At 64.5% G+C, this 114,415-nt stretch carries 106 protein-coding genes, 7 tRNA genes and 2 pseudogenes (2 of these 115 cut by a window edge); 73 read left to right on the top strand and 42 right to left on the bottom strand.

Going from position 1 to position 114,415, the window contains the following annotated elements:
* Positions 1-120: pseudogene (locus K323_RS28465) on the bottom strand (DinB family protein) (it extends 320 nt beyond the left edge of the window).
* A 210-nt stretch (positions 121-330) separates the two neighbouring features.
* Between K323_RS28465 and K323_RS0110640 the strand changes: the two are divergent.
* The gene (locus K323_RS0110640; RefSeq protein WP_022885267.1) at positions 331-624 is read left to right on the top strand and encodes a transposase; all 294 of its coding nucleotides are present in this window, start codon (positions 331-333) and stop codon (positions 622-624) included.
* A gap of 17 nt (positions 625-641) precedes the next feature.
* Positions 642-1,529, top strand: a complete 888-nt coding sequence (locus tag K323_RS0110635) for an IS3 family transposase (protein ID WP_022885266.1) — start codon at positions 642-644, stop codon at positions 1,527-1,529.
* A gap of 345 nt (positions 1,530-1,874) precedes the next feature.
* Here the strand turns inward: K323_RS0110635 and K323_RS25415 are convergent, their stop codons facing one another.
* Positions 1,875-3,362, bottom strand: a complete 1,488-nt coding sequence (locus K323_RS25415) for an HNH endonuclease signature motif containing protein (protein ID WP_084697186.1) — start codon at positions 3,360-3,362, stop codon at positions 1,875-1,877.
* A gap of 244 nt (positions 3,363-3,606) precedes the next feature.
* On the opposite strand from K323_RS25415, the gene K323_RS0110625 reads away from it, so the two are divergent.
* On the top strand, positions 3,607-3,987 hold the full coding sequence (locus tag K323_RS0110625; protein ID WP_022885264.1) for a DoxX family protein: 381 nt from the start codon (positions 3,607-3,609) through the stop codon (positions 3,985-3,987).
* 1 nt (position 3,988) lies between these two features.
* Here K323_RS0110625 and K323_RS0110620 read toward each other — a convergent pair whose 3' ends face one another.
* Genes K323_RS0110620 through pdhA (K323_RS25410) form a run of 3 tightly spaced genes read right to left on the bottom strand, consistent with a single transcriptional unit; the run spans position 3,989 to position 7,619 of the window.
* Positions 3,989-5,374: a dihydrolipoamide acetyltransferase family protein gene (locus tag K323_RS0110620; RefSeq protein ID WP_022885263.1), complete on the bottom strand. Its 1,386-nt coding sequence runs from the start codon at positions 5,372-5,374 to the stop codon at positions 3,989-3,991.
* Positions 5,371-6,387, bottom strand: a complete 1,017-nt coding sequence (locus tag K323_RS0110615) for an alpha-ketoacid dehydrogenase subunit beta (protein ID WP_022885262.1) — start codon at positions 6,385-6,387, stop codon at positions 5,371-5,373. The genes K323_RS0110620 and K323_RS0110615 overlap by 4 nt, the downstream gene beginning before the upstream one ends.
* Positions 6,384-7,619, bottom strand: coding sequence for a pyruvate dehydrogenase (acetyl-transferring) E1 component subunit alpha (gene pdhA / locus K323_RS25410; protein ID WP_022885261.1), 1,236 nt, complete (start codon positions 7,617-7,619; stop codon positions 6,384-6,386). The genes K323_RS0110615 and pdhA (K323_RS25410) overlap by 4 nt, the downstream gene beginning before the upstream one ends.
* A gap of 126 nt (positions 7,620-7,745) precedes the next feature.
* Between pdhA (K323_RS25410) and K323_RS25405 the strand changes: the two genes are divergently transcribed.
* Positions 7,746-8,360: a TetR/AcrR family transcriptional regulator gene (locus tag K323_RS25405; protein WP_022885260.1), complete on the top strand. Its 615-nt coding sequence runs from the start codon at positions 7,746-7,748 to the stop codon at positions 8,358-8,360.
* A gap of 38 nt (positions 8,361-8,398) precedes the next feature.
* On the opposite strand, the gene K323_RS0110600 is transcribed toward K323_RS25405, so the two are convergent.
* On the bottom strand, positions 8,399-9,118 hold the full coding sequence (locus K323_RS0110600) for an alpha/beta fold hydrolase (RefSeq protein ID WP_026851528.1): 720 nt from the start codon (positions 9,116-9,118) through the stop codon (positions 8,399-8,401).
* 192 nt (positions 9,119-9,310) lie between these two features.
* Between K323_RS0110600 and K323_RS0110595 the strand changes: the two genes are divergently transcribed.
* Genes K323_RS0110595 through K323_RS0110585 form a run of 3 tightly spaced genes read left to right on the top strand, consistent with a single transcriptional unit; the run spans position 9,311 to position 12,993 of the window.
* Entirely contained in the window at positions 9,311-10,900 is a 1,590-nt protein-coding gene (locus K323_RS0110595; RefSeq protein ID WP_022885259.1) for a multicopper oxidase family protein, read from the top strand.
* Positions 10,890-12,326, top strand: a complete 1,437-nt coding sequence (locus K323_RS0110590; protein ID WP_022885258.1) for a sensor histidine kinase — start codon at positions 10,890-10,892, stop codon at positions 12,324-12,326. Before K323_RS0110595 ends, K323_RS0110590 begins: the two co-directional genes overlap by 11 nt.
* Before the next feature lie 4 nt (positions 12,327-12,330).
* Complete coding sequence (locus K323_RS0110585) at positions 12,331-12,993, top strand: response regulator (RefSeq protein WP_022885257.1); 663 nt, start codon at positions 12,331-12,333, stop codon at positions 12,991-12,993.
* A gap of 79 nt (positions 12,994-13,072) precedes the next feature.
* Here the strand turns inward: K323_RS0110585 and K323_RS0110580 are convergent, their stop codons facing one another.
* From K323_RS0110580 to K323_RS0110570, 3 genes are all read right to left on the bottom strand, one after another.
* Positions 13,073-13,762, bottom strand: a complete 690-nt coding sequence (locus K323_RS0110580) for a hypothetical protein (protein WP_022885256.1) — start codon at positions 13,760-13,762, stop codon at positions 13,073-13,075.
* A 49-nt stretch (positions 13,763-13,811) separates the two neighbouring features.
* A complete protein-coding gene (locus tag K323_RS0110575) occupies positions 13,812-14,141 on the bottom strand; it encodes a hypothetical protein (RefSeq protein ID WP_022885255.1) in 330 nt (109 codons plus the stop codon).
* 53 nt (positions 14,142-14,194) lie between these two features.
* A tRNA-Gly gene (locus K323_RS0110570) sits at positions 14,195-14,268 on the bottom strand.
* A 300-nt stretch (positions 14,269-14,568) separates the two neighbouring features.
* Here K323_RS0110570 and K323_RS0110560 point away from each other — a divergent pair.
* The 7 genes from K323_RS0110560 (at position 14,569) to K323_RS0110530 (ending at position 21,402) form a co-directional block, all read left to right on the top strand.
* Positions 14,569-14,645, top strand: a tRNA-Pro gene (locus K323_RS0110560).
* Between the two features lie 41 nt (positions 14,646-14,686).
* Entirely contained in the window at positions 14,687-16,105 is a 1,419-nt protein-coding gene (tig, locus tag K323_RS0110555; protein WP_022885254.1) for a trigger factor, read from the top strand.
* Positions 16,106-16,270: 165 nt separating this feature from the next.
* Positions 16,271-16,879 carry an ATP-dependent Clp protease proteolytic subunit gene (locus K323_RS0110550; RefSeq protein WP_022885253.1) on the top strand — a complete coding sequence of 203 codons (609 nt, stop codon included), beginning with the start codon at positions 16,271-16,273 and terminating at the stop codon, positions 16,877-16,879.
* A 29-nt stretch (positions 16,880-16,908) separates the two neighbouring features.
* Positions 16,909-17,592 (top strand): ATP-dependent Clp protease proteolytic subunit, encoded by a 684-nt coding sequence (locus K323_RS0110545; protein ID WP_022885252.1) that lies wholly within the window; start codon positions 16,909-16,911, stop codon positions 17,590-17,592.
* 133 nt (positions 17,593-17,725) lie between these two features.
* Complete coding sequence (gene clpX, locus K323_RS0110540) at positions 17,726-19,006, top strand: ATP-dependent Clp protease ATP-binding subunit ClpX (protein WP_022885251.1); 1,281 nt, start codon at positions 17,726-17,728, stop codon at positions 19,004-19,006.
* Positions 19,007-19,105: 99 nt separating this feature from the next.
* Positions 19,106-20,095 carry a S66 family peptidase gene (locus K323_RS0110535; protein ID WP_169515640.1) on the top strand — a complete coding sequence of 330 codons (990 nt, stop codon included), beginning with the start codon at positions 19,106-19,108 and terminating at the stop codon, positions 20,093-20,095.
* 107 nt (positions 20,096-20,202) lie between these two features.
* Positions 20,203-21,402 (top strand): benzoate/H(+) symporter BenE family transporter, encoded by a 1,200-nt coding sequence (locus K323_RS0110530; protein WP_033372792.1) that lies wholly within the window; start codon positions 20,203-20,205, stop codon positions 21,400-21,402.
* Here K323_RS0110530 and K323_RS25400 read toward each other — a convergent pair.
* Positions 21,365-23,473, bottom strand: coding sequence for a M3 family metallopeptidase (locus K323_RS25400; RefSeq protein WP_022885248.1), 2,109 nt, complete (start codon positions 23,471-23,473; stop codon positions 21,365-21,367). The two genes, K323_RS0110530 and K323_RS25400, sit on opposite strands and share 38 nt — an antisense overlap.
* Before the next feature lie 114 nt (positions 23,474-23,587).
* On the opposite strand from K323_RS25400, the gene K323_RS0110520 reads away from it, so the two are divergent.
* Positions 23,588-24,442 (top strand): methyltransferase domain-containing protein, encoded by an 855-nt coding sequence (locus tag K323_RS0110520; protein WP_022885247.1) that lies wholly within the window; start codon positions 23,588-23,590, stop codon positions 24,440-24,442.
* Positions 24,443-24,485: 43 nt separating this feature from the next.
* Here the strand turns inward: K323_RS0110520 and K323_RS0110515 are convergent, their stop codons facing one another.
* The 7 genes from K323_RS0110515 to K323_RS0110485 all read right to left on the bottom strand — a co-directional run bounded on the left by K323_RS0110515 (position 24,486) and on the right by K323_RS0110485 (position 33,083).
* Positions 24,486-24,752 carry a hypothetical protein gene (locus tag K323_RS0110515; RefSeq protein WP_022885246.1) on the bottom strand — a complete coding sequence of 89 codons (267 nt, stop codon included), beginning with the start codon at positions 24,750-24,752 and terminating at the stop codon, positions 24,486-24,488.
* Between the two features lie 6 nt (positions 24,753-24,758).
* A complete protein-coding gene (locus tag K323_RS0110510) occupies positions 24,759-25,205 on the bottom strand; it encodes a GNAT family N-acetyltransferase (protein ID WP_022885245.1) in 447 nt (148 codons plus the stop codon).
* Between the two features lie 9 nt (positions 25,206-25,214).
* Positions 25,215-27,824 (bottom strand): valine--tRNA ligase, encoded by a 2,610-nt coding sequence (gene valS, locus K323_RS0110505; RefSeq protein ID WP_022885244.1) that lies wholly within the window; start codon positions 27,822-27,824, stop codon positions 25,215-25,217.
* A 93-nt stretch (positions 27,825-27,917) separates the two neighbouring features.
* Entirely contained in the window at positions 27,918-29,591 is a 1,674-nt protein-coding gene (locus K323_RS0110500; protein ID WP_022885243.1) for a dipeptide ABC transporter ATP-binding protein, read from the bottom strand.
* Complete coding sequence (locus K323_RS0110495; RefSeq protein WP_022885242.1) at positions 29,588-30,475, bottom strand: ABC transporter permease; 888 nt, start codon at positions 30,473-30,475, stop codon at positions 29,588-29,590. The genes K323_RS0110500 and K323_RS0110495 overlap by 4 nt, the downstream gene beginning before the upstream one ends.
* Complete coding sequence (locus K323_RS25395; protein ID WP_022885241.1) at positions 30,472-31,446, bottom strand: ABC transporter permease; 975 nt, start codon at positions 31,444-31,446, stop codon at positions 30,472-30,474. The genes K323_RS0110495 and K323_RS25395 overlap by 4 nt, the downstream gene beginning before the upstream one ends.
* Positions 31,431-33,083 carry an ABC transporter substrate-binding protein gene (locus K323_RS0110485; protein WP_022885240.1) on the bottom strand — a complete coding sequence of 551 codons (1,653 nt, stop codon included), beginning with the start codon at positions 33,081-33,083 and terminating at the stop codon, positions 31,431-31,433. The genes K323_RS25395 and K323_RS0110485 overlap by 16 nt, the downstream gene beginning before the upstream one ends.
* A gap of 115 nt (positions 33,084-33,198) precedes the next feature.
* On the opposite strand from K323_RS0110485, the gene K323_RS25390 reads away from it, so the two are divergent.
* The 5 genes from K323_RS25390 to ndk all read left to right on the top strand — a co-directional run bounded on the left by K323_RS25390 (position 33,199) and on the right by ndk (position 39,661).
* Complete coding sequence (locus K323_RS25390; protein ID WP_022885239.1) at positions 33,199-33,837, top strand: TetR/AcrR family transcriptional regulator; 639 nt, start codon at positions 33,199-33,201, stop codon at positions 33,835-33,837.
* A gap of 239 nt (positions 33,838-34,076) precedes the next feature.
* A complete protein-coding gene (gene ileS, locus K323_RS0110475; RefSeq protein ID WP_022885238.1) occupies positions 34,077-37,499 on the top strand; it encodes an isoleucine--tRNA ligase in 3,423 nt (1,140 codons plus the stop codon).
* Positions 37,492-38,865, top strand: a complete 1,374-nt coding sequence (locus K323_RS0110470) for a bifunctional folylpolyglutamate synthase/dihydrofolate synthase (RefSeq protein ID WP_022885237.1) — start codon at positions 37,492-37,494, stop codon at positions 38,863-38,865. The genes ileS and K323_RS0110470 overlap by 8 nt, the downstream gene beginning before the upstream one ends.
* Positions 38,862-39,242: a DUF4233 domain-containing protein gene (locus K323_RS0110465; protein ID WP_033372876.1), complete on the top strand. Its 381-nt coding sequence runs from the start codon at positions 38,862-38,864 to the stop codon at positions 39,240-39,242. The genes K323_RS0110470 and K323_RS0110465 overlap by 4 nt, the downstream gene beginning before the upstream one ends.
* Positions 39,239-39,661 carry a nucleoside-diphosphate kinase gene (ndk, locus tag K323_RS0110460; protein WP_022885235.1) on the top strand — a complete coding sequence of 141 codons (423 nt, stop codon included), beginning with the start codon at positions 39,239-39,241 and terminating at the stop codon, positions 39,659-39,661. The genes K323_RS0110465 and ndk overlap by 4 nt, the downstream gene beginning before the upstream one ends.
* 23 nt (positions 39,662-39,684) lie before the next feature.
* On the opposite strand, the gene K323_RS0110455 is transcribed toward ndk, so the two are convergent.
* A complete protein-coding gene (locus K323_RS0110455; RefSeq protein ID WP_022885234.1) occupies positions 39,685-40,284 on the bottom strand; it encodes a vitamin K epoxide reductase family protein in 600 nt (199 codons plus the stop codon).
* 277 nt (positions 40,285-40,561) lie between these two features.
* Between K323_RS0110455 and K323_RS25385 the strand changes: the two genes are divergently transcribed.
* On the top strand, positions 40,562-43,141 hold the full coding sequence (locus tag K323_RS25385) for an Rne/Rng family ribonuclease (protein WP_022885233.1): 2,580 nt from the start codon (positions 40,562-40,564) through the stop codon (positions 43,139-43,141).
* Positions 43,142-43,158: 17 nt separating this feature from the next.
* Here K323_RS25385 and K323_RS0110445 read toward each other — a convergent pair whose 3' ends face one another.
* Positions 43,159-43,431 carry a DUF4031 domain-containing protein gene (locus tag K323_RS0110445; protein WP_022885232.1) on the bottom strand — a complete coding sequence of 91 codons (273 nt, stop codon included), beginning with the start codon at positions 43,429-43,431 and terminating at the stop codon, positions 43,159-43,161.
* Between the two features lie 217 nt (positions 43,432-43,648).
* Here K323_RS0110445 and rplU point away from each other — a divergent pair, with 217 nt between their 5' ends.
* The 10 genes from rplU (at position 43,649) to K323_RS0110395 (ending at position 50,616) form a co-directional block, all read left to right on the top strand.
* Positions 43,649-43,957, top strand: coding sequence for a 50S ribosomal protein L21 (rplU, locus tag K323_RS0110440; protein ID WP_022885231.1), 309 nt, complete (start codon positions 43,649-43,651; stop codon positions 43,955-43,957).
* 19 nt (positions 43,958-43,976) lie between these two features.
* The gene (rpmA, locus tag K323_RS0110435) at positions 43,977-44,234 is read left to right on the top strand and encodes a 50S ribosomal protein L27 (RefSeq protein ID WP_022885230.1); all 258 of its coding nucleotides are present in this window, start codon (positions 43,977-43,979) and stop codon (positions 44,232-44,234) included.
* Between the two features lie 100 nt (positions 44,235-44,334).
* On the top strand, positions 44,335-45,966 hold the full coding sequence (gene obgE, locus K323_RS25380) for a GTPase ObgE (RefSeq protein WP_022885229.1): 1,632 nt from the start codon (positions 44,335-44,337) through the stop codon (positions 45,964-45,966).
* Positions 45,963-46,769 carry a glutamate 5-kinase gene (proB, locus tag K323_RS0110425; RefSeq protein ID WP_022885228.1) on the top strand — a complete coding sequence of 269 codons (807 nt, stop codon included), beginning with the start codon at positions 45,963-45,965 and terminating at the stop codon, positions 46,767-46,769. Before obgE ends, proB begins: the two co-directional genes overlap by 4 nt.
* Before the next feature lie 9 nt (positions 46,770-46,778).
* On the top strand, positions 46,779-48,047 hold the full coding sequence (locus tag K323_RS0110420; protein ID WP_022885227.1) for a glutamate-5-semialdehyde dehydrogenase: 1,269 nt from the start codon (positions 46,779-46,781) through the stop codon (positions 48,045-48,047).
* Positions 48,048-48,124: 77 nt separating this feature from the next.
* Positions 48,125-48,361 (top strand): hypothetical protein, encoded by a 237-nt coding sequence (locus tag K323_RS0110415; RefSeq protein ID WP_022885226.1) that lies wholly within the window; start codon positions 48,125-48,127, stop codon positions 48,359-48,361.
* Entirely contained in the window at positions 48,333-48,974 is a 642-nt protein-coding gene (nadD, locus tag K323_RS0110410; protein WP_022885225.1) for a nicotinate-nucleotide adenylyltransferase, read from the top strand. The genes K323_RS0110415 and nadD overlap by 29 nt, the downstream gene beginning before the upstream one ends.
* Positions 48,971-50,002, top strand: a complete 1,032-nt coding sequence (locus K323_RS28850; protein WP_022885224.1) for a hypothetical protein — start codon at positions 48,971-48,973, stop codon at positions 50,000-50,002. Before nadD ends, K323_RS28850 begins: the two co-directional genes overlap by 4 nt.
* 88 nt (positions 50,003-50,090) lie before the next feature.
* Positions 50,091-50,465 (top strand): ribosome silencing factor, encoded by a 375-nt coding sequence (gene rsfS / locus K323_RS0110400; RefSeq protein WP_026851519.1) that lies wholly within the window; start codon positions 50,091-50,093, stop codon positions 50,463-50,465.
* A 77-nt stretch (positions 50,466-50,542) separates the two neighbouring features.
* A tRNA-Ala gene (locus tag K323_RS0110395) sits at positions 50,543-50,616 on the top strand.
* A gap of 209 nt (positions 50,617-50,825) precedes the next feature.
* Here the strand turns inward: K323_RS0110395 and K323_RS25370 are convergent.
* Complete coding sequence (locus K323_RS25370) at positions 50,826-51,668, bottom strand: SDR family NAD(P)-dependent oxidoreductase (RefSeq protein ID WP_022885222.1); 843 nt, start codon at positions 51,666-51,668, stop codon at positions 50,826-50,828.
* Positions 51,669-51,778: 110 nt separating this feature from the next.
* Here K323_RS25370 and K323_RS0110385 point away from each other — a divergent pair, with 110 nt between their 5' ends.
* Positions 51,779-52,366, top strand: coding sequence for a TetR/AcrR family transcriptional regulator (locus K323_RS0110385; RefSeq protein WP_033372864.1), 588 nt, complete (start codon positions 51,779-51,781; stop codon positions 52,364-52,366).
* Between the two features lie 19 nt (positions 52,367-52,385).
* Here K323_RS0110385 and K323_RS25365 read toward each other — a convergent pair whose 3' ends face one another.
* Entirely contained in the window at positions 52,386-53,330 is a 945-nt protein-coding gene (locus K323_RS25365; protein WP_022885220.1) for a hypothetical protein, read from the bottom strand.
* Between the two features lie 148 nt (positions 53,331-53,478).
* Between K323_RS25365 and K323_RS0110375 the strand changes: the two genes are divergently transcribed.
* The 7 genes from K323_RS0110375 to paaZ all read left to right on the top strand — a co-directional run bounded on the left by K323_RS0110375 (position 53,479) and on the right by paaZ (position 60,519).
* Positions 53,479-54,228: a DUF1353 domain-containing protein gene (locus K323_RS0110375; RefSeq protein ID WP_022885219.1), complete on the top strand. Its 750-nt coding sequence runs from the start codon at positions 53,479-53,481 to the stop codon at positions 54,226-54,228.
* A 97-nt stretch (positions 54,229-54,325) separates the two neighbouring features.
* On the top strand, positions 54,326-54,808 hold the full coding sequence (locus K323_RS0110370; RefSeq protein WP_022885218.1) for a hypothetical protein: 483 nt from the start codon (positions 54,326-54,328) through the stop codon (positions 54,806-54,808).
* Positions 54,809-54,911: 103 nt separating this feature from the next.
* Positions 54,912-55,415 (top strand): hypothetical protein, encoded by a 504-nt coding sequence (locus K323_RS0110365; protein ID WP_157509404.1) that lies wholly within the window; start codon positions 54,912-54,914, stop codon positions 55,413-55,415.
* A gap of 170 nt (positions 55,416-55,585) precedes the next feature.
* Positions 55,586-56,770: an acetyl-CoA C-acyltransferase gene (locus tag K323_RS0110360; RefSeq protein WP_022885216.1), complete on the top strand. Its 1,185-nt coding sequence runs from the start codon at positions 55,586-55,588 to the stop codon at positions 56,768-56,770.
* The gene (locus K323_RS0110355) at positions 56,770-57,516 is read left to right on the top strand and encodes an enoyl-CoA hydratase/isomerase family protein (protein WP_022885215.1); all 747 of its coding nucleotides are present in this window, start codon (positions 56,770-56,772) and stop codon (positions 57,514-57,516) included. The genes K323_RS0110360 and K323_RS0110355 overlap by 1 nt, the downstream gene beginning before the upstream one ends.
* Positions 57,513-58,460 (top strand): 3-hydroxyacyl-CoA dehydrogenase family protein, encoded by a 948-nt coding sequence (locus tag K323_RS25360; protein WP_022885214.1) that lies wholly within the window; start codon positions 57,513-57,515, stop codon positions 58,458-58,460. Before K323_RS0110355 ends, K323_RS25360 begins: the two co-directional genes overlap by 4 nt.
* A 7-nt stretch (positions 58,461-58,467) precedes the next feature.
* A complete protein-coding gene (gene paaZ / locus K323_RS0110345) occupies positions 58,468-60,519 on the top strand; it encodes a phenylacetic acid degradation bifunctional protein PaaZ (RefSeq protein ID WP_022885213.1) in 2,052 nt (683 codons plus the stop codon).
* A 74-nt stretch (positions 60,520-60,593) separates the two neighbouring features.
* Here the strand turns inward: paaZ and K323_RS0110340 are convergent, their stop codons facing one another.
* Positions 60,594-61,214 (bottom strand): TetR/AcrR family transcriptional regulator, encoded by a 621-nt coding sequence (locus K323_RS0110340; protein WP_022885212.1) that lies wholly within the window; start codon positions 61,212-61,214, stop codon positions 60,594-60,596.
* 155 nt (positions 61,215-61,369) lie between these two features.
* On the opposite strand from K323_RS0110340, the gene paaA reads away from it, so the two are divergent.
* The 6 genes from paaA to K323_RS0110310 are packed head-to-tail and all read left to right on the top strand — an operon-like array spanning position 61,370 to position 66,022.
* Positions 61,370-62,344: a 1,2-phenylacetyl-CoA epoxidase subunit PaaA gene (paaA, locus tag K323_RS0110335; RefSeq protein ID WP_022885211.1), complete on the top strand. Its 975-nt coding sequence runs from the start codon at positions 61,370-61,372 to the stop codon at positions 62,342-62,344.
* Entirely contained in the window at positions 62,266-62,652 is a 387-nt protein-coding gene (gene paaB, locus K323_RS25355; RefSeq protein ID WP_033372788.1) for a 1,2-phenylacetyl-CoA epoxidase subunit PaaB, read from the top strand. Before paaA ends, paaB begins: the two co-directional genes overlap by 79 nt.
* 46 nt (positions 62,653-62,698) lie before the next feature.
* Positions 62,699-63,532 carry a 1,2-phenylacetyl-CoA epoxidase subunit PaaC gene (gene paaC / locus K323_RS0110325; protein WP_022885209.1) on the top strand — a complete coding sequence of 278 codons (834 nt, stop codon included), beginning with the start codon at positions 62,699-62,701 and terminating at the stop codon, positions 63,530-63,532.
* Positions 63,529-64,086 carry a 1,2-phenylacetyl-CoA epoxidase subunit PaaD gene (gene paaD / locus K323_RS0110320; RefSeq protein WP_022885208.1) on the top strand — a complete coding sequence of 186 codons (558 nt, stop codon included), beginning with the start codon at positions 63,529-63,531 and terminating at the stop codon, positions 64,084-64,086. The genes paaC and paaD overlap by 4 nt, the downstream gene beginning before the upstream one ends.
* Positions 64,086-65,237: a 1,2-phenylacetyl-CoA epoxidase subunit PaaE gene (paaE, locus tag K323_RS0110315; RefSeq protein ID WP_022885207.1), complete on the top strand. Its 1,152-nt coding sequence runs from the start codon at positions 64,086-64,088 to the stop codon at positions 65,235-65,237. Before paaD ends, paaE begins: the two co-directional genes overlap by 1 nt.
* Positions 65,238-65,248: 11 nt before the next feature.
* Positions 65,249-66,022 carry an enoyl-CoA hydratase/isomerase family protein gene (locus K323_RS0110310; protein WP_022885206.1) on the top strand — a complete coding sequence of 258 codons (774 nt, stop codon included), beginning with the start codon at positions 65,249-65,251 and terminating at the stop codon, positions 66,020-66,022.
* Positions 66,023-66,093: 71 nt separating this feature from the next.
* On the opposite strand, the gene K323_RS0110305 is transcribed toward K323_RS0110310, so the two are convergent.
* From K323_RS0110305 to K323_RS0110280, 6 genes are all read right to left on the bottom strand, one after another.
* Positions 66,094-67,494 carry a dihydrolipoamide acetyltransferase family protein gene (locus tag K323_RS0110305; RefSeq protein WP_022885205.1) on the bottom strand — a complete coding sequence of 467 codons (1,401 nt, stop codon included), beginning with the start codon at positions 67,492-67,494 and terminating at the stop codon, positions 66,094-66,096.
* Positions 67,491-68,606 (bottom strand): alpha-ketoacid dehydrogenase subunit beta, encoded by a 1,116-nt coding sequence (locus tag K323_RS0110300; protein WP_084697165.1) that lies wholly within the window; start codon positions 68,604-68,606, stop codon positions 67,491-67,493. Before K323_RS0110300 ends, K323_RS0110305 begins: the two co-directional genes overlap by 4 nt.
* Positions 68,603-69,799 carry a pyruvate dehydrogenase (acetyl-transferring) E1 component subunit alpha gene (gene pdhA / locus K323_RS25350; RefSeq protein ID WP_084697184.1) on the bottom strand — a complete coding sequence of 399 codons (1,197 nt, stop codon included), beginning with the start codon at positions 69,797-69,799 and terminating at the stop codon, positions 68,603-68,605. Before pdhA (K323_RS25350) ends, K323_RS0110300 begins: the two co-directional genes overlap by 4 nt.
* Before the next feature lie 110 nt (positions 69,800-69,909).
* The gene (locus tag K323_RS25345) at positions 69,910-70,404 is read right to left on the bottom strand and encodes an Lrp/AsnC family transcriptional regulator (RefSeq protein WP_022885201.1); all 495 of its coding nucleotides are present in this window, start codon (positions 70,402-70,404) and stop codon (positions 69,910-69,912) included.
* 113 nt (positions 70,405-70,517) lie between these two features.
* Positions 70,518-71,690, bottom strand: a complete 1,173-nt coding sequence (locus K323_RS25340) for a nitronate monooxygenase (protein WP_022885200.1) — start codon at positions 71,688-71,690, stop codon at positions 70,518-70,520.
* 44 nt (positions 71,691-71,734) lie between these two features.
* Positions 71,735-72,517 (bottom strand): oxygenase MpaB family protein, encoded by a 783-nt coding sequence (locus K323_RS0110280; RefSeq protein WP_022885199.1) that lies wholly within the window; start codon positions 72,515-72,517, stop codon positions 71,735-71,737.
* Positions 72,518-72,596: 79 nt separating this feature from the next.
* Here K323_RS0110280 and K323_RS25335 point away from each other — a divergent pair, with 79 nt between their 5' ends.
* Together K323_RS25335 and K323_RS0110270 are read left to right on the top strand one after the other, a co-directional pair.
* A complete protein-coding gene (locus tag K323_RS25335) occupies positions 72,597-73,829 on the top strand; it encodes a glycoside hydrolase family 3 N-terminal domain-containing protein (protein WP_084697163.1) in 1,233 nt (410 codons plus the stop codon).
* A 96-nt stretch (positions 73,830-73,925) separates the two neighbouring features.
* Positions 73,926-74,489 (top strand): YceI family protein, encoded by a 564-nt coding sequence (locus K323_RS0110270; protein ID WP_022885197.1) that lies wholly within the window; start codon positions 73,926-73,928, stop codon positions 74,487-74,489.
* Positions 74,490-74,502: 13 nt separating this feature from the next.
* Here the strand turns inward: K323_RS0110270 and K323_RS0110265 are convergent, their stop codons facing one another.
* Genes K323_RS0110265 through sepH form a run of 4 tightly spaced genes read right to left on the bottom strand, consistent with a single transcriptional unit; the run spans position 74,503 to position 78,588 of the window.
* Positions 74,503-75,153, bottom strand: coding sequence for a TMEM175 family protein (locus K323_RS0110265; RefSeq protein ID WP_022885196.1), 651 nt, complete (start codon positions 75,151-75,153; stop codon positions 74,503-74,505).
* 10 nt (positions 75,154-75,163) lie between these two features.
* Positions 75,164-76,213 (bottom strand): FUSC family protein, encoded by a 1,050-nt coding sequence (locus K323_RS0110260; protein WP_022885195.1) that lies wholly within the window; start codon positions 76,211-76,213, stop codon positions 75,164-75,166.
* A gap of 35 nt (positions 76,214-76,248) precedes the next feature.
* Positions 76,249-77,397 carry a winged helix DNA-binding domain-containing protein gene (locus K323_RS25330; RefSeq protein ID WP_211219842.1) on the bottom strand — a complete coding sequence of 383 codons (1,149 nt, stop codon included), beginning with the start codon at positions 77,395-77,397 and terminating at the stop codon, positions 76,249-76,251.
* Between the two features lie 33 nt (positions 77,398-77,430).
* On the bottom strand, positions 77,431-78,588 hold the full coding sequence (gene sepH / locus K323_RS0110250) for a septation protein SepH (RefSeq protein WP_026851511.1): 1,158 nt from the start codon (positions 78,586-78,588) through the stop codon (positions 77,431-77,433).
* Between the two features lie 198 nt (positions 78,589-78,786).
* Here sepH and K323_RS0110245 point away from each other — a divergent pair, with 198 nt between their 5' ends.
* Positions 78,787-79,080: a DUF4193 domain-containing protein gene (locus K323_RS0110245; RefSeq protein ID WP_026851510.1), complete on the top strand. Its 294-nt coding sequence runs from the start codon at positions 78,787-78,789 to the stop codon at positions 79,078-79,080.
* Positions 79,081-79,112: 32 nt separating this feature from the next.
* Here K323_RS0110245 and K323_RS0110240 read toward each other — a convergent pair whose 3' ends face one another.
* Positions 79,113-79,568 carry a DUF3093 domain-containing protein gene (locus tag K323_RS0110240; RefSeq protein ID WP_022885191.1) on the bottom strand — a complete coding sequence of 152 codons (456 nt, stop codon included), beginning with the start codon at positions 79,566-79,568 and terminating at the stop codon, positions 79,113-79,115.
* Positions 79,569-79,606: 38 nt separating this feature from the next.
* On the opposite strand from K323_RS0110240, the gene dut reads away from it, so the two are divergent.
* From dut to dxs, 6 genes are all read left to right on the top strand, one after another.
* On the top strand, positions 79,607-80,080 hold the full coding sequence (gene dut / locus K323_RS0110235) for a dUTP diphosphatase (RefSeq protein WP_022885190.1): 474 nt from the start codon (positions 79,607-79,609) through the stop codon (positions 80,078-80,080).
* Positions 80,077-80,706: a DUF3710 domain-containing protein gene (locus tag K323_RS0110230; protein WP_026851509.1), complete on the top strand. Its 630-nt coding sequence runs from the start codon at positions 80,077-80,079 to the stop codon at positions 80,704-80,706. The genes dut and K323_RS0110230 overlap by 4 nt, the downstream gene beginning before the upstream one ends.
* A 20-nt stretch (positions 80,707-80,726) precedes the next feature.
* The gene (locus K323_RS0110225; RefSeq protein ID WP_026851508.1) at positions 80,727-81,503 is read left to right on the top strand and encodes a DUF3159 domain-containing protein; all 777 of its coding nucleotides are present in this window, start codon (positions 80,727-80,729) and stop codon (positions 81,501-81,503) included.
* Positions 81,504-81,505: 2 nt separating this feature from the next.
* Entirely contained in the window at positions 81,506-83,884 is a 2,379-nt protein-coding gene (locus K323_RS0110220) for an HAD-IC family P-type ATPase (RefSeq protein ID WP_022885188.1), read from the top strand.
* 174 nt (positions 83,885-84,058) lie between these two features.
* Positions 84,059-86,938 carry an aconitate hydratase gene (locus K323_RS0110215; RefSeq protein WP_022885187.1) on the top strand — a complete coding sequence of 960 codons (2,880 nt, stop codon included), beginning with the start codon at positions 84,059-84,061 and terminating at the stop codon, positions 86,936-86,938.
* Positions 86,939-87,101: 163 nt separating this feature from the next.
* Positions 87,102-89,057 carry a 1-deoxy-D-xylulose-5-phosphate synthase gene (gene dxs, locus K323_RS0110210; RefSeq protein WP_022885186.1) on the top strand — a complete coding sequence of 652 codons (1,956 nt, stop codon included), beginning with the start codon at positions 87,102-87,104 and terminating at the stop codon, positions 89,055-89,057.
* Positions 89,058-89,081: 24 nt separating this feature from the next.
* Here dxs and K323_RS25325 read toward each other — a convergent pair whose 3' ends face one another.
* On the bottom strand, positions 89,082-90,383 hold the full coding sequence (locus tag K323_RS25325; protein WP_022885185.1) for an MFS transporter: 1,302 nt from the start codon (positions 90,381-90,383) through the stop codon (positions 89,082-89,084).
* Between the two features lie 131 nt (positions 90,384-90,514).
* On the opposite strand from K323_RS25325, the gene K323_RS0110200 reads away from it, so the two are divergent.
* Positions 90,515-91,372 (top strand): LysR substrate-binding domain-containing protein, encoded by an 858-nt coding sequence (locus K323_RS0110200; RefSeq protein ID WP_026851505.1) that lies wholly within the window; start codon positions 90,515-90,517, stop codon positions 91,370-91,372.
* 100 nt (positions 91,373-91,472) lie between these two features.
* On the opposite strand, the gene K323_RS0110195 is transcribed toward K323_RS0110200, so the two are convergent.
* The 4 genes from K323_RS0110195 to K323_RS0110180 form a co-directional block, all read right to left on the bottom strand.
* On the bottom strand, positions 91,473-93,611 hold the full coding sequence (locus K323_RS0110195) for a 3-hydroxyacyl-CoA dehydrogenase NAD-binding domain-containing protein (protein ID WP_022885183.1): 2,139 nt from the start codon (positions 93,609-93,611) through the stop codon (positions 91,473-91,475).
* Positions 93,608-94,813 carry a thiolase family protein gene (locus tag K323_RS0110190; protein WP_022885182.1) on the bottom strand — a complete coding sequence of 402 codons (1,206 nt, stop codon included), beginning with the start codon at positions 94,811-94,813 and terminating at the stop codon, positions 93,608-93,610. The genes K323_RS0110195 and K323_RS0110190 overlap by 4 nt, the downstream gene beginning before the upstream one ends.
* A gap of 77 nt (positions 94,814-94,890) precedes the next feature.
* Complete coding sequence (locus K323_RS0110185; RefSeq protein WP_022885181.1) at positions 94,891-96,087, bottom strand: HRDC domain-containing protein; 1,197 nt, start codon at positions 96,085-96,087, stop codon at positions 94,891-94,893.
* The gene (locus K323_RS0110180; RefSeq protein ID WP_022885180.1) at positions 96,080-96,676 is read right to left on the bottom strand and encodes a DUF3000 domain-containing protein; all 597 of its coding nucleotides are present in this window, start codon (positions 96,674-96,676) and stop codon (positions 96,080-96,082) included. The genes K323_RS0110185 and K323_RS0110180 overlap by 8 nt, the downstream gene beginning before the upstream one ends.
* 65 nt (positions 96,677-96,741) lie before the next feature.
* Here K323_RS0110180 and K323_RS0110175 point away from each other — a divergent pair, with 65 nt between their 5' ends.
* On the top strand, positions 96,742-97,998 hold the full coding sequence (locus K323_RS0110175) for an alpha/beta hydrolase family protein (protein ID WP_022885179.1): 1,257 nt from the start codon (positions 96,742-96,744) through the stop codon (positions 97,996-97,998).
* A 115-nt stretch (positions 97,999-98,113) separates the two neighbouring features.
* On the opposite strand, the gene K323_RS0110170 is transcribed toward K323_RS0110175, so the two are convergent.
* The 3 genes from K323_RS0110170 to K323_RS0110160 form a co-directional block, all read right to left on the bottom strand.
* Positions 98,114-98,533: a type II toxin-antitoxin system VapC family toxin gene (locus K323_RS0110170; RefSeq protein WP_022885178.1), complete on the bottom strand. Its 420-nt coding sequence runs from the start codon at positions 98,531-98,533 to the stop codon at positions 98,114-98,116.
* Between the two features lie 168 nt (positions 98,534-98,701).
* Positions 98,702-99,139 (bottom strand): SufE family protein, encoded by a 438-nt coding sequence (locus tag K323_RS0110165; RefSeq protein WP_022885177.1) that lies wholly within the window; start codon positions 99,137-99,139, stop codon positions 98,702-98,704.
* Between the two features lie 23 nt (positions 99,140-99,162).
* Complete coding sequence (locus K323_RS0110160; RefSeq protein WP_022885176.1) at positions 99,163-100,065, bottom strand: sulfurtransferase; 903 nt, start codon at positions 100,063-100,065, stop codon at positions 99,163-99,165.
* A 169-nt stretch (positions 100,066-100,234) separates the two neighbouring features.
* Here K323_RS0110160 and zapE point away from each other — a divergent pair, with 169 nt between their 5' ends.
* From zapE to K323_RS0110135, 5 genes and pseudogenes are all read left to right on the top strand, one after another.
* Positions 100,235-101,287, top strand: coding sequence for a cell division protein ZapE (gene zapE, locus K323_RS0110155; RefSeq protein ID WP_022885175.1), 1,053 nt, complete (start codon positions 100,235-100,237; stop codon positions 101,285-101,287).
* 195 nt (positions 101,288-101,482) lie between these two features.
* Positions 101,483-102,703 (top strand): ammonium transporter, encoded by a 1,221-nt coding sequence (locus K323_RS0110150; protein ID WP_022885174.1) that lies wholly within the window; start codon positions 101,483-101,485, stop codon positions 102,701-102,703.
* 48 nt (positions 102,704-102,751) lie between these two features.
* Positions 102,752-103,303, top strand: coding sequence for a type II toxin-antitoxin system PemK/MazF family toxin (locus tag K323_RS0110145; protein WP_022885173.1), 552 nt, complete (start codon positions 102,752-102,754; stop codon positions 103,301-103,303).
* Positions 103,257-104,195, top strand: a pseudogene (locus tag K323_RS30440) (aminoglycoside phosphotransferase family protein). The gene K323_RS0110145 and the pseudogene K323_RS30440 overlap by 47 nt, the downstream one beginning before the upstream one ends.
* Positions 104,196-104,205: 10 nt before the next feature.
* The gene (locus K323_RS0110135; protein WP_033372846.1) at positions 104,206-104,997 is read left to right on the top strand and encodes a putative protein N(5)-glutamine methyltransferase; all 792 of its coding nucleotides are present in this window, start codon (positions 104,206-104,208) and stop codon (positions 104,995-104,997) included.
* An 11-nt stretch (positions 104,998-105,008) separates the two neighbouring features.
* On the opposite strand, the gene K323_RS0110130 is transcribed toward K323_RS0110135, so the two are convergent.
* Positions 105,009-105,084, bottom strand: a tRNA-Val gene (locus K323_RS0110130).
* A 160-nt stretch (positions 105,085-105,244) separates the two neighbouring features.
* On the opposite strand from K323_RS0110130, the gene K323_RS0110125 reads away from it, so the two are divergent.
* From K323_RS0110125 to ruvB, 12 genes are all read left to right on the top strand, one after another.
* A tRNA-Gly gene (locus K323_RS0110125) sits at positions 105,245-105,316 on the top strand.
* A 56-nt stretch (positions 105,317-105,372) separates the two neighbouring features.
* Positions 105,373-105,446: transfer RNA gene (locus tag K323_RS0110120), tRNA-Cys, on the top strand.
* A gap of 26 nt (positions 105,447-105,472) precedes the next feature.
* Positions 105,473-105,547: transfer RNA gene (locus K323_RS0110115), tRNA-Val, on the top strand.
* Between the two features lie 186 nt (positions 105,548-105,733).
* On the top strand, positions 105,734-107,074 hold the full coding sequence (locus K323_RS25310; RefSeq protein WP_022885171.1) for a lipase family protein: 1,341 nt from the start codon (positions 105,734-105,736) through the stop codon (positions 107,072-107,074).
* Between the two features lie 161 nt (positions 107,075-107,235).
* Positions 107,236-109,203: a threonine--tRNA ligase gene (gene thrS, locus K323_RS0110105; RefSeq protein WP_022885170.1), complete on the top strand. Its 1,968-nt coding sequence runs from the start codon at positions 107,236-107,238 to the stop codon at positions 109,201-109,203.
* 70 nt (positions 109,204-109,273) lie between these two features.
* On the top strand, positions 109,274-109,783 hold the full coding sequence (locus K323_RS0110100; RefSeq protein WP_022885169.1) for an HIT family protein: 510 nt from the start codon (positions 109,274-109,276) through the stop codon (positions 109,781-109,783).
* Between the two features lie 120 nt (positions 109,784-109,903).
* A complete protein-coding gene (gene pdxS, locus K323_RS0110095) occupies positions 109,904-110,806 on the top strand; it encodes a pyridoxal 5'-phosphate synthase lyase subunit PdxS (protein WP_022885168.1) in 903 nt (300 codons plus the stop codon).
* 37 nt (positions 110,807-110,843) lie between these two features.
* Complete coding sequence (gene pdxT / locus K323_RS0110090; protein ID WP_022885167.1) at positions 110,844-111,437, top strand: pyridoxal 5'-phosphate synthase glutaminase subunit PdxT; 594 nt, start codon at positions 110,844-110,846, stop codon at positions 111,435-111,437.
* Between the two features lie 90 nt (positions 111,438-111,527).
* Positions 111,528-112,292 carry a YebC/PmpR family DNA-binding transcriptional regulator gene (locus K323_RS0110085; protein WP_022885166.1) on the top strand — a complete coding sequence of 255 codons (765 nt, stop codon included), beginning with the start codon at positions 111,528-111,530 and terminating at the stop codon, positions 112,290-112,292.
* Between the two features lie 5 nt (positions 112,293-112,297).
* Positions 112,298-112,903, top strand: a complete 606-nt coding sequence (gene ruvC, locus K323_RS0110080) for a crossover junction endodeoxyribonuclease RuvC (RefSeq protein WP_022885165.1) — start codon at positions 112,298-112,300, stop codon at positions 112,901-112,903.
* Positions 112,900-113,535, top strand: coding sequence for a Holliday junction branch migration protein RuvA (gene ruvA / locus K323_RS0110075; protein WP_022885164.1), 636 nt, complete (start codon positions 112,900-112,902; stop codon positions 113,533-113,535). Before ruvC ends, ruvA begins: the two co-directional genes overlap by 4 nt.
* Positions 113,532-114,415 carry the 5' portion of a Holliday junction branch migration DNA helicase RuvB gene (gene ruvB / locus K323_RS0110070; protein WP_022885163.1) on the top strand. It continues 205 nt past the right edge of the window, so only the first 884 of its 1,089 coding nucleotides appear in the window; the start codon lies at positions 113,532-113,534; its stop codon lies off the right edge, out of view. The genes ruvA and ruvB overlap by 4 nt, the downstream gene beginning before the upstream one ends.

Genomic DNA, 114,415 nt, shown 5'->3' with positions numbered 1-114,415 from the left:
CACCCGGAATGTCGCGCGCTCCGTCTCGGCCAGGTGCCGCACGAGGCCGAGGAGCGACATGGTTGACGGCTCGACCGAACGGCGGGCCAACTGCTCTGCGTCGAGGCCCACGCATTTCATCTCGAGAGTGAGGCGTTGAGAGCGAAGGGATTCGACCAGCGTGACGCGCTCGTCGCCAAGGCTGGGTCCATTTTCGCGCGGGTCGTCGTCCGACGGCCTGCCGTCTGCTGTGAACATGTCAGCTCGCCGAGTGGTTACCATAGCCACCATCATTTCAGAGTATTGGGATTCCCCTCGTATCGTGGAGATATCGCTAAGGAGGAAACGGCGATGGATACACGACGGAAGTTCGATGCGGAGTTCAGGGAAGGCGCGGTGCGGATCGTCCACGAAACGGGCCGGCCGATCGCTGCTGTTGCTCGGGAGTTGGGCGTGAATGAGGGTACCCTGGGCAACTGGGTGGGCCGGGACCGGCGGACCCGTGACGGCGGGGACGGTGCGCTGAGCGAGAGCGAGCGTGCCGAGCTGGTCCGGCTGCGGCGGGACAATGCGGAGCTGGCGATGGAGCGTGATGTGCTCAAACGTTCCACCGCCCTCTGGGTGAAGGAAGCGATGGGGCGGTAGACCTTGCCGCCTCGGTCGTGTCCCAGAGGGCGGAGCACGGGATCCCGTATGCGGTCTCCTGTCGGGCGTTGGGGGTGTCGCAGTCCTGGTTCTACAAGTGGCGTCACGGCGACGGGTCGGTACGCCGGGCGCGGCGTGCGGGGTTGTCGGCGATGATCGGGTCGCTGTTCGCGAAGCATCACGGCACGTACGGGTCGCCACGGATCCTTGCCGACTTGCGTGCGCTGGGTTGGCAGGTCAGTGTGAACACGGTGGCCGCGCTGATGGCGGAGCAGGGCTTGGTGGCCAGGAAGAAACACCGCTGCAGGTCCACGACCAGACCGGACAAGTCGGCGCGCAAGGCGCCCGACGCGGTGCGGCGGGACTTCAGCCCGCGTCCGCTGCCGGATGTCACCTGGGTTGGCGACGTCACCGAGATTCCCACCGATGAAGGTAAGTTCTACCTGGCCGACGTGCTGGATCTGCATTCGCGGCGTTGCGTGGGGTTCGCCATGGATTCCCACCACGATGCAGCGCTGGCGCGGGCGGCGTTGTGCATGGCGATCGCGATCCGTGGCGGGACGGTGACCGGAGTGATATGCCACACCGACCAGGGCGGCGAGTACACCGGGGAACTGTTCGCCGACGCCTGCCGGAACGCACACGCCACTCAGTCGATGGGGCGCACCGGTTCGGCGCTGGACAACGCGGTCGCTGAATCGTTCAATTCGTCCTTGGAGTTCGAGCTGCTCCGCCAGAAGCGCTTCATTACCCGGGAGCAAGCGCGCCGTGCGGTCGCGGCATGGATCGAGGAATACAACACGGTCCGGCGCCATTCGACGAACGGGATGCTGTCCCCGGTGGACTACGAACACGCGCAAGCCCGCGTCCGGGCTGAGGCAGATTCCGGATCGGAAGCGGCATGAACGATTGATGGAGGCGGCTGACGCCGCCGCTGTCTTCCCGCCCGGCCCTTTCGGATCGCCGGGCGGGGCCGTGCAGGTTACGGGGCCACCTCTCCCGCCTCAAGGGTCGCTACGCGATCGCTGCGCGACGGCCTCCGGCCGCCCTTGACCCGCGAGCCTCCGCGGCCCCTGACCGGCGGCAGCACCGGCAGGCCACAGCCTGCCGCACCCGATGCACGACCCCGTCCGGCGATCCGAAAACACAAAACCCACTTAGCAAAGTCTCCACGGTTTCAGGGGATTGACATATGGGTGGCTGGTGCCCCCTTTTTTGTCAGCGGAGTCTGTGGGTTTAAGTCTGAAGGTTTAGAAGGGTGGGATGTCGGGGGGGCCGTTCTTCACGGGTTCGATGTCGGGTGTCGTGATCGCGGTCGCTCCCAGCGGGGATGACCATTTGAGGACGCCGCCGGGTTTCTGGGTCAGTTTCCACGCTGTGAGGTGCTTCAGCAGATGATGCGGACGACAAAGATGAGCAAGATTCGACTCATTGGTTGGGCCCCCGTACTGGGCATCCTGGGTATGATCGATGTCGGTCTCCGACGCTGGCCTCCCGCAGCCGGGATACCGGCAGGTCCCGTCTCGCAGGGTGAGCCAGTCGCGGAGGTCTTTCGGAGGCCGGTACCTGTCTTTACCGTAGGAAAGCACGATCCCCGTCTCGGGATGGGTCAGGATCCGGGTGAACCACGGCGCCTTCGCCGCGAGATCCCTGGCAGTGTCAGCATCGATCGGACCATACCCCTCCAACTGCCCGGGCTCCTCGCTCCGGCCCATCAGCGTGCCCACCGGCACGGTCACGAACACGTGCGGGCGGATGCCCCAGTTCGGAACACCACCCTGACGCTTCCCACTGCTCTTGTGCTTGCCGCCGCCGTTCTTGCCGCCGTTGTTCTTTCCGCCGCTGTTCTTGCCGTGCTTGTTCTTCGCCCCGGCGTGCCGGTAGGCGCCGTCCATCAGGGCATCCTCGGGGATACCCTCCATCAACAGGGCCGCGGCAACATCGGAACGCAACTGCGCCAACGTGCGGGCCTCACCGGGGTGCTGCATGCTCCTGGCGACCCCGGTGACCCGGCGGAAGATCGCCTGCGCCTGCGTGACGGGCAGGTACTGGTGCAACCACGCCATCCCGTCCAGGTCAGGCTCGAGCACGAACCGGCGCTCGGCAGCCGCGGTCTTCGCCCGGTCCTTGATGGAGTCCGGGTGGAGACGTTCACGCATCTTGACCGCCGCGTGCCGGAACCGACCAGCAGGCACCCGATACGCAACATCCAACACGGCGTCCTCGAACCCGGCACGCGCCTCTGCGGGGAGGGTGCCGGCCTGGTCGATGATGACCTGTGCGTGCGCGTACGAGATCAACCCCAACGAGAGCGCCTCCAACGTGCCGTGAAGCTCATGCACCAGCATCCGGCTCTCCGCAATACGCTTCCCCGCACCGGTCTCTGACAGGGTCAACTGCACCGCCAATTCCGTCGTAAACACCCGCGCCATCCACGCGGTGCGCTCCGCCGTGCTCAGCGGCGCGTTCGGATCGACGAACTCGTCAGAGGTCTCCGACCAGACACGCGCCCTGTCGATCTTTCTCGCTAGGCCGGCAGCCCGAATCGCGGCCTCAGACCAGTCTTCCACGACGTCGTCGACGAACACGCGGAGCCGGTCAGCGTACCCATCAGGCAATTGCGTCGTCGGGTACGCCAACGACACCAAATCATCAAGATCACCCACATCCGGAGGCGCATCACCCCACTCGGGATGACACCCCCACGGACCCTGCACTTCCAGATCGTCTTCGTCCATGCCAACAGTAAACAGCACACCACCGACACTCCCACCAGAGCCGTCCACAACCCGTATTCGCCGGCCTAACTGACATCTCCCAATGATCGCGTACGAAAGAACCCCGCAGTATGGGACGGTGGAGTTGTGAAGAATGAGCGGTGCAGTGTCGGTCTGCAGCTGCGCTGGCCGCAAGCTGCACGCCAGGTACCCACCCGCGCGCGAAGGTCACACACAAGCAGAGGTCACTCACACACAGTTACCAATGAACGGGGACCTCATGCAGGTTGCTTACTGGATCATCGCCGCGCTACTCACCCTGACCTACCTTTACTCTGGCGGTATGAAACTGACACAGGGCCGCGAACGGCTTGTGCAGATGATGAGGTGGGTGGATCGCGCACCGATGGCGGGGGTCAAGGCCATCGGTGTATTGGAAGTACTCGGTGCAATCGGCTTGATTCTGCCCCCGTTGACGGGAATCGCCCCGTGGCTCGCCGTTGCTGCGGCCGTCGGGCTCGTTCTCCTGCAGATCGGCGCCATCACGCTCCACCTCGCCCGCGGTGAAGCCCGACAGATTGGTCTCAACGTCGCTCTACTCGTCCTCGCCGTCATCGAGGTGTGGCTCGCGACAATGTGGGTGTGAATCAGGCGATTATCGTCCAGGGGTTCTCGATCAGCCGGGTGAGGGTCTGCAGGAACTGTGCTGCCAGGGCACCGTCCACGACCCGATGGTCGGCCGACAGCGTGTAACGGATGCGATTGCGCGGCACGATCTCATCGCCCACCATGACGGGTTCACGCGTCATGCCTCCGACCGCCAGGATCGCGCTCTCCGGCGGGTTGATGATTGCCGTGAACTGCTCGACGCCGAACATGCCGAGGTTGCTGATGGTGAACGTGCCGCCAGACATCTGCTCCGGCTTCAGCTTCCTGGCGTTCGCGAGCGAGACCAGCTCCTTGGCCTCGACGCCCAGCTGGGTGACCGTCTTCTGGTCCGCATCATCGATGACCGGAACGACGAGCCCGTTCTCGGAGGCGACGGCGATTCCTACGTTGATTCGATGGTGCACCAACATGGTGGTACTCGCCTCGTCGATGTATGAGACATTGACCAGCGGATGCTCGCGCAACGCGATCGCACTGGCGCGAATCAGAAGGTCGTTGATGCTGACCTTCGGACGGCCTGAGGCGATCAACTGCTCGTTCAGCTCAGTTCGCAGCTGCACCATGGCCTCCGCGTCGGCCACAGCCGTCACGTAGAAGTGCGGGATGCTCCTGGCGCTCTCACCGAGGCGCCGTGCGATCACCCGTCTGGTGTTGCTCAGAGCGACGGACTCGGAGCCTCTGCGCTCGGTTGCCGGCTGCACAGGCGACTGGGTCGGCCGCTCCTGCGTTGGGGCAGGGCGCGATGCAGACGCCTCAGGAGCGATTGTCGCCGCAGTTGAAGCAGAGCCGTCCTCCGGAAGAAGCGCATCGATATCGGCACGGATGATGCGACCGCCAGGGCCGGTGCCGCGCACAGCGTTCAGATCGAGGTGATTCTCCCTCGCCAGCTTGCGCACCAGAGGCGACGCGAACAGGCGCTCACCGTCATCCGGATCCTGCGCCTCAGCAACCGGTTCCGACGTCGCTGGAGTGGTGGAGGCCGCCGTGGTAGAAGCCGCCGTGGCCAGCTCTGCCTCGTCGACCGCGGCATCCGTATCGGCGTTCGCTGCCTTCTCGCTGGCCTTCGCTGAGTCTGGCGCGGCATCCGTCGCCGTGGTGCCTGCGTCATCAGGCGCGGCGTCGTTACCGGATCCATCATCGAGCAGGGCGATCGGCGTGCCGATCGAAACGAGTTCGCCCTCAGGCACCAAGACCTTCGAGAAGGTCCCGGCCTCGTAAGCCTCGTACTCCATCGTCGCCTTGTCGGTCTCGATCTCGACAAGGATGTCGCCGACCTCGACCCGGTCGCCCGGCTTCTTGTGCCAAGTGGCGATCGCCCCCTCTTCCATCGTGTCCGAGAGTCGCGGCATGGTGATTTCGATCATGATTTCCTGCCCGTCGTGCTTGTGCGGTGTCCGACCGCTTCGAGGGTCTGGCGGATTGCGCCGATCACATCGTCCGTCGATGGCAACGCGGCTGTCTCCAGTGGCTTGGAGTACGGCAATGGCACCTCGGCCATCGCGACCCGCCGTACCGGTGCGTCGAGGTAGTCGAAGGCGCCGTCTGATATCGTCGCGGCGATCTCAGCGCCGATGCCATATGTCAGCCAGTCGTCTTCGAGGATGACCGCTGAATGCGTCTTCTTCACGGAAGCGATGATCGTCTCCCGATCGAGGGGACGCAGGCTGCGTAGGTCGATGACCTCGATGTCGAGTCCGTCTGACTCTGCCAGCTGTTCGGCGACCTTCGATGCGACATACGCCATCCGCGAGTAGCCGATGAGGGTGATGTCGCTGCCTTCGCGCGTGACCGCGGCCTTGCCGATCACGGCCGGAGTGTCGTCATCCGGAACCTCACCCTTGGTGTTGTACAGGGCAAGGTTCTCCAGGAACAACACCGGGTCGTCGTCGCGAATGGCCGCAAGCATGAGTGCCTTGGCGTCGGCCGGCGTGCTCGGTGCGACGACCTTCATACCTGGCACGAATGCATAGTAGAGCTCGATGTTCTGGGAGTGCGTTGCGCCCAGCTGCTGCCCGCCACCACCCGGTGTGCGGATGACCATCGGCACCCTGGCCTGCCCTCCGAACATCCCGTAGATCTTGGCCGCGTGGTTGACGATCTGATCGAGAGCCAACAGCGAGAAGTTGATCGTCATGATCTCGACGACGGGACGCAGCCCCAGCATCGCGGCGCCGATGGCAGCGCCGGTGAAGCCCTCCTCAGCGATCGGTGTGTCGCGAACTCGCTTCTCACCGAACTCTTCGAGCATGCCGGCCGTGATCTTGTACGACCCTTCGAACACCCCGATCTCCTCGCCGATCAGGAACACGTCGTCGTCGCGCAGCATCTCGGCACGGAGAGTGTCGTGCAGGGCTTGCCGATACGTCATGATGCTCATGCTGAGACCTCCTGGCCTGGCAGGGGTTCTGGTGCGAACAACGGTTCGCCGGGGAGCCTTCGCGAGTCGTTCGGAACCGGAGTCGCGTAGGTGTAGTCGAACAGCGTCGAGATCTCGGGGAAGGGGCTGGCAGCAGCGAAATCGGCCGCAGCGACCACCAGCGCGGTGGCCTCCTCGTCGATCTTTGCAAGCGCTTCGTCGTTGAGGATTCCTTCCGCGACCAGCCGCGCAGCGAGGGTGTGCACCGGGTCATTCTCCTTCAGGTCTGCCACTTCTTCAGCTGAGCGGTATGTGGCCGGGTCGACGACAGAGTGGCCACGCAACCGTTCGGTCATGACTTCGAGCAGGAATGGCTTTCCACCCCGTGCAGAATCGATCGCGCGCCCGGCCGCAGCGTAGACAGCCAGCGGGTCGAGCCCGTCGACGCGCTCAGAGGCCATCCGGTAAGCGGATGCCCGCTTGTACAGTTCGGGCTCAGCCGACGCCTTTTCGACTGTCGTGCCCATGCCGAGCCGGTTGTTGATGATGACGTAGACGACGGGAAGGTTCCAGAGTGCCGCGATGTTCAGCGATTCGTGGAAGGCACCGATGTTCGTGGTGCCGTCTCCCATGGTGCAGAGCACGACCTCATCACCTTCGCGGTAGTCGATCGCAAGCGCCGCGCCGGTCGCGAGGGGAAGCTGACCGCCGACGATCCCATAGCCGCCCAGCAGGCGCTGAGTGATGTCGAACATGTGCATCGAACCGCCCCAGCCCTTCGAGACACCGTCGATGCGACCGTACAACTCGGCCATCACCCGGTTCGGGTCGATGCCACGGCTGATTGCGTAGCCATGCTCGCGATAGTTGGTGAAGAGATAATCGCTGGGCCGCATCGCCGACATCAGGCCGACGACGGCTGCTTCCTCGCCGAGGTTCAAGTGACAGTATCCGCCGACCAATGCCTGCGTATACGCGCGCGCTGCGCGTTCCTCGAAGCGCCGGATGAGCATCATCTGCCGGTAGAAGTCGATCAACTGTGCGCTGTCGTCTGCGCTCTTGGGATTTCGCGCTCCCGCTGGCGTCTTTCGTACAGTGGCCTTCTCCTTCGCGGGGGCCTTCGGAGTTGCGGTGACCTTCTGCGCCGCGGTGGTCTTCCGCTTTGCTGTGGACTGTGCCTTCTGCGGAGAGGTCGGCGTAGTGCCCGTCGTTACACCTGTCGTCGCCCGGGTCGTGGGCGTTCGTGAAGCCATCGGTACTCCCTTTCGCCGACCGTTGTGTGGTCCGGCGCCGTTGTGCCTGCCATTAATGACACTTGCACGTATCATTGTATCCGTAATCTGTGCGTAGCGGTATCTGGTGGGAGGCGGGAGGAGACCATGGTCATACAGAAGGAAGCCGGACACCCGAAGTCCCGCCCGGCGCGCAAACGCGGCCGCCCAACCGAGGACGAACGGATCGAGCGTCGTTCCCAGATTCTCGCTGCAGCACTGCCGGTCTTTCTCCAGAATGGCTTCGGGGCGACGACGATCGAGCAGCTCGCCGTCGCGGCGCGCGTGACGAAACGCACCATCTACAGCTACTTCGGTGACAAGGCCGGCGTGTTCGCTGCGATGGTGCGGATCCTTGCCACAACAGTGAGCACGGATGCTCCAGACGAAGACACGCTCGAGTCCCTCGCCGCTCGGATTGTGTACCGTCTGCACTCTGCAGAACTCACCGGGCTACACCGTCTGGTCATCGCAGAGTCGACGCGTTTCCCCGAACTTGCCGTGACCCTGCACGACAACGGTGACGCGCGGCACATCGCCCGCCTGGCGGAGCATCTCAGAGCGGAGCGCGGCGAGAACACCGTGCGGCTGGCGCAGCCGCTGTTCACGTTGCTCCTGGGCGAGGAACACCGTAAGCGTCTACTCGGCCTGCTGGGTGCACCCACCGCAGACGAAGCGGTCGCACATGCCAGGGCCGCGCTCGAAACGCTCCAGCTGCGCTGACGGGAGTCGGCTGGCGGACCTCCCGTGCCGCCGCGGTGTCAGGTGCGGCGGATCGGCGAGAATCCATTCGTCTTCGCAGGGTCATGGAAGTCGCGGATGAGGCGGGCGAACAGATCAGTCTTCTCGATGACGAAGCCGTGCGACGCACGTGGGATGACGGCGAGTTCACCCTCGGGGAGGGCGCGATACATCTCCAGCAGATGTTCCAGGCTCGGCTCGTCGTCGTCGCCGACGGCGATGAGCACGGGCATCGTCAAAGTCGCAATGTCGTCAGTGGTCAGCGTGGGAGCGAGCGTATGCAACCGGGCCATCTTCTCGACCACTACCGGCCAATGGGCGCGGCCGTCGGGAGAAACCTCCGCGTAACTGTCGGCCATGAATTCTGGCGGCTCGGCGTCCAGCGTTCCCGCAAGCCAACCGTCCTTGTGGAAGACACCGGCGGCAAATACCAGACTGCGCACGAGATCTGGCTGCGCGAGTGCAATGTGCAGGGCGACGATCGCTCCATCGCTGTAGCCGAGCAGGTGTACCGGCCCGAGCTGTTCTCGCTCGATCAGCTCGATCGTCTCGGCGGCCATGTCTACGAACGAGAGCGGGCCTTCGACGTCGGGGCTGCGGCCGTGCCCGCGCTGGTCCGGTGTAATGAGCCGGTAGTCTTCGACAAGTTCTGCGACGAGCGGATCGAGCGCACGCGAATCTGTGCGGCCCGGATGAAGCAAGACGAAGGGGTCACCGCTGCCTCGATCGCCAAACCACATAGGGCGAGCCTACCCACTGCTCCAGTCCGTTGCAGCGACGAACGACACCAGCCGGCCTGAGTCGTCGACGTCGATTCCGCCGTTGCCCGACGCCTGGCGAGCCGTCGGTCCGGCCTGACGGGGGTTTTCCCCCGCAGGGTTCCGGATGCCCGCCGGATGCCGTATTCTTCCGGCGCCCACGAGTCTGGAAGCATGAGATCGAAACGCGCGCCAAGCATCCGTCGGCCGAAGGCGGCCCTGGTCAGTCTTGGCACCGTTGTGGTTGGCGCAATCGCCGTCGTTGTCGGCCTGTCTGCCTGCGGAACACTCGGGCCAGGCGCGATCGACACGAGCGGGGAAGTCGCTTTCGACACTCCGCTGGCCATTCCGCCCCTTGCGCCGTCTTCGATCGACGCGAGTGGTGAGCGCGTCTTCGACCTCACGGCCACTGTTGGTGCGACCGAGTTCACACCGGGTACGAAAACCGAGACCTGGGGCATCAACCAGTCCTACCTCGGCCCCACGATCGTGGCGGCAAAGGGAGAACAGGTCAGAGTGAATGTCGCCAACCAGCTTGACGTGCCGACGACAGTGCACTGGCACGGGATGCACCTTCCCGCCCGCATGGACGGCGGTCCGCACCAGATGGTGGCACCCGGCGCCACCTGGCATCCAAAGTGGACGATCGACCAGCCGGCCGCGACGCTCTGGTACCACCCACACCCGCACGGCGAGACCGAGCACCAGGTCGAGATGGGGTTGGCCGGAATGGTGATCCTTCAGGACGACGCAGAGGATGCGCTGAACCTGCCCCGCGAGTATGGTGTCGACGATATCCCGCTCATCGTGCAGGACAAGCGCTTCGACGAAGCAGGCCAATTCACCACGGACGAACGCGGGTTCGCCGGGCCGATCGGCGACCAGGTTCTCGTCAACGGAACTCTCGGCCCCTATCTTGAGGTGACGACGGATGTCGTGCGTCTCCGCTTGCTGAACGGGTCAAGTGCCCGCGTATACAACTTCGCATTCGAAGACGGCCGCTCTTTCGATCTGATCGGCACCGACGGCGGCCTGTTGACCGCCCCGCTGCCGACGGACGGCATCCGTCTGTCACCCGGCGAGCGCGCCGAAGTGCTGGTGCGGCTGGTGCCAGGGGAGACCGCGACGCTGCGTTCCACTCCGCCCGAACTCGGACTGCCGGGCCCGATCGCTGCCTCGAACACCGGCGGTGACACGCTCGATGTGCTGCAACTGCGCGCGGCGAGCAACCTGCGGTCGCTGGGAGACATGCCGACCGCTCTCGCGGCGATCGACCGGATGAACGAGGACGAGGCGACGGTTGATCGCTCATTCCAGCTGGACGGCACGCAGATCAATCAGCGGGGAATGGACATGGGCCGCATCGACGAGACGGTCGAGGTCGGCAGCACGGAGATCTGGACAGTGCGCAACGGAATGTCAATGCCGCACAGCTTCCACGTGCACGACGTGCAATTTCAGGTGTTGACCATAGACGGACGCGAGCCACCGGCGGCCCTCGCCGGCTGGAAGGACACCGTCTACCTCGAGCCGAACATCGACTATCGGCTGATCATGACGTTCAACGATTACACCGACCCAGAATTCCCGTACATGTACCACTGCCACCTGCTCGCACACGAAGACAGCGGCATGATGGGCCAATTTGTGGTCGTGGAACCCGGGCAGAAGGCCGGGCAACCGCCCACAGACCACGATTCCGCTTCGCCTTCCGGCGCGAGCGGCAGCGGACCACGAGCCAAGGAGATACACCATGAGCACTGAACTACCAGTCCCGACCGGTACCGGCCAGATTGTGAACGCGGGCGGTACATCGTCTGCCACGCTTGAGCCTGTGAAGAAGAAGACCGGATACCTGGCACTGTGGCGCGGTGTGCCGCGCGAGCTCGGTTTCCTGCTGCTCACGCTCCCACTCATCGTTGCCGCGCTCTCCGTGCTCAGCGCGGTCTTCTTCACCGGGGTCGGCATGGTGGCCATCTTCATCGGCCTGTTCATCATCGTCGCCGCCCTCTACATCGCCCGCGGATTCGGAACCCTCGAGCGGGTGCGATTGCGCTGGGCGGGCCGGCCGGAAATCCCGGAGCCGAGGTGGACCCCGGCGGGCGAGCCGACGACGGCCCTGCGCGCAGTACTCGGGCCACTCATCAACGGTCACTACTGGCTCTACCTGCTTCATGGCATGGTGGTGAACTTCATCGTCGGCCTGGCGAGCTGGATCATCTCGGTGGTGTGGGTGTCCATCAGCCTCGGCGGCATCACCTATTGGCTGTGGGGACGATTCCTCCCAGTGAGTGATCGCAATGTCTGGATCTACGACGTCGTCGCCGACTGGCTGGTACCCGGCAACACGCTTGCGGTCGATCCATTCGTCGGCGAGAGCATCTTCGAGTTCGGTCTCGGGCTGATCTTCCTACTGACCCTGCCGTTCATCACACGCGGCCTGGTCCTGGTGCACCAGGGCGTCGGCATCGGAATGCTGGGCGCCTGGCGTTCTGACGCACTGCAGCGCGAGGTCGCAGACCTGAGTGCGTCACGCGGTGCGGCAGTGGCCGCGGAAGACCAGTCGCTGCGTCGTCTGGAGCGTGACATCCACGACGGTCCGCAGCAGCGTCTGGTGCGGATGCAGATGGATCTCGCGAGTGCCGGCCGCAAGCTTGACAGCGATCCGGATGCCGCGCGCGCACTCCTTGAGGAGGCTCGCGGCCAGGCGCGCGACACCCTGGAGGAGCTCCGTGCGCTTTCTCGCGGGCTGGTGCCGCCGATTCTGCAGGACAGGGGCCTGATCACGGGCCTGCAGTCCCTCGCCGCCCGCAGTACCGTTCCTGTTCAGTCTGAGCTGTATCTCGACCCGGCGCTCAGACTGCCGTCGGAGATCGAACGCAGCGCCTACTTCGTGGCGGCCGAGCTGCTGACGAACGCCGCCAAGCACTCCCAGGCCACCAGCATCCGTCTGCACGCGGCATTACGACGGGTACCGGACGGAGACACCACCTGGCTCGATCTCTGGGTGATCGACAACGGTATCGGCGGCGCTGTGCTGGCCGACGGTCATGGTTTGAAGGGGCTGGATGAGCGGCTTCGCGGCCTCCGCGGCATCTTGAGCGTCGACAGTCCGGTCGGTGGTCCGACGTCGATCGGCGCGCACATTCCGCTGACTGGTTCGGTGGAGAGTTCGGTCGCCCTATCCTGAATGGGTGACTGACGCTTCGAATGGAGTTCTCCGGCTGGTACTGGCGGAGGACTCCGTTCTACTTCGCGAGGGACTGATCCGGCTCTTCGATGAAGCGGGGTACGAGACGGTCGCGGCATATGGCGATGCCGACTCGCTCCTCGCCGAGGTTGATCAGGTGAGGCCAGACCTCGCCGTGCTGGATGTGCGGATGCCGCCCACGTTCCGCGACGAGGGCGTGCGTGCGGCAATTGAGCTGCGTCGTCGGCAGCCGGGTATCGGCATCCTGCTGCTCAGCCAGTACGTTGAGGGCACGTACGCGCACGAGCTTCTCTCGGCCGGTGAAGGAGGCATGGGGTATCTGCTCAAGGACCGCGTCGTCTCACTCGACGAGTTGAAGGATGCCATTGCTCGCATCAGCGCCGGTGGCACTGTGCTTGACCCGCAGGTGGTGCGGGAGCTGCTGGCCAGGCGGTCCGACCCGCTCGAAGCGCTCACGCCGCGGGAGCGTGAGGTGCTCGGTCTGATGGCGGAAGGGCGCACGAACGTCGGTATCTCCGCCGAGTTGTTCATCGGCACCGGCGCTGTCGAGAAGAACGTCACCGCGATCTTCCAGAAGCTGCACCTCGAAGACTCCGGTTCCGACCATCGCCGGGTGCTTGCCGTACTGACCTACCTGCAGCGCTGAGGCACATTCCGGCTCACGAGTGCGGTCAAATCGTCGGTCTGCCGCACTCAAACCGACGATTCAGCCGCACGCGTGGTCGTCAGTCCCCTGGAGGGGGAGTCGGGCTCAACGCCGTGTGCGACTGCCAGATTCGAGTGTAGCTGCGTCCGCCGATTGCAATAAAAGTGCCGAAGTAAGCGACTCCGCACACGACCCCGATGCCGACAACCACAGGACTTGGCATCGAGAGGAAGCCGGCGATGGCCGCGACGAGCAAGCCGATCATCGACGCGTTGACGGCAACGATGAACACCATGCTGCTGCCGGCGACCTGGCTCAATCCGCCCCGCTTGCCAAGGAAGAAATACGTGCGAACCGATCCTTCCCGGTCGTCGTGCCGGCTGGCCATCAGATAGGGAGCAATTTCGGGGTCGAGATCGACGTACGCTGCGCGAAGCCGGTTCATCGCGAGAACGTACATCAGATCCTCGAAGGCGACATTGACGACGCGCACTTGGGTCAGGATGCCCACCAGGTTGACGATGCCGAGCACGGCGATCGCGAAGACGACGAAGGTATCGGAGAATTCGGTCGCCTGGCCAACCAGCGCGAGACTCACCAGGCCGGCTGACACGAGGGTCAGGAACATGCTGATTCGGGTGAGTACTTCGTTCTGGGAGGTCGTTCGGGAGGCGAGCAGGCTCCAGTGTTCGGTCGCGAGCAATTGGGCCCGCACGGATGCCGGCACTTCTGGAACGCTGTCGGGCGGCACAGCCGCCGGATCGGCCATGTCGCCATTATGCTCCGACAACCGGCCCAAAGCCACGGGCAAATATTGCCTAGTCGGCCGGTGAGTGGGCGGAGTGCCAGGCGCGTGCGCTCGCACCAACGCCTGGCACCTGAGTCTGCAGAAGCCGTCGGATGACGCCGGGGCGTGGCCGCCACGAGCCTTGGACCTCGACACCCGTTGGGGAGATGACCGTCAGGTCGAAGCTGCTCACCGATCCATCATCGAGGGTCCGTGCGTCGCGAGCCGTGACCGTGCAGGCGAATTGCTGAACGTCGCCCAGTTCCTCACACCAGCGTGACAGCGCGACTTCGCGCTCGTTTCCGTCGCGGACGGCGGCGACATTCACTGCCACGAATGCGAGGGCGAGCCCGATGAGCATGACTTGAAGATCGCTTCATGTGCCCAGGCGTTGGAGCGGTGCATGCACGCATTTGGAGGGGCTGACGGGAATCGAACCCGCATCATTAGTTTGGAAGACTAAGGCTTTACCACTAAGCTACAGCCCCGAATCCGACGGGTTTCCGCCGGGATTTGATATTCAGTTGTTGGCCGATCCCATCAATTATATGGGATCGTGGGGAACGCACCATCAGTTTGGAAGACTGAGGCTCTACCATTGAGCTACATCCCCGTGGCCTCGGTTACCCGAGGCACTGGAACATCGTAGTACAGGTTTCGGCGGCGTCGCTGCCAGTCGTGCGGATCACGCTCAGCGGGGCGTGCAGTAGACTGACCGAGGTCAATCCGCCTGTCGCTTACGATTTTGTGTGCGCCAAGAGGATGGCCCCAACGGATTGTTTGAGATCCGGGGCGTAGCTCAGCTTGGTAGAGCGCTCGGTTTGGGACCGAGAGGTCGCAGGTTCGAATCCTGTCGCCCCGACCACAATCCCCACAGAACGTCGTTCAACAACAGGAGATTCCTACGTGAAGTCCACGATCGAAAAGCTGAGCCCCACGCGCGCCAAGCTCACCATCACAGTGAGCCCTGACGAGTTGAAGCCCAGCATCACCCACGCGTACGGCCACATCGCCGAGCAGATCAACATCCCCGGCTTCCGCAAGGGCAAGGTTCCGCCGCCCCTCGTCGACCAGCGCGTCGGCAAGTCGGCCGTGCTCGAGCACGCCGTGAACGAGGGCCTCGACGGCTTCTACCGTGCCGCAGTCGAGGAGCACAAGCTGCGCCCGCTCGGCCGCCCGGCAGCCGACATCGTCGAATGGCCAAGCGACAAGGACTACAGCGGCGACCTGCTGCTGGCCATCGAAGTCGATGTGCGCCCAGAGATCGAACTGCCGAAGTACGACGGCGTGAAGCTCACTGTCGACGCGGTCGACATCTCCGACGACGAGGTCGCTGAGGAACTCGCCACCCTGCGCAGCCGCTTCGGCACGCTGGTCACCGTCGACCGTCCGGCCAAATCTGGCGACTTCGCCCAGATCGACCTCATCGCCACCATCAACGGCGCCGAGGTCGACAACGCGAGCGGCATCTCCTACGAGGTGGGCTCCGGCGACCTCATCGAGGGCATCGACGAAGCGATCGACTCCCTGACCGCCGGCGAGATCACCACGTTCAACTCGAACCTGCTCGGTGGCGATCACGAGGGCGAGACCGCCGAGATCACCGTCACCATCATCGCCGTCAAGGAGCGCGAGCTTCCCCCGGCCGACGACGACTTCGCCCAGATCGCCAGCGAGTTCGACACCATCGATGAGCTGAAAGACAGTCTCAAGGTGCAGGTGGAGCGCTCCAAGGTCTTCGGACAGGGAACGCAGGCCCGCGAGAAGCTCCTCGAAGAGCTCCTCGGCTTGGTCGAGGTTCCGGTTCCGGCCGCCATCATCGAAGACGAAGTGCACCGCCACCTCGAAGGCGAGAACCGCCTCGAAGACGACGAGCACCGCGCCGAGGTTGCCGAGGCCAGCGAGAAGACCTTCCGCCAGCAGATTCTTCTCGACACCATCGCGGAGGCAGAGAAGGTGCAGGTGAGCCAGGACGAGCTCACCCAGTACCTGATCCAGGGCGCCAGCCAGTACGGCATGGACCCAAGCGAGTTCGTTCAGGCCCTCTCCGGCAACGGCCAGATCCCGTCGATGGTGGCCGAGGTCGCCCGCAACAAGGCTCTCGCCATTGTGCTGGGCAAGGCCAAGGTCGTTGACAGCAACGGCAAGAAAGTCGACCTCGCCGAGTTCACCGCGGTGAACACCGACCCGGCAGACGAGACTGCAGCAGACACCACCGAGTCGACGGATGCCGCGGCAGACGTTCCTGAGTCCGCTGACGCTGAGGCTGCAGAGGCCAAGCCTAAGAAGAAGGCAGCGCCGAAGAAGGCCGCAGCCAAGAAGTAACGCAGCAGCGCACACGCAGTGCCATGAACGGGCCGGATGTCAACAGACATCCGGCCCGTTCTCGCTGTAGGAGGCTGCGGCAATCTGCCGAGGGCGAACAGAGGCGTTCCGCCCCGCCGGCTCCTATAGATTCAATTCGAAGCGATAACTGAAACGGAGCGCGACATGGCCGACCCGACACCCACACCCGGTGTTTTTGACCGACTGCTGAAGGACCGCATCATCTGGCTCGGCTCAGAGGTCCGTGACGACAACGCCAACGAGATCTGTGCCAAGATTTTGCTGCTTGCCGCAGAAGACTCGAACCGAGACATCTACCTGTACATCAACTCGCCCGGTGGTTCGATCACCGCCGGCATGGCGATCTACGACACGATGCAGTTCGTGCCGAACGACATCGTTACCGTCGGAATCGGCATGGCGGCCTCGATGGGCCAGCTCCTGCTGACCTCTGGCACCAAGGGCAAGCGCTACATCACCCCGAACGCCCGGGTGCTCCTGCACCAGCCGCACGGTGGCTTCGGTGGAACTGCCAGCGACATCCAGACCCAGGCGCAGCTCATCCTCGACATGAAGAAGCGCCTCGCCGAGATCACGGCAGACCAGACCGGCAAGACCGTCGAGCAGATCAACGAGGACGGTGACCGTGACCGCTGGTTCACCGCCCAGGAGGCGCTCGAATACGGCTTCGTCGACCACGTGCGCGCATCCGTGACGGATGTCACCGGCGGCGGCGGAACCGACACCGACGCAACCAACGCGGCGTCCAAGTAACCCACCGGATCGAACAGGAACCAGAAATCATGACACTCCCCACATTCGGTGGAACCGCAACCAGCTCGATGGGTGCTACTGCCGCAGACCTGCCAGGATCGCGCTACATCCTGCCGACGTTCGAAGAGCGCACGGCCTACGGGTACAAGCGCCAGGACCCGTACGCCAAGCTCTTCGAGGACCGCATCATCTTCCTCGGCGTGCAGGTTGACGACGCATCCGCAGATGACGTGATGGCCCAACTCCTCGTTCTCGAGAGCCAGGACCCCGACCGCGACATCACCATGTATATCAACTCGCCCGGTGGCTCGTTCACGGCCATGACGGCGATCTACGACACCATGCAGTACATCAGGCCACACGTGATGACGGTGTGCCTCGGCCAGGCGGCATCCGCCGCAGCTGTGCTGCTTGCAGGTGGAACACCGGGCAAGCGCCTGGCTCTCCCGAACGCACGAATCCTCATCCACCAGCCCTCGGTCGGCGGCCAGGGTGGCGGACAGGCCTCGGACATCGAGATCCAGGCAGCGGAGATCCTGCGCATGCGCACCTGGCTGGAAGAGACTCTTGCAGGGCACTCCAACCGCACACAGGAGCAGGTCAACAAGGACATCGACCGCGACAAGATCCTGAGCGCGGCTGAAGCCCTCGAATACGGTCTCATCGACCAGGTTCTCAGCTCGCGCAAGAACCTCACGGCTCTCGCCAAGTAGCACGTGAAATGAACCGGAACCGGCGTGGCGCGCATGCGCGGCACGCCGGTTTCGATTTGTGCCCGGGCTGCGCGCATCTGTCACAGGCACAGGCTAGGCTCGAATACGTGACACCGATGGAGGAGGCTGACGGATGGCTCGAATAGGCGAAAGCGCCGACCTGCTGAAGTGCTCCTTCTGCGGAAAGAGCCAGAAGCAGGTTCAGCAGCTCATTGCCGGTCCGGGTGTGTACATCTGCGACGAATGCGTCGAGTTGTGCAACGAGATCATCGAAGAGCGACTCGCGGAGGCCGGCGAGGAAGTGGGCTCAGGCGAGTTCGATCTCCCCAAGCCCAAGGAAATCTTCGGTTTCCTTGAGGAGTACGTGATCGGTCAGGAGCCTGCGAAGCGCGCACTCGCCGTTGCGGTGTACAACCACTACAAGCGGGTCAGGGCGAAGGGAACGCTGGCGGCCGCGGAAGCCGTGCACGATGATGTCGAGATCGCCAAGTCGAACATCCTCCTGATCGGCCCGACCGGCTGCGGAAAGACCTACCTCGCTCAGACACTCGCGAAGCGACTCAACGTGCCGTTCGCGGTCGCAGACGCCACGGCACTGACCGAGGCCGGCTACGTGGGCGAAGACGTCGAGAACATCCTCCTCAAACTGATCCAGGCCGCCGACTACGACGTCAAGCGTGCAGAGACCGGCATCATCTACATCGACGAGATCGACAAGATCGCGCGGAAGGCCGAAAACCCCTCCATCACCCGCGACGTGTCTGGTGAGGGTGTGCAACAGGCGCTCCTGAAGATCCTGGAAGGCACCGTCGCTTCCGTTCCGCCCCAGGGTGGCCGCAAGCATCCGCATCAGGAGTTCATCCAGGTCGACACCACCAACGTGTTGTTCATCGTGGCTGGCGCCTTTGCAGGCCTCGAGGAGATCATCTCCCAGCGTGCTGGCAAGAAGGGAATCGGCTTCGGAGCCCCGCTGCACAGCAAGGGCGACGACGTCAATCTGTTCAGTGAGGTTCTCCCGGAAGACCTTCACAAGTTCGGTTTGATTCCCGAGTTCATCGGCCGACTGCCGGTCGTCACCACGGTCACCCAGCTCGACCAGGTGGCGTTGATGCAGATTCTGACCGTACCGAAGAACGCCCTGGTACGCCAGTACCAGCGCATGTTCGAGATCGATGGCGTCGAGCTCGAATTCGACAGTGCGGCGCTGGAAGCGATCGCCGACCTTGCGGTGCTCCGGAAGACCGGAGCGCGCGGTCTTCGCGCCATCATGGAAGAGGTTCTCGGCCCGATCATGTTCGAGGTTCCCTCGAGCACAGAGGTTGCTCGCGTGGTCGTCACCCGTGAGGCCGTGCTCGACAACGCTGCGCCGACGATCGTGCACCACAAGCCGCGTCGCGAGGAGAAGTCCGCGTAATCTTCCGATGCTGCGCTGCTGACTTCTGTATTGGTGAATGCCGACTTGATGAATTCCGTGGAGATCGTTCGCCCGCCTCGTCTGAAGGCTGGTGATCGCGTGGCGGTCGTTGCCACATCCTGGCCGGGGTCGACCGTCTTCCCGTCCGTGTACCAGGCGGGACTGGCAGCCCTGCGGGATGTCTTCGGGCTGGAGATCGTCGAGTTTCCCTCAACGCGGTTCACGCCAGAGTACGCCGGCGCTCATCCAGCCGAGCGGGCTGCTGACCTCAACCGGGCGTTTGCCGACCCCGACATCCAGGCGATCGTCGCCGTGATCGGCGGAGACGACTCCGTTCGAATTCTCGCGGACGTTGACGCAGAACTTGCCGCCGCGCATCCCAAGGTCCTCCTCGGCTATTCAGACACGGCCACCCAGTTGTTCTGGCTGGCTCAGTCGGGGCTCGTGACCTTCAACGGGCCCGCGGTGATGGCCGGACTGGCACAGATCGGTTCTCAGCCCGGGCTGGAGCAGCACATTCGCAGCCTGCTGTTCGACCCGGTGCCCGCATTCGAATACCAGCCATACGACTATTGGTTGGGGGACCGACCGGACTGGGCGATCCAGGACGGGACCGAGGAGGGCGACCAGTATCCGAATCCCGGGTGGACCTGGCTGCAGGGGTCAGCACCGCGCGCCGGTCGCCTGACCGGAGGCTGCATCGAAGTGCTCGAGATGATGAAGGGCACCGAGTGGTGGCCGTCTCCGCAGTTCTTCACCGACCGCATCCTCTTTCTCGAGACCTCGGAAGACAAGCCGAGCCCCGGCCAGGTGGGTTACTGGCTGCGAAACTACGGTGCCCAGGGCATCCTGAACCGCATCAACGGGTTGGTGATCGGTCGACCGCGGGGATACTCGCCCCAGGAGAAAGCCGAACTGGATCGCGTCATCGTTCAACACCTGACGGAGTGGGGCGCGACGGACATCCCTGTGCTCTCTGGCGCCGACTTCGGCCACACCGACCCACAATGGGTGCTTCCGCACAATGTGCTCGCCGAACTCGATCCAGCTGGCAATAGATTCCGCCTGCTCGAACCGGCGGTTTCCTGAGTCGAGTCGATCAGATCCGCTGAAAATGTACGCGGGTCGGGCGTCGGCTGGCTCTAGGCTGAGTCTCTGTCCGGTACCCCTGCGTCTGCGCGCGGCACGAGAAAGTCCTGATACCCATCATCCAGCCCATCTCAGCCGGTGTCGTCGCGGCCATCACCGGTTTTGCCAGCTCCTTTGTGCTCGTGATCGCCGGTCTCCAGGCCGTCGGCGCAAACGACGCAGAGGCGGCCTCCGGACTCCTTGCCCTCTGCGCCCTCGTCGGCATCATCTGCATTGTGTTGCCCTGGTACTACAAGATCCCGATCTCCTTCGCCTGGTCGACTCCGGGAGCCGCGCTCCTGGTCGCCGCCGGAGAGACGACAGGCAACTTCGCGGCGGCTGTGGGCGCGTTCCTCGTCTGCGGTGTGCTGATCGTCCTGACGGGGCTCTGGCCGGCGCTCGGCAAGGCGATCACCAGCATCCCGAAACCCATCGCCAGCGCGATGCTCGCCGGAATCCTGTTCCCCATCTGCCTGGCACCGGTGACCGCGTCGATCGAACAGCCGCTGCTGGCAATACCGGTGGTGGTCGTGTGGTTGGTGCTGTACCGTCTTGCACCGCGCTGGGCTGTTCCTGCGGCCATGGTGGTTGCAGGAATCGGCATCGTCCTGACCGCAGGGACTGACTGGATGACAGCGTCGACTTCCCAGCCTGCTCTCGTTTTCGTCGCACCGGAGTTCGACCCCGTCGTCATCGTCAGCCTTGGTCTGCCGCTCTTCATTGTCACCATGGCCGGGCAGAATGTACCCGGCTTCGTCGTGATGTCGACATTCGGCTACCGCCCGTCGCCACGTGCAGTCCTGGTCGGCTCCGGCGCAGCCACTGCAGTCGGGTCTGTGTTCGGCGCTCACAGCATCAACCTCGCGGCGATCACAGCTGCGCTGATGGCCAGCCCGGAGGGTCACCCAGACAAGAGCAAGCGTTGGATGGCGACGGTGTCGTCGGGAGTTGCCTACCTCATCCTGGGCTTGGGTGCCGGGCTCGCAACGGCACTGGTCGCCGCTTCGCCGCCGATCCTGATCATCGCGGTTGCGGGGCTGGCGCTTCTCGGCGCCCTCGTCACGAGCGTGTCGGGCGCCCTGGAAGAGCCGCGCCACCGCGTCACGGCCATTGCGACGTTCCTGGTCACGGCATCCGGCATCTCGATCCTCGGGATCGGATCGGCGTTCTGGGGTCTGCTCGTCGGCGGAGTGTTCATGGCTTGGCTCGGGTGGACCCGCCGGCCGCGAGTCAGTTCAGGCCGCGGCGGTCGAGCAACGGCTGGATGACAGCGTCGCGACCGCGGAAGTCGCGGTAGGCATCGAGAGGGTCTTTGCTGCCGCCAACTCCGAGCAGGCGCTTCCGGAAGCGATCCCCGTTCTCCCTGGTCAACCCGCCGTTCTGGGTGAACCATTCGACGGCGTCGGCATCGAGTACCTCACTCCAGATATACGAGTAATACCCTGCGTCGTATCCGCCGGAGAACGTGTGGGCGAAATAGGTGCTCGCATACCGTGTTGGAACGACCGGGTTGTCGAGACCCGCTGCGGCGAGGGCGGATGCCTCGAACGCCGCGACATCCGTCACCTCGTCGTCGGTGCCGATTCGGTGCCACGCCTGGTCGAGCAGGGCGGCAGCCAGATACTCACTCGTGGAGAAACCCTCATTGAAGGCCGCTGACTCGTGGATGCGGTCCACGAGTTCCTGAGGCATCGGTTCATCGGTCTCATGGTGCCTCGCATAGTTGCCAAGAACCTCCGGCCAGAGCATCCACATCTCATTGACCTGGCTCGGGAACTCCACGAAGTCCCTGTACACATTGGTGCCGGCGAACTTCGGGTAGGTGACCAGGGCGAAGAGGCCGTGCAAAGCATGCCCGAACTCGTGGAAGAGCGTGTTGACCTCGTCGAAACTGAGGAGCGTCGGTTGGCCGGCGGCCGGCTTCGGGAAGTTGAGGTTGTTGCAGACCACTGTCGGCGTTCCGAGCAGGTCGGACTGCGACACCAGCGCGTTCATCCAAGCACCGCCGCGCTTGGAATCGCGGGTGTAGAAGTCGCCGATGTAGAGGCCCACCGGGGCGCCGTCTTCATCGCTCACCTCGAAGACACGGGCTTCCGGATGCCAGGCGACCAGGTCGCTCCGCTCGGTGAAGGTGATGCCGTAGAGGGCAGTGGCCGCGTGGAAGACGCCGTCGTGGAGTACCCGTTCCAGCTCGAAGTATGGTCGCATGGCAGCGGTGTCCACGTCGTATTTCGCCTTGCGCACGTGCTCTGAGTAGAACGCCCAGTCCCACGCTTGGAGCTCGAATCCTTCGCCGTCAGTGCTGGCTTCAGTGCCGGAGTTCTCCTCATCGATGCGTGCCTGCAGTTCTGCCTGCTCCGCCCTGGCATTGCGGGCCGCGGCCGGCGCGAGCCTTCCCAACATCGCTGCGACGGCATCCGGAGTCTTGGCGGTCTGGTCTGCGGTCACGGCGGCCGCGTGGCTGGCGAAACCCAGGAGCTTCGCGCGCTTGGCGCGGAGGCGCGTGATCTGCAAGACCAGCTCGCGGTTGTCGTGTTCGCCGCCACGGATGCCGCGTGCGCGCGATGCGGCAAGGAGGCGTTCCCTCATGGTGCGGTCGGTGAGGCTCGCGAGATACGGATGCGACGTGGGAAGCACCAGGGGGAGGAGGTGCTTCCCTTCCTGGCCGCGTTCCGTTGCCGCCTCTGCGGCCGCGGACACCTCGCCGTCGCTCAGCCCATCGAGGAGCCGGACGTCGTCGACCAAGACCGCGAGGTCATTGGTGTCTGCGAGCAGGTTCTTCTCAAACCTGGTGGTCAGCGTCGACAACTGCTTGTTGTACTCCCGGAGTGTCGACTTGTCGTTGTCGGAGAGGCCGGCACCGGCAAGCGTGAACTCGGTGAAATAACGTTCGACGAGGTACACCGACTCGTCGCCTTGCCCGAGGGAATCACGGTTCTCATGCAGGTCGCGGATGCGGGCATACAACGCCGGGTCGAGCCGGATGGCGTCTTCGTGCGCTGCGAGTTGTGGGGCGAGCTCGGCCTCGAGGGCGTTGGTGAAATCACTCGAATCCGATGAGCTTTGGTTGAAGAAGACCTCGGCAACGCGAGCGAGTGTCTGCCCGCTCCGCTCAAGTGGGAGCATGGTGTTCTCAAAGGTGGCCGCACCCTGTTCGGCTGTGATCGCATCGATTTCCGCACGCTGCTCATCCATGCCTCGTTCGAACGCCGGACGGTAGTGCTCCTCGCGGATGTCGGCGAACGGCGGAAGCTGGTACGGGAGCGTGCTCCGAACGAAGAACGGGTTGACGGAATCGAACGGGTTGACGGAATCGAACGGGTTGACGGAATCGACCATTCCACCACCCTAACCGTGACATCGGTCCGGATCGGGGCGTCGTATGTTCAGCCGTCGCGGTTTCAGCCGTCGCGGTTTCAGCCGTCGTGGTTTCAGGAGCCGTAGGCTCAGAGCATGACGGAATCGCCGGAATCCTACGAGAACGACGCACACGAAACCGCTCCGCGTGACGTGTACACACACGGGCACCACGAGAGTGTGCTGCGCTCGCACACCTGGCGCACGGTGACGAACTCGGCCGCATACCTCGTGCCTCATCTCGAGGCCGGGCTCAGCATTCTGGACATCGGCTGCGGGCCGGGGACGATCACCGTCGATCTCGCCCGCCGGGTGGCACCGGGGCGTGTCGTCGGCGTCGACGCGTCTGCCGAGATCGTCGCAAAGGCCGCCGCCCTCGCGAAAGATGAGGGCGTGCACAATGCCGAATTCCTGCTGGGTGACGCCTATGCGCTCGACTTCCCTGACGCATCCTTCGATATCGTGCACGCCCACCAGGTTCTGCAACACGTTGCGAACCCGGTGTCTGCGATGCGTGAGGCTCATCGGGTCTTGAAACCTGGTGGCATCTTCGCGGCCCGCGATGTGGACTACGGGGGAGTGCGCTGGTATCCGCTGACGACCGGACTGACCGAGTGGCTCGCGGTGTACCGTGACGTGCACTACTGGAACGGTGGGAACCCGGATGCCGGACCGGCGCTCAAGGCGTGGGCGCGGTTGGCGGGGTTCACTGACATTACCTGCAGCGCGTCGATCTGGTGCTTTGCGTCTGATGCGGAGCGCGAGTGGTGGGGCGAGTCGTGGGCTGTGCGGGCCACAGAGTCGGCGTTCGCCGCATCGGCCATCGAATCCGGTGTCGCAGACCTGGTCGACCTGCAGGACATTGCCCAAGCCTGGCGTGACTGGGTTCGGGACCCAGACGGCTGGCTAGGGATGCCTCATGGAGAGATCATCGCTCGAAAGGAGCACTGAGCGGGCTGCGTCCAGTTCCAGGCGCTGGCGGTTGCAGACGTCGTTAGATCCACTCGTCGTCGTGGGGATCGGGCGCCACCGGCTGCGTGATCGTGGCGCTGTCTTCCGCTGAGTCGTAACGGATGACGGTGCCATCGTCGAGCTCGATGACGGGTTTGCCCTCCAGCCAGGTGAGCGTCCAGCGCCATTGTGCGGTGTCGCTGCCAGTGTCTCGATGATCGTCTTCGACAGACTTCACCGCGATCTCGACTACCTCAGGCAGCCCTGAGGGCAGTGTGCCTCCGACGGGCCAGCGTGTTCCCAGCTGCATGCTCTGCTAGACCTCGATCTCGTAAGTGACCCAGTCTGTACGGGTTCCCGCCTGGTCGTACAGTACCTGCGCCGTCTCGTTGTCTGCGGCGGTGATCAACTGGATTCCACCAAGGCCGTGTTTCTTGGCGTGTTCCCTGGCGTAGTCGAGCAGGGCCCGCCCCGCGCCGGTTCCCCGTGCGTCCGGCGTGACGAACAGATCGTCGACGAAGAGCCCATGGTCGCCGCTCAACGTGCGCGGGACTTCGCGAAACAGCGTGAACCCTATGAGGTCGCCGTCGTCGTTGACCGCAACCGCGCCGTCGAGCCCGTGATTCTTGTCGATGATCCAGCTCCACACGCGCAGGGCCTTCTCATCGGTCAGTTCACTCTGGTAAAACTCGCTGTAGCCCTCGAAGAGGCCCAGCCACGAAAAAAAGTCTTTGTCTCCAAGCGGTCGTACCTGTACAGACATTCGATGCTCCTAACTCTCCGACACCGTGGCAAGCACGATATCAGTCACAGCCAACTCGTCCCCCTCGACGAACGTCAATTCGGCGATTCGACCAACTGCGCGAAGGTCAGAGGCGGCCAGCGTGAGCAGGCCGATCTCTTCCTTCGTTCCGCTTATTACAGCAGATGCGACGGGGTTTTTCTGCGAAGCCTTCGCATCGGTTTTGGCGCGGCGGATGCCGGTGAGGGCGCGGCTGGCAAGATCGAGCACACTCGGGTCACCTGTGCCACGCGCAGAATCGCCCTCGCCGGGCACTGCGCCGACCGGCCATTCTGCGCTGTGGATCGAACCCTCGTGCGACCATGACCACGCCTCGTCGGTGGCAAACGGCACAAACGGGGCGAAGAGGCGCAGCAGGGTGGAGAGTGCCGTGCGCAGCGCGGCGACCGCTGAAGCCTGGGCTGCGGGGTGGTCGGCGTCATACGCCCGTTCCTTCACCAGTTCGAGATAGTCGTCGCAGAACGTCCAGAAGAAGCTCTCAGTGAGTTCGAGCGCGCGGGCGTGATCGAAGTTCTCGAAGGCGGTCGTCGCCTGCTCGATCACCGTGTCCAGGCCGGCGAGCATGCTCGCATCCACCGGCTCGGTAACCGGTGCATCGTCGCTTCCATCGAAAGAGAGGATGAACTTCGACGCGTTCAGGATCTTGATGGCCAGGCGTCGTCCGATCTTGATCTGGGTCGGATTCTGCGGGTCGAATGCCGCGTCGGTGCCAAGGCGGGATGACGCGGCCCAGTAGCGCACGGCATCCGAACCGTGCTGCTCGAGCATGTCAGCAGGGGTGACAACGTTACCCTTCGACTTCGACATCTTCTTTCGGTCGGGGTCAACGATGAAGCCAGACAGCGCCGCGTGCTTCCACGGCGACGTGCCACGCTCAAGCTCGGAGCGCAGGAGCGTGGAGAACAACCAGGTACGGATGATGTCCTGGCCCTGTGGGCGCAGGGAATACGGGTAGACGAGGCCGAACAGTTCGGCGTCGCGCTCCCAGCCGCCCGCGAGTTCTGGTGTCAGGGAGGAGGTCGCCCAGGTGTCCATCACGTCGACCTCGCCGATGAATCCGTTCGCCTGCCCGCGCTGGTCCTCGGTGAAACCGGGTGCCGTGTCCGACGACGGGTCGACGGGAAGCAGCTCGCGGGTCGCGACGATCGGCTGGTCGAAGAGCGGGTTCGCCTCGGCGTCGAGCGGATACCAGATCGGAAGCGGAACACCGAAGAAACGCTGTCGCGAGATGAGCCAGTCGCCGGTGAGGCCGTTCACCCAGTTCTCGAACCGCACGCGCATGAACTCTGGATGCCAGTTCAGGTCGGCCCCGTGTGCCAGCAACCGGGCGCGCAGCGCCTCGTCCCTGGCGCCGTTTCGGATGTACCACTGCCGGGTCGACACGATCTCGAGGGGGCGCTCGCCCTTCTCGTAGAACTTCACCGGGTGCACGATGGACCTCGGTTCGCCGATCAGGTCGCCGCTGGCGCGGAGCTGTTCGACAACGGACTGCTTGGCGCTGAACACGGTCTTGCCCGCGAGCTGTTCATAGGCTGCGAGACCCTCTGCTGCGGTGATGACGTCCGGGGCCTCTGCGATGATCCGCCCGTCGAATCCGATGATCGCCCGGTTGGGCAGGTCGAGTTCGCGCCACCACACGACGTCGGTGACGTCACCGAATGTGCAGATCATGGCGATGCCGGAGCCCTTGTCTTTCTGGGCGAGGTGGTGGGCGAGAATCGGCACTTCGACGTCGAACAGCGGAGTGCGAACGGTAGTGCCGAAGAGCGGTTTGTAGCGTTCGTCATCCGGATGCGCCACCAGCGCCACGCAGGCAGGCAGGAGTTCCGGTCGGGTGGTCTCAATCTCGATGGTGCTGCCGTCTGGCTTGTGGAACGAGACGCGGTGGTACGCGGCGGGCTGGTCTTTGTCTTCAAGCTCGGCCTGGGCCACCGCGGTGCGGAAGGTGACGTCCCAGAGCGTCGGGGCCATGGCCTGGTAGGCCTCACCTCGCTCGATATTGCCGAGGAAAGCGAGCTGCGAGGTGAACAGGGCTTCCTGGCCGATGGTGCGGTACGTCTGGGTCCAGTCGACGCTCAGGCCGAGGGTGCGCCAGAGCGCCTCGAACTGCTTCTCGTCTTCCTTGGTGAGCCGTTCGCAGAGTTCGATGAAGTTGCGGCGGCTGACCGGCTTCTGGTCGGCTGCCTTGGTGCTCTTGCCGTCTCCGCCTTCGAATGGCGGCACGAAGTCCGCGTCATACGGGAGGGAAGGGTCGCACCGCACGCCGTAATAGTTCTGCACCCGGCGTTCGGTCGGGAGGCCGTTGTCATCCCAGCCCATCGGGTAGAAGACGTTCTGGCCGCGCATCCGCTGAAACCGGGCGATGACATCCGTGTGCGTGTAAGAGAACACGTGCCCGATGTGCAGCGTGCCTGACGCCGTCGGAGGTGGCGTGTCGATCGAGAAGACCGGGTGGGCGCCGGCTTCGAGGGCGGCCGCGCGGTCGAACCGGTAGGTGCCCGCGTCTTCCCAGGCTGCCTCCCATTTGGCTTCGAGTCCCTCGAGGACGGGCTTGGCGGGGACTCGGTCGGCGCTGGTCATGACACTCCGGTTCAGTATGTGCGGCACCGTGTCGGTGGTGAGGTGCCTGAGTATTGGCTGCGACCAATCTACCGGATGTGTGCTGCAAGGCCGTCAGCGCGAGCGCTGGGGAAATCGGGGGACTGCCTCGAGAAGCTGCTGGGTGTACGGATGCCGCGGGTCGGCGAAGACGTCGGCGGTCGCCCCGGTCTCCACGATGCGGCCGTCCTTCATCACGGCAACCCGGTCGCTCATGTGGCCGATCACACCGAGATCGTGTGAGATGAAGAGCAGGCTGAGCGAGAGTTCCTGTTGGAGTTCGTCGAGCAGGTCGAGCACCTGCGCCTGCACGGTGACGTCAAGTGCGGAGACGGGCTCGTCGCAGATCAGGATCCGGGGCCGCGATGCGAGCGCCCTGGCGATCCCGACGCGCTGGCGCTGGCCTCCGGAGAGATCGACGGGCCGGCGTGAGAGCACACCGGAGGGCAGGCCGACCTGGTCGAGCAGCTGCGAGCTCTCTGTCGATAGGTGCCCTGACCCACCCCGTTCTGTCGTCCCCCCGGCGGGAGCGCGGAGCGCGTGGCGAAGGATGTCGCCGACGGTGAGCCGCGGGTCGAAGGAGCCGAGTGCGTCCTGGTAGATCGCCCCGACCGACCCGCGCAGCCGGCGCCGTGCCTTCTCCTGGACCGCACTCCAGGGTTCGCCGAAAATCCGCACCTCGCCGGCATCCGGGGTCTCCAGCGCCAGCGCCAGGCGCGCCGTTGTGGTCTTCCCTGAACCGGATTCCCCCACCAGGCCGAGGGTCTCGGCACGGTGCAGCCGAAAAGAGACATCGTCGACCGCAACGAGGCGCGAACCATCTGGGCGACGGAAGCTGCGACGGAGCTCGGAAGCTTCCAGCACGACCGGACGAACCGGGTAGTCGTCGACCGAGAGGCCATCCGGCACCGTCGAACGGGGGGCAATGGTGGCCACCGGCACTGCTGACAGTTGCGTTCGGCGAGGTTTGTCGACGGGAACGGCCGCGAGCATCGCTCGGGTCAGCGGATGCTGCGGGTTCTGCAGCACCTCTGCCGTCGGCCCGGTCTCAATGATGCGTCCGGCGCTCATGACGGCAACGCGGTCTGCTATCCGGCTGACGACGGCGAGATCGTGGCTGATCAGCACGATCGCATTGCCCCGTCGTTTGATCTCAGCAAGGAGTTCGAGTACCTGCGCCTGCACGGTCACGTCGAGCGCCGTCGTCGGCTCGTCGGCGATCAGGAGAGGCGGATCGAGAGCGATGGCGGATGCGATCAGCGCGCGTTGCCGCTGGCCGCCGGAGAGCTGGCCAGACCTTTGCCTGATCCGGGAAGCGCCGTCGGGAAGGCCGACAGAGTCGAGCAGTTCGAGCACGCGGCGCGTGCGGTCGGCCGCACTGAGCTTCGTATGCAACCTCAGGGAATCCCCGATCTCCCGACCGATCGGCCGGAGCGGGTCAAGAGAGACGAGAGCATCTTGCAGTATCAGTCCAACGTCGCGCCCGCGCCTGCGCCGCCAGGCTGATTCCGGCAGGCCGAGCACGCTCTGGCCGGTGATGCTGACGGCGTCTGCCTGCACCCACGAGTGCGCACCGGCCAGGCCGAGCAAGCTGCGCGCAGTCACGCTCTTGCCTGAGCCGGACTCTCCGACGATGGCAAGACACTCTCCTGCAGCTACCTCAAACGAGACATCCTGCACCACCGGATCCTGCCCAGGGCGACCGCCGAAACCGACAGTCAGGTTTTTCACTTCCAACGCGGCGGTCATGCGTGCCTCATCCGTCGCTCGATGCTGCGGCCGATCGTCGTCGCGCAGACAGCGGTCAGCACGATGAACAGGCCGGGGAAGAAGCTCATCCACCAGGCCGAGGTGATGTAGGTGCGACCGGCCGACAGCATGGCACCCCACTCTGGGGCAGGAGGAGCGGCGCCGAGGCCCAGATAGCTGAGTGCGGACGCCCAGACGATCGCCTGCCCGATGCCGAGGGTGCCGAGCACCAGCAACGGCGCGAGCGTGTTCGGCAGGATGTGCCTCACCAGGATGCGCCAGCGCGGAAGCCCCTGCACGGTTGCCGCCTCGACAAACGAAGACGATCGCACCGAGATGAGCTGGCCGCGGATGATGCGGGCATAACCCGGGGCGGTCGACAGACCAACTGCGACGGTGGCCGTCGCAACACCCGGGCCGTAGATAAGGATGAACAACAGGGCAAGCAGCAGACCGGGGAAGGCGAACAGCACCTCGAGGAAACGGTTGACCGTGAAGTCGACGACCCGGCCGAGCATGCCGGCTGCGGTGCCGAGCAGGATGCCGAGGCCGAGCCCGATCGCCGTGGCGACGATCCCGATGACGAGCGAGCTCCCCGTTCCGTGCACCACCCTGGTGTAGATGTCCCGGCCGGATTCGTCTGTACCGAACCAGTGCCCGGCGGAGGGTGGCGTGAACGCTGCAAGGGGATCGATGCCCAATGGATCGCCGGGAGCGAGCAATGTCGGCACCAACGCTGAGACCACCAGGAACAGGCCGAACAGCGCGGAGATGATCTCGACAACGCCCGGCCTGCCTGCTGCGCGCTGTGGCCGCTGCTCTGGATGCGATGACTGGCCTCCCGAGGCCCGCCCGAGCCCGGCCTGGATCTCGATATCACTCATGCCGCGCGCAATCGCGGGTCGGCAAGTCGGCTGGCGACGTCGGTGAGGAGCGTCATCAGGATGTAGACGACGGCGACGATCATCACCACACCGACGACGACCGGAACGTCGCGTTCTGTCACGGCGTTCAGGAGCGTGCGGCCGAGTCCGGGGCGGGCGAAGATCGTCTCGACGACGACTGCGCCGCTTATGAGTGAGCCGAACGCCCAGCCGGAGAGGCTGATCGCCGGGAGCGCTGCGTGCCGAATGGCGTGCACCAGCCGCACGCCGCGTTCGCTTTCGCCGCGGGCGCGGGCCGAGAGCACAAATGGGGATTCGAGCGCGGTCAGCAGCGACTCCCGCATGACCTGGCCGAGGAATCCGGCGAGCGGTATGGCGAGAGTGAGCACGGGCAGCACGAGACCCGCGATGCCAGGAGTGCTGATCGGCGGCAGAACGCCGAGCCAGATGCTGAAGAGCAGGATGAGCACGGTCGCCAGCCAGAAGTGCGGCAGTGCTGCGGCGACGATCTCCAGTCCTGAGCCGATCGATCGGGCTATTTTGCCGCCGCGGGTCGACCACGTGGCCAGGCCGAGAGCCAGCAGCCAGGCAAGCGCCAGGGAGAGGAAAGCCAGTTGCATTGTGCCTCCCAACTGCACGCCGACGAGGGGAGCCACGTCCATGTTGAGCGAATACGAGCGCCCGAGATCGCCCATCATCAATCGCCAGAGCTGCGTCAGATACTGCACGAACAGCGGCTGGTCGAGCCCGTATTCCCTCCGCACCGCCTCCAGCGCCTCCGGTGAAGCCTGCGAACCCGGCCCGCCGAGGATGGCCAGGGCTGGGTCGCCGGGGATCAACCGGAGAGCGAAGAAGGTCAGCGTCGCAACGGCCCATAGCACAAACAGCGCGCCGCCGAGCCTGGTGAGAACGAAGGCGACGACAACCCGCCCTCGAACGCGAGGGCGGTCATCCGTTATCGATTCAGCCACGTGTCGTAGAAGGTCGGTGCGGAGACCGTCGGCAGCGCCCTGGTGCCTTCCACCTCGGAATCGAGCAGGAAGTGATTCTGCTGGTCGTACAGCGGCAGCAGGTAGTAACCGCCGAGGAGCAAGTCTTGGGCGTCGGTAAAGAGCGCGGCCCGGGCGTCGGCGTCGGACTCCTGGCTGGCGTCGGTCAGCAGGGTGTCGAGCTGCGGGTCAGACACCTGCGAGAGATTGGCGAAGTAGCCGCTTGGCGCCGGGACGATGCTGCTGGAGTGGTACAGGATCCGCAGCACGTCTGGCCCGACCTTGGTGTACGGCGCGCTCACCGCGTTGTACTCGTTCGCGGCGAGGGCCGCGTACCAGCTGGAGAGGTCCATCGGTTCGAGCACAAGGTCAAAACCCGTCTCCTTGGCCGTGGCCTGGATCTGCTCGAACAGCGACTGCTCGGCGGGGATCGACTGGTTGGTGCTCACGGGGAACCGCACGGTCAGGCGTTCGCCGTCTTTGACGCGGTATCCGTCTGAATCACGCTCGGTCCAGCCGGCCTCATCGAGAAGCCCGTCGGCTTCGTCCGGCTCATAGCCGAAGAGGTCCGGCGCGGAGACGCCGAGGGGCTCGACGCTGGAGAGGGCGGAGTATGAGCGCTCCGCCGTTCCCTGGAACAGGCTGGTCACGGCGTCGTCGACGTTGGCAGAGCGGATGAACGCCTCACGCACGAGCGGGTCGTTGAACGGGACAGTGCTCGAATTGAGCTCGATCCGGTTGGATGCTCCGGGGCGCGGAGCGTCAAGGTGACGGATGCTGTCGCTCGCCTCCGCCTGCACGATGGTGTCTGGCTGAACGTTGTCGATCACGTCGACTTCACCGGCCTGGAGTGCCGCATACCGGGTCGCCGACTCAGGGATGAACCGCCAGACGATCTTCTCGAGGTAGGCGACGCCCTCGTGAGTGGCGTCCGCCGGGGGAGAGGAGTAGTCCTCGTTGCGTTCGAGCGTGATCGAGTCCTGCTTGACCCAGTCGGTGACGACGAACGGGCCGGTCCCGACGGGGGCCGCGCAGTTCTCGTCCTGGGTGCGCTTCAGCGCGGTCGGTGACTCGATGGAGAGCCAGGGCTGGGAGAGGGATTCGAGGAGGGCGCTGTCGGGGGCGCTGAGGGTGAAGCGCACCACCTCGGGTGAGACGGCTTCGGTGGCGACGACCTTCTTCAATGCGAGGTATCCGGTGGAGGATGCCGTCTCCGGGTCCTGGAGGTGTGCAACATTGGCTTGCACGGCTGCCGCGTCCAGCGGCGTCCCGTCGGTGAACACGACGTCGGGTACCAGCGTGAACTCCCACGTCAGCCCGTCGTCACTCTCGGTCCAGCTGTCCGCAAGCCAGGGGATGACGGTCCCGTCGGCATCAAGTGAGACGAGCGACTCCAGGTACTGCGTGCTCACCAGCGCCTGCGGGTAGTTGCCGCCGACGTGGGGGTCAAGGCAGGTCGGTTCGGCGTCACCGGACGCATAGGTCAGCGTTCCGCCTGAGACCGGTTGTGAGCTGCTGGTACCAGACGGGGAAGGGCTGCAACCGGCGAGTAGGAGCGCGGACAGGGCTGCGAGGGTAGCGAGGGGGAGAACCCCGCGGGAGACGGTGCTGAGCTGCATGGTGTCTGACTTTCTTCCCGGCGTGTGGCCGGGCGCATTCGGGGTATGCCGTATTATTGGATTCGGTACAGTAATAAAAATAGGCCGAGTCCAATAATAGGACATTTTCTGCGTGATGGGAGCGACCGTGGTGAAAGAGACACCGAAGGCGGGTCGCCCGCGCCGCTCGTCACGGCAGATGCTCGAGGAGGCAGCGGCGGAACTCTTTCTCGAGCAGACCTACGCCGGCACCACCATCGAGCAGATAGCGCAGCGAGCCGGAGTCAGCCGTAACACGTTCTTCAACTACTTCTCCGCCAAGAGCGACCTGCTCTGGGTCGACATCGACGACGGCCTCGCCGGGCTGGCGCGTTCGCTCGACGAGTGTGCCGGTGCCGGCCACGCGACGGATGCCGTCAGGCGCGCCCTGATGATCGTGGCAGACGGCTTCGGTCCCGCGAATGTTCCCTGGGCACTGACCCAGTATGAGCTGATGGGAACCAGCGCCGAGCTCGAGGCATCCGCTCTCTCTCGGTTCATGGCGCAGGCCGACCTTGTCACCCAGTTCACGTCGATTCAGGTCGGCACCGGGGCCGCAGTCCTGCCCTGCCGGGCGTTCTCCCTGGCGGTGCTCGCCGCGACTGCGGCAGCCGCCGGCGTCTGGGCCAAGGCAGGAGTGGCCCGCGGACGGCTGGCGCCATATGTCGACGAGGCCGTCTCGCCGGTGTGCGAGGGATACCGCCTCGTGCTCGCTCAGGCTAGAATTGACGAATAACGACTGTGATCCGGCAATCACCGGTGAGTCTTCGGAAGAACGACGCCCTGGTAATCGAGTGAACATCACGAAGTCACCTGGCGCCTGGTAGAACCGAACGGGTCGGGCCCGTCACAGCCTCTGAACGAGCGGTCGCCCCAACAGGCGGCAAGCGAGGTGGTACCGCGGAGGTTGCGAAAGCGACCGGCGTCCTCGTGGAACAGGCCAGAATTTCGCCCAGCAGCCCGTCCAGGAGAACCATGACTTACCCCAAGGGACCCACCCCGCCCGATTCGCCTGAGCTTTCGCGCGGTGTCGTTCCCTCGCCTGACCTGCCGGCGATCGAGACCGAGGTTCTCGCGTTCTGGAAGGACGACGACACCTTCCAGGCGTCGATCGACAATCGCGAGGGCGCACCAGAGTGGGTCTTCTACGATGGGCCGCCGTTCGCGAACGGGCTTCCGCACTACGGGCACCTTTTGACCGGCTATGCCAAAGACCTCTTTCCGCGATTTCAGACCATGCGCGGCAAGCAGGTTCACCGTCGGTTTGGTTGGGACACCCATGGTCTGCCGGCCGAGCTTGAGGCGGAGCGCCAGCTCGGAATCACCGACAAGAGCCAGATCGAGAAGATGGGCCTGGCCGCCTTCAACACGGTAGCCCGCGAGTCCGTGTTGAGGTACACCCTCCAGTGGCAGGAGTACGTCACCAGGCAGGCCAGATGGGTGGATTTCGAGAACGACTACAAGACCCTCGACATCACCTTTATGGAATCGGTGATCTGGGCATTCAAACGCCTGCACGACAAGGGACTCGCCTACGAGGGCTTCCGAGTGCTGCCGTACTGCTGGCGCGACCAGACACCGTTGTCGAACCACGAGTTGCGCATGGACGACGACGTGTACAAGATGCGCCAGGACCAGACCGTGACCGTCACCTTCCCGCTGGTCGGCCAGAAGGCAGAATCGCTCGGCCTGACCGCCGTGCGTGCGCTGGCCTGGACGACGACACCCTGGACACTCCCCACCAACCTGGCGCTCGCGGTCGGCCCCGACATCGAATATGCCGTGGTACCGGCAGGCCCGAACGGCACACCGGATGCGACGGTGCAGCGAGAAAGCACGGTGCAGCGAGACGAGGACCACCCTTCGTCGACGTCGCCCATCAAAGTTCTCGGTGCCGAGTACCTTCTCGCGATCAACCTGGTCGGCAGCTACGCAAAAGACCTGGGTTACGAGTCGGCCGACGAGGCGCGCGCCGCCGTCTCCCGCACGGTCACCGGCCGGGAGCTCGAGGGGGTCTCGTACGACCGCCTCTTCGACTACTACGCGGACACAGAGGCCTGGGGCACCCAGAATGCCTGGACGATCCTCGTTGCCGACTACGTCACCACGGAAGACGGCACCGGAATCGTGCACCAGGCGCCTGCGTATGGTGAAGAGGACCAGAAGGCGTGCGAGGCCGCAGGCATCCCCGTCATCATCTCTCTCGACGACGGTGGCAAGTTCCTGCCGAGCGTTCCAGAGGTGGCCGGCCTGCTCTGGTCTGACGCCAACAAGCCGCTGACCCAGTTGCTGAAGGCGGAAGGTCGGCTGATCCGGCAAGCCAGCTATGAGCATTCGTACCCGCACTGCTGGCGGTGCCGCAATCCGCTGATCTACAAGGCCGTCTCGAGCTGGTTCGTGCGGGTCACGGATTTCCGCGACCGCATGGTCGACCTCAATCAGGAGATCACCTGGGTGCCGGAGAACGTCAAAGACGGCCAGTTCGGCAAATGGATCTCGAACGCGCGCGACTGGTCGATCAGCCGCAACCGATTTTGGGGCTCCCCGATCCCGGTCTGGAAGAGCGACAACCCGGAGTACCCACGCGTCGATGTCTACGGCTCGCTCGACGAGCTCGAAGCCGACTTTGGAGTACGACCGAAGGATCTGCACCGGCCGTACATCGACGAACTCACCCGCCCGAACCCGGATGACCCGACCGGGGCTTCCACCATGCGCCGGATCCCGGATGTCTTCGACGTCTGGTTCGACTCCGGGTCGATGCCGTTCGCCCAGGTGCACTATCCGTTCGAGAACCAGGAGTGGTTCGACAGCCACAATCCGGCTGACTTCATCGTCGAGTACATCGGCCAGACCCGCGGCTGGTTCTACATGATGCACGTGCTCTCCACCGCGCTGTTCGATCGCCCTGCCTTCAAGAACGTCGTCAGCCACGGCATCGTGCTCGGCAGCGACGGCCAGAAGATGTCGAAGTCGCTGCGCAACTATCCAGACGTCAATGAGGTCTTCGATCGCGACGGCTCAGACGCGATGCGCTGGTTCCTGATGAGCTCCCCTGTGCTCCGCGGAGGAAACCTGATCGTGACGGAGGAGGGAATCCGGGAGGGGGTTCGCCAGGTTCTGCTGCCCCTGTGGAGCACCTGGTACTTCTTTTCACTCTACGCCAATGCGTCAGGCGCTTCGGGCTATGAAGCCACCTGGCGAACCGACTCGACAGACGTACTCGACCAGTACCTCCTGGCCAAGACCCGAGACCTGATCGAGGAGGTCACGCTCGACCTTGAGCAGCTCGACAGCACACTGGCAGCTGCGAAGCTCCGAGATTTTGCCGACGTGCTCACCAACTGGTACGTGCGCCGTTCCCGTGACCGCTTCTGGGTTGGCGTCACGGAGGATGGGGAGGGTTCCGAAGCCTTCGATACCCTCTTTGCCGTGCTGGAAACGGTCACCAGGGTTGCGGCTCCGCTGTTGCCGCTCATCACCGAGCGGATCTGGCAGGGCCTGACGGGCGGGCGCAGCGTGCACCTGACCGACTGGCCGGACGCCTCCCGTTTCCCGGCCAACCCTGAGCTGGTCGTCGCGATGGACCAGGTGCGGGCGATCAGCTCCACCGCGCTCTCGCTGCGTAAGCAGGCCGGGCTGCGGGTTCGGCTTCCCCTCGCGAACCTCACCGTTGTGACGCAGAACACTGCAGCACTCGCCCCATTCGACGGCATCTTGCGCGACGAACTGAACCTGAAGCGTGTCACCCTCGTGGAACTCGCCCAGAACAGCGCAGCCGAGTACGGCATCACCTCGAAGTTGACGGTGAACGCGCGTGCAGCCGGCCCGCGGCTGGGCAGGAATGTCCAACAGGTCATCCAGGCGGCGCGCTCAGGGGACTGGAGCGAAGTCGACGGCATCGTGACAGCTGGGGGAGTCGAGTTGGCAGCCGGCGAATACGAGCTCGAGCTCTCGGCGACGGGCGGGTCGGCCAGAGACACCGCACTCTCCCTGCTGCCGGGAGGCGGGTTCGTGCTTCTGGATACGGCGATGACGGCCGAACTTGAAGCGGAGGGCTTCGCCAGAGACGTCATCCGTGCCGTTCAGGACACCCGTAAGTCGGCGGGTTTCGACGTGAGCGATCGCATCCGTCTCGACCTGGTATTCGATGACGCAGCGGATTACGACGCCGTCGGCTCGGCTGAAGGTGTCGATATCGCGGCAGAGACGCTGTCAACGGCATTCGCCACGCATACGGCGCCGGCTGAGGCGCACGGGGTGCTCCCGTCGGAATGGCTTCCGTCGCTGCTGCACGCGACGGTCGAGCATTACGTACGCTTTGAGGGCGGCCGTTACGCAAACCGCGGTGCGTTCATCGTGGCCGTTACCAGAGAGAACGGAAAGAGCCATGTCTGAGAACGACCAGCCGGCAGACGACCGGCGCGAGGCAGGGGACGCCGTCTATCAGGCACTCCTCGAGCGCGTCGGTGAAGTCGCCCCTCGGCCGCGTCTCGAACCGACCAGACGGGCGGTGGAGTTGCTCGGCGACCCGCAGACCGCCTATCCGATCATCCACATCACGGGGACGAACGGAAAGACCAGCACCAGCCGGATCGCCGAGAGCATCCTGCGTGCGTACGGCCTGCGGACCGGAATGCTGACCAGCCCGCACCTGGTGCGACTGAATGAACGAATCATGATCGACGGATCTCCGATCGATGACGAGGCACTCGCCACAAACTGGGACGACATTCAGCCGTACCTTCAGATGGTCGATGCCGAACTGGTCGATGCCGGCGACGAGCCGCTCACCTTCTTCGAGGCGCTCACCGCGTTGGCTTTCGCCAGTTTTGCGGATGCGCCGGTGGATGTCGCCGTGATCGAAGTCGGCATGGGCGGGGAGTGGGACTCCACCAATGTGGCAGACGGGCAGGTTGCCGTCTTCACTCCCATCGCACTCGACCACACCGCACGGCTCGGCAATACCATCGCGGAAATCGCCCGCACCAAGTCGGGCATCATCAAGCCGTCGGTCGCCATCGTCACTGCCGCCCAGACGCCGGAGGCCCAGGCAGAATTGGAGCGCGCGGCCGAACTGACCGAATCGACGCTCGCGAGCGAGGGGGAGGAGTTCGCGTTGATTGAGAGCCACGTTGCCGTTGGTGGCCAGCTGATCTCGGTCAAGGGAATCGCGGGAACATACTCCGACTATTTCCTGCCCTTGTACGGGAGGCACCAGGCCCACAACGCCGCTGTTGCGATCGCGGCCGTTGAATCCTTCCTCGGCTCCGGCACGCAGCCGCTCGTCGGGGATCTCCTTGCGGAGGGCCTTGGGACGGCGACCTCGCCCGGTCGGCTGCAGCTGGTGGGGATCGAGCCGAGCGTCATCGTCGATGCGGCCCACAACCCCCACGGGGCCATTGCCCTGGCAGATGCGCTTGACACGTATTTCGACTTTGACGAGATTGTCGCCGTGGTGGGAATCCTCGCCGACAAGGATACCCATGGCATCGTCGCGGCGCTCCAGCCGCAGGTTGCGGAGTTCTTCGTCACCCGCTCCCACTCCGACCGAGCGATTCCTGCCGACGACCTCGCGGAACAGGTTGCCGGCTGGGTCGGCACCGATTCCACTCGCAGCTTTGACGACCTGGAGGAAGCTCTGGAAGCAGCGAGGGACTGGGCACGTGAGTCACCACGCAGGGCGGTTGTCGTCGCAGGCTCGGTCACCCTGATCGGCGAGACCATCGCCATCGCCGACAACGGGGGGTGGATGACACCGTGACCGGCCCACAGTCCCAGCCGGCGGCATCCGTGCCGCGAGCGGCGCCACGCTCTGTCAAGCGTTCGCTGGCGACTATCGTGCTCGGGTTCGAAACCATCGTCGTCTTCCTCGCAGCACTTGTCGTGTTCGGACTCCAGGCGCTGCCTGCCGTTCCCGCCCTCGTCGGCGGGGGCGTCGTGTGCCTGGCGCTCCTGGCGACCATCGCGCTATTGCGCTTCGAGTGGGCCTATGTGATGGGCTGGATCCTCCAGGCCGTCATCGTTGCCACCGGATTCCTGAATCCGGTGATGTATTTTGTCGGAGCATTATTTGCCGCCATGTGGGTCTACTGCATGATCAGCGGATCGAGAATAGATCATCAGAAGGAGATCGCGTGAGCACCCAGATTGAAGAGACCCTGGTATTGGTGAAGCCGGACGGAGTGGCTCGCAGTCTTACCGGAGAGATCCTGCGCCGCATCGAGGCGAAGGGGTATTCCCTGGTCGATGTGAAGTTGCTTCAAGCAGACCGTGAACTGCTGGCGAAGCACTACGCCGAGCACGAGGGCAAGCCGTTCTACGAGCCGCTCGTCGAGTTCATGGAGAGCGGCCCGATCGTCGCGTTCCGGGTTGCGGGCAACCGCGTCATTGAGGGCTTCCGCGCCCTGGCCGGCACGACGGACCCGACAACCGCCGCGCCGGGCACGATTCGTGGCGACCTCGCTCGTGACTGGGGCCTCAAGGTGCAGCAGAACCTGGTGCACGGCTCTGACTCGCTAGAGTCGGCAGCGCGTGAGCTCGCCCTCTGGTTCGACTGACCGCTCGGCGATGGCTGACGAGATCAGATCCGGCTCAGGACATCCATCTGGAGCTGAGCGATCACGGCGACCACCAGGTAGCAGGCGAGCGTGATGAGCAGGAGCCAGGAATACGCGCCTCCGGCGAAGCGACGAACGGATGCCGTTGAAGGAATATGTCTCGATTTCACGTTGTAGAACGTCACGGCGAGGAATCCCGGAATGGTGACGGCCCAGGTCACCATGCACCACGGGCAGAGCACGTCGAGCAGAAAGATGCTCTGGTAGATAAGCCAGATCACGAAGGTGACGGCAGCGGTCATGCCGAGGTTCAGGCCGATCCAGAACCAGCGGGAGAAGCGCGCATTGGCCAGGATCGCCATCCCGATCGTGATCACCACGCTCCACGCAGCGACGCCGATCAGTGGGTTGGGGAATCCGAAAACCGACCCCTGCCAGGCCGACAGGTTGGTGCTACAGCCCACCAGCACGCTGAAGTTGCAGGACAGCTGAGCATCGGGATCCTCGAGGAGAGCGAACTTGTCGAGGGTGAGGACGAAGGCCGCTGTCAATCCGATCAGCCCGGCGATCACCAGGAAGACAGCGAGGCCGAAGGGCCGTTCACGCGATTTGGTCGGGGACACTCTGGCGATTATGCCATGCGCGTCGGCGCGGCGTCCTGAGAATGCATGCGATAATCAAGGAAGTCGATCGAGCCGCGCTCGAACCGACGCCAGAGAAGCTTATGGGGCCACGATGCCCTGATTCATTGGTCCCACGACCAAAGGTATTAGCAGCCAGAGCGTACGCCGGTTGCGTCAGAGAAGAATTTGTGGGGCTTTCGCCGCGGCGAAACCCCACCCGAGAGAGTAACCGGACGGGCGGCGCGGTCGCCCAAACCGGCCAAGGAGTGCACCAGTGATGGTGGAAGACAACGAAAACAAGAAGCGCAAAGGCCTGTTCGGCTCTCGCAAGAGTTCCCGTCGAAATGTGCTCGCCCCGCCGGAGAAATCGGCGACGCCCGCACCCGGCGTCGAGGCTCCGCCGGAACCCATTGCTGCCGAGCCGACTGCGGTGCGCGAGGCCGCGAAGCACGCCGCCCCGGAATCCGTGGCAGACGACGCTGCCCCAGGTGACATCGCAAGCACAGAGCACCCAACCGCAACCCAGGTAAGCGCCCCCCAGACGACCGCACCTGATGTGAAAGCACCTGATGTGACCGCCCCGCAGGCGACAGCACCTCAGCTGACAGCGCCCGACGGCGAGGTCACGGCGGAGGCTTCCCCGCAGGCCGCCGTCCGTCGGCCGACCACGTCGCTCATCTTCCAGGCTCCCGACATCCTGCCACTCCCGGCGCGACCGGGAAACGATCACGACGACGATGACGATGACGATGAGCCGTCGACGATCCGCCGCCGTGCACGCCGCCGTTCCGGTGAGGAGAACCGGTCCGGTTCGGATGACCCGGCCAACACCGTGGTCAAGGTGCGTTCCCCCCGTGAACCAGAACTGATCACCGAGCCGCAACGCATCAAGGGTTCGACCAGGCTCGAAGCCAAGAAGCAGCGTCGCAGGGATGGCCGCGATGCCGGTCGCCGCCGACCCGTCATCACCGAAGCCGAGTTTCTCGCTCGCCGAGAGTCGGTGGACCGCTCGATGGTGGTGCGTGCCAAGCACAACAAGATCCAGATCGGTGTGCTCGAAGACGGCGTACTGGTTGAGCACTACGTCGCCAAGAACCAGGACGCATCGCTCATCGGGAATGTGTATCTCGGTCGTGTGCAGAACGTACTGCCAAGCATGGAAGCGGCCTTCGTCGACATCGGTCGCGGACGAAACGCAGTGCTGTATTCGGGTGAAGTCGATTGGGATGCCGCCTCGGAGAAGGCAGCGAACAGCAACCAGGCGAGGCGCATCGAACTCGCTCTCAAGCCAGGTGACACGGTTCTGGTGCAGGTCACAAAAGACCCCGTCGGTCACAAGGGCGCGAGACTCACCAGCCAGGTGTCGTTGCCTGGCCGGTACCTGGTCTACGTGCCGAACGGCTCGATGAACGGAATCAGCCGCAAGCTGCCAGACACCGAGCGTGCCAGATTGAAGAAGATCCTCAAGGAAGTCCTGCCGGAGAACGTCGGCGTCATCGTGCGCACGGCCGCAGAAGGCGCGACAGATGATCAGCTCACGCTCGATGTCAACCGTCTCACCACACAGTGGGCGTCGATCAGCGAACAGGTCGATTCCGTTCAGGCGCCCGCGCTGCTGCACAGCGAGCCCGACCTGCTGATCAAGATCGTGCGCGATGTCTTCAATGAAGATTTCCAAAAGATGGTGATCTCCGGCGACGAAGCGCAGGGCACGATTGAGTCGTATGTTCGCCAGGTCGCCCCCGACCTTCTTGAGCGCGTTCAGAAGTACGAAAGTGACCGCGACGCATTCGATGAGTACCGCATCTCTGAGCAGATCGAGAAGGCGCTCGACCGCAAGGTCTGGCTGCCGTCGGGTGGATCGCTCGTCATCGACCGCACAGAGGCGATGACCGTCGTCGACGTGAACACCGGGAAGTTCGTGGGGTCGGGTGGCAACCTCGAAGAAACGGTCACCAAGAACAACCTCGAGGCCGCTGAAGAGATCGTGCGCCAGCTGAGGCTCCGGGATATCGGCGGGATCATCGTCGTCGACTTCATCGACATGGTGCTCGAGACCAACCGCGACCTCGTGCTGCGCCGCCTGATCGAGTGCCTGAGCCGCGACCGCACGAAGCACCAGGTCGCCGAGGTCACCTCCCTCGGGCTGGTGCAGATGACAAGGAAGAAGCTGGGACTCGGCTTGCTCGAATCCTTCAGCGAGAACTGCGAAGTCTGCGCTGGACGCGGCATCGTCATCCACCACGATCCCGTCGTCAAGCACCGCCAGTCCGCCCAGCCGCCACAGGAGCGTCGTGGCCGTGGTCGCTCCGGTGGAAACGGCGGAAACGGGAACGGGAACGGGAACGGGCCTTCGAATGGGAATGGTCATGCGAACGGGAACGGTAACGGCCAGACGGATGCAGCCAAGGCCGGCGCTGGCACCCACGGGATCACCGAGGACGCGAAACACGCCCTGGCCCTGATCGCCGCGAGCACACTGCATCCGGCGACCGGAACCATTCCCGTGATCGCTGCCGACGATTCGTCCCGCCAGGCGGGCCGAAACGATTCGCCGGCCAGGAACGAGCCTGTGGAAGACATTCCGCAGGAGACGGATGCGCCGCAGAAGTCGGCACAGGAACAGGCGGAGCATGATGTCGCTATCCTCGACATCCCCGTCAAGAAGTCGTCGCGCGGCAAGCGCACGGTGAGCAAGCAGGTCACAGATCAGTTGCTCGACTCCGTTCTCGATGCACTTCCTGAGCCGAAGCAGCCAGGTCAGGGGCGTTCGCGCAGTCGCCGGGTGTCAACGGCCGGCGGGTCGACCCAGGGCTCTACATCGATCGAGCGTCCGAGTTCGGGTTCACTCGACTGACAACCGGATACGGCCGGTCAGCGCCCTCTGCGCTGCCTGGCCGTCACCCGGAGGCCGCTGGCCCTCAGGCGAGTGACAAGTTCTCGATTGCTCACCGGTACGGCACCGGCAGCCACGAGGGAGTCGTAGCGGCTCTCTGGCACGTCGTAGTGGTCGACGTCAAAGCTTCGAGGCGGGAGGGCATTCCGCTCTGCAAACTCATGCAGTTCGTCCAGCGACGTGTCGCTGACCAGGTGCGACCACACGGTGTTGTGGGCCGGCCAGGCGGGATGGTCGATCAACACGGTCATACCCGAAGTCTAAAACCACGGGCCGACACGCGGGTGCTCTCGGTTTGACCGGAATGCAGCCGATCAGCTAAAGTTGACCGTTGGTGTGCGTTGGACTGTAATCCGCGCGATTGCCAAGGTTTTCTGATAGCGACGGGCCGGTCTGGCCCGTTTTACCCAGTGACTTTCCATAATAGGAATCGGGGCCTTTCCGGCTCCCCAGAGATAGGTACGTAAAGTGGTTTACGCAGTTGTGCGCGCCGGTGGCCGGCAGGAGAAAGTAGAGGTCGGGACCATCGTCACGATGGACCGAATCAAGGCTGATAAGGACGGTAACGTCGAATTGGCCGCCGTGCTTCTCGTCGACGGTGAGACCATCACGTCTGACTCGAAGTCGCTGGCCAAGGTCAAGGTCACCGCCGAGGTCTTGAACGACCTCCGTGGCCCGAAGATCGTCATCCAGAAGTTCAAGAACAAGACCGGATACAAGAAGCGCCAGGGGCACCGTCAGGAGCTCACGCGCGTCAAAGTCACCGGCATCGCCTAAGGCCTGAGGAGCAGAACAGATGGCACACAAGAAAGGTGCGAGTTCCACTCGCAACGGTCGTGACTCGAATGCACAGCGCCTCGGCGTGAAGCGTTTCGGCGGTCAGGTTGTCGGCGCGGGCGAGATCATCGTGCGCCAGCGTGGCACCCACTTCCACCCCGGCGTCAATGTCGGCCGTGGTGGAGACGACACGCTCTTCGCACTTGAGGCCGGTTCGGTCCAGTTCGGTGCAAAGGGTGGTCGCAAGGTCGTCAACATCGTGGTGGCGGCCGAATAGGCATCCACTGATGTGAACGTGAGGGCGGGCTTCGGCCCGCCCTCACGTTTTTTGAACCAGTCGTTTCAGAACCGAAGCGTCGCCTGAAAGGGGCATCCCATTGGCCACATTCGTTGACCACGTCACGCTGCATCTGAGGGCGGGCAACGGCGGAAACGGCTGTGTTTCTGTCAAACGGGAGAAGTTCAAGCCCCTGGCCGGCCCCGATGGCGGAAACGGTGGGAACGGCGGCGACATCGTGCTTGTCGCCGACCCACAAGTGACCACCCTGCTCGGCTATCACCGTTCGCCGCACCGAAGTTCGGGAAACGGTGGCCCGGGCATGGGCGACCATCGCAACGGCGCCACCGGCGAGACCCTTGAGCTCTCTGTGCCCCTCGGCACTGTCGTCAAAGATGCTGAAGGCACAGAGCTCAGCGATATGACGGTGCCGGGTTTTCGGCTGATTGTCGGCCCCGGCGGACAGGGCGGGCTCGGCAACGCCGCCCTGTCCAGCACCAAGCGCAAGGCCCCCGGGTTTGCGCTTCTGGGCACATTCGGCTGGGAAGGCGATGTCCAGCTTGAGCTGAAGACAGTCGCGGACGTCGCGCTGGTTGGTTACCCGTCTGCCGGAAAGTCCAGCCTGATCGCGGCGATGTCCGCGGCCAGGCCCAAAATCGCCGACTACCCGTTCACGACGCTGCACCCCAACCTGGGCGTCGTTCAGGCCGGCGAGGTGCGATACACCGTCGCAGACGTGCCGGGGCTCATCGAGGGCGCAAGCGAAGGCAAGGGACTCGGGCTCGAATTCCTCCGCCACGTTGAACGCTGCACGGCACTGCTGCATGTTCTCGACTGCGCCACCCTCGAACCGGGACGCGACCCGCTGAGTGACCTCGACGTCATCCTCACGGAACTGGCGGCCTATCCGGTGCCAGAGGGTCAGAAGCCATTGCTCGAGCGCCCGCAGCTGATCGCGTTGAACAAGATCGACGTTCCGGAGGCACGCGACCTCGCGGAGTTCGTGCGCGGCGATCTCGAGGAGCGTGGCTATCGGGTGTTCGAGATCTCGACCGTCAGCCACGAAGGCCTGAAGCAGCTGAATTATGCCCTCGCGGAGACAGTCGAAACCGGCCGCGCGGAAGCCATCGAAGCCGAATTGGTCAAACCGCGCATCATCATCCGGCCCAAGGCCGTCGATGACGGGGGGTTCCTGGTTCGGGTCGAGGGCGGAACCTTCGGCAACATCTATCGGATCCTCGGTGCAAAGCCAGAGCGCTGGGTGCAGCAGACCGATTTCACGAATGACGAGGCGGTCGGCTTCCTGGCCGACCGGCTTGCCAAGCTCGGCGTTGAGAACGAGCTATTCAAGGCCGGTGCCGTGTCCGGATCCACCGTCATCATCGGCCCCGGTCACGGCGTCATCTTCGACTGGGAACCCACCCTCACCTCAACGGCGGAACTCATCACCGCCCCCCGGGGAACGGATGCCAGGCTCGACGAGCCACGTCGCCGCACGAGCAACCAGCGCAGGGAAGAGTACTTCGGCAGGATGGACGCAAAGGCCGCGGCTCGCGCAGAGCTCATTCGCGAACGCGAGGCCGGGTTGTGGGCCGCTGATGGCGAAGAGTTCTCCGGCGAGCAGGACGGTGCAGAGCAGGACGGTGCAGAGCAGGAGGGCGCCCAGCAGGAGAGCGCCAAACAGGAGAGCGCCACGCAGGCCGGCACGAACAAGGAGAGCGACGCCGAGTGAGCATTTCGCGGCGAGATCAGATCCCGCTGGCCAGGCGCATCGTCGTCAAGGTCGGTTCGTCTTCGATCAGCGGTGCGAACGCCGGTCAAATCGCCCCCCTCGTGGATGCTCTCGCCAAGGCGCACGGCCGCGGTGCTGAGGTCGTGCTGGTTTCTTCTGGCGCCATCGCCACCGGGATGCCCTATCTCCAGCTCGATAGCCGGCCGACCGACCTGGCTACGCAGCAGGCGGCCGCATCCGTTGGACAGAACCTGCTCATCTTTCGATACCAGGACAGCCTCGATCGCTACGACATCGTTGCTGGGCAGGTTCTGCTGACCGCGGGCGACCTGGAGAACCAGACCCCTCGGAGCAACGCGCAGCGGGCGATGGAGCGGCTGCTGTCGCTGCGCATCCTGCCCATCGTGAATGAGAACGACACCGTTGCAACCCACGAGATCCGGTTCGGAGACAACGATCGCCTTGCGGCCCTTGTTGCGACGCTGGTGCATGCCGAGCTCCTGGTTCTCCTCAGCGACGTCGATGCCCTGTACACCAAGCCGCCGAACCTGCCTGGGGCAGAACGGATCAACAACGTGTCTCCGGGCGATGAGCTGGCCGGTGTCGAGTTCGGCGAATCGAGCGCATCCGGCGTCGGCACCGGGGGGGCAGGCACCAAGGTGTCGGCCGCGCGCATTGCCGCCGAAGCGGGTACAGCGGTGCTCGTGACGGGAACAGGGCTGGCTTCCGAGGCGCTGCGTGGCGCCGACGTCGGCACCTGGTTCGAGCCCACCGCCGCGTCAGAGGCCGCCGCCCTCCCGTAAACTGGCGGCATGGCCGACTCCGCTTCCGCTGCATCCGTTCTGCTCCCGACCCTTGAGGCCGCCAGGGCCGCGTCGCTGTCGCTGGTCACAGCCACCACGCAGGTGAAAAACGAGGGGCTGGGTGCGATCGCCGCAGGGCTCGCCGCGAACGTCGACCGGATTGTCCAAGCGAACCGGCACGACCTCGAAGCCGGGGCGGCAAACGATATCGGCGCCGGCCTCCTCGACCGGCTCGCACTTGACGAGACCCGAGTTCGCGCACTGGCCGACGCCGTACGCGAGATCGTGGTCCTCGCTGACCCGGTGGGAGAAGTGGTTCGCGGGAGCACCCTTCCGAACGGCGTCGGGATCAGCCAGGTGCGGGTGCCTTTCGGCGTCGTCGGAGCGATCTATGAGGCCCGCCCGAACGTGACGGTCGATATCGCCGCACTCGCGCTGAAGAGCGGTAATGCCGTGGTGCTCCGTGGCGGATCGGCGGCCGAGAACTCGAACAAGGTTCTGGTCGACGTGATCCAGGATGCGCTTGAGTCGGTCGGTCTTCCCCGCGAATGCGTGCAGACAATCGACCAGTTCGGCAGGGAAGGGGCGAAACTGCTCATGCAAGCGCGTGGGTACGTCGATGTCCTGATTCCGAGGGGGAGCGCAGACCTCATCAACACCGTCGTGGCCGAATCGAAGGTGCCGGTCATCGAAACCGGCGCTGGTGTCGTTCACGTCTTCCTCGATGAGAGCGCGACCCAGTCGTGGGCGATCGATATCGTGCACAACTCCAAAGTGCAGCGCCCGAGCGTCTGCAACGCGCTGGAGACTCTCCTCGTGCATGAAAATGCGGCAGAACGGCTTCTGCCGGGTGTGCTGGCGAAGCTCACCGCATCTGGTGTCACCATCCACGCCGATGAACGCACGCTGGAACTGTATCCGGATGCCGTGCCGGCCACAGAGGACGACTGGGCCTGCGAATACCTGAGCCTCGACCTCGCCGTTCGCGTCGTCGCGTCACTGGACGACGCCATGGAGCACATCCGTCGCTATTCGACGCGGCACACGGAGGCGATCGTCACGAACGACATTGTCAACGCCGAGCGTTTCCTGAACGAGGTGGATTCCGCCGCCGTCATGGTCAATACCTCGACCAGGTTCACCGACGGCGGAGAATTCGGCTTCGGCGCCGAGGTCGGCATCTCCACCCAGAAGCTGCACGCCCGCGGACCGATGGGGCTGCCCGAACTCACGAGTACAAAATGGGTCGTTCGAGGAGCAGGCCACGTGCGCGCCTGAACCGCTGCGAATCAGCGGCCTACTAGGATGGTGAGGGTGGCGCGAGCCCCGAACGCGCGTTGAACGGAGAAGAACCGATGTCATTCCTGACCACTGTGCTGGCGGAAACTGCTGTGCTGGCCGAGGCGGGACACGTCGAATTGCCCATGCCGACCTGGGCATATGGTGCGATCGCTCTGGCGATCTTCCTTGCGCTCGGTATCGTTCTGTGGACCTGGCGTGATGTCGCGAATCGGCACCAGGCGAAGGGCAAGGCGTACGCGGCCGCACATGGCGGCGGTACGCATGACAGTCCTGAACACGGCGGGCACTGACGGCGCTGAGTTCGTGACTGAGCCAGAACGTCGTCCACGCATCGGCGTGATGGGTGGCACATTCGATCCCATTCACCACGGTCACCTGGTGGCGGCCAGCGAGGTCGCCCAGAGCTTCGACCTCGACGAAGTGATCTTTGTTCCCACCGGCCGGCCGTGGCAGAAGCAGGACGCCAGTAAAAGCGAACACCGTTACCTGATGACCGTGATCGCCACTGCGTCCAATCCTCGCTTCACCGTCAGCCGCGTCGACATCGATCGGAATGGCCCGACCTACACCATCGACACGCTGCGAGACATCCATGCTGAACGGCCAGACGCCGAATTGTTCTTTATCACCGGTGCGGATGCGATTGCGCAGATCCTCGGCTGGAAAGACGTTCAGGAACTCTGGGATCTCGCTCATTTCGTCGCTGTGAGTCGCCCGGGACATGAGCTGAGCGTTTCAGGATTGCCGAACCAGGACGTAAGCTTGTTGGAGGTCCCGGCCCTTTCGATCTCATCCACCGATTGCCGGGCACGGGTCAATCGGGGCTTCCCGGTCTGGTATCTGGTTCCTGACGGGGTCGTCCAGTACATCACGAAGCACCATCTGTATCGGAGTGTGGCATGACGTTGGGTAACGACCCGCAGTCAGAGACGCCACCATTGACGCCAGTACCACTGACGCGGCGGCAAGCCAGGGAGCGTGCGCGCGACCAAGACTTGGAGCTGAGTCCAGAACAGCAGGCCGCGGAAAAGCAGGCCGCAGAACAGCAGGCCGCAGAACGGCAGGCCGCGAACGCGGCCCCAAAACCGTCCCGCCGCGCGGGTACCGACTCCGCCATTCAGGCGGGCGACACACCCGAGTTCATCACCCCTCAGGCACACGTCGAAGCTGCGTCAGTAGAAGCTGCACCAGCAATATCTCCTGCACGAGCGGCCTCCACGACGCCGGTGTCGAGCTTTGCTCCCCGGTCGGCAACCACGCAGATTGATCCGGCGCCTCAGGGGATGCCAACGCCGGAGCGCACTCTGACCCGCAGGGAGTTGCGGGCGATGAAGGCGATGGAAGACGCCGAAACCGGCGCTCAACAGGTCATCGATGACGGCGCCTCGGAAACAGCTAACGACGCTCCGGATGGACATCCGTCTGCCTGGAACGGCGACCGAGGTGTTGACCCGAGTTCGCACTCAGACTCGCATACCCAGGTCATCGACGGCGGCCAGCCGTTCGACCAACTGATCTCGCGAGGTGTCGGGGCCGGCGGAATACCGACCACGTCCAACGCTCTCATCCTTCCTTCGGTCCCACAGCAGGGAACCCGATCTGGTCCTCTGACGAGCACTGGTGAGATCTTGATCACGGGTTCCATCGACCTGCCGCGGAGTCTCGGGGCGACCGGGCAGCACCCGAACCACTTCGACTCGTCGGAGATGGACCATATGCTCGATCAACTCGATGAGGGAACGGCGACATCTTCCGTTGCGCCCGTGAGCGCAAGCCGCGCTGTGAGTACTCACACGTCGACGCGTGGCGTGATGACACCACCCAAGAAGAGCGGCGTTTCGCTCCCGTCGGTGCTCGCGATCACGGCTGCCGTGCTGGCTGCCGGTGTGGTGGCTCTCTTCATCGTCGGCTATATGCTCAAGATCTTCTAATGCCACAACCGACGGCACCCTTCGCCGTTTCGGCTCCATCATGCCTGCTATCAACAGCCCAGCTTCCCAAGACTTCGAGGTTTATTCGATGACCGCTTCCGCCCATGCTCTCGAGCTTCTCACCGTGGCTGCGCAGGCCGCCGACTCTAAAGCGGGGGAGGACCTGGTTGCGCTCGACGTATCGGGTCCGCTGCCGCTTGCCGACGTCTTTCTCATCGTCACCGGAGGATCGGAGCGTAATGTCATCGCGATTGCCGGCGAGATCGAAGACAAACTGATTGAGGCAGGCCACAAGCCGCTTCGTCGTGAAGGCCGCGCGGAGGGTCGTTGGATTCTGGTCGATTTCGGCGACCTCGTTGTGCATGTTTTCCACCAGGAAGAGCGGATGTACTACGGGCTGGAACGTCTCTGGAAGGATTGCCCCGTCATTCCACTCCAGCTGCCGGCGCGCGAGAGCCGGTAGTGCGTTTCAGTTTCGCGTTGAGTCGGTTCGTGTAGTAATCTGAGCAAGTTGTTTCGAAGTAATTCGAAGTAAAACCGGGGTCCATGGCGCAGCCCGGTAGCGCACCTGCATGGCATGCAGGGGGTCAGGGGTTCGAATCCCCTTGGATCCACAAACGCAAGAAAGCCCGGCACGAAGTGTCGGGCTTTCTTGCGTTTAATGACCACAGCGATTCGAGGAGGAATGAGGGCGGAGCCCGAATGACGGGGTCCCCTTGGATCCACAAACGCAAGAAAGCCCGGCACGAAGTGTCGGGCTTTCTTGCGTTTAATGACCACAGTGATTCGAGGAGGCGCGAGGGCGGAGCCCGAGCCGGACGCCTCAGCTTGTGGGTGTGACCTGGCTCACCCGGCTCCGGTCCGGCGCGGCGCTCGTGCGGGAGCGCGCCGAGAACGCGCCGCTGACAATCACCGCTCTTGTGCGCGTCAGGAAGCGGGGGAGCGTCGCGGCGAGGGCATTGAGGCGTCCAGACTGCACGCTCGGCCTGCGCCCGCTCTCGAGCGCGCGCATCGCTATATGAACCACTTGCTCCGGGGTCTGATAGTTGCCGTGATAGGCACCGCCGTCGAGATCGTCGAAGAACTCCGTTCGGGTCAGGCCCGGCGCCAGGGAGAGTACGCGCAGGCCCGTGCCGCGTGATTCGACCCACAGTGCCTCCGTGAAGCTGAGGACGAATGCCTTACACGCTGAGTAGACCGCCATGCCCGGACTCGGAGTGTAGGCGACCAGGCTTGCGACGTTGACGAGGATGCCGATGCCGGCGCTGCGCAAAGGGTCGATGAAGGCGCGAGTGATGTCGACGAGGTTCGCGACATCCACGTTGATCTCGTCCGCGAGCAGTTGCGGGTCTTCCTCGTGGAAGGGGCCATCGGTTCCGAAGCCGGCGTTGTTCACGAGACCCGTGACCGGGATGCCGCGTTCAGCCAGATTTGCGGCGAGGGCACGGCCCGCTCCCGGCACGCTGAGATCGAGGGAGATCACCGTGACCCGGACGCCATGGCTCGCCTCAAGTTCGGAGGCGAGAGTCTGCAGGCGGCCCTGTCGTCGAGCAACGAGAATGAGATCGGAACGGCGGCGGGCCAGTTCGCGAGCGAAGGCTTCGCCGATTCCGGAACTGGCGCCGGTGACGATTGTGGTCTGGTGGGAGAAGTCGAGTGCAGTCATGCTTGCACTATATGCACTATATGCACTATATGCACTATATGCACTATATGCAATACCTTGCACTCCGTGCAACCTCAGGCGTCGAGTGCGAATGAATGTACACTGAACGAATGGTAACCCCGCCCAGTCTTCGCGAACGCACACGTCGTGCGGTTCACGCGGAGATTACCGAGACGGCCATGCGACTCTTCGCACAGAATGGCTTCGACGCGACGACCGTCGACCAGATCGCAGCCGCTGCCGGTATTTCTCGCCGGTCGTTCTTCCACTATTTCGGAAGCAAAGAAGACCTCGTTCTCGGCGACACCGACGCCCTCGGCGAGTCGGTTCGCGCCGCACTCGAAGCGCGCCCGGCCCCGGAGTCCGCCTGGACGGCGATTCGGGCGGCGTTCCTGACGCTGCAATCTACCGAGAATACGTCGGCAGAGAGGCTCGCCCTCGCCGGGATGTACCACGATGCCCCTTCGCTGCGCGCGAGGCATTTGGAGAAGCACCTTCGCTGGCAAGCGCTTCTCGCCCCCGAGGTGCAGCGCCGTCTGGGCCTGCCTGATTCCGTGACACCTGATCCGCGCGCGCGCGCCTTTGTCGCGGCGGCACTCGCCTGCCTCGACGCCGCGGTTGACGCATGGTACGAGTCGAGTGGCGCTGCCGACCCTGCGCAGCTGTTCGACGAGGCGATTGCCACACTCCGCGCCTAGCCGACACTGCCTGTGTCCGTCAGTTGGTGTCGCGGTCGTGGCCGGCGCGAGCCTCGCGCTCGGCTCGCTCGAAGGCACGCGAGGCCGCTTTCCTCTCGCGCTCCAGGCTTCGCACCTCTCGGCTCAGGTCTGCTGACTCCTCCTCGAGCGCCGCGATGCGGTCGCGCAGCGAACCGAGCTCTTTTGTAACCTGTTGCCTCTGCGTGGCGAGGTCATCGATCTGCCCTTCGATTTCCCCCAGATCGCTTCGCGCGGCATCGGCTTTGCGATCGGCTTCCTCGGCTTGCTCACGCAGCTCACGGGCTTCACTCGCTTCGCGCCGTTGGCGTTCCACATCCCGCTCTTTCGCCGAGCCGGACTTCCTTTTCTCAGCCGCCACTTTCGGGCCCGACGCCTTCTTCGGATCGGACCTTGACCCGGCCACGTCATCCTGGCGGGAGATGCCCAGCCCCTCCGGCGGGACGGCGACAGCACCCGAGAGATCGACAGGTTCCCATCCGGTGCCGGTCAGCGTGCGGATCAGGCGACCGCTCTGCACGGCGATTGCGGCATCCGGATCGGTGAGCGCTGCCTGCAGTGTCTGCCCCACCTCGTCGATGGCGGTGTTGCTTGGCTTCTTCCCGAGTTCCTCGGCAACGGAGCGCGCCTGCGTGCCGAGCGCGGCAACGAGCTTCTGGCGCTGTCGGGTGAGCTCACGCAGTTGCACGGGATCGAGTTCCTTCTGAGCCTGACGAAGCGAAGCGCCCAAATCGATCAGCTGGTCGACCTGATCACCGCTGTGCCGCACGAGCATATTGACCGCCCAAGCGGCCGCAGACGGTTTGGTCAGTTCGCCAATCCTGACTGCGAGATCCTTATCGCCGGAGTCACGAGCGGCTTTCGCCCGCGCGTTGCGCGCGGCGACGAACTCATCGGACGGAAGGGCGTAGAGCTCATTGGCCACGCTCACCAGGTCTGTCGTCACGGCGCGATCATCGCCTTCCCTGCATGTCTTCACTCTACGCATGGCTGTGTCGGGGAAACTTGATTACGGATGCTGGGCCGTGCATCATTCAGTCAAGCCAGCATTCAGACAAGCCAGCATTTAGACCAGCCGCCGAGGGGAGACCAGAATGGGGTTCGTCGACGAGAGCGGTGATCCGTTGCGGGTCATTCCGCTCACGCAAGCTCCTGCCGACGGTCGGTATTTCCAGCTCGTTCGTCGAATCGGCTTCCGTGAATCTGACAGGGGAGAGATCTACTGGGCGCCGGCACACGTTCCAGCTGTCGACCCACAGGACGGCAATCGTACTGATCTGGCTTCTGTCCCCTCAATGCTGTGGGGTTTCATCGCCTCATACGGGCGGCAGAGTGCGCCGGCGATCATCCACGACCATCGAAGCGACCTGGCGTCCAGGCTCGGGGGAGCCGGAGGTGCAGTGCAGCGGCGAGAGGACGATCGCATTTTGCGCGTCGGGCTTCGCCAGCAGAAGGTGCCTCTGCTGCGCGCCTGGCTGATGTGGACCTTCGTGTCGGTCCAGCGCTTCCAGCAGTTCCATCGACGCGCATTTGTTCTGCTGATAGCTCAGACGATTCTCGGCGTTGCCCTCAGCTACCTCGCCGTCGTCTTGGCGTTCGGCACGCCGCTCTGGCTGCTTACTCTGGTTGTGCCGGCCGCTGCGGCGCTTTTCTGGCGGCGGGATGCGGCCCTGGTCGTCTGGCTGAGCTACGGGCTGGCCGTGCTTGCGCCGCTCCTCGTGCTGCAGTTCTGCGCGATTGCGCCGTTCCGCCTGCTGGAGTTCCTGGCGCGCGAACTGATCGACCGCCCATTCCTGGACCGCACACCGGGGCCCGTCTACGGCCCATTCGCGAAAGGGCCATGATCGCGGACCTCCGTTCAGGTCCTAGTGTCGGTGAGGTCGCAGTGCTGACCCCTCCAGCGTCCGGCGTCAGGCTTCTGGGACCGGTAGCGTAGCGCCCATGGGGAAATACCTGTCACGGGCCACCGCAGTTGCGCTCGCACGCCTGGCCGAACTGGATGCAGACCCACTGGCGCCGCCACTTGAACTGCTCCGCTGCATCCGAGAGCTCTCGTCTGCCCTCGACGGCGACGCCGCCACGCTGGCATCGGTGCGGGCCTCGCTTGAAGAAGGCGCGAGCTGGGAAAGTGTCGCGGTGGCGGCCGGGTTGAAACCCGCGGCCGCAAAGTGGCGCTGGCAGGGGAGTGACGACGAGATCGCCGCGCGGGCGGAGTCGGGACGTAAGCGCGCTGCTCGGCCCAGCAGCGTTCCAACGGATCTCCCAGGCCATTCCGTCGCCGAAGCAGCCAAAGCACTGGGTGTGACGGCGCAGGCGATCTACCTGCAGGTGAGCCGAGGGAAGCTCGAAAGCCGCACCGTCGAACTGCCCGACGGGCGGCGTTACAAGAGGGTATTCCTACGTGGGGATGACCTCCCGCTTTGACTGCCGCCGTGACTCCCGCCTTGACCCCCGACCGGGACGGCCACCACAATGAGGCGACAGACAACGTATCGACGACGCCCCTGGGCGGATGACGGAGAAACTCATGACCGACCTGCCAAACTCGCCCCAGCCGACTATGCCACTGCAACCGGCTCCGGCTCCGGGGCAATCCCAGCAGGCTGCCGTCGCGGCCACCGCACCGGCCACCGCACCTGACGAGTCACGCGCGAGCGCACCGGCCCTTCGGGTTCCGCTCGTCGTTCTGGTCGGGATCGTCGCCCTGGCACTCGCATTCATCGTCTTGATCTTCGTCAACGCGACCAACGCCAGCATCAACGCGCTGGCGGTCATCGCAACTCCGATCGCTTCGATGGTCGCCGCGTACTACGGCATCACTCTCAGCATCCAGCAGGTCAGGAGTGAGCGCGCTGAGAAGGAGAAGGCGATAGCCAGAGCGGATGCCGCAGACGCGTCCAGCCGTGAGACCGAGGTGTGGGCGGCGCAAATGGAATCCGGACTTCGAGTGGCGATGGTCAAGCTGACTGCGGCCAAGGTGCCGACCGACGAGGTCACCAAGGCCGCTGGAACACCAGACGACTTCTTTTAGACGCAGCGACTTCTCTGAGGTCTCCCGGCCAGCGCAGCGACTTCTCTGACGTCTCCGGCCAGGGCCGCGGTGAGTTTGGTCCTCTGGACGGAACTGTGTCATTCTTTCTGTAAGCTGCTTTACAGAACGAACGGTCAGTAAGTTATTCCGATCTCGAAGGTGATGAAGCCATGGCCGAAGCATTTCTCGTCGATGGTGTTCGCACTCCGATCGGGCGATTCCGGGGTGCCCTTGCCGGGGTGCGTCCGGATGACCTCGCCGCCCTCGTGCTCGAAGCCGTAGTCTCACGATCCGGTGTGGATCCCGCACAGCTCGACGATGTGATCTTCGGAGCGGCGAACCAGGCCGGCGAAGACAATCGCAACGTCGCCCGCATGGCCGGACTCCTTGCCGGCTTCCCCGATTCCGTGCCCGGCATCACTGTCAACCGGCTCTGCGCCTCTGGCCTGTCTGCCGTGCACCTGGCGTCGAGCATGGTGAAGTCGGGAGAGGCCGACCTCGTCATCGCGGGCGGCGTCGAATCGATGACCAGGGCGCCCTGGGTGCTGGCGAAGCCCGAGACGGCCTTCTCGAAACCAGGGGAGATCGCCGACACGTCGATCGGGTGGCGATTCGCGAATCCCCGGTTCGCCGAACGCGACAAGGCCACCCTGTCGATGCCGGAGACGGCGGAAGAGGTCGCCGATCGCGAGGGCATCAGCAGGGAAGACGCCGACGCGTTTGCGCTCCGATCGCACCAGGCCGCCGTCTCAGCTGGAGAGTCGGGAACGTTCGCTCCTGAAATCGTTTCGGTTCCCACGCGCAGCGGCACGGTGTCTGACGACGAGGGTCCCAGGGCGGACACCAGCCTCGATGTGCTCGCCGGGCTACGGTCCGTGGTGCGGCCAGGCGGTGTCGTCACGGCGGGAAACTCGAGTTCTCTGAACGATGGCGCGGCGGCGGTCCTGGTTGCCAGCGAATCTGCCGTCAACCGGCTGGGGCTTCGCCCGCGCGCCAGAATCGTCGGGGGAGCGAGTGCGGGCGTCGCACCAGAGGTGATGGGACTCGGGCCCGTTCCGGCGACCCAGAAGCTTCTGGCACGGCAGGGGCTCGGCATCGACGAAGTGGACGCTGTCGAACTCAATGAAGCCTTCGCCACCCAATCGCTGGCAAGCATCCGTCTTCTCGGTCTCGATCCGGAGATCGTGAACCGTAACGGCGGCACGATCGCACTCGGGCACCCGCTTGGCGCGTCAGGCACTCGTATTCTGATCACCCTGCTCGGCAGAATGGAACGTGAAGACGCCCGACGCGGGCTCGCCACCATGTGCGTCGGCGTCGGTCAGGGCGCCTCCCTGATCGTGGAGCGCGTCTGATGTCGCACGAGTACAGCACCCTCGCCGTCACGAAAGGCACGGACCGGCTGCACGTGCGGCTGAACCGCCCAGACAAGCGCAACGCCATCGACCAGGCAATGGTCGACGAACTTCACCTCGTCTGTGCCGAGCTCGAGGCGACGCCGCGCGTTCTGATCCTCTCTGGCACCGACGGCGTCTTCGCCTCAGGAGCAGATATCGCCGAGCTCGCCACGCGCCGAGCCGATGATGCATTGCGCGGAATCAACTCTGCGCTCTTCGTCAGGATTGCGGCGCTCCCCATGCCCGTCATCGCGGCCATCGACGGCTGGGCACTCGGAGGCGGTGCCGAACTCGCCTATGCAGCCGACTTCCGCATCGCGTCGACGCGTGCCAGGCTCGGCAACCCGGAGACCTCGCTCGGCATCATCCCCGCTGCCGGTGCCCTGTGGCGTCTCGCGCAGTTGGTCGGAGAGCCGGTCGCCAAGGAGATCATCCTGGCAGGACGCGTCCTCACCGCCGAGGAGGCACTGGCGGTTCACCTCGTCACCGCAGTGCACGATCCGGACGCGCTGATGGCTGCCGCCGACGCTCTTGCCGACCGGATCGCCGCGCAGGACCCCCTGGCTACGCGTCTCGCCAAGCAGGTCTTCCACGCACCGGCCGACGCGCACCCGCTGGTCGACAACGAGGCGCAGGCGCAGTTGTTCGAGTCAGAACAGAAATTCGCGCGCATGGCTGCATTCCTGGAACGGAAAAGTCGATGACGGCAGACGCGGGAAACAGCGCGTTTCCACACAGCACACCAGACGGTGCGATTCCACGCAGTGAAATTCCACACAGCGTCGGGGTGATCGGCGGTGGCCGCATGGGGGCGGGAATCGCTCATGCCTTCCTCATGGCCGGCGCAGAGGTCGCCATTGTCGAGCGCGACGACGAAGCCGCCGCTGCCGGCTGGGAGCGCACAATGGCATCCGTCGACAGAACGCTCGAACGCAGCGGCGCTGCTGAGCCGCGGACTCATTACGGTGACCGCCTGACCGTGGCGACGGATGCCGCGGTGTTCTCCGGTTGCGCGCTGGTCGTGGAAGCCGTGCCGGAAGACGCGGAGCTGAAGAGTGCAGCGCTACTCAGGGCCGAAGCGGCCATGGACCCGTCGGGCTGGCTCGCCAGCAACACCTCATCACTGTCGATCACCGAGCTCGCCGTCTTTCTCCAGCGGCCGGAGCGGTTCATCGGCCTACACTTCTTCAACCCCGTGCCGGTGTCTGAGCTGATCGAGATCGTCGTCGGCGAGCAGACGTCGCTCGAATTGGTCGAGCACGCTCGCGCCTGGTCTGCGGCAGTCGGAAAGACGCCGATCGTCGTGCGCGATTCCCCCGGCCTCGCCAGCTCCCGACTGGGTGTCGCGCTTGCCCTCGAGGCGATTCGAATGGTCGAGGCAGGGGTGGCGAGCCCGGCAGACATCGACACGGCAATGGAACTCGGCTACCGGCATCCGGTGGGCCCATTGAGAGTGACCGACATCGTCGGCCTCGATGTGCGGCTGGGGATCGCCGAGCACCTGAGCAAGACCCTCGGAGACCGATTCACCCCGCCCCAGCTGCTTCGCGACCTGGTCGCCCGCGGTGATCTCGGCCGCAAGACCGGCAGGGGCTTCTACGACTGGCCCGGAGTCGCCCAGATGCCGGCGCCGACAAACGAAAGGTAGTTCGAGCATGACACTCCTCGAGCCTCAGATTGTTCCTAGCTTTGTGAACGGCGGATGGTGGTCACCGGCAGGAGAAACCGGCGCACAGGCGGTGATGGATGCCAGCACCGGCGCTCTCGTTGCCACGGTCAGCAGCGAAGGAGTCGACCTCGCCGGGGCCGTCGAGTACGCACGGACGGTCGGACAGGCTTCGCTCGGCCAGCTCACGTTCCACCAGCGTGCACTGCTCCTCAAGCAGCTTGCTCAATACCTGAATGGCGTGAAAGACGAGCTCTACGCTCTCTCCGCGCAGACCGGCGCCACCCGCTTCGATTCGATGATCGATATCGACGGAGGCATCGGAGTGCTGTTCACTTTCTCGTCGAAGGGGCGTCGCGAGATGCCGAACAGCCAGGTGTACGTCGACGGCGGTGTCGAAGCGCTCTCTAAAGACGGGTCGTTCAGCGGCCAGCACATCTACACGCGGATCCCTGGAGTCGCCTGCCAGGTCAACGCCTTCAACTTTCCGGTCTGGGGCATGCTCGAGAAGTTCGCACCAGCATTCATCGCCGGTGTGCCATCCATTGTGAAGCCGGCGACCCCCACCGGATACCTCACGGAAGCCGTCGTTCGGCACATCCTGGACTCGGGCATCCTGCCGGCCGGAACGCTGCAACTGGTCTCCGGCAGCGCACGCGACCTGCTCGACCACCTCGACTATCGCGATCTCGTGGCGTTCACCGGCTCCGCATCGACCGCGATGGCGCTCAAAGCGCACCCGAATGTGGTTGCAGGCGGTGTGCGATTCACCAGCGAGACCGATTCGCTGAATGCCGCCATCCTCGGGCCGGACGCCGAACCCGGCACGCCGGAGTTCGACGCGTACGTCGCATCCGTCGTGACTGAGATGACCGCGAAGACGGGCCAGAAGTGCACCAGCATCCGTCGGCTGATCGTGCCAGCCGGCCTCACGGCCGCTGTTGCAGACGCAGTGTCTGACCGGATCGGTCGGAAGGTCACCGTCGGAGACCCGCGTGCAGAGGGCGTCACCATGGGACCACTGGCCAGCGTCGACCAGCGCAGCGAGGTGCTTGGCAGTTCCCGTCGTCTGATCGATGGCGGCGGACGAGTTCTGGTCGGCTCGCTCGACGCACCGGAGGGGATGAACCCGGACGGCGCATTCGTCTCGCCGTTGCTGCTGGCTTTTGACGACGCCCGGAGCGCGGCCGTGCACGAGATCGAGGCGTTCGGGCCGGTGGCTTCGATCATCGAATACGACGGGCTCGACGATGCCATCGAGCTCGCCGCGCGCGGCGGCGGTTCTCTGGTGGCCACTGTTGCCACCCACGACCCAGAGGTGGCGCGCACGCTGGTGCTCGGCATCGCTGCACACCACGGGCGGGTGCTGGTGCTCGATCGGGACGACGCGCGCTCGAGCACGGGTCACGGCTCACCGGTGCCGCACCTCGTGCACGGAGGACCGGGGCGGGCCGGTGGCAGCGAAGAGCTCGGAGGCATCCGTGCGGTGCTTCACCACATGCAACGCACTGCGATCCAGGGCTCGCCCGCGATGCTGACGGCCGTCACCGGTGACTGGAGGGCCGGTGCTCCGGTTCGTTCCGATGTGCATCCATTCCGTAAATCCCTGGCCGAACTCCGGATCGGTGACCAGGTCGAGGCAGGTCCGCGAGTGGTCACGGCAGAGGACATCGCCGCGTTCGCGGAGTCGACCGGTGACAGGTTCTACGCCCACACCGACCAGGAAGCCGCGGAAGCGAACCCGTTCTTCCCGGGCATCGTCGCGCACGGCTACCTGCTGGTGTCGTGGGCGGCTGGACTCTTCGTCGACCCGGCGCCCGGACCTGTCCTGGCGAACACCGGACTTGAGAACCTGCGGTTCGTGACGCCGGTGTCTGCCGGCGACGGCATCCGGGTCACGCTGACGGCCAAGCGGATCACGCCGCGGGAGACCGAGGATTACGGTGAGGTGCGCTGGGACGCCGTGCTCCACAATCAGAACGACGAACTGGTCGCCGCGTACGACGTGCTGACCCTGGTCGCCAAGCGCCAGCCCGCGTGAGAGTGACCTTTCCGGCCCCGAGTGCCCGGCGCAACGGACGCACTCGACCGGAAAGGTACCAATACCGATACGGGTCAGGGGGCGCGGATGCCGTCGAACGCGACCGCGAGCACGTCCTGGGCAAGCAGCGCCGGCGTCATCGGCCCACCCGGCCGGTACCACTCGACGATCGAGTTGATCATTCCGAACAGCAGCCGGGTCGTCGTCCTGGCATCAACGTCGGTGCGCACCGTGCCGTCGGCCCGAGCGGCCTCGACCAGTGCTGCCATAGCAGCGTTGAAGCGACGCCGGCGGTCGAGAGCGTCCCTTTCGACCTCGGTGTTGCCACGGAGCCGGAGCAGTAAGGTCACATAGGGCAGGCGTTCGCAGAGCACTCGCACGGCTTCCGCGACCACAAACCTGAGCCGCACGTCGGCCGGTCCTGCCGTTGCCCTGGCGTCTTCAAGAATTGCTTCGAGCCCGCCCAGGGCGTAATCCAGCGCTCGGCGCAGCACGTCTTCCTTGCCGGGGAAGTGATGATAGATGGCGGACTTGCTGGTGCCGAGGCGCTCAGCAAGCACACCCATCGAGGTGGCTTCGTAGCCGAACTCGTTGAAGACACCGACAGCGATCGTCAGCACGCTGTGCTGGTCATGGCCCGGCCGACCGGCCTTCGCCGGCGTGCGAACATCAGCCGCGCTCTCTGTGGAGCTCATGCGCCCTCCTTCTCACCGATCGGCTTGACCGGCCACGGTCTCAATGTTAGCCTGAACGAACGTTCAGTAAGTAATAGGCCACTCGGTTCGTCAACGAGGAAAGATCCCGAGGAGAAACCTCTATGAGTCTCGCAGAAGGCACGGCACCGGGTCGTATGGATCGCGGCGCAGCCGGGGGCGACGACGCCGAGATGGCCCGGTTCGACGAGATCATGGCGGCCGATGGCCGGATCGAACCGACCGACTGGATGCCGGACGCCTACCGGCGCGCGCTGGTGAGGCAGATTTCCCAGCATGCCCACTCCGAGATCATCGGCATGCAGCCGGAGGGCAACTGGATCGGCCGCGCGCCGAGCCTCAAGCGCAAGGCGATCCTGATGGCCAAGGTGCAGGACGAGGCCGGCCACGGGCTGTATCTCTACTCGGCAGCCCAGACGCTGGGCACCGACCGCGACACGATGTTCGAGCAGCTGATCACCGGCAAGGCGAGGTATTCCTCCATCTTCAACTACTTCACGCCCACCTGGGCAGACATGGGCTCGATCGGCTGGCTGGTCGACGGTGCGGCGATCTGCAACCAGGTTCCGCTCTGCCGGGCATCGTACGGGCCGTATGGGCGCGCGATGGTGCGTATCTGCAAGGAAGAGTCCTTCCACCAGCGCCAGGGCTTCGAGATCCTGCTCGCCCTGATGCGCGGCACTGACGCCCAGAGAGAGATGGCACAGGAATCGGTGAACCGTTGGTACGGGCCCGCCCTGATGATGTTCGGTCCGCCGGACGCCGACTCTCCCAACTCGCAGCAGAGTATGGCCTGGAACATCAAGCGCTTCAGCAATGATGAGCTTCGGCAGCGATTCGTCGACATGCTGGTTCCGCAGGCCGAGGTGCTCGGAATCACCCTTCCCGATCCGGCTATCGCTTGGAACGAGGAGCGCCAGAGCTACGATCTCGGCGACCTCGACTGGACGGAGTTCCACGAGGTGCTTGCCGGCAGAGGTCAAGCGAACGCCGAGCGGATCGAACGTCGTCGCGAAGCCCACGAAGGCGGCGAATGGGTGCGCGAGGCCGCCCGCGCGTATGCGCGCAAACAAGCCGAAGCAGCCGACGCTGCCGAAGCGCAGGTGGCATGATGGCGAGTCCTGGGGAGTCAGGAGGTCGCGAGCAGTGGCCGCTCTGGGAGGTCTTCATCCGCTCAGCGCGTGGCCTCTCGCACGTGCACGCCGGCTCGCTCCACGCGCCAGACGCCGTGATGGCCGTACGCAATGCGCGTGATGTGTATACCAGGCGAAACGAGGGAGTCTCGGTGTGGGTCGTGCCCGCCGCCGCCATCACGGCGTCAGATCCGGATGCCCGTGGGGCATTTTTCGAGTCACCCCAGGGCAAGGATTACCGTCATGCGACGTATTACAGCGAGGCCGATGCGGTGAGGCACCTGTGACACCAACACCCGCGACACGAACACCGGTGATGGCAGGAGGTATGCGATGAGCCAGAAGATCACGATGGGCGCTGCTCTGACCCCTGAGAAGATCGCGGAGCAGCTGGCCGACGGGGGTGCCGTCGCTCCGGCATCCGTCGCGGAGTACGCTCTTCGGCTCGGCGACGACGCTCTCATCCTGTCGCAGCGGCTCGGCTGGTGGATCGCGCGGGCGCCGGAGATCGAAGAAGACATCGCGCTCGGAAACATCGCGCTTGACCTGATCGGTCACGCGCGCTCGTTCCTCACCTACGCCGGATCCGCCTGGGGCAAGTCAGAAGACGACCTCGCATACTTCCGGGACGAACCCGATTGGCGCTGCGCCCAGATTTTTGAGCTGGCGAACGGCGACTTTGCCCACACCATCGTGCGGCAGTTCGCCGTGTCGTTCTTCCAGTTCGAGCTGTACTCCAGGCTTGTCGATTCCTCAGACCCTGTGCTCGCGGCGATCGCCGCCAAGGCCGTCAAAGAAGTCGACTATCACCGCGATCACAGCGCCCAATGGATGCTGCGGCTCGGCCAGGGTACGGAGGAATCGCGCCGTCGTGTGCAGGTCGCGCTCACTGACGTGTGGCCGTACGTCGACGAACTGTTCCGCGACGACGGGCTCATCGACGATGTGCTGATCGACGACCTTGACGGCGTCGCCGTTCGTCCTACCACGCTGCGGGAGCCTTTCGACGAATTGGTCGGCCGCGTGCTCGGCCAGGCCGACCTCGAGGTTCCGACCGGAGCGGTGGCGCGAGGCGGAGGTCGCGACGGCGTGCACACCGGCGGCTTCGGTGTGCTGCTCGCCGAGATGCAGGTGCTGGCGCGCCAGTACCCTGGAGCGACCTGGTGATCGCCGTGGCCAACCCCGTCGAATTCAGCGCAGAGTCCGTCGCCCGTCCGCGTCCGGCCGATGAGGCATCGCGTGCCGCCTGGGATCTCGCCGCCACCGTCGTGGACCCTGAGGTGCCCGTTCTCACCATCGCGGATCTCGGGGTGCTGCGTTCGGCATCCGTCTCCGGAGATCGCGCAGTGATCGAGATCACCCCCACCTACTCCGGATGCCCGGCCATCGACGCCATCCGCGACGACATCGTGACGGTGCTCGAGGGCGCCGGTTACGCCGAGGTCACCGTGCGCTCGGTGCTCAGCCCGGCCTGGACGACCGACTGGATGAGCGCAGAAGGCAAACAGAAACTTGCTGAGTACGGCATCGCTCCGCCCACGGGAACGCGGCCGGTCGGCCCGGTGTCTCTGGGCTCTGTGTCACTCGGCATGGGAATCCGTTGCCCGCAGTGCGGTTCGCTGCACACCAGGCAGCTCAGCCGGTTCGGCTCCACCTCCTGCAAGGCGCTCTACGTCTGCCAGCGTTGCCAGGAGCCCTTCGACTACTTCAAGGACCACTGATGGCGCCCGTCGTCGATGCCGGCCCCGACGTGCCTGCCGATTCAGCGACTGCCATCCCCACGCGGCGACGTGCACGGTTTCACCGCCTGGTCGTTCGGCAGGTGCGCCGTCTCACCGAAGACTCCATCGAGGTGACCTTCGAGGTTCCAATCGAGCTGGCCGACGACTACGGCTACGACCCAGGCCAGTACGTCGCGATCCGTGCCACGGTCGACGGCACAGAGCTGCGCCGTAGCTACTCCATCTGCTCGGCGCCGGTTCCAGGCGAGATCCGCGTGGCGATCAAGCGTGACCTCGGTGGCCGGTTCTCGAGCTGGGCGATGGAGAACCTCGCGGCCGGTGCCGAGCTCGATGTGATGAGTCCTGAGGGAAATTTCACGACAGACATCAGTGCGGATGTTGCCAGGCACTATGCGGCCATCGCCGCCGGCTCCGGGGTCACTCCCGTCGTGGCTCTCGCCCACAGTGTGCTCGAAAAGTCCCCGCATTCGCAGTTCACCGTGGTGTACTCGAATCGCACTGCCCTCGACACCATGTTCCTCGAAGAACTGGCCGACCTGAAAGACAAGTTTCCGGCCCGGCTGGCGCTGCACCACGTATTGACCAGGGAGACGCGAAGTTCCCCGTTGCTCTCCGGTCGCATCGATCACGAGAAGCTCCAGTCGATCCTGTCTCTGCTGGTGATGCCCGAGACCGTGGACGAATGGTTCATCTGCGGCCCGTTCGAGCTGGTCCAACTCTGCCGCGACACGCTCGCAGAAGCCGGAGTGGCGGCCGGCGACATCCGTTACGAGCTGTTCACAACGGGTGAACCCACCAGACCGGAAGGTTCTCATGGTCGGCCGGTCGCCGTCGCCCCCGGCGGAGCCGTGCACTCGATCACGTTCACGCTCGACGGGCGTGCGTCAACCGTGACAACGCCGGTTCATGGCAGGGAGAGCGTGCTGAACGCTGCCCTGCGGGTGCGTCCTGACGTTCCGTTCGCGTGCGCGGGTGGTGTCTGTGGCACCTGCCGGGCGAAACTGGTCACCGGCACCGTCGAAATGGAAGAGAACTTCGCGCTCGAGCCCGAAGAACTCGAGCGCGGCTACGTGCTGACCTGCCAGTCCATGCCGACCAGCGACGCCGTCAGCGTCGACTACGACGTCTGATCGGAGAATCCATGATCGACCTGACCATCGAGAACAACATCGCCGAGGTGGTGCTGAACGCGCCTGAGCGGCTCAACTCGCTGGATGCCGCCTCCCTCGGCGAGCTCGGTGTTGCCTACGACGCCGCAGCAGCTGCCGGTGTGCGGGCGTTGCTGCTGCGGGGCGAGGGGAGGGCGTTCTGTGCCGGGCGCGACATCACCGGGGTGGAGCCAGAGCGCGATGACGCGTTCGGCTTCATGACGGATGTGCTCACGCCGGTACTGAAAAAGATGAGCGACTTTCCTGCGCCGACGTTCGCCGCCGCCCACGGTGCTTGTCTCGGCATCGGCCTTGGCCTGCTGATTGCGACAGACGTCGTGTACGTCGGCACTGGTGCGAAGATCGGTTCGCCGTTCGCGAAGCTCGGAGCGATCCTCGACTCCGGGGGGCACGCGTTGTTCACGGAGCGTCTCGGTGCGCACCGCACCCTCGACCTCATCTACACGGCCGAGCTGATGAGCGGCTCGGATGCTGTGGCATCCGGTCTGTTCAGTCGTGCGGTACCCGACGACGAGGTGCTGGCATTCACCAGGGAGAAGGTCGCCGCTGTCGCAGACGGCCCGACCGAGGCGTTCCTGGCGAGCAAGTCGCTGGTGGCATCGATCCGAGACGAAAGGATCGGCCTGTGGGAGTCGATCGCGGGGGAGAACCGCGCCCAGGGCGACCTGGCCGCCACTCCAGATTTCGCCGAGGGATTCCGTGCGTTCCAGCAGAAGCGGTCCCCGCAGTTTCGCGGTCGCTCCTGACGCCGCTGTCCGCTGTCGCTTGACTGCTGACGCGGCGGACCGGCCGCCGTGGTCCGTCGAGCGACGGGCGGTCAGAGCTCGGCGAGCAGCGACACCGGTGACTCGATTGAGCGGGCGATGTGGGTCAGGAATCCGGCAGCAGTGCCCCCGTCGCAGACTCGATGATCGAACACCATTGACAGTTCGACCACGGTGCGCACGGCGAGCTGGTGGTCGACGACCCAGGGGCGTTCGATCATGCGTCCGATCCCGAGGATCGCGGCCTCCGGATGGTTAATGATCGCCGCCGAACCGTCGACACCCAGGGCCCCGAAGTTATTCAGCGTGAAGGTGCCGCCGGCCAGCGCGCTGGGCGGAAAGGTGCCGTCGGCCGACTGCGTGACGATTTCGGCGATCGCATTGCGCAACTGGCGCGTCGTCATGGCGTGGGCATTGTGGACAACGGGCACCATGAGTCCACGTGACGTCTGCGCGGCGAGGCCGAGGTTCACGGCTCCGTGCTGAAGGATCTCTTGGCTGGCGGTGTCCACCGAGGAGTTGAGCACCGGGTATTCGCGGAGGCCCGCAATGACAAAGCGGGCGATGAGCGCTGTCACGCTGAAACGTCCGCCGGTGGCGGCGAGGAGCTGGTCCCGGGCGGAGAACAGCTCTGTCGCGTCGACGTCCATCCAAATCGTCGCCTCTGGGATCTCTTTGCGGGAGAGCGTCAGCCGCTGCGAGACCGCTTTGCGAAGCCCCGTGATCGGGATGCGCGTGTCTGTCACCGGTTGTGCGCTGGTGGGGGCTGGGGCGCCTGGCGGAGGCGTCTCGGGAGTGGCGTTCGCAACAGTTTCCACATGCTCCTGCTTGCGAATGAACGATTCGACGTCGCGGCGCAGCACCAGCGAGTCGCGACCTGATCCGGCTAACTGGGTGGCGTCAAAACCGTTCTCCCTGGCCAGTCTCCGCACGAGCGGAGACACCACGGGGGAGCGGCGGGCCGGATCAAGAACGGTGACGACGGATGCCGCCGGCGCAGCGGGCGCCCTCTTGCCGAATCTCCCCGACATCGCGCGTCGCGCTCGAGGCGTAGCGTCGCGGGTGCCGTAACCCACGAGCACAGCGCCCGACGTGCTGCCTGCCGACGACTCGGCAACCGCCGGTTCCGCAGCGGGCGGGGGCGCGTCATCCGTCGTCGTCTTTTCGTATGCCACGTCGGCTACCGTCGCGGTGTCACCGGGACCGCTCTCGCCGCCGGCGGTGTCGTTCACCCGAAGCAGCACGGTACCGGCGTGCACGGTCTGCCCGACATCGCCGAACAGTTTCTCGACCACACCACCGTACGGTGAAGGCAACTCGACGACGGACTTTGCCGACTCGACCTCGACGACCGGCTGGTCGATCGTGATCGTGTCGCCTGGGGAGACCAGCCAGGAGACGATCTCGGCCTCGGTGAGGCCCTCGCCGAGGTCTGGCAGGATGAAGTCGCTCATGACCACTCCCACTTCTCGATGGCGGACAGGACGCGGTCCGGCGTCGGCAGGAAGAATTCCTCGAGCTTCGGCGACGGATACGGGATGTCGAAACCGGTGATTCGCAGGATCGGCGCGGCCAGGTGAAAGAAGCTCCGCTCGGTCAGCCGCGCGGCGACCTCTGCACCGTAACCGCCGAACTGGGCGGCTTCATGGATCACCGCGGCGCGCGAGGTCTTGCGCACCGAGGCGCTGACGGTCTCATCGTCGAATGGGGAGAGACTGCGCAAGTCGATGACCTCGATCGACAGCCCCTCGTCTGCGGCCTGCTCTGCGGTGGCCAGCGCGGTCTTCACTGTGGGTCCGTAGGAAATCAGGGTGACGTCTGTGCCTTCGCGGAGGACCTCTGCCCTGGTCATCGGCGTGGTGTGAATTGGAAGCGAAACCTCCGCCTTCGACCAATAGCGACTCTTGGGCTCCATGAAGATCACCGGGTCGTCGCTCGCGATAGCCTCGCGCAGCATGGAGTAGGCATCGGCGGGGTTGGACGGCGTGACGACAGTCAGCCCCGGCGTCGACGTCCAGTACGCTTCGGACGAGTCTGAGTGGTGCTCGACGCCGCCGATGTCGCCGGCATACGGGATGCGGATCACGATGGGGAGCGTGATCCTACCTTTGGTGCGGTTGCGCATCTTCGCGACGTGCGAAACGATCTGCTGGAAGGCTGGGTAACTGAAAGCGTCGAACTGCATTTCGACGACGGGCCGCAATCCGTAGATCGCCATGCCGATGGCGGTGCCGACGATGCCGGACTCTGCCAGCGGTGAGTCGCTGACCCGGGTCTCGCCGAACTCCGAATACAGGCCGTCTGTGACCCGGAAGACGCCGCCGAGCGGGCCGATGTCCTCGCCGAACAACACCACGGTCGGGTCGTCGGTCATCGCGTCCCTGATGGCGGCGTTCAGTGCGGCGGCCATGGTGACGGATGCCGGCGCGCGCGTCGCTGGGGCGGCATCCGTCTGCGATATTGGCGGCGTAGGTGCTGGTGGCACTGGTGACGGCGTGGTTGGTGTCGGCGGTGTTGGTGTCGGCAGTGCTGTGCCCGGAACCGAATCGAGGTGATTGGCGGTCATGAGTGGGCTCCCGTCTGGGCCGGTGCCTGGGCCTGGGCCGCCGCCGGGGTTGCTGAGGCAGACAGCGCCGCCTCAGACAGCTCCGCGTCGGCGTGCGCGGTGAGTTCGTCGGCGAGGGCCTGGCGTTGCTCGGCCAGCGCCGGCCTTGGCGTCGCGTAGAGATGGTCGAACAACTCGAGCGGATCGATCTCGGCTTCCCTGGTCATGCACTCACGCGTGGCGGCGGCGAGCTTCTCTGCGGCCGCGTCGATGTCGCTCCGCTCAGAATCCGAGAGCGCACCCTCTGAAAGGAGATATTTCTCGAGGCGAGCGATCGGGTCGCGACCCTTCCACTCCTCGACCTCGCTCGACGCACGGTACCTCGTCGGATCGTCGGAGTTCGTGTGCGCCTCGATGCGGTAGGTCAGTCCTTCGATGAGGGTTGGCCCAGCACCGGAGCGTGCGTTCTGCACCGCGTGCGTGACGATGGCGTACATGGCAGCCACGTCGTTGCCGTCCACGAAATACCCTGGCATGCCGTAGCCGACGGCCTTGTCGGCGATCATTTGGCAGTGCATCTGCTTGTCCAGCGGAACGCTGATGGCAAACTGGTTGTTCTGCACCACAAACACCACCGGGGCTTGCCAGACGGCGGCGAAATTGAATGCTTCGTGTGCGTCGCCTTCGCTGGTTGCACCGTCGCCGAGGAAGGTCAGCGCGACCGTCTTGTCGCGTTTGAGCTTGGATGCCGTGGCCAGGCCGACTGCGTGCAGTGCCTGGGTCGCGAGAGGAGTCGCCTGCGGCGCGATCCGGTGCTCGTAATTGTCGTAGCCGCTGTGCCAGTCGCCGCGGAACGACGCGAGGATGTGCTCTGGCGCGACCCCGCGGGTCAGCAGCGCAATACTGTCGCGGTAGGTGGGAAACAGCCAGTCATCTGCATCAAGCGCAGCCACCGCGGCGATTTCACACGCCTCCTGGCCGAGCGCAGACGGATAAGTGGCGAGCCGACCCTGCCTGGTCAGCGCGGTCACCTGCAGGTCGAACCGCCTGGCGATCACCATCTTGCGGTAGAGCCCGAGCAAAATCTCCGTGCTCGGAAGCGGAAATCCGGCACTTGCTTCGGCGTCGGTCCTGAGCCCGTTCTCGTCGATCAGTCGAAGGGGTTGAGAAGGCGGGAGGGTACGCAACGACGCGCTCAGGGCGGTGAGGTCCATGACGTAATCGTGCGCCATCCGGGGAGGGCATTCCAGCCGTTTTGGCAAGGTCGGTACGATTGGCCGCCCCCGGGCAAAGGCCGGAACGAACGGTCACCGAAACCTGCGAATCAGCGCCAGATGTCCGGAGCAGTGCTGGGTGACTGGCCCTCGAGCTCTTCGAGGATCAGATGCGATCTGGTTGACACGACCCCTGGCATGCTGTGGATGTCGCGGAGGATCGCCTGGCTCAACTGCTCGTGGTCGGGAGCGCTCACGGTAAGGATGATGTCGATGTCTCCACTGACGGCCTGGGCCTTCTCGACGAAGGGCAATGCAGCCAGTTGTGAGGCGATATCGCCCCACGACACATCGGCGATCGTCACGATGACCAGGGCGGAGACGTGCAGGCCGAGCGACGACCGGTCGATTGATGCTCCGAATCCCGTGATGACTCCGCTCTTCACCAGCTGGGTCACCCTGGTATGGGCAGAGGTGCGTGAGATGTGCACGCGCTCAGCGATCTGGCGCATCGACAGCCGGCCGTCCCGGCCCAGCTCAACCACGATCTGGCGGTCGATGTCATCGAGGCCGATACCGGCGCCGCGGGAGGGGTTTTGCGTCATGGAATCCTCAGGTGATCCGGGGATTCCAGAGTACTCGACTCGCTTCGGTCCTGACCCCATTTTCGCTGGTTGAGGAGGCCCGCCAGGGCCGCCTACTAGGTCAATGTCGTTGATTATTCGGACGCGCGGAACAGGTTTCGAGGCGTGCGGAACTCCGGCGTGTGGCCACCTCCCGCGAGATTGCGCGCGGTCTCCGACTCGAGCGCGCTCATCAGGGCGGCGGCGGAGCCTCCGCGTGCAAGCGGCGCTCCCTGCCCAGCCCAGAGCGACATGAGGCCCGCGTTTCCCTGTTGGGCGGCAGCGGGCTTGAATCGCCCGGCAATCCAGTTCTGCGCCGGGAACGGTGCGAGGTCGTCCGCGCTGGGGAGGAGCTCGGCGTACAGTCGGTTCGGGATGCCGCGCGCGAGTCGTCCGCTGTATATGCGTGTGAGGATCGTGCGGCGGGCGTCATCGCTGCTGATCATCGCCTTGTGCACGTCGCTCGCGGCGGATTCCTCCGTCGCGAGGAAGGCAGTTCCGAGCAGCGCTGCGTCTGCGCCGAGAGTGAGCGCAGCGGCGATTCCCCTGCCGTCAGCGATCCCTCCCGCAGCGATGACCGGAACCGATACGGCATCAACGACCTGGGGAAGGAGGGCGAACAGCCCCGTCAACGATTCCTCCGCGTGGCGAAGGAATGACGGGCGATGGCCGCCCGCCTCAAAACCCGTGGCCACAATCGCATCGACCCCACCGTCATCCAGTGCGAGGGCCTCGTCGACGGTCGTCGCAGAACCAACCGTCAGAATGCCGGCTCTGCGACAGCGATCGACGACCTCGGCCGATGGCACTCCGTAGACGAAACTCGCCACAGCAGGCCGCGCTTCGAGCAGCGACTCGAACTGCTCATCGAACGCTGGGAGAAACTGAGACGGCAACTCAGGGAGCGGTACGCCGAGTTCGGTGAAGTACGGCTTCAACGGCGCCAGCCACGCCTCGAATTCGTCGTCGGTGGGGTGGAGCTCGCTCGCGCCCTCATGGTCGAGCCAGATGTTGAGGTTGAACGGCGCGGCCGTCAGAGACCGCAGCTGGTCCACCGTCTGGCGGATGCGTTCGGCGCTGTAGCCATAAAGCCCGAATGAACCGAGACCTCCGGCATTGCTCACAGCCGCTGTCAGCGTCACAGAGGACAGCCCGCCGAACGGACCAAGCACTATTGGAACGTCCAATCCCAGTAGTTCTGTGAGCCGCGTCTTCTTCCAGCCTCTGTTGGCACCGCGCACAGTCACATCGTTTTCGGGCACAGTCACATCGTTCCTTTCGGGCGCTGGGGCTTACGCCTCCTGCCTCGAGCCTACGGCTGCATCGACGCTCGGAGTGCCCGCAGGTAGTGGTTCTTCGGCCAGTGCCTGACCGAGCGGGGGAGACGCGGGTAGACGGCGGCGATCAGTTGAATGAGGCGATCGAATCGTCGCGCAGACCGCGTCGTCCAGGGCAGTTTCAACTCCGCCCTGAGCGGCTCGGGCAGCAAGCCGGCGGTCAGGAGGCGCCCGAGCGGCATCGCCGCGCGTAACAGGAGCGGCCCATGCACGGGATGGAGCAGTTGCAGCGCCACCGACCTGGTTGTCTCGTCCGTGCGCAATCGGGAAAGCTGGTCATCCCAGTAGACGGCGAACGCTGCACGGTCGGCAGGCCACAGCTCAATCGGAACCTGCAGCGTTGTTCCGAGTCTCGCGTAATCGACGTACAGTTCGTCGGCCAGCTCTGTGTCGAGCGGCCCGAACACGCGCTCGTGCATGGTGATGGCCGAGTCGTAGAGCGTGGCTGCCACCCAGAGCTGGAGCTCGGGGGTGTACGCGTTGTAGGCAACCCCGGAGTCCTCATCGTGCGGATTGTTGTGCACGGGAGCATGCGCCCGGTTCACCCGGCGACGGATGACGTCGATCTCCGCTTCGCTCCCGCACGCGACCGCGTACACGTAGGTCAATGTCGCGTGCAGCCGATCGAGCGGACGAGACGCGAAGTCGCTGTGCCGGGCAACGCCGTGGCCGACCGCGGGATGTGCCAGCTGCAGCAGGATGGCGCGACCGCCGGCGCCGATGAGCACCGATTCGGACGCGACCTCTCGAAATGTCATCGGCCGCTTCCTCTCCTCGTGGCGAGCCTAGTGTGACGTTCTGCACGACCGTCGACAGGGCGAGGGCTAGCATCGCAGGATGGGATCGCAACACCGGTATACGCACCTGCGGTCCGGCGCGCGTGGCTGGGGACGGCAAAGCTGGAAGGGTGTTGTGCTGGTGATCGGGGTGGCACTCGCCCTGGCCGGATGTGTGAACCCGGCGCCCGGGGCTTCCACCCAGACACCCACCCCCGACCCACCCGGCCGGCAGCTCGTGAGCGGGCCGGAGAAGGTCGTTGATCCTGACCTGGTGTACGCGAACGAACGACTCGCCGGGATGACCTTGCAACAGAAGGTTGCCGGCCTCTTTGTGCTGCACTACCCAGGCACGGATGCCGCGGCCATTCGCTCGTTCATCGACGGCTACGGCATCGGTGGGGTCATCCTGATGGGCGACAACATCCCGGGAACTCCGGCCGAGCTCGCCGCCATCACGGCGGGGCTGAGCGCAGACCCGGCTCTTCCGGCGCTGATCATGGTCGACCAGGAGGGCGGAATCGTGAGCCGGCTTCCGTTCGACCTTGCACCGGGGGCGGACGTTCTGAAATCCGAGCCGGTGCAGGCGACGACGGATGCCTTCGCGAGCCGTTCCGATCTCCTCGCGAGCGTTGGCATCAACGTCAACCTCGGCATCGTGGCCGATGTCACGGACGACCCGTCCTCCTTCATCTACGACCGTGTTCTCGGAGCCGATCCGGCCGGCGCCGCCGAGCGCGTCGGCGCGGCCGTTGCCGCGGAGCAGGGGGCGGTCGCCAGCACCATCAAGCACTTCCCCGGCCACGGTGAGGCACCGGGGGACTCACACGTCAGCGTGCCCGTGGCGCCGCTTGGCTACGAGGAGTGGCTGGCGCAGTCAGCGCCCCCGTTCGTGGCCGGGATCGACGCTGGCGCAGAACTGGTCATGCTCGGCCACCTCGCTTATCCCGCGATCGACCAGACACCGGCAAGCCTGTCGCCGGTGTGGCACCGTGTGCTCAGGGACGAGCTCGGTTTCACCGGTGTCATCATCAGCGACGACATGCTGATGCTCCAGCACACCGGCCTTCCCGAGTACCAGGACCCTGCCCAGAATGCGATCAGGGCGCTGGCTGCAGGCACAGGGATGCTCCTCTATCTTCTGCCGGCAGACCCGGCCACCGAAGGCATCGACGTCGGCGGCTTGATCGCCGCCGTCGTCTCAGCAGTAGAGAGCGGCCAGATCGACCGAGCGTCGATCGATGGCGCGGCGAGGAAGGCCATCGCGTTGCGACGAAGTCTTTCGCCCGTTTGAGCGATGTCGGAATAACTCCGAGGTCTATGCACTTGCATGTACCTGAGGGGTGGGCTGAAGCCGCCCGTTCCAATTCATCAAACGGAGGACATTCATATGACCGAGACCATCACCACGGAGATTCCCGGCTACCGCGCCGGCACCTGGACCATCGACCCCACTCACAGCGAGGTCGGTTTCAGCATCCGCCACATCATGATCAGCAAGGTCAAGGGTAAGTTCGAGAAGTTCGACGCAACCTTCGTGACTGCGCCGAATCCGCTCGACTCATCGGTCACCGCTACGGCCGTGGTTGCTTCGATCAACACCAACGAGCCGAACCGTGACGCACACCTGCGCACCGGCGACTTCTTTGAGGCAGAGACCCACCCGAACATCGAGTTCGTATCGACCGGTGTGCGCCAGGTCAGCGGAGAATTCCTCGTCGACGGCGATCTCACGATCAAGGGCGTGACCCGCCCCGTGACGTTCGAGTTCGAGTTCGGCGGCTTCGGTGGCGACCCATACGGAAACTACAAGGGTGGTGCCTCTGCCAAGGCCGTTGTGAAGCGCGAAGACTTCGGACTCAACTACAACGCCGCACTCGAGACCGGCGGCGTGCTCCTCGGTGACACGGTCACCATCACGCTCGAACTCCAGGCCGTTCTGGCACAGGACTGAATTGACCCGTTTCTCAGGCCTGGGCCTGGCCACCCCACCGCATTCGCTTCGTCAGCGCGGTGACGGCGGGGTTCAGGACAAACAGGAAGAATGCGAATGATCCGACCACGGTCGACAGAAGCACTACCCCGACCGCGAGGATGACCACGGCGATCCCGCCGGCGCGCCCGTTCTGGATGACGCCGGCGGGAATCCCTTCCAGCAGGTACCGTGAACGAGAAGACGCATAGAACCACTGCACCGCTCCCAGGACGACTACCCACAAGAAGGTGATGGGGAGCAGCATCCGCCCAGCGAGGTAGTCGCTGAAATCGTCGTTCAGGCTGGTGGCGAACGGCACGAACACGACTCCGAGCAGCCGAAGCGAGTTCAGCCACAGCATCACGGTGTCGGCCTGGGAGATGTACTCGAACTGCCGCACGTGCACTTTCCACAGAAAAGCGAGGAGTACAAAGCTCACGCCGAAGTTGAGCACAGACGGCCCGAGGCCGAGTAGCGCGTGCCACATGGCGTCGTCGGAGTTCGCCTTATTCAGGCTGTCGGTCGACAGCTCTAGCACCAGCAGGGTGGCCGCAATGGCGAACACCCCGTCGGTGAACGCCTCAAGCCGCCTGGTCGAAACGAGCCGGCGGGGGTGGCCTTCGGCCTGCTCTGAGCGCTGCATGGCTGAAAGTTTACTGGGACTCGATTTCGCCGACGATCTCCTCGCGAACCCGGCGCAGATCCTCCATCAGTGAACCGATCAGTATCCAGTGCTCCGGGTGGGGCATGCTGATCGTCAGCGGCGCCGTCAACGCGAGTGGTTCTGCCGTCAACGGATGGCTCCCGGCATCCGGGTCTTCGGCCTGCCTGGCCAGTAGACGCAAGTCGTGTGCTGCCCGCTCGAGTTCGATCGAAATCGCCCGAACCGTCGGCTCAAGATGCAAGGAATCGTCGTATCGATCGCGGATGGCCCTCGTCATTCCGATGGAGCGCGTGACCAGGGTGCGCAGCCGAACCTGCAGCGCAGTGTCGGCTGCGAATTCGCGCCGATAACGGGCCTGGCGCGGGTTCAGGGTGAGGCTTTCCTCTGCCTGCTCGATCGCGGAATCCGCAGCGACCTGCATCGGGCGCAGCAAGCGAGCTTTGATCATGGTCTCCTCCAGCACGGCGGTGGGCTGCGGCCCCTCAAGCGCCGTCACCATCCTGTCGAAGGAGTCGGCCACCTCACCGGCCAGGAGAATGATGGCGTTGTGTGCGGGCGCCAGGAGCACGGGAGGTACGATCACGAGATTGACAACGAGTGCGATTCCCGCCCCGATGACCGTCTCGATGATTCGGTCAAGCGCATAATCGGGCGTTGAGGCGCCGATCGACAGGACCAGCATGGCACTGATCGGAATCTGGTTTGCGGAGCCGGGAGAGAGGCGCAGCGCCCAGGCGAGCATGATGCAGATCACCACTGCCAGGAGAACGATCCAGCTCGACTGACCGAACGCCAGCGCAACGGCGTAGGCGATCAGGACGCCACCGATGACGCCGAGACTGCGCTCGACGGCCTTTCCCAGCGACTGGTTGACGCTCGGCTGCACAACGAGGAGAGCCGCGATGGCGGCGAAAATCGGAAGTTCGGTCGGGAGCAGCAACTGGGCCACCAGCCAGGCGAGAACCGTCGCGACAGAGGTCTTGACGGCCTGCAGCAGCGGAACTCGGCTCTTTGCCCTCAAGTTCGCTGTGAGTCTCACGTTCTCAGGCTAGTGCCGACTCAGCTAGCGCCGTCTCAGGCCGGTGCCGCGGCCCGTGTGGGGTCTGAACCGATATCCACGAGGCGGTTGACGGTGGCCGGCATGCCAAGGAATGTCGCGTAGTGGCCGATACTGCGTGCAAAGCCTGCTGCACGACGCTCGGAGAACGCACCGAATGGCTGGGATTCGACGGTGATACCGCGACCCTTGACCAGTCTGCGCCAGGTTCCCACAACGCGGCCATTCGACACCATGATCGGCAGGAAAATGCCATTCTTACCGGGAATGACCCGCACCAGGTCACCCGCGTCGATGCTGAACGAGCGGTCCTGATAGCCGAGCAGGTATTCGTCGAAACCACCGAGCGTGAGCACGGGGGAGCGTTGGCGAACCCGACTGCCGAGCTCGCCGACATCCGTTGCCGAATCGAGGTACAGGGTCTGGCCGTCGACATTCATCTCGGTGATCCTGTCTCTCGCAACGGCGAGTCCGATGCGGGCGTCGGCCAGGGTGAGCTGCGACCACCAGGCGAAATCCTTGACCGTCGCTGGCCCGTGGCCGCGCAGGTATCGCACCAGGAATTCGCCCAGTGCCTCTTCGCGCTCCAGGCGCCGATGGCGCGGTACCCATTCATCGAGCAGCACGAGCACCTGGGTCTTTCCGTCGATGCGACCCCAGCAGAGCGTGCCGGACTGTGCCAGGTGCCAGATCAGGTGGTAGCCACGCTGGTTTGTTGTGCCGATCCCTCGGTCTTCGAGGGCCTGCAGGAATCCCGCGCGACTGAGCTCCCTGCCGCCGGTGAGCGCGTCGACGGCAACCGCGCGGGCCTTCTCGATCACCGACTGGTCGAGGTCCAGTTGCGCCTGTCGTGTTTTCGTTCCGGCCAGCAGCCGTGGCGCGGTGAGCTGCAGCATCCAGCCCAGATCGGCAGGTGGAACAAAATGCAGCGTGCCGCGCATCGGCCAGGAACGCACGATCGCGCCAGAGTTGATGGCCGCATCGACGTCGGCAGCTGACAGACCGGGCGAACGGATGCCGATGGCCCATTTACCGGCGAGGAAGTCCTGTGCCTGCATTGCGAGCATGCGTTCGACCACGGCGACGGGGGAGTGCAGCTCGTGTTCGGCCAGTGCCTGCGCGTGCAGCCTGATGCGCGCGACGTCTTTCCGAGAAGCGGTTGTCACCATGGTCTATCGGCGCGAGTATTGGCGAGTCGGTTAGGCGAGGTCGTCGTCCGTGCGTGCCCCGAAGACGATCTCATCCCAGCTGGGCATTGACGCGCGACCGCGCTTCCCGTGGCTTCCCGTCGTGCGTGTCGGTGACGGACTCCTGGCGGGGTCCGACCGGTTCGCCGATCTGTCAGCCGAGTTCGTCGCCTGCGCCCTCGCCGCCTGCTCTGCCCAGGCGTTCCTGGCTGGTTCATTCGCCACATCATCCGCGGTCGGGAGGTCATCGAACGTGTCGAGCGGCACATCGACCAGTCGCATACCCGTCGAAGTGGGCCCGTCACTGCCGTCGTGTTCACCAGAACCGGCGGCTTCACGCTCGCCCCGTCTCTTGCGCAGTGCCTCGAGGAGGTCCGCCGTTTCGGTGAGGCTCTTCGGGGGTTCGTCCGCTCGCTTGATGGCGGCGCGTGACACCGCGTCGCTGGTGGTGACAGAACGGCTGTACGGCACAGGTTCGATGTTCGGTGCTGTGTCGCCCAGGATCTCGTCTGGGAGTGACTCGCGGAAGGTGAATGCACCGCTGTCGAAGCGGGAGACGTCGGCAGGGCTGGTTTCCGCCCCGACCGCACGCAGGCGCGGAATCAATGCGCCCTTGAGCTCACCCTGCTGGGAGAGGGCGATTGCCTCGCTGCCCATCGGGGAGAGGGCGTTCTTCTTCGGCTCGAATCCCCATCGTGCATCGTGGTCGATCTCATCTGCCGTGAAGGACAGCTTGACGATCCAGCCGCCGGCCGGTTCTTTCCAGCTTGCCCATCGTTCGTCGGTGGCGCCCAGTGCTGCCAGGCGTTCCCTGATGACACTGCCGAAGCTCGAACGGCGTTCGGCATCTTGATCGGCCGCGGTGTGCACCGGCACGCTCAGGGCCGACGAGACGATGTACTCGCGCTCGGCGATCACCGCTCCTTCGAAGCGGTTCACATAGTCGAGGGGCGCGCCAGTGACGCTGGCCACGTCTTCCGCGCTCATTCCCGACCTGATGTGCGCCTGAATCTCCTTTGGCGACAGCTTGGGTCCGGTCGACGATTCCGTTGTGGTTCGGCGAAGCCGGGACTGGAGAACATCGTCAATGGCGATCCTGAAACGATCACCCTCTTCGCTCGCTGCGAGCAGCGCGCCGTTCTCGACTCCGATAACCTTCAATTCCTGCATGGCGAAAGCCCTCTCGCGATCACTGGTGAGGCCAAGAATGCCATGAAACACCCCTGATTTCGGGGAATAGACCGGGCGCGCCGCAAGTTGATGACTGTGCTGATCAAGAGATGGGCAAAGTGGTTTGCTATTCGTCACCGTTTGATGCAAACTATGCCCGCTGATTTCGTTTGATCGGCGCTACTGGAATGGATGGGCATGGCAACCGATTACGACGCACCGCGGAAGACCGAAGACGACTCAGAGTCGATCGAGGCCCTCAAGGAGCGTGTGCCCGACAAGATGAGCGGCGTTGTTGACGTCGACGACGCGGACAACCCCGGGGGGTTCGAACTTCCCGGCGCAGACCTGTCCGATCTCGACCTCGATGTCGTCGTGCTGCCTCCGCAGGCTGATGAGTTCACCTGCGTGCAGTGCTTCCTGGTCAAGCACCGTTCCCAGGTCTCACACGAGACCAAGCTCGGCCCGATCTGCCTGGAATGCGACGCGTAAGGTCTTCAGACCGCGTACCACCCCAGCAGAGGCTAATCTTCTGAAACCGGCCGCCTCGATCCGTTGATCGCGGCGGCCAGTTTGTGGGGTCGACGACTTGAGAGCAGCCAATACGGCGTTGGGTCCCCCGGGTCGAGCACAGGAATCCGAACCACAGGGGAGACCCAGCCGCGGATGAGCAGCCACGCCCGAACGTCGAGGCGTGTTCCACGCTCCATTGTGGCTTCTGCACCTTCGAATGCCTCGGCTTCTCCCAGGAACTTCGTCTGTACGGATGCCTGGCCCGCAGTCAGTACACCGTCTGAGACCCTCACCGTCGGCGAGCCGATCGTGAACAGCAGGACACAGCCGCCGTACAGCACGACCGCGGTGACGATTCCCGCGGGAAGCGAGATCGGGGCAAGCACCAGGATGCTGGCGGGGATCACCAGGGCCGTGGCGACGAACACCCATGGCGCGGCCCAGAGTTTTTCGCGATATTCAGGCATGGCTCTATTCGATCAGATATCTGCACTACCCTCGACACGTGGCAGAAAGCGTCGAAGTACTGATTACCGCGCCGGTTGTTCCCGGCTATGCGCATCCAGGGGATGCCGGAGCCGACCTTCACTCGAATGAAGACGTCGTTCTCGCCCCCGGCGAACGGGCACTTGTCGGCACAGGTGTGGCGATCGCCCTTCCGGACGGCTTCGCGGCGTTTGTGGTTCCGCGCAGTGGGCTCGCGGTGAAGCACGGGATCACGATCGTGAACTCTCCCGGCACGGTCGACGCCGGATACCGCGGGGAGATCATGGTCACGCTGCTGAACACCGACCAACGCGAACCGTACCGGATCAGCGCCGGCGACCGGATTGCACAATTGATCGTGATGCCGGTGACGCGTGCACAGTTCGTTCCTGTTGAGCGACTGCCGGGGAGCCAGCGTGGTGAATCCGGGTTCGGCTCGAGCGGGCTCGGCGCGGCACTCGCTGAAGGAAAGAAGAGAGGTGCCGAACGATGAGTGACATCTATCCTGCCGGAGCTGCGCCCGAGCCGCAGCCGAAGTCAGCCCCCGATGACAGAGAAGAACAGGGACCGCTCGACGAGTCGGAGGCGAACCCGGTTCGCCCGTACGTTGACCTCGGCGGCGTCAAGATCCTGCCGCGGGAAGGCCTGCACCTGCGCCTGGAGATCGAGGAGGGCAGCAAGCGTGTTGTGGCCATCGGCCTCGACTACGCCGGCTCGACCCTGCAGGTCCAACCGTTCGCGGCTCCCCGGTCGAGTGGCTTGTGGCATGAGATCCGCGACCAGATCGCCGATCAGATCGGCAAGCAGGGCGGAACGACAACGCTCCGGGAAGGCCCGTTCGGGCCGGAGCTTCTCGCCGAGATCCCGGTGGCGGCAGGGCAGGGAGCCGGCGGAACGACGCGGCTGGCCCGTTTTGTCGGAATCGACGGGCCCCGGTGGTTTCTGCGTGGGGTCATCGCGGGGGAAGGCGCCGTCAACCCGGAAGCCGCGGCCGCCGTCGAAGACCTGTTCCGGAGCATCGTTGTGATCCGTGGCCAGGCGCCGATGCCGCCTCGCGACCTGATCCCGCTCCGAATGCCCGTCGGACCGACCGGTGACGCCGGCGCGTCGAACGCCTGACCGGCGCCGAAAGATCCGGCATGCCAGAAGTACCAGAGCGGCCCGAGTCTCCTGACACGCCCGGTGAACCGAGCGAACCAGGCACACCCCGTCCCAGCGACAGCGACAGCGTCCCTGGTGTGTTCGCGGAGGGGATGGCGCAGGCTGCACGGCGCGCAGGCTTCAGTCCGGCGGCCGAAGGTGAGGCGATCAGCGGCCAGGCGCTGCTGAAAGCCATGGGCGGCATCCGTGGCCTCGTTGAGGCTGTGCTGCCCGGGCTGGTGTTCCTCCTCACGTACACGTTCACGCGTGATCTGATTCCGGCTCTGATCGCGCCCGTGGTGATCGGTCTGGTCTTCGCCGGTGCCCGTCTGGCACAGAAGCAGACCGTGAGCCAGGCCATCGGCGGGCTGATCGGCATCGCCATCAGCGCGGGACTCGCCCTGCTGACGGGCAATGCGCAGGACTTCTACCTGCCCGGATTCTGGACGAATGCCGCGTATGGCGTTGCCCTTCTCATCTCCGCCCTGATCGGGTGGCCACTGATCGGTCTCGCTGTCGGATTCCTGATGGGCGACGGAACGGCCTGGCGAGAGGACGCATCGAAGCGCAAGGTCCTCACGATCCTCACGTTCTGCTGGGCAGGTCTCTTCGCGCTTCGGCTGGCTGTGCAGCTGCCGTTGTACTTCGCCGGCAATGTCGAGTGGCTGGGAGCAACGAAGCTGCTCATGGGCATCCCGCTGTACGCACCACTCCTGATCGTCTCCTGGCTGATGGTGCGGTCGGTGTACCGCGAATCCCCACGCTCTCGAGGCTGACCGTGCAGGTCGTTGACGCTCTTGATGGTCTGAGCAGTGCGGAAGCGGCGGAACGGAAATCGGCTGGACTCGGCAACGACAGCCACCAGCCGACCTCGCGGTCGGTCGGCGACATCCTGCGTGAGAACGTCTTCACGCTGTTCAACGCGATCCTCACCGTCTGCTTCATCGCGGTCCTCATCCTGGGCGACCTGCGTGACGGGTTGTTTTATGGCGTGGTGGTGGCGAACGCCCTGATCGGGATCGTGCAGGAGGTGCGGGCGAAGGTGGTTCTCGACCGCCTTGCCGTGCTTGCCGCCCCCGAAGTCCTGGTGAAGCGGGACGGCGCGGTGCAGTCAGTGGACCTCGACGGGGTTGTGCAAGACGATGTTCTGGTTCTCCGACCAGGAGACCAGGTTCCTGCAGACGCGACGGTGTTGCAGTGCACCGGACTGGTCGCGGATGAGTCCCTGCTGACCGGCGAGTCTGAGCCGGTCGTCAAGTCGGAGGGCGACAACGTGCTCTCCGGTTCTCACATCATCGCAGGAACCGGCTATGCCAGGGTCACAGCGGTCGGGGCGGCGTCGTATGCGAACCGGCTGACCACGCAGATCAAGCGGCACTCGCTGGTGCAGTCCGAGTTGCGGACGGCGACCAATCGCATCCTGGTGTACCTGTCCTGGATTCTCGGTCCGGTCATCCTGATCACCCTCGTCGGTCGGGTGCTGACCTACGGCGGGTTCGACGAGATCGTCGATTTCGGCGACGGCCGCTGGCGCGATGCCCTGCTCGACTCCGTTGCCAGCGTCGTCGGGATGATTCCAGAAGGACTCGTGCTCCTGATCAGCCTGGCGTTCGGCGTTGCCGCGATCCAGCTGGCGGGGCGCAAGGTGCTCGTGCAGGAACTGGCCGCCGTTGAAGTGCTCGCCAGGGTCGACGTGCTCTGCCTCGACAAGACCGGAACCCTGACCAATGGTGAACTCGAATTCGACCGGCTCGTGCTGTTCGACGAATCGCTCGCGCTGCCGTCGCAGCTCGCATTGGCGGCGTGGGGTGCCGACGACGCGGCGAACGCGACGGCCAGGGTGCTCGGGGAACACTTCAGCCTCGACGGCGCCGTCGTCACCTCACGGCTCCCATTCAGCTCGACCATGAAATACAGCGGTGCGGCCGTTGCGCACGGCAGCACGAGCAACGCCTGGCTGCTCGGAGCGCCCGAACGGCTGCTTGCCGAGCATCCCGCTGAACTGTCGATGGCCGAGGAGAGCGCTGCATCCGGGCACCGCACGCTCGCGCTGGTGCGGCTGGATGGCAGCCTGCCCATCGAGGCGCCTGAGCGACCGGCCGACCTCGGTCTCCACCCGGCCGCCCTGGTGGTCTTCCGCGAATCCATCCGGGCGGAGGCGCCGGCCACGCTCTCCTACTTCGCCGAGCAGGGCGTGCGCGTCATCGTCATGTCAGGCGACAACGCCGTCACCGTCGGTGCGCTGGGCCGCCAGCTCGGGCTGCACGGTGAGGTCATCGACGCTTCCACGCTGGCGGATGATGTGCAGCTGGAAGCCGCCCTGAATCGCGCGAGCACGTTCGGCAGGGTGAGCCCGGAACAGAAGCACCGCGCCGTCGGTATTCTCCAGACTCAGGGGAGAACCGTCGCCATGACCGGCGATGGCGTCAACGACGCGATGGCGATCAAAGACGCGGATCTCGGCATCGCCATGGGCAGCGCGACGGCCGCCACCAAGGCCGTTTCGCGAATCGTTCTGCTGAGCAATCGTTTCGACCGTCTGCCGGAAGTCCTCTCCCTCGGGCGACGCGTGATCGCAAACGTGGAGCGCGTTGCCAACCTGTTCCTGTCGAAGACGGTGTACGGCATTGTCCTGGCACTGGCGACAGCCGCTATTGCCGTACCGTTCCCGTTTCTGCCGAGGCAGCTGAGCCTGGTCTCGGTGCTCGCCATCGGCATCCCGTCCTTCATCTTGGCCCTCGCCCCGAACAGCAGGCTGTACACGCCGGGCGTGCTGGGGCGCATTCTCCGTTATGCCGTGCCGACGGGCATCGTCGCAGCGGTCACTGCCCTCGCTGCGTTCCTCCCGCTGTACCAGGTCATCCCGCTGAACCAGGCGAGAAGTGTTGCGACAGTCGCCCTCTTCGTGGTGTCGCTCTGGATTCTCTGCGTGCTGGCCAGGCCGCTCACCGGGCCACGACTCGCGTTGGTCGTCGGTATCAGTATCGCCATGGTGCTCGCGTGCACCGTACCCCTCACGCGCGACTTCTTCGCGATCGAGCTCGAGATGTCGTGGCCGCTGGCATTCGGCACCGTCGTCGGCATGGCGGGTGCCAGCCTGATCGAGATCAGCTACCGGATCGCGAAAAAGCGCGGCCTGGTGTTCGACCGAGAATGAGAAGCGGATGCCAGTGCTAGAGTTATCTTGACGTCAAGATAGTTTTGACAAGAGTTCACGGTCGCGAGTTCGCTCCCTGGTTAGGCTTGCCTTGCTGGCAGGGGCAGCATCCGGCCACGAAGATTGAGGGCGGCCGGTAGATCATCCGGCCACCACGAAGGAGAGGGTGGCATCGTGTCAGCGCACATCAACCCAGCGCAAAACAATCCAGAGCCTGGTAACACGGCGGTCAACAGCTTTGGGGCACGGGACACACTCCGGGTCGGCGAGAAGGACTACGAGGTCTTCCGCCTCGACGCGGTCACAGGCCACGAGAAGCTGCCGTTCAGCCTCAAGGTGCTTCTGGAGAACCTTCTCCGGACCGAAGACGGCAAGAACATCACCGAGTCGCACATTCGCGCGCTCGGCAGCTGGGTTCCCACGGCTGAGCCCGACACGGAGATCCAGTTCACGCCCGCCCGCGTGATCATGCAGGACTTCACCGGCGTGCCCTGCATCGTCGACCTTGCCACAATGCGTGAGGCCGTTGAAGCGCTCGGCGGCGACCCGAAGAAGATCAACCCGCTGGCGCCGGCTGAGATGGTCATCGACCACTCCGTCATCGCCGACCTGTTCGGCACTGAGAACGCCTTCGAGCGCAACGTTGAGATTGAATACGAGCGCAACGGTGAGCGCTACCAGTTCCTCCGCTGGGGACAGACCGCATTCGACGACTTCCTGGTCGTTCCGCCAGGGACCGGCATCGTGCACCAGGTGAACATCGAGCACCTGGCCCGCGTCACGATGACCCGTGAAGTGAATGGCACTCTCCAGGCCTACCCGGACACCTGTGTCGGCACCGACTCCCACACCACCATGGTCAACGGCCTTGGCGTGCTCGGCTGGGGCGTCGGCGGCATCGAGGCAGAGGCGGCCATGCTCGGCCAGCCGGTTTCCATGCTGATTCCGAAGGTCGTCGGCTTCAAGCTCTCCGGCACCATCCCCACCGGCGTGACGGCGACGGATGTTGTGCTCACGATCACCCAGATCCTGCGTCGCCACGGCGTTGTCGGCAAGTTCGTCGAATTCTACGGATCCGGCGTTGCCTCTGTCCCGCTCGCCAACCGCGCCACCATCGGCAACATGAGCCCGGAGTTCGGGTCAACGGCAGCGATGTTCCCCATCGACGACGTCACCCTCGACTACCTGCGCCTTACAGGCCGCAGCGACGAGCAGGTCGCCCTCGTCGAGGCGTACTCGAAGCTGCAGGGTCTCTGGCACGACGCATCCGTCGAACCGGTGTTCAGCGAGTACCTCGAGCTCGACCTCGGAACCGTGGTGCCGTCGATCGCCGGCCCGAAGCGCCCGCAGGACCGTATCGAGCTCTCCCTGGCGAAGAGCCAGTTCGAGATCGACCTCGACAACTACGCCTCCACCCCCATCTCGGGCGTCGACGCGGCAATAGAGGGCACTTTCCCGGCGTCAGACCCGATCGGGTTCACCCCGCAGGACGAAGAGTCGGCCCACGAGATCTCGCACGCGAGCGCTGACTCCCGCCACCACAGCCACGCGCCGCTGAAGCACACCCAGCCGACGGACGTGAAGCTGGCGGACGGCCGCGAGTTCACCATCGACAACGGGGCGGTGGCCATCGCGGCGATCACCTCGTGTACGAACACCTCGAACCCGTCGGTGATGCTTGCCGCGGGCCTCCTCGCCCGCAATGCCTCGAAGAAGGGCCTGAAGTCGAAGCCGTGGGTCAAGACCACGCTCGCCCCAGGCTCCAAGGTCGTCACCGACTACTACGAGAAGGCCGGCCTGAACGGTTACCTCGAAGACCTCGGCTTCTACCTGGTCGGATACGGCTGCACCACGTGCATCGGCAACTCCGGACCGCTGGAAGATGAGATCTCGGCTGCGGTCAATGAGAACGACCTGGCTGTCACCGCCGTTCTCTCTGGCAACCGCAACTTCGAGGGCCGCATCAACCCCGATGTGAAGATGAACTACCTGGCCAGCCCGCCGCTGGTCATCGCCTACGCTCTCGCCGGGTCGATGAACTTCGACTTCGAAACGGATGCGCTCGGCCAGGACACCGACGGAAATGACGTGTTCCTGAAGGACATCTGGCCGGACGCCGCCGAGGTTCAGGCGACGATCGATTCGTCGATCGACTCCGGCATGTTCACCCACCAGTACGCGAGCGTCTTCGAGGGCGACGAGCGCTGGAAGTCCCTCGAGACGCCCACCGGTGACACCTTCGAATGGAACCCTGAGTCGACCTACGTGCGTCGCCCCCCGTACTTCGAGGGCATGACCATGGAGATCACCCCGGTGTCGAACATCTCCGGTGCCAGGGTTCTGGCCAAGCTGGGTGACTCTGTCACGACCGACCACATCAGCCCGGCCGGTTCCATCAAGGCAGACAGCCCTGCCGGACGCTACCTGAACGAGCACGGCGTCGACCGCAAGGACTACAACTCCTACGGCTCGCGTCGCGGCAACCACGAGATCATGATCCGCGGAACCTTCGCGAACATCCGTCTCAGGAACCTCCTCCTGGAGGGCGTCGAGGGCGGCTACACCCGCGACTTCACCCAGCCGGACGGCCCGCAGTCGTTCATTTACGACGCGTCGGAGAATTACCAGGCGCAGGGCACTCCGCTGGTGATCTTTGGAGGCAAGGAGTACGGCTCCGGCTCGTCGCGCGACTGGGCGGCGAAGGGCACCAGCCTGCTGGGCGTCTCCGCCGTCATCACCGAAAGCTTCGAGCGCATCCACCGTTCGAACCTGATCGGCATGGGCGTCGTTCCGCTGCAGTTCCCTGCCGGAGAGTCGTGGGCGTCGCTTGGACTCGACGGCACGGAGATCGTGTCGATCACCGGACTTGAGGAACTGAACAACGGCACGACTCCGAAGACCGTTCACGTGGTCGCCGCGCCGAGCGAGAACTCGCCGGAGGGCAAGGCGACCGTCGAGTTCGACGCCGTCGTGCGCATCGACACACCGGGCGAGGCCGACTACTACCGCAACGGCGGCATCCTGCAGTACGTGCTTCGTTCCTTGGTCGCGTAAGGCTGAATCAGCGCCGCGCTGGATGAACGCCGTTGCGCGGGTGGTTCTGCCACCCGCGCAACGGCGTTCGACACGCGTAGCTCCCGGCTGAGGCCGACCCGAGCCTCCGACGGGCGCGTAGAATCGGATTGAAAAGCTGTCGCACGCGGGAAAGGTGGTTGGCATGACCCTTCTGGAGTCGATCAACGGTCCCAGGGACCTGGATTCTCTCTCGAAGGAGCAACTCATCCAGCTGGCCGGCGAGATCCGGCAGTTCCTGGTGGCAGAGGTGGCCAAGACCGGCGGGCACCTCGGCCCGAATCTCGGTGTGGTTGAAATGACGATCGCCATTCACCGCATCTTCGACTCACCGACGGATGCCATCGTGTTCGACGTCGGTCACCAGGCATACGTGCACAAGCTGCTTACCGGGCGACAGGACTTCAGCCGTCTCCGTCAGAGCGACGGCGTCGCCGGCTACCCGCAGCGCTCAGAGTCCGTTCACGACATCGTCGAGAGCTCCCACGCCTCCAGCTCGCTCTCGTGGGCCGACGGAATCTCACGCGCCTTCGAGATGACCGGGCAGTCAGACCGCCACGTGGTAGCGGTCGTCGGAGATGGAGCCCTCACCGGGGGAATGACCTGGGAAGCCCTGAACAACATCAGCGACGACAACACCCGTCGCCTGATCATCATCGTCAACGACAACGGCCGGTCGTACGCGCCGACGATCGGCGGCATGGCGCGGTTCCTGAACACTGTGCGCACCAAGCGCGGCTACCGCGACCTGTACTTCTCCAGCCGCAAGGCCTTCGACCATCTCGGAACCCCTGGGCGCGCCATCTATCGAGGGGTACGCGGAGGACTACACGGATTCCTCAGCCGGTTCACGAACAACGAAGCGCTGTACTCGAACCTCGACATCAAGTACATCGGCCCGGTGGACGGTCACGACATCGAGGCGATGCAGGAAGCGCTGAGCCAGGCGAAGGGCTATGGGGCCCCGGTCATCGTGCACACCATCACCCAGAAAGGCAAGGGATACGACCCGGCCATCAGGGACACGGCAGACCGATTCCACGCCGTCGGTCAGATCGACCCGGAGACGGGGGAATCGATCTCCTCGTCGAGCTCGCCATCGTGGACGTCGGTCTTCGCAGACGAACTGGTGAAGCTCGCAGCGAGCAATGACCGTTTGGTCGGAATTACGGCCGCCATGTTGCGGCCGACCGGCCTGCACCGGATGGCGGAGCGTTTCCCCGGACGAGTGCACGACGTCGGCATCGCTGAGCAGCACGCGGTGACCAGCGCGGCCGGGCTGGCGTTCGGCGGCCTGCATCCGGTTGTCGCCCTCTACGCCACCTTCATGAATCGTGCATTCGACCAGGTGCTAATGGACGTTGCGCTGCACAAGGCCGGAGTGACCTTTGTGCTGGACCGTGCCGGCGTGACCGGCCCTGACGGACCGAGCCACCACGGGATGTGGGACCTGGCCATCCTCCAGGTGGTGCCAGGAATCAGACTGGCCGCACCCCGCGACGCCGAACGACTGCGCGAGGAACTTGCGGAGGCCGTCGTGATCGACGACGCCCCCACCGTTTTGCGTTTTCCACGGGGAAGCGTCGGGGAGTCGATCGACGCCGTCCGGCGTCTGGACGACGGAGTCGATGTCCTGAGCGAAGGAACGACCAAAGACGTGCTGATCGTCGCCGTCGGCCCGATGGCCCAGACTGGGCTCGAGGTTGCCGAACGGCTGGCTGCGCAGGGAATCGGCGCAACAGTCGTAGACCCGCGTTGGGTCGTTCCGGTCCCGGAGAGCATCATCACCCTGGCCGCGCAGCACCGGATCGTCGTCAGCATTGAAGACGGCATCCGGGTCGGCGGAATCGGAACCCGAATCAGACAGGACCTCCGCCACGCCGGTGTCGACACGGCAGTCACCGAACTCGGTCTGCCGGATGAGTTCCTCGGGCACGGCTCGAGGAGCGAGATCCTGGAGAGCGCCGGATTGACCTCTCAGCACATCGCACGCGACGTCGTAGCGATGGTTCTCGGCAGTAAGATCCCGATCGCCAGGCCTCTGGCCGCAGACGGCACCAACACCGGTTCGATCCCCGTGAACCGTCGCAGCCGCGACTGAGTTCTGACAGCTGAACTCTGACGCCTACCTGCGGCGACGCCGGGGGAGACGGAGCACCAGGCGCAGCTGGTGACGCCTGGCCAGGATGATGGCGATGACAACCGCCGCTGTCGCCGGCACCAGGCCGGAGACGAGCATTCCCACGTGCGGGCCGAAGGATTCGACGATCCACCCCATGAGTGGCCCGCCGATGGCCTGTCCGCCGAGCAGCACGAGTACCCATACCGACATCACCCGGCCGCGCACGCGAACGTTCGACGACATCTGCACCAGCGGGTTGCCCGCCGTGAAGAAGAACTGGTTGGCAACACCGGTGGCGACCAGGACAACTGCGAACAACAGTTCCGTCGGCATCAGCCCTGACGTCGCCTGGATCACCGCCCAGACTCCACCGCAGGAGATCACCGTGCGCAGCCGAATACTGCCGCGTCGCGTCGATGCCAGCGCGCCGACAAAGGCACCGATGGCTACCAGGGTGTTGAACAGACCGTAACCGCCTGCTCCGACGTCGTACACATCGCTGGCATACGCGGCGAGCAGCACCGGCATGTTCAGGGAGAAAACCGACAGGAATCCCAGCATCACGATCGGCCAGAAGATGGTCGGCTTCGAGGCCACATAGCGGATGCCTTCGCGCAGCTGACCGCTCCGCCTCGGGGCAGGGGGAGCGCGATGCAGCGTGGACGCCTTCAACCGCGACAGGGCGATGACGGTCACCAGGCAGGCGACGGTGTTGATGCCGAATGACCAGCCGGCGCCGACCGCGACGATGAGCGCACCGCTTACCGCCGGGCCGATCAGGCCGCCGAGTTGGAAGACCGAAGAGTTGATGGTGATCGCGTTCCGCAAGTAACGCGGGCCGACGATCTCGTTCACGAACACCTGCCGCGTTGGATTGTCGACGACCGTGACAAGGCCGACCAGGAATGCGATGACCCACACCTGCCAGACCTGCACTGCATCGGTGAGGGTGAGGATGGTTAGTGCCAGGCTGAGCCCGGCGGCCACCGACTGCGTGAGCATCAACAGCATCCGTTTGGAGTAGCGGTCGACGATCACACCGCCGAACAGGCCGAAGAACAGCATCGGCGCGAACTGCATCGCCACCGTGATGCCCACCGCGGCCACGCTGCCCGTCAGTTCGAGCACCAGCCAGTCCTGGGCGATGCGCTGCATCCACGTCGCCGTCATCGCGATGACGTTGGAGACGGTGAACAGCCGGAAGTTGGGAACGCTCAGCGAGACGAGGGTCTGGCTCCACGGTTGTGGGCCGGAGGACACCGGAATGGGCTCGGTGAGCGGAGCGGTGTCGACGGGGGAAGGCACAGGTTTTCCAGAGGTGATAATCGAAGGCGTGTCTTCGACGCTACTCGCGCCGGAGCCATTCCAGGGCTAAATTGGTCATTACAGGGCTAAATTGGGCCTATAAGTTCTATTGGATATTCGAATGGATGACCATGTACGACCCTGTACTACTCAAGACGTTCCTTGCCGTGGCCGGCACGCGCAGCTTCACCAAAGCGGCGGCCCAACTCGGTATCAGCCAGCCGACGGTGAGCCAGCATGTGCGTCGGCTCGAAACCGCCGTCGGCAGGATCCTGATCGCGCGCGACACCCGCGAGGTGCGCCTGACAGACAACGGCGACGCGCTGGCCGGCTTCGCCAGGACCATCCTGGCTGCGCACGCTGCCGCTCTGGACTATTTCACCGGATCGGCGACGCGAGGCCGACTGAGGTTCGGCGCGGCGGACGACCTGGCGTTGACCAGACTGCCACGGATTCTCCGCCATTTTCGGCAGCTGAATCCGCAGATCAATCTGGAGCTCACCGTCGACCAGAGTGGGCCGCTCTACCGGCGGCTGAAGGCCGGCCATCTTGACCTGATCTTCGTGAAGCGCTCCGTCGGCGACGATGACGAAGGGTCGCTTGTCGGCACCGACCGCGTGGTGTGGGTGGGGCAGGAGAAGACGATGATCGAGCCAGGCGAGCCGGTGCCGCTGATCACCTATCGTGCCCCGAGTCTGAGCCGGCAGTTGGCGATCGACGCACTCGAGGCATCCGGTCGCACCTGGCGTATCACCTGCACCACCAGGGAGGTCAACGGCGTTCTTGCCGCCGTTCGAGCCGGTATCGGCATTGCGGTCTTCCCGCAGTCGTTGATCCCCGATGACCTCGTCAAAGTGAGCAACCGGTTCGAACTGCCAGAGCTTGGGCAGGTTGACTTCACGCTGATGTCGAACCCGTCGGCGGCGCGCGAGCCGATCGAGGCATTGAGTTCTGCCATCAGGGGACGCACGCTGGTTCGCCCCCGATAACAACGGATGCCGCGCTCGGCACGCGCCCAGAATCGCCAATCGCGCCCAGAATCGCCGCTCCACCCGCGATTCTCGGCGGAAGCGGCGATTTCGGGCGGTCTCAGGCGCCGACTCCGCGGATCGTCGGGTGGTGGAACGTGTCGCCGAAGACCCGCTCGCTTGCCCCGACCCGGTCGAGGTACGGGGTCAACCCGCCCATCTGGAACGGCCAGCCCGCACCGAGGATCATGCACAGGTCGATGTCCTCCGCCGCGTGCACGACGTCGTCTTCCAGCATCCGGTGAATCTCGTCGGCCAGGCCATCTTCCAACCGACGCAGGATATCGTCCGCGGACAGCGGGCTCTTCCCACCCGACACGATCTTCAGGGCCGTCTTGTCGAAGCCTTTGACCTTGCCCTTTGCGTCCTTCTCGAGCAGGGTGCCGTGCTCGGCGAGTTTGTGCAGATTCTCGCTGCGGTAAAAGCGGTCGGGAAAGGCGGCGTGGTGGGTATCGAGCACGTGCGCCCCGACCTTCAGTCCGACCAGGTCAAGCAGAACGGATGGTGCCATCGGGAGGCCGAGCGGCGCCATAGCCTGGTCGACGACCTCGAACGGCGTGCCGTTGTCGACCGCGTGCATCGCCTCACCGAGCAGCTTCGCAAGCACTCTGTTCACCACAAAGCCGGGCGTGTCTGCCGTGATCACGGCGTTCTTGCGCAGCTTGGCCGCGATGACCATGGCCGTGGACAGGGTGGCCTCGTCGGTGTTCGGCGTGTTGACGACCTCGATCAACGGCATGAGCGCGACCGGGGTGAAGAAGTGGAAACCGACAACACGCTCCGGATGCTCCAGCTTGGCCCCGATCTGTTCGACCGAGAGAGACGACGTGTTTGTGGCGAGCACTGCGTCTGGCGCGATGTGCTTCTCGATCTCGGCGAACACATCCTGCTTGATTTCGAGCTCTTCGAAGACGGCCTCGATGACCCAATCGCAGCCGGCGAAGTCGGCCTTGTCTGTCGTGCCGGTGACCAGTGCGCGGAGCCGGTTCGACTCGTCGGGTGAGATGCGGCCCTTATCGAGCAATTTGCCGATCTCGTCGTGGATGTAGGCAACCCCCTTGTCGACGCGTGCCTGGTCGAGGTCGGTGATGACCACCGGAACACGCAATCGCCGCACGAACAGCAGCGCGAACTGGCTCGCCATATAGCCGGCGCCAAGGACGCCGACCCTGGTGACCGGCTTGGCCAGTGCCTTGTCCGGCGCTCCGGCGGGGCGCTTGGCACGCTTCTGCACCAGGTTGAAGGCATAGATGCTTGCCTGCAACTGATCACCGGAGATCAGGTCGGCAAGCGCTTCGTCCTCTCGAGCGAATCCTTCGGCCTTCTTGCCGCTCTTTGCGGCCTTGAGCAGGTCAAGGGCCCGGTACGGGGACTTCGGAACCGATCCGAGCCGGTTCTCGAGCATCTTGCGTGCGATACCGATCGCCGCATCCCACTTGACCAGCCGCTCGACCTTGCCTGGTGTGTGGGGCCGGGGCACCTTGGTCGTGCCGGCGATGACGCCGTCGGCCCAATTGATCGACTCTTCGAGGAAGCGGGCTGAATCGAACATGGCGTCTGCGATGCCGAGCTCAAGTGCGTCGACGGCTTTGAGCGTGCGGTTGTTCTTCAGTGGATTCTCGATGACCACCTTGAGGGCGTTCTCAATACCGATCAGGTTCGGCAACAGGTAGGCGCCGCCCCAACCGGGAATCAGGCCGAGGAAGACCTCGGGGAGCGCGATCGCAGGAGCCGAGGCATCCACCGTGCGATAGTCGGCGTTCAAACCAATCTCGAGCCCGCCACCGAGTGCGAGGCCATTGATGAAAACGAACGACGGCACGCCAAGGTCGGCCTGCTTGCCGAGTGCATGGTGCCCGAGCTGTGCCAGCTTCACGCCGATCTCCCGTGAGGGGATCTCACTGACCTTGCTGAGGTCTGCCCCCGCAGCCAGGATGAACGGCTTGCCGGTCACTGCCACACCGTGGATCTCGCCGCGGGCTGCTCGTTCCTTCAGTTCGTCCATCGTCTTTGAGAATTCGAGGAGGGTGACCGGGCCGAGCGTGTTCGGCCTGGTGTGGTCGCGACCGTTGTCGAGGGTGACCAGGGCGAGCACACGGCCGCCGGAGAGCGGAACGTCGCGCACGAACGAGTGTGTGACGACCTCGTCGGCAGACAACTCAAGGAGTGATTCAAAATCGATGCTGGCGTAGTCGGTCATCGCTTTCCTGCCTTCTTGCTGAAGTTCGGGTTCTCCCAGATGACGGTGCCGCCCTGGCCGAGTCCGATGCACATCGCGGTGACCCCGTAACGCACCTCCGGGTGTTCGGTGAACTGCGCGGCGAGCTGGTTCATCAGGCGAACGCCAGATGAGGCGAGCGGATGCCCGATTGCGATGGCGCCGCCGTACTGGTTCACGCGTGGGTCGTCATCGTCGATGCCGAAATGGTCGAGGAAGGAGATGACCTGCACGGCGAACGCCTCGTTGAGTTCGAACAGGCCGATGTCGCCGATCGTCAACCCGGCCTTGCGCAGCGCCTTCTCCGTTGACGGAACCGGACCGAGTCCCATGACTTCCGGCTCAACGCCGGCGAAGGCGAAGCTCACCATCTTCATCTTGACGCTGAGTCCGAGTTCCTTCGCCGCGTGGCTGCTTGCGAGCAGGCAGGCGGTGGCGCCGTCGTTGAGTCCTGACGCATTGCCCGCGGTGATGCGCCCGTACGGGCGGAAGGGAGTCTTCAGCGCGGCGAGGCCCTCCATGGTGGTCTCTGGCCGTGGAGCCTCGTCGCGGGTGGCGAGTCCCCAGCCGGCCTCGCTGCGGATGGCGACGGGTACGAGATCCGGCTGAATCTTGCCTGCCTCGTAGGCCGCTGCCACCTTCTGCTGACTGGCCAGGGCAAAGCGGTCTGAACGTTCCTTGGTGTACGCGGGGAACCGATCGTGGATCCTCTCGGCGGTCGCGCCCATCACGAGCGCGTCTTCGCCGACCAGCTTCTCCGAAAGGAACCGCGGGTTCGGGTCGACGCCTGAGCCCATCGGGTGGCGCCCCATGTGTTCGACGCCACCGGCGATCGCCAGGTCGTATGCGCCGAATCCGATGGCGGAGCCCATGGTAGTGACGGCGGTCATGGCCCCCGCACACATGCGATCAATGGCGAACCCTGGAACAGACTTCGGCAGGCCGGCCAGGAGGGCAGCGGTCCGCCCAAGCGTGAGCCCCTGGTCACCGGTCTGGGTGGTGGCGGCGATGGCCACATCGTCGATCCGTTCGCCCGGTACGTTCGGGTTCCGTTCCATCAGGCCGATCATGGCCTTGACCACCAGGTCGTCTGCTCTGGTGTTCCAGTACATGCCCTTTTCGCCTGCGCGTCCGAACGGGGTGCGAACCCCGTCCACAAACACGACTTCTGCTCTCTCGGCCACAATGCCTCCATCAATCGGATCAGGTCAATCTCGATCTTAGAGTGGCCAAATTTGCCGCAAGAATCCTTTGATTGTTCCTACGAAGAGGGCTCGGCCGGTGACGGCGTCGTTTGGCGGGCTTCCACAAAGGCATCGGCAATCACCTGTGCGATTGCGTCAACCTGCCAGGGTCTCGCACCCGATTCTGACAAGGCAACGGCGACGGATGCTGCGTCAGCGGGTTCGGGGGGAGTCCAACACAGTCTGCGCAGATACTCCGGTGTCAGGAGGTTCTCGGCCGGAATCAATCGCTCCTCGGCGACCTTGGCGATGGCGGCTCGCGCTGCCTTGTACCGCAGGTCGGCCTCGGGGTTCCGGCCAGACCAGGAGCGCGGGGGAGGCAGTGTGTCGCCGTTCGGACGCATTACCGGCATATCGTCTGTGGTCAGCCCGTCGTGCACGGCTTTCCACCAGCGGTCGATCTCTGTGCGGCTGGCACGGCCGCTGAACTCGCGGAGCTCTGCCAGTACCTGTTTCGTCTCTGGTGCACGCTTGGCGGCGGCGAGCAGGGAGGCATCGGGCACCAAGCGGCCGGGGGAGACATCCAGTTCCCTGGCAAGTTCGTCTCTGGCCAGCCAGAGCTCCCTGGCGATGGCCAGGCTGCGTTGCCCACGGATGCTGTGGATGCCAGAGAGGCGACGCCATGGGTCGGCGCGCTGCGGCTTGGTCTCCTTGGCGCGTACTGCATCGAACTCCTGTACGGCGATGGCGGATTTGTCTGACTCTTCGAGCATCATCGCCATTTGGTCCCGAAGATCGGGAAGCAGCTCGACGTCGAGTGCTGCGTACACAAGCCACGACTCTGGCAGCGGTCTGGTCGACCAGTTCGCCGCCGAATGTTCTTTGGCCAGGTGGATACCGAGCAGTTCCTCTACAACGGTGCCGAGCCCCACCCTGGGCATCCCGAGGAGCCTGGCGGCGAGTTCGGTATCGAAGATCCGTGACGGGTCGAGGCCGACTTCGCGCAGGCAGGCGAGATCCTGGCTGGCGGCATGGAGAATCCACTCCTCCTCTGCCAGGACTGCGTTCAGTTCGTCGAAGCGACCGATGCTCGGTGGATCGAAGAGGAAAGTGCCAGCGTCACGTCGGTAGACCTGGATCAGGTACGCGCGTTGCGAATACGTGAAACCGGATGCCCGCTCCGCGTCGATGCCGACGGGGCCGATTCCTGCGGCGATGGCCGCGACGGCCGCCAGGTAGGCGTCCTGTGTGTCGATCACCCGATGGTCAGCCACGCGGGTTCCGTCGCGCCGAGAGCAGGCTGACTCCCTCTCCGGCTGGTGGGAGTCCGGCGAGCATGCACAACAGTTCGCCCCATCCCTCGACGTGGGCGGTGACGTTGTGGTCCTTCGGCGTCCACGACGCTCGTAATTCGATCTGCGCACCGTCACCCTGCCTGGCGAGTTCGCCGAACCCGGAGGAGATGATCTTGGTCGCTGTGCCGGATGCCGATGAGTACTGCGCCCCGCGCGCATCGAGGGCGTCGACCAGCCAGGCCCAGGCGACTTCGGCCAGGAACGGATCGAGACCGATATCGGTCTCGAGGGGCGCCTGGGCGAAGCACACCACCCGGAATGCACCGCCCCATGCTTCCGGTTCTTCCGGGTCGTACAGAAGGATGAAGCGGCCCGTGCCGAGATCGGAGTCAGAACCGTGGCGTGCCGGGCTGACGTCCGCAGCCAGGGCGACGGCGTGAGGGGCGAGGTTGCCAGGCGCCGTGATCTCGTTGACGATGAGTTCCGAGCGGGTCTGTGCTCGCCGGATCGCATCCAGCGCAGCTGCGAACGCCGGAGGCAACGTTGGCTTGTCGTGTGTTTCGGGCACGTTCGCAGACTAGAGTTTTTTTCGGGCGCTGTCGCTGAGGCACGCCGACCGGTTCGGAGGCGACTGTGGCGTACTGGCAGCATCGGGCGGCTCGGCGGAGCGCGCAACGGGCGATCAGCCCGGCGAAACTGCTCGTCATCGGCGCGCTTGCGGCCGGCGGGATCGTGCTGTCGCTGGCGGTGGCATTCGGAACGCTGACAACGGTGATGGCACGAACGATCGTGACGCCTCCGCGAAAGCGGAAGCAGGATGTCGGTATACAGGCCGTCGATGTCGCCCTTGGGACCATCACCCTGCAGGCGACGGAAGACTCCGTGTTGCCCGGCCGGTATGGACTGTGGTTCGGTAACGACACCGGCCACCTTCGGTTGGGGGAGATCATCCGCAGCACCCCGGCGACCGTGACGCGCCGGATTGACGGCGTCGATTTCGGGGATCCCCAGCACTCCGGCATCGGCCGGCTGAGCGGGTGGTATTACCTCGGGCCCTGGGACCTCGGACTCGACTACGAAGACGTGCTCATTCCGACCTTGATCGGGCCCTCGCCCGCTTGGTTCATTCCTGCAGGGCGGCCAGGAGATCCGCAAGACACCGGCGAGACGGATCGCTGGGTCATCCAAGTGCACGGGCGGGCCGTCACGAGGCAGGAGACCCTTCGTTCGGTGACCCCCTTCCGGAAAGCCGGTTACAACTCTCTGCTGATCTCCTACCGCAACGACGGGATTGCGCCGGCGAGTCCTGACGGACGATATGGGCTCGGCGACACCGAGTGGAGGGACGTCGACTCGGCCATCGCCTGGGCGATCGAGCGCGGCGCCACGAATGTTGTTCTGATGGGGTGGTCGATGGGAGGGGCCATCGCACTGCAGACGGCGACCAGGTCGGCTCACCGTGATGTCATTGACGGCATCGTGCTCGACTCGCCGGTGATCGAGTGGGCGGATGTCGTCGACTACCAGGGCACTCTGCTCGGGCTCCCCAACGGTGTGGCAACGGGAGCGATGCACCTGCTCGGGCAGCCGTGGGCTTCGGCGGTGACCGGCCAGGAGGTGCCTATCGATTTCGACAGGTTGGACTTCGTTGCCCGGGCTGAGGAACTCACGCTTCCGATGCTGATCATGCACAGCGACGACGACGGATACGTGCCGGCAACCGGATCACGCGCCCTGGCCGCCAAGAGACGAGACATCGTCACGTTCGTGCCGTTCGCCCGCGCCAGGCACACCAAGCTCTGGAACTACGACCCGGATGCCTGGGGCGGTGCGATTCGCACCTGGCTGGCGGATGTCATCCCCAATACTCGTCTGAACGACGGATCGTGATTCTCCCGGGTTGCGATTCTCGCTCCGCGAATGGCACCTATATCGATTCTCGCTCCGCGAACGGCGCCTATATAGCGGGCGGATCCGCTGTGGCGGCACAGACTGATGCTCTGCCTCAGCCCTGGTGCCAGGGGTTGGTGATCTCGATTCCAGTGTCGTGAAAGTCTCTGACATTGTGCGTCGCCAGCGTCGCCTTGTGGGTGGCACAGATGGCAGCAATCTGAGCGTCGAATCCATCGATCGGGAATCCAAGGCGGTCGCGTCCGCTCACAACAGCGGCGTAGTGAAGCGCCGCTGACCGATCGAACGGAAGGATGTACTCGCCGAATGCGTCGAATATCTCCTCTGCCGTGGATGTGAACAGTTCCTTCCGGCGGCCGGCATCGAGCCTCTCGATGCCGTAACGAATCTCCGCCAGCGTGATCGACGTCGTGTACAGCTCGTTCTGATCCTGCGCGTGTATCCAGTCCACAACCCTCGGCGCAGGTGAGGGCCGCATGAGCTCCGAGACCACGTTGGTGTCGACGACAATCACGATGCGAGATCCGCTGCACGTGCAGGGGTCGCACGCGGCGGAAGATCCAGTTCCATCCCTCCCAGGGCACCGAAACAGTCCGCGAGGGTCAACAACAGCCCATCAGTCGGCCTCGGCTCAGTCACCGACGCCACGAGGATTGCGCGGATCTTGGGCTTCAGGCGTAGATCAGGCGGCTGAGCGCTCCCTGAGCTGGCGCTTGGTGCGCGCCAAGAGTGCGCTCATGCCACGGATGCGCAGCGGCGAGACCGCCTGCGTCAGGCCGATCGTCTGTGGAAAGTCATCCGGAACCGCGAGCACCTCTTCAGCACTCAGCCCGTCGAGGCCCTGGGCAAGGATCGAGGCGAATCCACGTGTGGTCGGGGACTCCCGAGGTGCTGTTGCGAACAGGTGCACCCCTGTGTCGTCGTCGACCTCGACGAAGATGTACACCGGCGACTGGCATTCGACGACCCGCTCGAACAGGTCTGGGTGGTCCTGGTAGCGCGCCGGCAGCTCGGGGAGTTCGTTTGAGAACTCGAGGAGCAGCTGCAGTCGGTCGTTCTGCTCTAGTGCGAGGAAATCGTCCCGGATCTCGGCCAGGCGCTCGGGGAGCTCGTCAGTCATCGATTCCATTCTCCCACGCGGACTCAGCGTGGTGACGGTGCGTCGCCTTGATCGGGGCCGACCGCGATCGGAACCCGCACGGCGTTGCCCCATTCGACCCAGGAGCCGTCGTAGTTGCGCACGTTCTCGAAGCCCAGGAGGTGGGTCAGGACAAACCAGGTGTGGCTGGAACGCTCACCGATTCGGCAGTAGGCAATGACGGGGTCGCCGTCTTTCAGTCCCGCTTCTCCGCGATAGATGGCGTCGAGCTCCTCGCGACCGCGGAAGGTGGCGTCGGCTGCGGCCGCACGGCTCCACGGTACGGATGCGGCGGAGGGAATGTGTCCGCCACGGAGCGCGCCTTCTTCCGGGTATGCCGGCATGCTGGTGCGTTCGCCCGAGTACTCTTCAGGCGAACGAACGTCGACCAGGGGATTGCCGAAGTGGGCGAGCACGTCTTCCTTCAATGCGCGTACCGGTGCGTCATTGCGAGCAACGACGGGGTATTCGGCCGGCGTGACGACCGGGACATCCGTTGTCAGCTCACGACCCTCCGCGACCCACTTGTCGCGGCCTCCGTCGACCAGGCGCACGTCTTCGTGGCCGAACAGGGTGAAGACCCAGAGTGCGTATGCGGCCCACCAGTTGTTCTTGTCGCCGTAGATCACCACGGTGGAGTCGCGGGTGATGCCCTTGGAGCCGGCGACGGCCGCGAAAGCGTCGCTGCCGATGAAGTCACGCTCGACGGGGTCATTGAGATCGGTGTGCCAGTCGATCTTCAGCGCGCCGGGAATGTGGCCGGTCTCGTAGAGCAGCACATCCTCATCGGATTCGAGTAGTACGAGACCCGGATCGTTCGCGTGTTCTGCGAGCCATTCGGTCGATACCAGGCGCTCCGGGTGGGCGTATTCGGCGAACTTCGGGGCCGGATCGAGGGCAACAGGCATGGAAACCTCCAGAGAGCGCCGAGGGCGCGGGAACGGGTTGTCTGCGGATTAGGCTGGTTACCTGCCCGCACTTCGAATCTACGCACTTCGAGCGCGGGCCGCACTCGAACGGTAACCCTTCGACACAGAACATCTCGACACAGACGACTAGAAACACAGGTACTGCAGTATGGCGTCCGAACTCGCGCAGGGGGTTCTCCGGCTCTCCGATCGCACCCCCACCATCACCGGGGCTGAGATCGTCGCCGAACTGATACCGCCGCCCCAGTTCGAACACGCGACCTTCGAGTCGTACCGGCCGGATACCGACTTTCCAACGCAGGCCGGAGCGGTCGAACGCCTGAAGGAATTTGCTGCCGTCTGGCGGGCGCAGCGCCCCGGCGGGTTCTTCTCCCGTAACCGCAGACCCAAGCTCGAACTGCCTGGAATCTACCTCGACGGCGGCTTCGGTGTCGGCAAGACCCACCTTCTGGCCGCCCTCTGGCATGCGGCGCCAGGTCCGAAGTACTTCGGCACGTTCATCGAATACACCGCACTGGTCGGCGCACTCGGTTACGCGGAGACCCTCGTGCAACTGCGCAGCGCCAAACTCATCTGCATCGACGAATTCGAACTCGACGACCCAGGCGACACCATGATGATGACCCGTCTCCTGGCAGACCTCATCTCCACTGGCACGCGCGTGGCTGCTACCTCGAACACCCCGCCGAACTCGCTGGGAGAGGGACGGTTCGCTGCCTCGGACTTCCTGCGCGAGATCCAGGCGATGTCGGCGAACTTCGAGACGATTCGTATCGACGGCCTCGACTACAGACGCCGCGACACCGGAGGTTCGGCGGTGAGCGTCGAAGACGACGCCCTTGCGCACATGGTCACCACTCTCGCCGGTCGGGGTGCCAGCGTGACCGAAGACGATTTCGGTGCCCTCATGCGACACCTGGCCACGGTTCATCCGTCGAAGTACATCAAGATCATCAATGGTGTCGACGTGATCGCGCTGAACGGGGTCTTTCTGCTGACCAATCAAACGGATGCCCTGCGCCTGGTGGCATTCATCGATCGCGTTTACGACGCTGAGATTCCGATCATCGCCAGCGGGCTCCCGCTCAGTGAAGCGTTCGACGCCGAGATGCTGGCCGGCGGCTACCGCAAGAAGTACCTCAGGTCGCAGTCTCGCATGGTGGCTTTGACCACCGGAGAACTGCCCCCGCACTCCGAGTAGGACCTCGTCCGCGGAGCGGGCGAAACACGCTCTTAACATTTCCGGGCGGTTGGTAACCGATTCGAAACACCCCGGGCCGCCGGTGGAAACGTGCTGCCCAGAGACTGGGCCCGTACCCGGCTCCGGCACCTGGCATCCGCAATTCTCGTCGGGCCGGCGGTACACCCGGAAACTCGAGAGGTGTGAGGACAACCCATGGACACAGGCAGCATTTCCTGGGTCATCACAGCAACCGCACTGGTGCTGTTCATGACCCCAGGTGTCGCATTCTTCTACGGCGGCTTGGTGAAGGCCAAGAGCGTCGTCAGCATGATGATGATGAGCTTCGGAGCGTTGGGGTTGATCGGCGTGCTCTGGATTCTCTACGGCTTCAGCATGAGCGCTGTCGAAAGTCCATGGCAGTTCGCCGGCAACCCGTTCGCAGACTTCGGGCTCGGTGCGCTGGCAACCGGAGAGACCGCGAACACCGACCTGCTCGGCGCCACGTATGGCGCGACGTTCGCGATCATCACCGTCGCCCTGATCTCCGGTGCAGTCGCCGACCGGGCCAAGTTCGGTTCGTGGATGATCTTCGCCGGCGTCTGGGCGACCCTGGTCTATTTCCCCGTCGCGGCGTGGGTCTGGGGTGGCGGCTGGATCATGAGCCTGGGGGAGACCCTCGGCCTGCCGAATGCAATCGACTACGCAGGCGGTACTGCAGTGCACATCAATGCCGGTGCTGCCGCCCTCGCGCTGGCCTTGGTGCTCGGCAAGCGGGTCGGCTTCCAGAAGGGCATCACCAAGCCGCACAACGTTCCACTCGTTCTGATCGGTGCGGCGGTGCTCTGGTTCGGCTGGTTTGGATTCAACGCCGGCGCCGAGTGGTTGAACGGCCTGGAGAACGTCGGACTCATCGTGGTCAACACCCTCGGGGCGACTGCAGCGGCCATCCTGGGCTGGATGATCGTTGAAAAGTTCAAAGACGGCAAGGCGACGTCGGTCGGTGCGGCATCCGGAGCCGTTGCCGGCCTGGTGGCGATTACGCCGGCGTGTGCCAGCCTCGAGCCAGGCTGGGCGCTTCTGCTCGGTGTGGTGGCCGGTGCGGTCTGTGCCCTGGCCATCGAGCTGAAGTTCAAGTTCGGTTTCGATGACTCCCTCGATGTGGTCGGCATCCACCTCGTGGGCGGCTTGATCGGAACGCTCTATCTCGGATTCTTTGCGATCGACACCGGTCTCTTCACGGGTGGCGATCTCGGACAGCTGGCGGTGCAGGCGATAGCGGCGTTCGCAGTACTCGTGTACTCATTCGGGGTCGCGCTGCTGCTCGGCTTCGCGATCGAGAAGACGATCGGTTTCCGCATCAAGAACGAAGACGAGGTGGCCGGTATCGACACCGTGCTGCACGGTGAAGAGGGCTACGCGCTCGATCGGGTCTGACGCCTGATTCCGGCGCTGCGTGCGAGGGCGGTGGGGTAGTGTGCCGATGTGTCAACCACGTCGCGCATCCTCACCGCCCTTCGCAATGTCTTCAGCCCGGCATCTCGACGGGCGAGCGTTCCAGGCGTCGTTCGCCCGGCATCCGTTCGTAGCAAAGCCGATGCTCACAGCGAAACGGATGCCGGTCGCTTCGGGCCGAGCGCGACGGTTGAAGTTGACGCATCGAGCATCGGCAGTGTGCGACTTGGGTACGCGCCGAACGTCGACGGCGACCCAGACCCTGGCGAGGTCGTCTGGACCTGGGTGCCATACGAAGAGCGCGACGGCCGGGGGAAGGACCGCCCGGTGATCTTGGTGGCGAGGGAGAAGTCCGGCTGCCTCCTCGCCGTGCAGCTCACCAGCAAGGAACATGACGGCGAACGCGGGTACGTCGATCTCGGCACAGGCTCGTGGGACGCCGAAGGCAGAAGGAGCTGGGCGAACATCGATCGCGTGTTCCGTGTCTTCGCAGACGGGATGCGGAGGGAAGCGGCTTCGCTGGACGCCGCACGATATGACCACGTTGCCAGTGCACTTCGGGCGCGCTACGGCTGGCGGTAGGCAGCGGATGGCGAACATGCCCGCGTCGGAGGTTGACCTCGACGCTGATCTGGTGACTGCCCTGTTGGGCGCCCAGGTACCTGCACTAGCCGGGATGGCCGTGCATTCGCCGGTGTCGGGCTGGGACAATGTTGTGTACCGACTGGGCGAAGATCTCGCCGTTCGACTTCCACGCAGGGAAGCCAGTGCAGAGCTCGCGGTGAATGAGCAGCGCTGGCTGCCGGAATTTGCCGCGCGGGTTCGACTGCCGATTCCGGCGCCGATTTACGCTGGCACGCCGGGATCAGGCTATCCCTGGTCATGGTCGGTGATCCCTTGGACCGAGGGGGTGAGCCTGACCGAAGCGCCTGTATACGGGCGCGCGGCCGTGGCAGCGGAAGTGGCGGAATTTATCACGCAACTACATACGCCGGCTCCGAACGCCGCTCCGCACAATCCGTTTCGAGGTGTGCCGCTTGCGGATCGCGCGGTGGACGTTGAGGAGCGGCTCGGCACCGGGCCGATCCCACGCTCCGGTGAGCTCCTGCGGCTGTGACATGAGCTGGTTCGTGCCGAGGTGTGGAAAGGAGCTCCGACGTGGTTGCACGGCGACCTGCATCCTGCGAATCTTCTGGTTTCGGGCAGCCATCTCAGCGGAGTGATCGATTTTGGCGATCTGACAGCGGGTGATCCGGCGACCGATCTTGCGGTCGCGTGGCTCGCGTTCAACGCCGAGGATCGGGCGGTATTCGAAGCAGACCTTCCTTCGGCGTACCGTGATGATGCGGCATTGCGCACACGGTCGAAGGGGTGGGCGCTCGTGCTGGCTACAGCCTTCGCTGCCCACTCCGACGACAATCCGACGATGGCGGATGTCGGTCGGCACGCCGTCGCGCAACTTCTCGACGATTGAAGGCATCCGAATGACAGGATTTGCAGACGCAAGGGCCCTCTCTGCCACAATCGGCACACTGCGGGCCGCCGGGTGTGTCTTCGCCGAAGAGGAAGCCGCGCTGCTTCTCTCCGCAGCAACATCCCAGGACGAACTCGCGTCCATGGTGAGTCGCCGCGTAGCCGGGCTGCCGCTCGAGCACATCCTCGGCTGGGCGGAGTTCTGCGGATTGCGGATCATCGTCGACACCGACGTTTTCGTGCCGAGGCGGCGCACCGAGTTCCTCGTTCATGAGGCTGCGGCGATCGCGCATGTTGGGGAGGTTGTGCTCGACCTGTGTTGCGGCTCCGGCGCGCTCGGTGCGGCTCTGTTCGCGGCGGTAGACGGTATCGAGCTTTACGCGGCAGACATCGAGTCGGCAGCGGTCGCGTGTGCGCGTTTGAATCTCGCCGAAGCCGGAGGACGGGTGTATGAAGGCGATCTTTTCGAGCCCCTGCCCGCGTCGCTGCGCGGGCGTGTCGGCATCCTGCTTGCCAACACGCCCTATGTGCCCACTGAAGCGATTGAACTGATGCCGCCGGAGGCACGCCTTTATGAGCCGCGGGTGACGCTTGACGGGGGCGTAGACGGCTTGGACGTGCAGAGGCGGGTTGCGGGGGAGGCGCTGCAGTGGCTGGCGCCAGGCGGGCACCTGCTGGTGGAGGCCAGCGAGAGCCAGGCGTCGGCGACCGCGCGCATATTCGAGGCGAGTGGGATGAGCGCGCGGGTCGCGAGTTCCGAGGAGTACGACGCGACGGTTGTCGTCGGGACCAGACCGCTGTGATGGTGGTGTTGTGGTGGGCGATACCGGACTCGAACCGATGACCTCTTCCGTGTGAAGGAAGCGCGCTACCAACTGCGCCAATCGCCCCTTGTTGCGGTGAAGAAATGACCTCACTGCGACTCACGATACTAGTGCAGGCGAGGGGGTCACTGCACATCGACGCGGCCGAATCGCCGCGTTGTAACTCGGTTTGAATATCGCAAGGATTATCGTATAGAGTCTCCTAGCACGCAGAAATGCGGGCAGTGCGGATGTGGCGCAGTGGTAGCGCATCACCTTGCCAAGGTGAGGGTCGCGAGTTCGAATCTCGTCATCCGCTCGAATGGAATCGTACCGAGAGGTGCGGTTCTCTTCATTTGGTGGTGAACCCAACACGGTGGATTGGCCGAGAGGCGAGGCAGCGGCCTGCAAAGCCGTATACACGGGTTCGAATCCCGTATCCACCTCCATTCCCGGTTAGAATTTGCCGAGATATGGGCGATTGGCGCAGCGGTAGCGCGCTTCCCTGACACGGAAGAGGTCATCGGTTCGATCCCGGTATCGCCCACCAGAAACCCCCGGTGAACCCGGGGGTTTTCTTCGTTTCAGACGTACCCGTGCACTATTCGTGCAATAGCAAAGTGGTCTACTGTCAACCCTGCCCCTTGGGAGGTGCGTGACTGTCTCGAGAGCCTGCCATCATTACACAGTGGCGAAGCGGTCTAAACGAGACAAGCCACCCGGAAAGGTGCACGTAATGAGAGTTTCACAGAGGCGAGGAGCGATCTTCGCCGCATTCGGGATGGGCGCAGTACTGCTTCTCACTGGCTGCTCGGCTGAGAACACTCCAGCAGGGTCAGAGCCGGGGACACCAGCAACAGTAGACGGCCAATACGCCATCCCCGTCTTCTACGAGCCCCCGTCGCCGCTCCCAGAAGGAGAGCACGGCGACCTCATCAGCTCAGAAGAAGTGACGGCCCCCGAAGGGTCGCGTGCGTGGCGCATCCTGTATCTCTCGGAGCTGGGCGATGGCACCCCGGTCGCGGTTTCTGGGTTCGTCGTGGCCCCCGAAGGCGAAGGCGATGGCCCCGACGGTGACCGTGAGGTAATCGCTTGGGCCCACGGCACCGAGGGCGGCGGCCGCAACTGCGCGCCCTCACTTGTCGCCGAGCCGGCGACGGAACTGATCGACTACTTCGACTACGACAGCATGCTTCAGCAGGATCCCGGCGTGCCCTCCCTGGGCGAGATGCTCGACGCCGGCTACGTCGTAGTGGCAACTGACTACCAGGGCCTTGGAACCCCGGGAGTGCACCAGTACACCGTGATGGACTCCGAGACGAACAGCGTCTGGGACTCAGTGAAGGCAGCCCAGCAGATCGACGAAACCCACGCCGGCAACGACATGGCTGCGCTCGGTTGGTCGCAGGGGGGCGGAGCCGCGGTATGGATGGCAGAGAACACCGACTACGGTGCACCGCTCAACCTCGTCGGTGCAGCAGGGCTTGCGCCAGCGGCAAATAATGGCCCGCAGTTCGCCCGTCAGGTAGAGCCCGGTCCGGCCAACGCCACTTCCCAGGCGCACGGAGTCGCGCTCGAGCTCAACGTGGTCAACGGCCTCATGGCGGCCTACCCTGAGTTGGAAGCCTCAGGGATGGTGACACCAGAGGGCGAGAAGGCTCTCGTGGGTGCAGCCAACCAGTGCGTCAACCACCTCGCGTATGTCATAAACTCGAACGTTCCTGAGCCCTACGAGACGCTTATGCAGCCGGCCACCCCGGCTGACTGGCAGAAGAGGCTCGATGAGAACACTGCGGGCTACACAGCGCCAGTCGCGCCGATCCTGGTCATGCAGGGCACCGCTGACACGGTGGTGAACCCGAACGCCACAACTCAGTACATTGAGCGGGTGTGCGGATTCGGTGAGCCGGTGCAGTACAGCCTCTACGCCGATGCCACCCACCAGACGATCCCGAAGGACGCTTCGGGCGAGTTCATGTCGTGGTTCGCTGACCGCTTCGCCGGCGTCGATGCTCCGACGACATGCGCCCCGGCAGGCAGTCCTCAGACGGCACCCGAGCCTATCCCGGCACCCTAACCCATCCCGGGGAGTCAACGCGGCTAACGCCGAGCCTCCTGTCTCACACGTTGCTCAACCCCCGGAGATCGAATCTCTGGGGGCTGACTCGTGGCAGCGGGTGGGAGGCCCGTGCACTGCCGCTAAAGTTGTCGGGTACGCATAAATAGGGAGATACACACGTGGCTGACGGCTTTGAGCTATTCACCGACCGGTCCGTTGTCGCAATGCGCGTCAACGGCGAGCTCAAGGATCTCGCGACGACCGTGACCACGACGGATGCCGTCGAACCGGTCACCATCGACTCCCCAGACGGACTGAACATCCTCCGCCATTCCGCCGCTCATGTTCTCGCGCAGGCGGTGCAATCGGTCAACCCCGAAGCGAAGCTCGGCATCGGCCCGCCCATCACCGATGGCTTCTACTACGACTTCGACGTCGAAGAACCCTTCACGCCAGAAGATCTCAAAGCTTTGCAGAAGGCAATGGACCGCATCATCCGTTCCGGCCAGCGTTTCGTGCGCCGCGTCGTGACCGATGATGAAGCGCGCTCAGAACTGGCAAACGAGCCATACAAGCTTGAACTCATCGGGCTGAAGGGCGGGGCGGCAGAGGGCGAATCCGGCGAATCCGTCGAAGTCGGCGGTGCCGAACTCACAATCTACGACAACGTCGACCCGAAGACCGGGGAGACCGTCTGGAAAGACCTCTGCCGGGGCCCGCACCTGCCGAACACCCGCATGATCGGCAACGGATACTCGCTGACTCGCCTCGCAGCCGCGTACTGGCGCGGCTCGGAGAAGAACCCTCAGCTGCAGCGCATCTACGGCACCGCCTGGCCGACAAAAGACGAACTCCGCGCCTTCCAGGAACGCCTCGAAGAAGCGGCGAAGCGCGACCACCGCAAGCTCGGCGCCGAACTCGACCTGTTCAGCTTCCCCGACGAGATCGGCTCTGGCCTGGCCGTCTTCCACCCCAAGGGCGGAATCATCCGCCGCGAGATGGAGGACTACTCGCGCGTCAAGCACGAGCAGGAGGGCTACGACTTCGTCTACACCCCGCACATCACCAAGTCGAGCCTGTTCGAGGAGTCAGGGCACCTCGGCTGGTATGCCGACGCGATGTTCCCGCCGATGCACCTCGACGAGGCCCGCAACGAAGAGGGAGAGATCACCAGGCAAGGATCTGACTACTACCTCAAACCGATGAACTGCCCGTTCCACATCCTCGTCTACCGCTCGAGGGGCCGCTCATACCGCGACCTCCCGCTGCGCATGTTCGAGTTCGGCACCGTGTACCGCAACGAGAAGTCCGGTGTCGTTCACGGCCTCACCCGGGTGCGCGGACTCACCATGGACGACGCACACATCTTCACCAGCAAAGAGCTGATGAAGGATGAGCTGACCAAGACCCTCAACTTCGTGCTCGAACTGCTGCGAGACTACGGCCTCACCGACTTCTACCTCGAACTCTCCACCAAAGACCCGGAGAAGTACGTCGGCAGCGACGAGGTCTGGGAAGAAGCCACAGCAACCCTCGCCGAGGTCGCCACGGCATCCGGTCTCGACCTCGTCGCCGACCCGGGCGGCGCGGCCTTCTACGGCCCCAAGATCTCGGTGCAGGCGAAAGACGCGATCGGCCGCACCTGGCAGATGTCGACAGTGCAGCTCGATTTCAACCTTCCGGAACGCTTCGGTCTCGAGTACACGGCAGCAGACGGCACCCGCCAGCGCCCGGTCATGATCCACCGCGCCCTGTTCGGCTCCATCGAACGGTTCTTCGGAGTGCTCACAGAGCACTACGCAGGCGCCTTTCCGGTCTGGCTGTCTCCAGTGCAAGTCGTCGGCATCCCGGTGTCTGAACAATACGGCCCGTACCTCGACGACGTCATCGCCAAGCTGAAGGCCGCCGGCGTGCGAGCAGAGGTCGACCATTCAGACGATCGCATGCAGAAGAAGATCCGCACCCACACCAAACTCAAGGTTCCGTTCCAACTGATCGTCGGCGAAGAAGATCAGGCGAACAACGCCGTGAGCTTCCGGTTCCGCGACGGCACCCAGGAGAATGGCGTACCGGTAGCGGATGCCGTCAGCCGCATCCTGGCCTCGATCGAATCCCGCACGCAGGTGACCACCGCGGGTCAGATCTGACGTGACTGGGTACGGAAAAGATGAGTTCTCTGGGCCAGACTCCGAGGGGGTTGAGAGAGACGACGCGCAGATGTTCGCCGCCGTTCCCGACGCCTTCCAGCGGCTGTGGACACCGCACCGTCTCGCCTACATCCAGGAGGGCCAGCAGCCGCATCCTGATGCCTGCCCGTTCTGCATTGCGCCCAGCATGACCGACGAGAAAGCACTCATTGTCGCTCGCGGAAAACACGCGTACGTGTTGCTGAATCTGTTCCCATACAACAGCGGTCACCTGCTGGTCTGCCCGTACCGCCACGTTGCAATGTATGACGAGGCGACGCCAGAGGAGGTCGCCGAAATCGGTAGTCTGACCCAGATCGCGATGCGCACACTCTCGGCCACGTCGCGCTGCGACGGCTTCAACCTCGGCATGAACCAGGGGCGGATTGCTGGCGCCGGGATTGCCGAGCACCTGCACCAGCACATCGTCCCGCGCTGGAATCTGGACTCGAACTTCTTCCCGATCATCGCCAAGACCAAGGCGATACCCCGCCTGCTCGGCGAGGTTCGTCAGGAGCTCGCCGACGCCTGGCCGGTCTGACCAGAACTGTTCCATCGCATCCCACCCACCGCACCCTGCACACCGGCATCCACGACCGGCACAGCTGCATCAACCGCACCGCTCCATCTACCGCCCAGCCGCAAGGAATAGAATCAAACAATGACCGACACCACTTCTTCCCAGCAGTTCGGCTCCAGCCGTGTCAAACGCGGCCTGGCTGAAATGCTGAAGGGCGGCGTCATTATGGACGTCGTCACCGCAGAACAGGCACGCATCGCAGAAGACGCCGGCGCCGTCGCCGTCATGGCACTTGAGCGCGTACCGGCAGACATCCGTTCACAGGGCGGAGTCGCCCGCATGAGTGACCCAGACCTGATCGAGGCCATCATCGCCGAGGTCTCCATCCCCGTGATGGCGAAGGCCCGTATCGGTCACTTCGTCGAAGCGCAGGTTCTCCAGGCGCTCGACGTCGACTACATCGACGAGTCAGAGGTGCTGAGCCCCGCCGACTACGTCAACCACATCGACAAGTGGGAGTTCACCGTTCCGTTCGTCTGCGGTGCGACCAACCTTGGCGAAGCCCTCCGCCGCATCAACGAGGGTGCAGCGATGATTCGCTCGAAGGGCGAGGCCGGCACGGGCGACGTCTCAGAGGCCACGAAGCACATCCGAAAGATCAAGGGCGAGATCGCAGCCCTCTCTTCGATGAGCAAAGACGAACTCTACGTCGCAGCCAAGGAGCTCCAGGCTCCGTATGAACTCGTCGTGGAGATCGCCGAGACCGGCAAGCTCCCCGTGGTCCTGTTCACCGCGGGTGGCGTGGCAACGCCGGCCGATGCCGCAATGATGATGCAGCTCGGTGCAGACGGCGTGTTCGTCGGCTCCGGCATCTTCAAGTCCGGCAACCCGCAGCAGCGCGCCAACGCCATCGTCAAGGCCGTCACGTTCTACGACGACCCGAGCGTCATCGCCGACGTGTCCCGCGGACTCGGCGAGGCCATGGTCGGCATCAACGTCTCTGACCTCGCAGCACCGCACCGCCTGTCAGAACGTGGTTGGTGACCATTCGTGGTGACCATTCGTTCGTGACCACCCGTTCGTGACCGTCGGTGTCCTCGCCCTGCAGGGCGACTTTCGCGAGCATGCCAACGTGCTGCGCACGCTGGGGGCGGATGTCGCACTCGTTCGCCGTCCGGAGGAGCTGCACCGGGTCGACGGCCTGGTGATCCCCGGCGGCGAGTCCAGCGTGATGGACAAGCTGTCGCGCGCCTATGGGCTGGCCGATCCGCTGAAGGACGCCATCCGTGACGGACTGCCGGTGTACGGCACCTGCGCAGGACTGATCCTCCTCGCAGACACTGTGCTCGACGGCATCGCCGGGCAGCAGAGTCTCGGCGGACTGGACATCGCGGTCAGACGCAATGCGTTCGGAGCGCAGACGGCATCGTTCGAGGCCGACCTCGACATTCCGGCGGTCGGTGACACACCGGTGCACGCAGTCTTCATCCGCGCGCCCGTGGTGGAGACGGTCGGTCCTGCGGCCACGGCGCTCGCCTCGGTAGCAGACGGACGCTGTGTCGCAGTCCAGCAGGGCAACCTGCTCGGCACGTCGTTCCATCCGGAGATCACGGGGGAGTACCGATTCCACGAGTACTTCCTCCGCACCGTGGCCGACGTGCGTTTCAGAGCCTGACCTCGGCTTGAGGCTCCAGCACTGGGCCTGTTCTAGACTGGCTGGGCACCGACACTGGTGCCGATTGACGGCAACACGCATGGGAGACACATGTCCGGGCACTCCAAATGGGCGACGACGAAGCACAAGAAGGCGATCATCGACTCGCGCCGGGCCAAGTCGTTCGCCAAACTCGTCAAGAACATCGAGGTCGCCGCAAAAATGGGCGGCGCCGACCTGTCGGGCAACCCCACACTCGTCGACGCGATCCAGAAGGCCAAGAAGACTTCTGTTCCGAACGACAACATCGACCGCGCTGTCAAACGCGGAGCCGGCCTGTCCGGTGAATCCATCGAATACACGACGATCGTGTATGAGGGGTATGCCGCGCACGGCGTCGCCATGATGATCGAGTGCCTCACCGACAACAAGAACCGTGCGGCTGCCGAGGTGCGAACCGCGATGACCCGCAGCGGCGGAACCCTGGCAGACCCCGGCAGCGTTGCCTACAACTTCCATCGCAAAGGCATCGTCGTCGTTCCGCACACCGATGCCGTGACAGAAGACGACGTTCTCCTGGCCGTGATGGATGCCGGTGCGGAGGAAGTCGTCGACGAGGGAGAGACCTTCGAGGTCTTCACCGAAGCGAGTGACCTCGTGCCGACGCGTACCGCGCTGCAGGAAGCCGGCATCGACTACGATTCCGCCGACATCGCATTCGTGCCGTCGCTGAAGGTCGAAGTGGATGCTGAGACGGCGCGCAAGGTGTTCCGGCTGATCGACGCCCTCGAAGATCTCGACGATGTGCAGAACATCTACAGCAATTACGACCTCTCGCCTGAGGTGCAGGCGGAGCTCGAAGCCGACTCAGAGTAGCCGGCATGTCGGTCCGGGTACTCGGCATCGATCCCGGGCTTACGCGCTGCGGTGTCGGCATCGTCGACGTTGCCGGTAATCGGAGCGCGAGCCTCGTTGACGTCACCGTATTGCGCACAGACCCCGGTCTCCCGCTCGAACTGCGACTGTTGGCCATCAGCCGGGGTATCGAGCGCCTTCTCGACGAGCACCAGCCGTCATTTGTCGCCATCGAGCGCGTCTTCGCGCAGCACAACCTGCGCACCGTTATGGGGACCGCCCAGATCAGTGGAGTTGCCCTCCTGCTTGCCGCCCAGCGTGGTCTGCCGGTCACACTGCACACCCCCAGTGAGGTCAAAGCGGCCATCACAGGCTATGGTTCGGCTGATAAGAAGCAGGTCGGCACCATGGTGGCGCGCATCCTCGGTCTGGCAGAGGTGCCGAAACCCGCCGACGCCGCCGACGCGCTGGCGCTGGCGATCTGCCACGCCTGGCGCACCGGGGCATCCGGAGGAACGCTGCCGACCATCGGTCCAGACAACGGCGGAGGCCTCACGCCGGCCCAGAAGGCATGGCGCGCCGCGGAGCGCAGCGCCGGTTCGTCAGTGGCGCCCCGTAGTCTTAAGCGGTGATCTCTTCAGTACGCGGCACCGTCCTCTCTGCCCTCGGCACGACGGTCGTCATCGAGGTCGGGGGAGTCGGACTCGCGCTCCAGGTCACCCCGTCCACCGCGCTCTCGGTGCGGGTCGGTGAAGAGACCCGACTGACCACAACACTCGTTGTGCGCGAGGATTCGCTCACTCTGTTCGGATTCCCGACGCCGGAAGAACTGGCCGTGTTCGAGCTGCTCACCGGTGTCACCGGCGTCGGACCCAAGTCGGGCCTCGGCGTTCTTGCCGTTCTCACCCCCAGCCAGATCGCGCAGGCGGTCTCGGCGGAAGACGACGGCGTGTTCCGCAAGGTCAGCGGGATCGGTCCGAAGACGGCCAAACTCATCGTCGTCTCCCTGGCCGGAAAACTTGGCGCATTCACCGGGCAGGCGTTCGTCTCCCAGAAGGCCGCATCACCCGCGGCCAGTACCGCTGGCAGCGTGCAGGCGGCGCTCATCGGACTGGGTTGGTCGGAGAAGGTGGCGGCGCAGGTCGTCGACGAAACCATTGCTGAGACCCCGGATGCCGCTGAGCTGGCCGTGTCTGCCGTGCTCCGCCTCGCCCTTGCCAGGCTCGGACCTGCGCAGCACCAGACCGCCGGGAACCGCTCATGAGCCAGGATCGATTCACGAGCAGCGATCCTGGCACCGAACCTGGCACCGAATCTAGCGCCGACCCGTCGGTCGAATTGACCAATCCGGCCGCCACGGGCGAAGCCGAGCTCGCATTCGAAGGCGCGTTGCGCCCACAGAGCCTGGCAGAGTTCGTCGGGCAGGAGAAGGTGCGAGGTCAACTCCAACTCCTCCTCACTGCAGCATCGATGCAGCAACGAACCCCCGACCACATCCTGCTCGCCGGTCCTCCCGGGCTCGGTAAGACCACACTCGCGATGATCATCGCGCACGAAGACGACCGACCATTGCGCATGTCAAGCGGGCCGGCAATCCAGCATGCCGGTGATCTGGCGGCTGTCCTCTCGTCTCTCGTTCCCGGTGAAGTGCTCTTCATCGACGAGATCCACCGGATGGCCAGGTCGGCGGAGGAGATGCTCTATCTCGCCATGGAAGACTTCCGAATCGACATCATGGTTGGGAAGGGGGCAGGCGCGACATCCGTTCCCCTCGACCTGGCTCCGTTCACGCTTGTCGGTGCGACGACCAGATCCGGGATGCTTCCGAATCCGCTGCGCGACCGATTCGGATTTACAGCGAATCTCGAGTTCTACGCCGAGCACGAACTCGAGCGGGTACTTGCCCGGGCCGCTGCTCTTCTCCGGCTTCGGGTGGATCGTGAAGCGCTGGCGGAGATCGCGGGGCGTTGCAGGGGAACCCCTCGCATCGCGAACCGGCTGCTTCGACGGGTGCGTGACTACGCCCTGGTGAACGGGGGAGACGCGGATTTGGCTGCTGTCCACGCTGCCCTCACCCTCTACGACGTCGACGAGATCGGACTCGATCGCCTCGATCGCGAGGTCATGCAGATCATCCTCACTCG

The organism is Glaciibacter superstes DSM 21135, assembly GCF_000421145.1.
GTDB lineage: Bacteria > Actinomycetota > Actinomycetes > Actinomycetales > Microbacteriaceae > Cryobacterium > Cryobacterium superstes.
This window is presented reverse-complemented; position numbering and strand designations above follow the sequence as displayed.

What these genes read in the sequence shown, in the direction of transcription:
- K323_RS0110640 (WP_022885267.1), top strand. Translation starts at nt 331, where the DNA reads ATGGATACACGACGGAAGTTCGATGCGGAGTTCAGGGAAGGCGCGGTG.
- K323_RS25415 (WP_084697186.1), bottom strand. Translation starts at nt 3,362, where the DNA reads ATGGACGAAGACGATCTGGAAGTGCAGGGTCCGTGGGGGTGTCATCCC.
- K323_RS0110625 (WP_022885264.1), top strand. Translation starts at nt 3,607, where the DNA reads ATGAACGGGGACCTCATGCAGGTTGCTTACTGGATCATCGCCGCGCTA.
- K323_RS0110620 (WP_022885263.1), bottom strand. Translation starts at nt 5,374, where the DNA reads ATGATCGAAATCACCATGCCGCGACTCTCGGACACGATGGAAGAGGGG.
- K323_RS0110615 (WP_022885262.1), bottom strand. Translation starts at nt 6,387, where the DNA reads ATGAGCATCATGACGTATCGGCAAGCCCTGCACGACACTCTCCGTGCC.
- pdhA (WP_022885261.1), bottom strand. Translation starts at nt 7,619, where the DNA reads ATGGCTTCACGAACGCCCACGACCCGGGCGACGACAGGTGTAACGACG.
- K323_RS25405 (WP_022885260.1), top strand. Translation starts at nt 7,746, where the DNA reads ATGGTCATACAGAAGGAAGCCGGACACCCGAAGTCCCGCCCGGCGCGC.
- K323_RS0110600 (WP_026851528.1), bottom strand. Translation starts at nt 9,118, where the DNA reads ATGTGGTTTGGCGATCGAGGCAGCGGTGACCCCTTCGTCTTGCTTCAT.
- K323_RS0110595 (WP_022885259.1), top strand. Translation starts at nt 9,311, where the DNA reads ATGAGATCGAAACGCGCGCCAAGCATCCGTCGGCCGAAGGCGGCCCTG.
- K323_RS0110590 (WP_022885258.1), top strand. Translation starts at nt 10,890, where the DNA reads ATGAGCACTGAACTACCAGTCCCGACCGGTACCGGCCAGATTGTGAAC.
- K323_RS0110580 (WP_022885256.1), bottom strand. Translation starts at nt 13,762, where the DNA reads ATGGCCGATCCGGCGGCTGTGCCGCCCGACAGCGTTCCAGAAGTGCCG.
- K323_RS0110575 (WP_022885255.1), bottom strand. Translation starts at nt 14,141, where the DNA reads ATGCTCATCGGGCTCGCCCTCGCATTCGTGGCAGTGAATGTCGCCGCC.
- K323_RS0110550 (WP_022885253.1), top strand. Translation starts at nt 16,271, where the DNA reads ATGGCCGACCCGACACCCACACCCGGTGTTTTTGACCGACTGCTGAAG.
- K323_RS0110545 (WP_022885252.1), top strand. Translation starts at nt 16,909, where the DNA reads ATGACACTCCCCACATTCGGTGGAACCGCAACCAGCTCGATGGGTGCT.
- clpX (WP_022885251.1), top strand. Translation starts at nt 17,726, where the DNA reads ATGGCTCGAATAGGCGAAAGCGCCGACCTGCTGAAGTGCTCCTTCTGC.
- K323_RS25400 (WP_022885248.1), bottom strand. Translation starts at nt 23,473, where the DNA reads ATGGTCGATTCCGTCAACCCGTTCGATTCCGTCAACCCGTTCGATTCC.
- K323_RS0110520 (WP_022885247.1), top strand. Translation starts at nt 23,588, where the DNA reads ATGACGGAATCGCCGGAATCCTACGAGAACGACGCACACGAAACCGCT.
- K323_RS0110515 (WP_022885246.1), bottom strand. Translation starts at nt 24,752, where the DNA reads ATGCAGCTGGGAACACGCTGGCCCGTCGGAGGCACACTGCCCTCAGGG.
- K323_RS0110510 (WP_022885245.1), bottom strand. Translation starts at nt 25,205, where the DNA reads ATGTCTGTACAGGTACGACCGCTTGGAGACAAAGACTTTTTTTCGTGG.
- valS (WP_022885244.1), bottom strand. Translation starts at nt 27,824, where the DNA reads ATGACCAGCGCCGACCGAGTCCCCGCCAAGCCCGTCCTCGAGGGACTC.
- K323_RS0110500 (WP_022885243.1), bottom strand. Translation starts at nt 29,591, where the DNA reads ATGACCGCCGCGTTGGAAGTGAAAAACCTGACTGTCGGTTTCGGCGGT.
- K323_RS0110495 (WP_022885242.1), bottom strand. Translation starts at nt 30,475, where the DNA reads ATGAGTGATATCGAGATCCAGGCCGGGCTCGGGCGGGCCTCGGGAGGC.
- K323_RS0110485 (WP_022885240.1), bottom strand. Translation starts at nt 33,083, where the DNA reads ATGCAGCTCAGCACCGTCTCCCGCGGGGTTCTCCCCCTCGCTACCCTC.
- K323_RS25390 (WP_022885239.1), top strand. Translation starts at nt 33,199, where the DNA reads ATGGGAGCGACCGTGGTGAAAGAGACACCGAAGGCGGGTCGCCCGCGC.
- ileS (WP_022885238.1), top strand. Translation starts at nt 34,077, where the DNA reads ATGACTTACCCCAAGGGACCCACCCCGCCCGATTCGCCTGAGCTTTCG.
- K323_RS0110470 (WP_022885237.1), top strand. Translation starts at nt 37,492, where the DNA reads ATGTCTGAGAACGACCAGCCGGCAGACGACCGGCGCGAGGCAGGGGAC.
- K323_RS25385 (WP_022885233.1), top strand. Translation starts at nt 40,562, where the DNA reads ATGGTGGAAGACAACGAAAACAAGAAGCGCAAAGGCCTGTTCGGCTCT.
- K323_RS0110445 (WP_022885232.1), bottom strand. Translation starts at nt 43,431, where the DNA reads ATGACCGTGTTGATCGACCATCCCGCCTGGCCGGCCCACAACACCGTG.
- rpmA (WP_022885230.1), top strand. Translation starts at nt 43,977, where the DNA reads ATGGCACACAAGAAAGGTGCGAGTTCCACTCGCAACGGTCGTGACTCG.
- K323_RS0110420 (WP_022885227.1), top strand. Translation starts at nt 46,779, where the DNA reads ATGGCCGACTCCGCTTCCGCTGCATCCGTTCTGCTCCCGACCCTTGAG.
- K323_RS0110415 (WP_022885226.1), top strand. Translation starts at nt 48,125, where the DNA reads ATGTCATTCCTGACCACTGTGCTGGCGGAAACTGCTGTGCTGGCCGAG.
- nadD (WP_022885225.1), top strand. Translation starts at nt 48,333, where the DNA reads ATGACAGTCCTGAACACGGCGGGCACTGACGGCGCTGAGTTCGTGACT.
- K323_RS28850 (WP_022885224.1), top strand. Translation starts at nt 48,971, where the DNA reads ATGACGTTGGGTAACGACCCGCAGTCAGAGACGCCACCATTGACGCCA.
- rsfS (WP_026851519.1), top strand. Translation starts at nt 50,091, where the DNA reads ATGACCGCTTCCGCCCATGCTCTCGAGCTTCTCACCGTGGCTGCGCAG.
- K323_RS25370 (WP_022885222.1), bottom strand. Translation starts at nt 51,668, where the DNA reads ATGACTGCACTCGACTTCTCCCACCAGACCACAATCGTCACCGGCGCC.
- K323_RS0110385 (WP_033372864.1), top strand. Translation starts at nt 51,779, where the DNA reads ATGGTAACCCCGCCCAGTCTTCGCGAACGCACACGTCGTGCGGTTCAC.
- K323_RS0110375 (WP_022885219.1), top strand. Translation starts at nt 53,479, where the DNA reads ATGGGGTTCGTCGACGAGAGCGGTGATCCGTTGCGGGTCATTCCGCTC.
- K323_RS0110370 (WP_022885218.1), top strand. Translation starts at nt 54,326, where the DNA reads ATGGGGAAATACCTGTCACGGGCCACCGCAGTTGCGCTCGCACGCCTG.
- K323_RS0110365 (WP_157509404.1), top strand. Translation starts at nt 54,912, where the DNA reads ATGACCGACCTGCCAAACTCGCCCCAGCCGACTATGCCACTGCAACCG.
- K323_RS0110360 (WP_022885216.1), top strand. Translation starts at nt 55,586, where the DNA reads ATGGCCGAAGCATTTCTCGTCGATGGTGTTCGCACTCCGATCGGGCGA.
- K323_RS0110355 (WP_022885215.1), top strand. Translation starts at nt 56,770, where the DNA reads ATGTCGCACGAGTACAGCACCCTCGCCGTCACGAAAGGCACGGACCGG.
- K323_RS25360 (WP_022885214.1), top strand. Translation starts at nt 57,513, where the DNA reads ATGACGGCAGACGCGGGAAACAGCGCGTTTCCACACAGCACACCAGAC.
- paaZ (WP_022885213.1), top strand. Translation starts at nt 58,468, where the DNA reads ATGACACTCCTCGAGCCTCAGATTGTTCCTAGCTTTGTGAACGGCGGA.
- K323_RS0110340 (WP_022885212.1), bottom strand. Translation starts at nt 61,214, where the DNA reads ATGAGCTCCACAGAGAGCGCGGCTGATGTTCGCACGCCGGCGAAGGCC.
- paaA (WP_022885211.1), top strand. Translation starts at nt 61,370, where the DNA reads ATGGATCGCGGCGCAGCCGGGGGCGACGACGCCGAGATGGCCCGGTTC.
- paaB (WP_033372788.1), top strand. Translation starts at nt 62,266, where the DNA reads ATGGGTGCGCGAGGCCGCCCGCGCGTATGCGCGCAAACAAGCCGAAGC.
- paaC (WP_022885209.1), top strand. Translation starts at nt 62,699, where the DNA reads ATGAGCCAGAAGATCACGATGGGCGCTGCTCTGACCCCTGAGAAGATC.
- paaE (WP_022885207.1), top strand. Translation starts at nt 64,086, where the DNA reads ATGGCGCCCGTCGTCGATGCCGGCCCCGACGTGCCTGCCGATTCAGCG.
- K323_RS0110310 (WP_022885206.1), top strand. Translation starts at nt 65,249, where the DNA reads ATGATCGACCTGACCATCGAGAACAACATCGCCGAGGTGGTGCTGAAC.
- K323_RS0110305 (WP_022885205.1), bottom strand. Translation starts at nt 67,494, where the DNA reads ATGAGCGACTTCATCCTGCCAGACCTCGGCGAGGGCCTCACCGAGGCC.
- K323_RS0110300 (WP_084697165.1), bottom strand. Translation starts at nt 68,606, where the DNA reads ATGACCGCCAATCACCTCGATTCGGTTCCGGGCACAGCACTGCCGACA.
- pdhA (WP_084697184.1), bottom strand. Translation starts at nt 69,799, where the DNA reads ATGGACCTCACCGCCCTGAGCGCGTCGTTGCGTACCCTCCCGCCTTCT.
- K323_RS25345 (WP_022885201.1), bottom strand. Translation starts at nt 70,404, where the DNA reads ATGACGCAAAACCCCTCCCGCGGCGCCGGTATCGGCCTCGATGACATC.
- K323_RS0110280 (WP_022885199.1), bottom strand. Translation starts at nt 72,517, where the DNA reads ATGACATTTCGAGAGGTCGCGTCCGAATCGGTGCTCATCGGCGCCGGC.
- K323_RS25335 (WP_084697163.1), top strand. Translation starts at nt 72,597, where the DNA reads ATGGGATCGCAACACCGGTATACGCACCTGCGGTCCGGCGCGCGTGGC.
- K323_RS0110270 (WP_022885197.1), top strand. Translation starts at nt 73,926, where the DNA reads ATGACCGAGACCATCACCACGGAGATTCCCGGCTACCGCGCCGGCACC.
- K323_RS0110265 (WP_022885196.1), bottom strand. Translation starts at nt 75,153, where the DNA reads ATGCAGCGCTCAGAGCAGGCCGAAGGCCACCCCCGCCGGCTCGTTTCG.
- sepH (WP_026851511.1), bottom strand. Translation starts at nt 78,588, where the DNA reads ATGCAGGAATTGAAGGTTATCGGAGTCGAGAACGGCGCGCTGCTCGCA.
- K323_RS0110245 (WP_026851510.1), top strand. Translation starts at nt 78,787, where the DNA reads ATGGCAACCGATTACGACGCACCGCGGAAGACCGAAGACGACTCAGAG.
- K323_RS0110240 (WP_022885191.1), bottom strand. Translation starts at nt 79,568, where the DNA reads ATGCCTGAATATCGCGAAAAACTCTGGGCCGCGCCATGGGTGTTCGTC.
- K323_RS0110230 (WP_026851509.1), top strand. Translation starts at nt 80,077, where the DNA reads ATGAGTGACATCTATCCTGCCGGAGCTGCGCCCGAGCCGCAGCCGAAG.
- K323_RS0110225 (WP_026851508.1), top strand. Translation starts at nt 80,727, where the DNA reads ATGCCAGAAGTACCAGAGCGGCCCGAGTCTCCTGACACGCCCGGTGAA.
- dxs (WP_022885186.1), top strand. Translation starts at nt 87,102, where the DNA reads ATGACCCTTCTGGAGTCGATCAACGGTCCCAGGGACCTGGATTCTCTC.
- K323_RS0110200 (WP_026851505.1), top strand. Translation starts at nt 90,515, where the DNA reads ATGTACGACCCTGTACTACTCAAGACGTTCCTTGCCGTGGCCGGCACG.
- K323_RS0110195 (WP_022885183.1), bottom strand. Translation starts at nt 93,611, where the DNA reads ATGACCGACTACGCCAGCATCGATTTTGAATCACTCCTTGAGTTGTCT.
- K323_RS0110165 (WP_022885177.1), bottom strand. Translation starts at nt 99,139, where the DNA reads ATGACTGACGAGCTCCCCGAGCGCCTGGCCGAGATCCGGGACGATTTC.
- K323_RS0110160 (WP_022885176.1), bottom strand. Translation starts at nt 100,065, where the DNA reads ATGCCTGTTGCCCTCGATCCGGCCCCGAAGTTCGCCGAATACGCCCAC.
- zapE (WP_022885175.1), top strand. Translation starts at nt 100,235, where the DNA reads ATGGCGTCCGAACTCGCGCAGGGGGTTCTCCGGCTCTCCGATCGCACC.
- K323_RS0110150 (WP_022885174.1), top strand. Translation starts at nt 101,483, where the DNA reads ATGGACACAGGCAGCATTTCCTGGGTCATCACAGCAACCGCACTGGTG.
- K323_RS0110135 (WP_033372846.1), top strand. Translation starts at nt 104,206, where the DNA reads ATGACAGGATTTGCAGACGCAAGGGCCCTCTCTGCCACAATCGGCACA.
- K323_RS25310 (WP_022885171.1), top strand. Translation starts at nt 105,734, where the DNA reads ATGAGAGTTTCACAGAGGCGAGGAGCGATCTTCGCCGCATTCGGGATG.
- K323_RS0110100 (WP_022885169.1), top strand. Translation starts at nt 109,274, where the DNA reads ATGTTCGCCGCCGTTCCCGACGCCTTCCAGCGGCTGTGGACACCGCAC.
- pdxS (WP_022885168.1), top strand. Translation starts at nt 109,904, where the DNA reads ATGACCGACACCACTTCTTCCCAGCAGTTCGGCTCCAGCCGTGTCAAA.
- K323_RS0110085 (WP_022885166.1), top strand. Translation starts at nt 111,528, where the DNA reads ATGTCCGGGCACTCCAAATGGGCGACGACGAAGCACAAGAAGGCGATC.
- ruvC (WP_022885165.1), top strand. Translation starts at nt 112,298, where the DNA reads ATGTCGGTCCGGGTACTCGGCATCGATCCCGGGCTTACGCGCTGCGGT.